Annotated in this window: 81 protein-coding genes and 1 pseudogene; 48 read left to right on the forward strand and 34 right to left on the reverse strand. The window is 59.8% G+C overall.

From position 1 onward, the window contains the following. On the reverse strand, nucleotides 1-2,767 hold a 2,767-nt coding region (locus tag ACQKPC_RS19480), incomplete at its 3' end, for a beta strand repeat-containing protein (RefSeq protein ID WP_427625951.1). 951 nt (nucleotides 2,768-3,718) lie between these two features. On the opposite strand from ACQKPC_RS19480, the gene ACQKPC_RS19485 reads away from it, so the two are divergent. From ACQKPC_RS19485 to ACQKPC_RS19500, 4 genes are all read left to right on the forward strand, one after another. Next, entirely contained in the window at nucleotides 3,719-5,323 is a 1,605-nt protein-coding gene (locus tag ACQKPC_RS19485; protein WP_008071807.1) for a tetratricopeptide repeat-containing response regulator, read from the forward strand. Then, on the forward strand, nucleotides 5,320-6,012 hold the full coding sequence (locus tag ACQKPC_RS19490; protein WP_427625952.1) for a sensor histidine kinase: 693 nt from the start codon (nucleotides 5,320-5,322) through the stop codon (nucleotides 6,010-6,012). The genes ACQKPC_RS19485 and ACQKPC_RS19490 overlap by 4 nt, the downstream gene beginning before the upstream one ends. A gap of 412 nt (nucleotides 6,013-6,424) precedes the next feature. Next, nucleotides 6,425-7,666, forward strand: coding sequence for a glutamine synthetase family protein (locus ACQKPC_RS19495; protein ID WP_427625994.1), 1,242 nt, complete (start codon nucleotides 6,425-6,427; stop codon nucleotides 7,664-7,666). A 71-nt stretch (nucleotides 7,667-7,737) separates the two neighbouring features. Beyond that, complete coding sequence (locus ACQKPC_RS19500; RefSeq protein WP_008071802.1) at nucleotides 7,738-9,120, forward strand: MFS transporter; 1,383 nt, start codon at nucleotides 7,738-7,740, stop codon at nucleotides 9,118-9,120. 63 nt (nucleotides 9,121-9,183) lie between these two features. On the opposite strand, the gene ACQKPC_RS19505 is transcribed toward ACQKPC_RS19500, so the two are convergent. The 4 genes from ACQKPC_RS19505 to flgA all read right to left on the reverse strand — a co-directional run bounded on the left by ACQKPC_RS19505 (nucleotide 9,184) and on the right by flgA (nucleotide 11,791). Then, the gene (locus ACQKPC_RS19505; RefSeq protein WP_008071799.1) at nucleotides 9,184-9,930 is read right to left on the reverse strand and encodes a flagellar brake protein; all 747 of its coding nucleotides are present in this window, start codon (nucleotides 9,928-9,930) and stop codon (nucleotides 9,184-9,186) included. A gap of 88 nt (nucleotides 9,931-10,018) precedes the next feature. Further along, nucleotides 10,019-10,486, reverse strand: a complete 468-nt coding sequence (locus tag ACQKPC_RS19510; protein ID WP_427625953.1) for a flagella synthesis protein FlgN — start codon at nucleotides 10,484-10,486, stop codon at nucleotides 10,019-10,021. A gap of 47 nt (nucleotides 10,487-10,533) precedes the next feature. After that, nucleotides 10,534-10,860 (reverse strand): flagellar biosynthesis anti-sigma factor FlgM, encoded by a 327-nt coding sequence (gene flgM / locus ACQKPC_RS19515; RefSeq protein WP_105346318.1) that lies wholly within the window; start codon nucleotides 10,858-10,860, stop codon nucleotides 10,534-10,536. A gap of 169 nt (nucleotides 10,861-11,029) precedes the next feature. Next, the gene (gene flgA, locus ACQKPC_RS19520; protein ID WP_427625954.1) at nucleotides 11,030-11,791 is read right to left on the reverse strand and encodes a flagellar basal body P-ring formation chaperone FlgA; all 762 of its coding nucleotides are present in this window, start codon (nucleotides 11,789-11,791) and stop codon (nucleotides 11,030-11,032) included. An 81-nt stretch (nucleotides 11,792-11,872) separates the two neighbouring features. Here flgA and ACQKPC_RS19525 point away from each other — a divergent pair, with 81 nt between their 5' ends. The 6 genes from ACQKPC_RS19525 (at nucleotide 11,873) to flgE (ending at nucleotide 17,001) form a co-directional block, all read left to right on the forward strand. Continuing rightward, entirely contained in the window at nucleotides 11,873-12,805 is a 933-nt protein-coding gene (locus ACQKPC_RS19525) for a chemotaxis protein CheV (RefSeq protein WP_427625955.1), read from the forward strand. Nucleotides 12,806-12,851: 46 nt separating this feature from the next. Then, nucleotides 12,852-13,679 (forward strand): protein-glutamate O-methyltransferase CheR, encoded by an 828-nt coding sequence (gene cheR / locus ACQKPC_RS19530; RefSeq protein WP_008071786.1) that lies wholly within the window; start codon nucleotides 12,852-12,854, stop codon nucleotides 13,677-13,679. A 418-nt stretch (nucleotides 13,680-14,097) separates the two neighbouring features. Further along, nucleotides 14,098-14,505 (forward strand): flagellar basal body rod protein FlgB, encoded by a 408-nt coding sequence (flgB, locus tag ACQKPC_RS19535; RefSeq protein WP_095634357.1) that lies wholly within the window; start codon nucleotides 14,098-14,100, stop codon nucleotides 14,503-14,505. A gap of 3 nt (nucleotides 14,506-14,508) precedes the next feature. Continuing rightward, nucleotides 14,509-14,952, forward strand: coding sequence for a flagellar basal body rod protein FlgC (gene flgC, locus ACQKPC_RS19540; RefSeq protein WP_008071781.1), 444 nt, complete (start codon nucleotides 14,509-14,511; stop codon nucleotides 14,950-14,952). Nucleotides 14,953-14,967: 15 nt separating this feature from the next. Next, nucleotides 14,968-15,657: a flagellar hook assembly protein FlgD gene (gene flgD / locus ACQKPC_RS19545; protein WP_427625956.1), complete on the forward strand. Its 690-nt coding sequence runs from the start codon at nucleotides 14,968-14,970 to the stop codon at nucleotides 15,655-15,657. 30 nt (nucleotides 15,658-15,687) lie between these two features. Continuing rightward, nucleotides 15,688-17,001, forward strand: a complete 1,314-nt coding sequence (gene flgE, locus ACQKPC_RS19550) for a flagellar hook protein FlgE (protein ID WP_427625957.1) — start codon at nucleotides 15,688-15,690, stop codon at nucleotides 16,999-17,001. Nucleotides 17,002-17,249: 248 nt separating this feature from the next. Here the strand turns inward: flgE and ACQKPC_RS19555 are convergent, their stop codons facing one another. Continuing rightward, nucleotides 17,250-20,144 carry a ribonucleoside-diphosphate reductase subunit alpha gene (locus ACQKPC_RS19555; RefSeq protein WP_123495860.1) on the reverse strand — a complete coding sequence of 965 codons (2,895 nt, stop codon included), beginning with the start codon at nucleotides 20,142-20,144 and terminating at the stop codon, nucleotides 17,250-17,252. A gap of 735 nt (nucleotides 20,145-20,879) precedes the next feature. Between ACQKPC_RS19555 and ACQKPC_RS19560 the strand changes: the two genes are divergently transcribed. Beyond that, nucleotides 20,880-21,602, forward strand: coding sequence for a response regulator (locus ACQKPC_RS19560; RefSeq protein ID WP_427625958.1), 723 nt, complete (start codon nucleotides 20,880-20,882; stop codon nucleotides 21,600-21,602). Continuing rightward, a complete protein-coding gene (locus tag ACQKPC_RS19565; RefSeq protein WP_008071764.1) occupies nucleotides 21,599-23,209 on the forward strand; it encodes an ATP-binding protein in 1,611 nt (536 codons plus the stop codon). Before ACQKPC_RS19560 ends, ACQKPC_RS19565 begins: the two co-directional genes overlap by 4 nt. 145 nt (nucleotides 23,210-23,354) lie before the next feature. Here ACQKPC_RS19565 and ACQKPC_RS19570 read toward each other — a convergent pair whose 3' ends face one another. Both ACQKPC_RS19570 and ACQKPC_RS19575 read right to left on the reverse strand, forming a co-directional pair. Then, on the reverse strand, nucleotides 23,355-24,080 hold the full coding sequence (locus tag ACQKPC_RS19570; RefSeq protein ID WP_427625959.1) for a 4'-phosphopantetheinyl transferase family protein: 726 nt from the start codon (nucleotides 24,078-24,080) through the stop codon (nucleotides 23,355-23,357). Between the two features lie 167 nt (nucleotides 24,081-24,247). Next, entirely contained in the window at nucleotides 24,248-25,039 is a 792-nt protein-coding gene (locus ACQKPC_RS19575) for a dienelactone hydrolase family protein (protein WP_123495870.1), read from the reverse strand. 147 nt (nucleotides 25,040-25,186) lie between these two features. Here ACQKPC_RS19575 and ACQKPC_RS19580 point away from each other — a divergent pair, with 147 nt between their 5' ends. The 4 genes from ACQKPC_RS19580 to ACQKPC_RS19595 all read left to right on the forward strand — a co-directional run bounded on the left by ACQKPC_RS19580 (nucleotide 25,187) and on the right by ACQKPC_RS19595 (nucleotide 28,818). After that, on the forward strand, nucleotides 25,187-25,789 hold the full coding sequence (locus tag ACQKPC_RS19580) for a hypothetical protein (RefSeq protein WP_052966606.1): 603 nt from the start codon (nucleotides 25,187-25,189) through the stop codon (nucleotides 25,787-25,789). A 189-nt stretch (nucleotides 25,790-25,978) separates the two neighbouring features. Beyond that, the gene (locus ACQKPC_RS19585; protein WP_007899104.1) at nucleotides 25,979-26,656 is read left to right on the forward strand and encodes a response regulator; all 678 of its coding nucleotides are present in this window, start codon (nucleotides 25,979-25,981) and stop codon (nucleotides 26,654-26,656) included. Beyond that, nucleotides 26,653-27,999 carry an ATP-binding protein gene (locus tag ACQKPC_RS19590; RefSeq protein ID WP_427625960.1) on the forward strand — a complete coding sequence of 449 codons (1,347 nt, stop codon included), beginning with the start codon at nucleotides 26,653-26,655 and terminating at the stop codon, nucleotides 27,997-27,999. Before ACQKPC_RS19585 ends, ACQKPC_RS19590 begins: the two co-directional genes overlap by 4 nt. A gap of 459 nt (nucleotides 28,000-28,458) precedes the next feature. Continuing rightward, nucleotides 28,459-28,818, forward strand: coding sequence for a DUF6124 family protein (locus tag ACQKPC_RS19595; RefSeq protein ID WP_427625961.1), 360 nt, complete (start codon nucleotides 28,459-28,461; stop codon nucleotides 28,816-28,818). A gap of 126 nt (nucleotides 28,819-28,944) precedes the next feature. Here ACQKPC_RS19595 and ACQKPC_RS19600 read toward each other — a convergent pair whose 3' ends face one another. Then, nucleotides 28,945-29,958, reverse strand: a complete 1,014-nt coding sequence (locus ACQKPC_RS19600; RefSeq protein ID WP_427625962.1) for an AraC family transcriptional regulator — start codon at nucleotides 29,956-29,958, stop codon at nucleotides 28,945-28,947. 339 nt (nucleotides 29,959-30,297) lie between these two features. Between ACQKPC_RS19600 and ACQKPC_RS19605 the strand changes: the two genes are divergently transcribed. Together ACQKPC_RS19605 and ACQKPC_RS19610 are read left to right on the forward strand one after the other, a co-directional pair. Next, nucleotides 30,298-31,632 (forward strand): dicarboxylate/amino acid:cation symporter, encoded by a 1,335-nt coding sequence (locus ACQKPC_RS19605; RefSeq protein WP_038979460.1) that lies wholly within the window; start codon nucleotides 30,298-30,300, stop codon nucleotides 31,630-31,632. A 145-nt stretch (nucleotides 31,633-31,777) separates the two neighbouring features. Then, nucleotides 31,778-32,959, forward strand: a complete 1,182-nt coding sequence (locus ACQKPC_RS19610) for a CaiB/BaiF CoA transferase family protein (RefSeq protein WP_427625963.1) — start codon at nucleotides 31,778-31,780, stop codon at nucleotides 32,957-32,959. Nucleotides 32,960-33,069: 110 nt separating this feature from the next. On the opposite strand, the gene ACQKPC_RS19615 is transcribed toward ACQKPC_RS19610, so the two are convergent. Next, nucleotides 33,070-33,564: a SprT family zinc-dependent metalloprotease gene (locus ACQKPC_RS19615; protein WP_427625964.1), complete on the reverse strand. Its 495-nt coding sequence runs from the start codon at nucleotides 33,562-33,564 to the stop codon at nucleotides 33,070-33,072. Nucleotides 33,565-33,722: 158 nt separating this feature from the next. After that, on the reverse strand, nucleotides 33,723-34,325 hold the full coding sequence (locus tag ACQKPC_RS19620; protein ID WP_030131100.1) for a Yip1 family protein: 603 nt from the start codon (nucleotides 34,323-34,325) through the stop codon (nucleotides 33,723-33,725). Between the two features lie 394 nt (nucleotides 34,326-34,719). On the opposite strand from ACQKPC_RS19620, the gene ttcA reads away from it, so the two are divergent. Both ttcA and ACQKPC_RS19630 read left to right on the forward strand, forming a co-directional pair. Then, complete coding sequence (gene ttcA, locus ACQKPC_RS19625) at nucleotides 34,720-35,544, forward strand: tRNA 2-thiocytidine(32) synthetase TtcA (RefSeq protein ID WP_008074984.1); 825 nt, start codon at nucleotides 34,720-34,722, stop codon at nucleotides 35,542-35,544. Between the two features lie 131 nt (nucleotides 35,545-35,675). After that, nucleotides 35,676-36,350: a DNA-3-methyladenine glycosylase I gene (locus tag ACQKPC_RS19630; RefSeq protein ID WP_063342855.1), complete on the forward strand. Its 675-nt coding sequence runs from the start codon at nucleotides 35,676-35,678 to the stop codon at nucleotides 36,348-36,350. A 99-nt stretch (nucleotides 36,351-36,449) separates the two neighbouring features. Here the strand turns inward: ACQKPC_RS19630 and ACQKPC_RS19635 are convergent, their stop codons facing one another. From ACQKPC_RS19635 to arsC, 3 genes are read right to left on the reverse strand one after another with little or no spacing between them, the layout of a single operon-like run. Continuing rightward, nucleotides 36,450-36,875, reverse strand: a complete 426-nt coding sequence (locus tag ACQKPC_RS19635; RefSeq protein WP_008074979.1) for a DUF2069 domain-containing protein — start codon at nucleotides 36,873-36,875, stop codon at nucleotides 36,450-36,452. 1 nt (nucleotide 36,876) lies between these two features. After that, nucleotides 36,877-37,473, reverse strand: a complete 597-nt coding sequence (gene wrbA, locus ACQKPC_RS19640; RefSeq protein WP_008011647.1) for an NAD(P)H:quinone oxidoreductase — start codon at nucleotides 37,471-37,473, stop codon at nucleotides 36,877-36,879. Continuing rightward, nucleotides 37,470-37,823: an arsenate reductase (glutaredoxin) gene (arsC, locus tag ACQKPC_RS19645; protein ID WP_427625965.1), complete on the reverse strand. Its 354-nt coding sequence runs from the start codon at nucleotides 37,821-37,823 to the stop codon at nucleotides 37,470-37,472. Before arsC ends, wrbA begins: the two co-directional genes overlap by 4 nt. A 114-nt stretch (nucleotides 37,824-37,937) precedes the next feature. On the opposite strand from arsC, the gene ACQKPC_RS19650 reads away from it, so the two are divergent. Next, the gene (locus ACQKPC_RS19650) at nucleotides 37,938-38,405 is read left to right on the forward strand and encodes a TlpA family protein disulfide reductase (RefSeq protein WP_427625966.1); all 468 of its coding nucleotides are present in this window, start codon (nucleotides 37,938-37,940) and stop codon (nucleotides 38,403-38,405) included. 175 nt (nucleotides 38,406-38,580) lie between these two features. Here the strand turns inward: ACQKPC_RS19650 and ACQKPC_RS19655 are convergent, their stop codons facing one another. Both ACQKPC_RS19655 and ACQKPC_RS19660 read right to left on the reverse strand, forming a co-directional pair. Then, nucleotides 38,581-38,985, reverse strand: a complete 405-nt coding sequence (locus ACQKPC_RS19655; protein ID WP_008074973.1) for an META domain-containing protein — start codon at nucleotides 38,983-38,985, stop codon at nucleotides 38,581-38,583. Next, nucleotides 38,985-39,419, reverse strand: coding sequence for a hypothetical protein (locus tag ACQKPC_RS19660; protein WP_008074971.1), 435 nt, complete (start codon nucleotides 39,417-39,419; stop codon nucleotides 38,985-38,987). Before ACQKPC_RS19660 ends, ACQKPC_RS19655 begins: the two co-directional genes overlap by 1 nt. Nucleotides 39,420-39,553: 134 nt before the next feature. Between ACQKPC_RS19660 and ACQKPC_RS19665 the strand changes: the two genes are divergently transcribed. Further along, nucleotides 39,554-39,940, forward strand: a complete 387-nt coding sequence (locus tag ACQKPC_RS19665) for a hypothetical protein (protein WP_427625967.1) — start codon at nucleotides 39,554-39,556, stop codon at nucleotides 39,938-39,940. A 4-nt stretch (nucleotides 39,941-39,944) separates the two neighbouring features. On the opposite strand, the gene ACQKPC_RS19670 is transcribed toward ACQKPC_RS19665, so the two are convergent. Together ACQKPC_RS19670 and ACQKPC_RS19675 are read right to left on the reverse strand one after the other, a co-directional pair. Next, nucleotides 39,945-40,934 (reverse strand): 2-hydroxyacid dehydrogenase, encoded by a 990-nt coding sequence (locus ACQKPC_RS19670; RefSeq protein WP_427625968.1) that lies wholly within the window; start codon nucleotides 40,932-40,934, stop codon nucleotides 39,945-39,947. A gap of 105 nt (nucleotides 40,935-41,039) precedes the next feature. Next, nucleotides 41,040-43,790 (reverse strand): response regulator, encoded by a 2,751-nt coding sequence (locus ACQKPC_RS19675; RefSeq protein ID WP_427625969.1) that lies wholly within the window; start codon nucleotides 43,788-43,790, stop codon nucleotides 41,040-41,042. Nucleotides 43,791-44,004: 214 nt separating this feature from the next. On the opposite strand from ACQKPC_RS19675, the gene ACQKPC_RS19680 reads away from it, so the two are divergent. The 8 genes from ACQKPC_RS19680 to ACQKPC_RS19715 all read left to right on the forward strand — a co-directional run bounded on the left by ACQKPC_RS19680 (nucleotide 44,005) and on the right by ACQKPC_RS19715 (nucleotide 53,630). Further along, a complete protein-coding gene (locus tag ACQKPC_RS19680) occupies nucleotides 44,005-44,727 on the forward strand; it encodes a response regulator transcription factor (protein ID WP_427625970.1) in 723 nt (240 codons plus the stop codon). Next, complete coding sequence (locus ACQKPC_RS19685) at nucleotides 44,714-46,144, forward strand: histidine kinase sensor domain-containing protein (protein ID WP_427625971.1); 1,431 nt, start codon at nucleotides 44,714-44,716, stop codon at nucleotides 46,142-46,144. The genes ACQKPC_RS19680 and ACQKPC_RS19685 overlap by 14 nt, the downstream gene beginning before the upstream one ends. A gap of 183 nt (nucleotides 46,145-46,327) precedes the next feature. Further along, nucleotides 46,328-47,344 (forward strand): PDDEXK nuclease domain-containing protein, encoded by a 1,017-nt coding sequence (locus tag ACQKPC_RS19690; RefSeq protein ID WP_427625972.1) that lies wholly within the window; start codon nucleotides 46,328-46,330, stop codon nucleotides 47,342-47,344. Nucleotides 47,345-47,451: 107 nt separating this feature from the next. Further along, a complete protein-coding gene (cysM, locus tag ACQKPC_RS19695) occupies nucleotides 47,452-48,354 on the forward strand; it encodes a cysteine synthase CysM (protein WP_007899067.1) in 903 nt (300 codons plus the stop codon). Continuing rightward, nucleotides 48,354-49,706, forward strand: coding sequence for a 23S rRNA (uracil(1939)-C(5))-methyltransferase RlmD (rlmD, locus tag ACQKPC_RS19700; RefSeq protein ID WP_427625973.1), 1,353 nt, complete (start codon nucleotides 48,354-48,356; stop codon nucleotides 49,704-49,706). The genes cysM and rlmD overlap by 1 nt, the downstream gene beginning before the upstream one ends. A gap of 128 nt (nucleotides 49,707-49,834) precedes the next feature. Next, the gene (gene relA, locus ACQKPC_RS19705) at nucleotides 49,835-52,078 is read left to right on the forward strand and encodes a GTP diphosphokinase (RefSeq protein WP_008074961.1); all 2,244 of its coding nucleotides are present in this window, start codon (nucleotides 49,835-49,837) and stop codon (nucleotides 52,076-52,078) included. A 147-nt stretch (nucleotides 52,079-52,225) separates the two neighbouring features. Continuing rightward, entirely contained in the window at nucleotides 52,226-53,059 is an 834-nt protein-coding gene (mazG, locus tag ACQKPC_RS19710) for a nucleoside triphosphate pyrophosphohydrolase (RefSeq protein WP_427625974.1), read from the forward strand. A gap of 28 nt (nucleotides 53,060-53,087) precedes the next feature. After that, nucleotides 53,088-53,630 carry a DUF2058 domain-containing protein gene (locus ACQKPC_RS19715; RefSeq protein WP_123495908.1) on the forward strand — a complete coding sequence of 181 codons (543 nt, stop codon included), beginning with the start codon at nucleotides 53,088-53,090 and terminating at the stop codon, nucleotides 53,628-53,630. Between the two features lie 161 nt (nucleotides 53,631-53,791). On the opposite strand, the gene ACQKPC_RS19720 is transcribed toward ACQKPC_RS19715, so the two are convergent. From ACQKPC_RS19720 to ACQKPC_RS19745, 6 genes are all read right to left on the reverse strand, one after another. Beyond that, nucleotides 53,792-53,980 carry a hypothetical protein gene (locus tag ACQKPC_RS19720; RefSeq protein ID WP_008011665.1) on the reverse strand — a complete coding sequence of 63 codons (189 nt, stop codon included), beginning with the start codon at nucleotides 53,978-53,980 and terminating at the stop codon, nucleotides 53,792-53,794. Between the two features lie 474 nt (nucleotides 53,981-54,454). Then, nucleotides 54,455-55,675 (reverse strand): beta-ketoacyl-ACP synthase I, encoded by a 1,221-nt coding sequence (gene fabB, locus ACQKPC_RS19725; RefSeq protein WP_123495910.1) that lies wholly within the window; start codon nucleotides 55,673-55,675, stop codon nucleotides 54,455-54,457. A gap of 11 nt (nucleotides 55,676-55,686) precedes the next feature. Then, the gene (gene fabA, locus ACQKPC_RS19730; RefSeq protein WP_003179264.1) at nucleotides 55,687-56,202 is read right to left on the reverse strand and encodes a 3-hydroxyacyl-[acyl-carrier-protein] dehydratase FabA; all 516 of its coding nucleotides are present in this window, start codon (nucleotides 56,200-56,202) and stop codon (nucleotides 55,687-55,689) included. A gap of 247 nt (nucleotides 56,203-56,449) precedes the next feature. Beyond that, complete coding sequence (locus ACQKPC_RS19735; protein WP_427625975.1) at nucleotides 56,450-58,351, reverse strand: ATP-binding protein; 1,902 nt, start codon at nucleotides 58,349-58,351, stop codon at nucleotides 56,450-56,452. Next, complete coding sequence (locus ACQKPC_RS19740; protein ID WP_427625976.1) at nucleotides 58,348-59,280, reverse strand: ABC transporter substrate-binding protein; 933 nt, start codon at nucleotides 59,278-59,280, stop codon at nucleotides 58,348-58,350. Before ACQKPC_RS19740 ends, ACQKPC_RS19735 begins: the two co-directional genes overlap by 4 nt. A gap of 1 nt (nucleotide 59,281) precedes the next feature. Beyond that, the gene (locus tag ACQKPC_RS19745; RefSeq protein ID WP_427625977.1) at nucleotides 59,282-61,405 is read right to left on the reverse strand and encodes a TonB-dependent receptor plug domain-containing protein; all 2,124 of its coding nucleotides are present in this window, start codon (nucleotides 61,403-61,405) and stop codon (nucleotides 59,282-59,284) included. A 196-nt stretch (nucleotides 61,406-61,601) separates the two neighbouring features. On the opposite strand from ACQKPC_RS19745, the gene ACQKPC_RS19750 reads away from it, so the two are divergent. The 5 genes from ACQKPC_RS19750 to ACQKPC_RS19770 all read left to right on the forward strand — a co-directional run bounded on the left by ACQKPC_RS19750 (nucleotide 61,602) and on the right by ACQKPC_RS19770 (nucleotide 65,809). Then, nucleotides 61,602-62,627 carry an NAD(P)H-dependent glycerol-3-phosphate dehydrogenase gene (locus ACQKPC_RS19750; protein ID WP_427625978.1) on the forward strand — a complete coding sequence of 342 codons (1,026 nt, stop codon included), beginning with the start codon at nucleotides 61,602-61,604 and terminating at the stop codon, nucleotides 62,625-62,627. Nucleotides 62,628-62,657: 30 nt separating this feature from the next. Beyond that, on the forward strand, nucleotides 62,658-63,005 hold the full coding sequence (locus ACQKPC_RS19755; RefSeq protein WP_427625979.1) for a DUF4389 domain-containing protein: 348 nt from the start codon (nucleotides 62,658-62,660) through the stop codon (nucleotides 63,003-63,005). After that, entirely contained in the window at nucleotides 63,002-63,454 is a 453-nt protein-coding gene (gene sixA, locus ACQKPC_RS19760) for a phosphohistidine phosphatase SixA (RefSeq protein WP_030130077.1), read from the forward strand. Before ACQKPC_RS19755 ends, sixA begins: the two co-directional genes overlap by 4 nt. 211 nt (nucleotides 63,455-63,665) lie before the next feature. Beyond that, on the forward strand, nucleotides 63,666-65,333 hold the full coding sequence (locus ACQKPC_RS19765; RefSeq protein ID WP_427625980.1) for an AMP-binding protein: 1,668 nt from the start codon (nucleotides 63,666-63,668) through the stop codon (nucleotides 65,331-65,333). A 32-nt stretch (nucleotides 65,334-65,365) separates the two neighbouring features. Continuing rightward, the gene (locus ACQKPC_RS19770) at nucleotides 65,366-65,809 is read left to right on the forward strand and encodes a hotdog fold thioesterase (RefSeq protein WP_008074942.1); all 444 of its coding nucleotides are present in this window, start codon (nucleotides 65,366-65,368) and stop codon (nucleotides 65,807-65,809) included. Nucleotides 65,810-65,829: 20 nt separating this feature from the next. On the opposite strand, the gene ACQKPC_RS19775 is transcribed toward ACQKPC_RS19770, so the two are convergent. Then, a complete protein-coding gene (locus ACQKPC_RS19775; RefSeq protein WP_427625981.1) occupies nucleotides 65,830-68,850 on the reverse strand; it encodes an RHS repeat-associated core domain-containing protein in 3,021 nt (1,006 codons plus the stop codon). A gap of 226 nt (nucleotides 68,851-69,076) precedes the next feature. Here ACQKPC_RS19775 and ACQKPC_RS19780 point away from each other — a divergent pair, with 226 nt between their 5' ends. The 5 genes from ACQKPC_RS19780 to ACQKPC_RS19800 all read left to right on the forward strand — a co-directional run bounded on the left by ACQKPC_RS19780 (nucleotide 69,077) and on the right by ACQKPC_RS19800 (nucleotide 73,383). Further along, the gene (locus ACQKPC_RS19780; RefSeq protein ID WP_367374655.1) at nucleotides 69,077-69,883 is read left to right on the forward strand and encodes an alpha/beta fold hydrolase; all 807 of its coding nucleotides are present in this window, start codon (nucleotides 69,077-69,079) and stop codon (nucleotides 69,881-69,883) included. Next, nucleotides 69,880-70,734, forward strand: coding sequence for an alpha/beta hydrolase (locus ACQKPC_RS19785; protein ID WP_427625982.1), 855 nt, complete (start codon nucleotides 69,880-69,882; stop codon nucleotides 70,732-70,734). The genes ACQKPC_RS19780 and ACQKPC_RS19785 overlap by 4 nt, the downstream gene beginning before the upstream one ends. 50 nt (nucleotides 70,735-70,784) lie before the next feature. After that, entirely contained in the window at nucleotides 70,785-71,444 is a 660-nt protein-coding gene (locus tag ACQKPC_RS19790; protein ID WP_008074937.1) for a glutathione S-transferase family protein, read from the forward strand. Nucleotides 71,445-71,452: 8 nt separating this feature from the next. Continuing rightward, nucleotides 71,453-72,259, forward strand: coding sequence for a DUF4892 domain-containing protein (locus tag ACQKPC_RS19795; protein WP_427625983.1), 807 nt, complete (start codon nucleotides 71,453-71,455; stop codon nucleotides 72,257-72,259). 68 nt (nucleotides 72,260-72,327) lie between these two features. After that, nucleotides 72,328-73,383 carry an AI-2E family transporter gene (locus ACQKPC_RS19800; protein WP_427625984.1) on the forward strand — a complete coding sequence of 352 codons (1,056 nt, stop codon included), beginning with the start codon at nucleotides 72,328-72,330 and terminating at the stop codon, nucleotides 73,381-73,383. A gap of 26 nt (nucleotides 73,384-73,409) precedes the next feature. Here ACQKPC_RS19800 and lapD read toward each other — a convergent pair whose 3' ends face one another. The 4 genes from lapD to ACQKPC_RS19820 all read right to left on the reverse strand — a co-directional run bounded on the left by lapD (nucleotide 73,410) and on the right by ACQKPC_RS19820 (nucleotide 77,325). Further along, complete coding sequence (gene lapD, locus ACQKPC_RS19805) at nucleotides 73,410-75,350, reverse strand: cyclic di-GMP receptor LapD (protein WP_427625985.1); 1,941 nt, start codon at nucleotides 75,348-75,350, stop codon at nucleotides 73,410-73,412. Nucleotides 75,351-75,372: 22 nt separating this feature from the next. After that, nucleotides 75,373-76,080, reverse strand: coding sequence for a cysteine protease LapG (gene lapG, locus ACQKPC_RS19810; protein ID WP_427625986.1), 708 nt, complete (start codon nucleotides 76,078-76,080; stop codon nucleotides 75,373-75,375). Nucleotides 76,081-76,331: 251 nt separating this feature from the next. Further along, nucleotides 76,332-76,727, reverse strand: a complete 396-nt coding sequence (locus ACQKPC_RS19815; protein ID WP_008074929.1) for a YbaN family protein — start codon at nucleotides 76,725-76,727, stop codon at nucleotides 76,332-76,334. Between the two features lie 10 nt (nucleotides 76,728-76,737). Next, complete coding sequence (locus ACQKPC_RS19820; protein ID WP_205887150.1) at nucleotides 76,738-77,325, reverse strand: YecA family protein; 588 nt, start codon at nucleotides 77,323-77,325, stop codon at nucleotides 76,738-76,740. Nucleotides 77,326-77,763: 438 nt separating this feature from the next. Here ACQKPC_RS19820 and recQ point away from each other — a divergent pair, with 438 nt between their 5' ends. From recQ to ACQKPC_RS19840, 4 genes are all read left to right on the forward strand, one after another. Further along, the gene (gene recQ, locus ACQKPC_RS19825) at nucleotides 77,764-79,890 is read left to right on the forward strand and encodes a DNA helicase RecQ (RefSeq protein WP_427625987.1); all 2,127 of its coding nucleotides are present in this window, start codon (nucleotides 77,764-77,766) and stop codon (nucleotides 79,888-79,890) included. A gap of 121 nt (nucleotides 79,891-80,011) precedes the next feature. Then, nucleotides 80,012-80,446: a MarR family transcriptional regulator gene (locus tag ACQKPC_RS19830; RefSeq protein ID WP_008074924.1), complete on the forward strand. Its 435-nt coding sequence runs from the start codon at nucleotides 80,012-80,014 to the stop codon at nucleotides 80,444-80,446. A 128-nt stretch (nucleotides 80,447-80,574) separates the two neighbouring features. After that, a complete protein-coding gene (locus ACQKPC_RS19835; RefSeq protein WP_427625988.1) occupies nucleotides 80,575-82,380 on the forward strand; it encodes a FimV/HubP family polar landmark protein in 1,806 nt (601 codons plus the stop codon). Between the two features lie 150 nt (nucleotides 82,381-82,530). Further along, on the forward strand, nucleotides 82,531-82,818 hold the full coding sequence (locus ACQKPC_RS19840) for a SelT/SelW/SelH family protein (protein WP_007895010.1): 288 nt from the start codon (nucleotides 82,531-82,533) through the stop codon (nucleotides 82,816-82,818). Here ACQKPC_RS19840 and ACQKPC_RS19845 read toward each other — a convergent pair. Together ACQKPC_RS19845 and ACQKPC_RS19850 are read right to left on the reverse strand one after the other, a co-directional pair. Then, nucleotides 82,812-83,705, reverse strand: a complete 894-nt coding sequence (locus tag ACQKPC_RS19845; RefSeq protein WP_427625989.1) for a DMT family transporter — start codon at nucleotides 83,703-83,705, stop codon at nucleotides 82,812-82,814. The two genes, ACQKPC_RS19840 and ACQKPC_RS19845, sit on opposite strands and share 7 nt — an antisense overlap. A 119-nt stretch (nucleotides 83,706-83,824) precedes the next feature. Then, entirely contained in the window at nucleotides 83,825-84,583 is a 759-nt protein-coding gene (locus ACQKPC_RS19850) for an AraC family transcriptional regulator (protein WP_427625990.1), read from the reverse strand. Between the two features lie 136 nt (nucleotides 84,584-84,719). Here ACQKPC_RS19850 and ACQKPC_RS19855 point away from each other — a divergent pair, with 136 nt between their 5' ends. Beyond that, nucleotides 84,720-85,535 (forward strand): UDP-2,3-diacylglucosamine diphosphatase, encoded by an 816-nt coding sequence (locus ACQKPC_RS19855; protein ID WP_008010978.1) that lies wholly within the window; start codon nucleotides 84,720-84,722, stop codon nucleotides 85,533-85,535. A 166-nt stretch (nucleotides 85,536-85,701) separates the two neighbouring features. Here the strand turns inward: ACQKPC_RS19855 and ACQKPC_RS19860 are convergent, their stop codons facing one another. Both ACQKPC_RS19860 and ACQKPC_RS19865 read right to left on the reverse strand, forming a co-directional pair. Then, nucleotides 85,702-86,292: an HD domain-containing protein gene (locus ACQKPC_RS19860; protein ID WP_427625991.1), complete on the reverse strand. Its 591-nt coding sequence runs from the start codon at nucleotides 86,290-86,292 to the stop codon at nucleotides 85,702-85,704. 92 nt (nucleotides 86,293-86,384) lie between these two features. Beyond that, nucleotides 86,385-86,696 (reverse strand): Mpo1-like protein, encoded by a 312-nt coding sequence (locus tag ACQKPC_RS19865; protein WP_401176309.1) that lies wholly within the window; start codon nucleotides 86,694-86,696, stop codon nucleotides 86,385-86,387. A 158-nt stretch (nucleotides 86,697-86,854) separates the two neighbouring features. On the opposite strand from ACQKPC_RS19865, the gene ACQKPC_RS19870 reads away from it, so the two are divergent. Continuing rightward, complete coding sequence (locus ACQKPC_RS19870; RefSeq protein ID WP_427625992.1) at nucleotides 86,855-87,916, forward strand: AraC family transcriptional regulator; 1,062 nt, start codon at nucleotides 86,855-86,857, stop codon at nucleotides 87,914-87,916. Here the strand turns inward: ACQKPC_RS19870 and ACQKPC_RS19875 are convergent. Next, entirely contained in the window at nucleotides 87,873-89,327 is a 1,455-nt protein-coding gene (locus ACQKPC_RS19875) for a TrkH family potassium uptake protein (RefSeq protein WP_063342880.1), read from the reverse strand. The two genes, ACQKPC_RS19870 and ACQKPC_RS19875, sit on opposite strands and share 44 nt — an antisense overlap. A gap of 122 nt (nucleotides 89,328-89,449) precedes the next feature. Between ACQKPC_RS19875 and ACQKPC_RS19880 the strand changes: the two genes are divergently transcribed. Both ACQKPC_RS19880 and ACQKPC_RS19885 read left to right on the forward strand, forming a co-directional pair. Beyond that, a complete protein-coding gene (locus tag ACQKPC_RS19880) occupies nucleotides 89,450-90,016 on the forward strand; it encodes an NAD(P)H nitroreductase (protein ID WP_427625993.1) in 567 nt (188 codons plus the stop codon). Nucleotides 90,017-90,082: 66 nt separating this feature from the next. Beyond that, nucleotides 90,083-90,171, forward strand: a pseudogene (locus ACQKPC_RS19885) (hypothetical protein); the annotation flags it as partial.

Consider the following 90,171-nt stretch of genomic DNA (forward strand, 5'->3'; position numbering starts at 1 on the left):
CGTAAGTGCCCGAAGCCGAGCCATTGATGGTCCAACTGGTCGTGGCATCGTGATCGATGTCGGCCGAGCTGAACTGGCCGCTGACGCTGAGGGTGGTGTCTTCCTTTACCGCGCCGGCATCATTGCTGGTCGCGAAACTGAGTACCGGGGCGTCGTTGCTACCGGTAACGGTGACAGTCACCAGCTGAGTATCGAAACCGCCAAGGCCATCGCTGACCTGCACGGTGAACACTTCATTATGACTTTCGCCAGCCTTCAGCGACTGCACGGCACTGGCGACGCCATCGCTGCCATTGGCCAGGGTGTACGTCCACTGGCCGGTGCTGTCGACGGCGATCGAGCCGTAGGTTCCCGTAGCCGAGCCATTGATGGTCCAACTGGTCGTGGCATCGTGATCGATGTCGGCCGAACTGAACTGGCCGCTGACGCTGAGGGTGCTGTCTTCCTTTACCGCGCCGGCATCATTGCCGGTCGCGAAGCTGAGCACGGGTGCGTCGTTGCTGCCGGTGACGGTGACAGTCACCAGCTGGGTGTCGACACCGCCGAGGCCATCGCTGACCTGCACGCTGAACACTTCATTGTGACTCTCGCCAGCCTTCAATGACTGCACGGCACTGGCGATGCCATCGCTGCCATTGGCCAAGGTGTACGTCCACTGGCCGGTGCTGTCGACGGCGATCGAGCCGTAGGTTCCCGTAGCTGAGCCATTGATGGTCCAGCTGGTCGTGGCTGCGTGATCGATGTCGGCCGAGCTGAACTGGCCACTCACGCTGAGCGTGGTGTCTTCCTTTACCGCGCCGGCATCGTTGCCCGTCACGAAACTGAGTACCGGGGCGTCGTTAGTGCCGCTGACGGTAACGGTCACCAGCTGAGTATCGATGCCGCCGAGGCCATCGCTGACCTGCACGGTGAACACTTCATTGTGACTCTCGCCAGCCTTCAACGATTGCACGGCACCGGCGACGCCATCGGTGCCATTGGCCAGGGTGTACGTCCACTGGCCAGTGCTGTCGACGGCGATCGAACCGTAGCTGCCGGTGTTGCTACCGGCAATGCTCCAGGTGGCGGTGGCAGCGTGATCGATGTCGGCCGAACTGAACTGGCCGCTGACGTTGAGTGTGGTGTCTTCCTGCACGGCGCCGATATCGTTGCCTGTCGCGAAACTGAGCGCGGGTGCGTCATTGGTGCCAGTGAGGGTGATGGTCACAGTCTGCGTCGCCGAAGCAGCATTAGCCGCGCCACTGTTGTCGGTGGCAACCACCGTGTACGAGAAGGTGATGGTTTCACCCGCACCGAGGAAGTCGAGGTTCTGGTTGCTGCTGTAGTCCCAGCTGTTCTGATCGACCGAGAAACCGGCCACCAGTGCCGAAGCCACGCCCGCATTGAGCGTGCCGCCGCTCCAGGCGATGTTGCCGTTGGAGGTGTGCGACACAGTCACCACGTCGATGTTGTCCACATCGGCAAAACTCAGTGCACCGCTGTCGCTCAGCGTGGCGGTGCCATTACCTTCGTTCATTGCGCCGCTGCTGTCGGCGATCGTCAGCGTCGGCCGATCGTTAGTACCGGTGATAGTAATGGTGACGGTCTGCACCGCGCCGTCGCCAATCGCCACGTTATAGGTTTGGGTGACGATCTGGCCTTCGCCGAGGAACTGCAGGGCGGTGTTGTTCACCGCGAAGTTCCAACCCAGCGAACCACTGCCCGTGCCGGTGCTGTCGCTCAGTGGATTAGTGGTGAAACTGCCCAGATAGCCGGAAGCGCCCGGCGTGACGGTGACGCTGTGGGTATCGATCAGGTCGACGTCGGTGAAGGTGATGTTGCCGCTGGCTGCGTAGTCGCCGCTGTCTTCCCCGGCATCGCCGGCTTGCACGCCGCTGGTGATCTGCACCTGATCGTTGGTGCCGGTGATGGTGATCATCACATTCTGCGTGGTCGACGAGCCATGCCCATCATTGATGGTGACCACATAGGTTTCAGTAACTGTTTGCCCCTGGGCCAGGGATTGGGCTGCCGCATTATTCAGGGTGTAAGTCCAGTTAACCGTGCCGTCGGCTGCGTTGGCCGCTTCAGTTACTGATGCAAGGGTGAAATTGCCCAGCGCGGTGGCGTTGTCTCCCGCAGCCACGAAAGAAGCGGTATGCGTGTCGCTCAGGTCAACATCGCTAAAGGCAATAGTGCCTGTCGCACTCAGCGAATCGGTCGAGCTCGATGTCGTGGTCGCATCTTCGGTTACTGTGCCGGCCTGCACACCTATGCTCATCGTCACGCTGTCATTCGCACCTGCGAACTGCACCTGCGCAGTGGCCCAGCTGAGCGTGCCGTTGCCGAGACGAATCGCATAGGTAAAGGTGTCCGTCAGAGTCCCTCCACCCGCCAGCGACTGAAGTTGTGCCTTGAAAGCAGTCGACAACGTAGCGGCGTCGTAGCCGATTTTGCCATCCGAGGTAATCCAGATCTTTGCCCCGTTGAAACTGGTGTCAGTACTTGTCGCCTCAATTCTGCCCGTGTCCTGGATCAGGAGGTCGGCCGGCGCATAAATCTTGGTGGCGGTAGAAAGACTGGTCGCGTCATCGAGTGACCACAGTGTCTTTGCGCTGCCGCCGAGGTCATTGGACATGACGTCCAGGTACACGACGCCCAGCAGGTCTTCGGTGATGGCCGCGGTGCTCGTGCCAATAACACCGGTCGTGAATATGTCGTCTTGCGCCTGCGGAGTGTTGGAAAGCGAAGTAACGGTACCGTCGCTAGTCGTTGTGGTGGTTGCCATGTCTTTCTCCCGGAAATGCCATTTTTTTGTTTTTAGAATCGCTAGGGACTGCTAGCAGGAAGAAGTCCCGTTCTTGCACCGCTCAGGTCGTTCAAGAGTGGTGCGAGGCGGCCGCCGGACATCGCCGGCCTGACGGGCCAGGCGCTGCCGGCAGAGGCGCGCGGGTATTGCGAAGATGGAAAAGTTCGCCGCGCTTGAGGAGCGGATCGCAGGGCAGGTCGGGCGAATGTGAGCCCGAGGCTGGGGCTGCGCTGCACATGGCACGCAATAGACTGAGAGCACCCATGTGGCAGGGACTCCTGAAATAATGGCTGGATGAGGCCGTGTTTTGAGAGAGCACCGACTCAGGGATACGGCCTTTCCTGATATCAGTTTGATGTGTGTTTAGTTGTGGGGGCAGGCTTTGTAAAGGTGTTAACCGCAGCTAACAGTACGACGTGCCAATATTCCGACAGGCGGGTATTTAGGTGTCAATATTATGTCGATTTGTTTTTGGCGAAGAGGACGGGAAAGGGGTTCGGGCACTCGACACTGGCACGGCTCGAATGAGCTGAAACCCAAGTGGGGCATGGTCTGGCTGAATTGTACCGGCCCTGAAACTCCATCAGATCTCAGTATTCAGCTGTTAAAAACGCCCGCCAGGGCATTTGCTTTGGCGGGATTTTTTACACCCGAACCACCCGACGACTTACATGGAGAGCTGTCATGACAGCCAAATGCGCAATTGCACTCTTGCCGCTTCAAGGGAACGCGACTACTGGCCGATAACCCGATCGGCCGTGTGAGTTTCGTCGCTGACGGTCGGCACGTGTGATCACGGAATTGTGCGAAATCGCTTGATAGCCTATGGCCTCCCGCTATCATCTGCGCGCCCGAAAAACGGCCGCGACGCTGAGTTCATCCGTGTAACTGCCTTTAGGTTGTTCTTCTTAAATTGCCTGGAAATCTTCGATGCTGTCGTATCACCAAAAAAGCTTCCTGATCGTCGATGATTTCTCGGATTTCCGCAGTTCCGTCAGGTCCATGCTGCGGGAGCTGGGCGTCAAGGACGTCGACACCGCCGATACCGGTGAACAGGCGCTGCGCATGTGCTCGCAGAAGTCCTACGATTTCATCCTGCAGGATTTCCACCTGGGCGACGGCAAGAAGAACGGTCAGCAGGTACTCGAAGACCTGATGATCGAGAAACTGATCAGCCATGAAAGCGTGTTTGTCATGGTCACTGCCGAAACCAGCCAGGCCATGGTGCTCAGCGCACTGGAGCATGAGCCCGACGCTTACCTGACCAAGCCGTTCAACCGTTCCGGCCTGGCCCAGCGCCTGGAACGGCTGGAGCAGCGCAAAACGTTGCTCAAACCGATCCTGCAAGCCCTTGACCGGGGCAAACCGGTTGAAGTGCTCAATGCCTGCATTGCCCTGTGCAAACAGGACATTCGGTATTCGCCGCTGTGCCTGCGTTACCGCGCCGATGCGTTGCGCGATTTGAACCAGAACGAAGCGCTGGAACGCCTCTATGACGGCATCATTGCCGATCGACCATTGCCATGGGCATTTGCCGGGTTGGGCCAGTTGCTGTTCAAGCGCGGCCAGGTCAGCCAGGCCAAAGGCATTTATGAAAAAGCCCTGAAAGTTTTTCCGATGATGCCGGCCCTCTACGACGGCATGGCCGATGTGCTGGTCGCCGAAGGCGACACCAAGGGGGCGCAGAGAGTCCTGGAAGAGGCTATTCGCCTGTCGCCGCTGGCGGTGCGCCGACAAGCATTGCTGGGCAAGCTGGCGATGGCCAACGAAGATTTCGACACCGCCTCCAAAGCCTATCGCCAGGCCGTGGCCCAAGGGGCGCAGTCACGTTTCAAGGATGCGGAAAGCAACCTCGGCCTGGCCCATGCCCTGATTAGCAAAGGCAGCGAAAAGGGCCTGGATACCCGGACCCGTCTTGAAATCAACACAACGCTGAGTGCGGTGGCGAAGGAGAACCCTTCCGACCCCGGCTTGCAGATTCGTGCGCGCCTGATGAAAGCCACCAGTCTGCTGCTCAACGATGCCGAAACCGCCGAGAAGCTCACCGAGCAGGCGATGATGCGCCTCGATGGCATGGAGCAGTTCATGAGCGCCGAAGCGGCGCTGCTGGTGGCCAAGCAGCTGCAAATGTTGGGGCAGGCGAGTGCCGGCGCTTCGATGCTGAAAAACTGTGCGGAAATCTACGGCGACGATCCGACCGTGATGAAAGGCATCGCCAAACTGACCGACGACCCGACCATCCTCAACTCCGGTAACGCGGCCGCCGACCTTAACCGTCAGGGCGTGCGGGTGTACAAGACCGGCAACCTGGTGGAAGCCCGGGATGTATTCCGCAAAGCCCTGGCGTTGCAACCGAAGAACATCAGTATTGCCCTGAACATGGCGCAGTCGCTGTTGCATGGCACTGACACCAGCGTGCCGTCGGCCGAACTGGAAGAATGCCGGGCCTGCCTGAAAACCGTCGGCCTGATGCCCGATACCGACGCGCGTTATCCGCGCTACCAGAAACTGAAAATCAAGGCGTTCGGCGAATGATCGACAGCGAACCGTCACTCGACTTTTCCACGGTGATTGCCTCCACCGTGCATGACATGAAGAACTCCCTGGCCATGCTGATGCAGGCGCACAGCCAATGGCTGGCGCGCTTGCCCGATCCCGAGCAACACACCCCGGAGCAGGGCGTGATCGACTTCGAGTTCGCCCACCTCAATGGCATGCTGGTGCAATTGCTGGGGCTGTACAAACTCGGCGTCAACCAGATGCCGTTGCAGCCGGCCTACCATGAGCTGGATGATTTCATTGAGGCGCAACTGGCGGCTCACCAGGAAGTGTTCGCCAGCCGCGGCATTATCGCGAGCTATGAAGTGGACCCGTTGAGCCCGCTGGGTTTCTTCGATCGGGAACTGATTGCCTCGGTACTCGCCAACTGCATCAACAATGCCATTCGTTACACCCGCCATGCCTTGTTGATCAGCGTCAGCGATGAGGCCGGGCAACTGGTGCTGACCATCAATGACGATGGTGAGGGTTATCCGCCCGAGATGATCGAGCGTCAGGCCGATTACGTGCAGGGCATCAACCACAGCAGTGGCAGCACCGGCCTGGGCCTGTACTTTGCCGGACGGATTGCCGCCTTGCATCAGCGCAACGGCGTGGGCGGACGCACCGAAATCAGCAATGGCGGCCCCTTGGGCGGCGGCGTGTTCAGCCTGTATCTCCCCTGACAGACACAATCCCCGTAGGAGCTACCGAAGGCTGCGATTTTTTGATCTTGTGTTTAAAAAGCAAAGTCAAAAGATCGCAGCCTTCGGCAGCTCCTACAGGGACCGTATTGTCAGGGCAGGAAACGGTGTTGTTCAGGCCAGGGACGGTGTTGTCAGGGCGTGATTACGGGGACCATGCTGTTCAGGCCAGGAACGCAGCCTTCGGTGGTTCCTGCACCTTTTTGTTTGACGCTGCTTGATATTCCGAACAGCCGAAGCCTATTTTGTACGGGTCGCCGTTCGCGGCTCGTACAACAACAAGGATTGCGTCATGACAACCGATGGCCATCGTTCACTCGCGCAGCGATTGACGGGCATTGATGAGATTGAATGTGTCACGCCGGACCTGAACGGCGTACCGCGCGGCAAGGTGATGACCGCCGAAGGATTTCTTGAAGGGCGGCGTTTGCAGATGGCGCGGGGCGTGCTGCTGCAATGCATCATGGGCGGTTATCCGCCAGCGCGTTTTTATGGCAGCGATGATGGCGACCTGGCGCTGGTGCCTGATCCCGCGCAGATCCACCGCTTGCCCTGGAGCCAGCAGCCTCGGGCGCTGGCCATTTGTGATGCGGACGAACTGACTGGCGAGAGCTCCCCGTTGTCGACCCGCGGTCAACTCAAGGCCGTGATCGCTCGATACGCCGCTCTTGGTCTGGCGCCGGTGGTGGCGACCGAGCTGGAGTTCTTCGTCTTTGCGCCCAACCCTGACCCGAAGCAACCCTTCCAGCCACCACTGGGCCTGGACGGTCGTCGCGAGGACGGTCATTCGGCGTTCAGCGTCAGTTCCAATAACGGCTTGCGGCCGTTCTTCAATGAAGTCTACGAATGCATGGCGGCGTTGGGCTTGCCGCGCGATACCTTCATGCACGAGATGGGTGTCAGCCAGTTCGAGATCAACCTGCTGCACGGCGATCCGCTACTGTTGGCCGACCAGACCTTGTTGTTCAAGCATCTGCTCAAGGAAGTGGCGCTCAAACATGGGCTGACCGTGGTCTGCATGGCCAAGCCGTTGGCGCACACGCCGGGCAGTTCGATGCATATTCACCAAAGCATCGTCGAGATCGGCACCGGGCGTAACGTGTTCAGCGACAAAGCCGGCGAGCCGACCGCGACCTTCCGTCATTTCATCGGTGGCCAGCAGGCCGGCATGGCGGATTTCACTGCGCTGTTTGCGCCGAACGTGAACTCCTATCAGCGTCTGTGCCATCCTTTCGCATCGCCGAACAATGCCTGCTGGTCCCACGATAATCGCGCGGCCGGATTGCGCATTCCGGCCAGTTCACCGGTCGCTCGTCGGGTCGAAAACCGCTTGCCGGGGGCCGATGCCAATCCGTATCTGGCGATCGCCGCGAGCCTGGCCGCGGGGTTATATGGCATCGAGAACAAACTGGAGCCGAGCGAGCCGATCCAGGGTGAGTTCGTTGTGCCGGATAATCTTTCGTTGCCGTGTACCTTGCATGCCGCTCTTGAACGTCTGAAACGTAGCCAATTGGCGAAGGAACTGTTCGGCAAGGAGTTCATCGAAGGCTACATCGCTTCGAAGACCATGGAGTTGACCAGCTTCTTTGATGAAATTACTCCCTGGGAACGGCGTGTTCTAGCAGCCCAGGCCTGACGACCCGTCGCCGTCGGGCTATCGTTTGTCGATAGCCCGATACTCACTGCAAGGAGCCGCTCGGAACGCCGATGCGCCAAATCTTGAAATCTTTTCGGGGGCTTTATTTCGCCTCGCTGATGATGTTGATCGGCTCGGGCCTGTTGAGTACTTACCTTGCCCTGCGCCTGGCGGCCGATAAAGTCGATAGCCTGTGGGTCGGTGCGTTGATGGCGGCCAACTATTTCGGCCTGGTGCTGGGCGGCAAGATCGGCCATCGGCTGATTGCCCGGGTCGGGCATATTCGAGCTTATTCAGCCTGCGCCGGGATCGTCGGCGCGGCAGTGCTGGGCCATGGCTTGGTGGACTGGCTGCCCGCGTGGCTGTTCCTGCGGGTGATCGTCGGCCTGGGCATGATGTGCCAGTACATGGTGATCGAAAGCTGGCTCAATGAGCAGGCAGAAGCCAATAAGCGTGGCGTGGTGTTCAGCGGCTACATGATCGCTTCGTACCTGGGGCTGGTGCTGGGTCAGCTGATTCTGGTCATGCACCCGGGCCTGGGCCTGGAACTGCTGATGCTGGTCGCACTGTGTTTCGCCCTTTGCCTGGTACCGGTGGCCCTGACGCGGCGGATTCACCCGGCGCCTTTGCACCCGGCGCCGATGGAACCACGCTTCTTCATCAAGCGCGTGCCACAGTCGTTGAGCACGGTGTTGGGGTCGGGTTTGATCGTCGGTTCATTCTACGGTCTGGCGCCGCTGTATGCCTCGCAGCAAGGGCTGTCCACCGAACAAGTCGGTCTGTTCATGGGTAGCTGCATTTTTGCAGGCCTGGTGGTGCAGTGGCCGTTGGGTTGGCTGTCGGACCGCTATGACCGGGCGCTGTTGATCCGCTGTTTCGCGTTTAGCCTGGCGCTGGCTGCGTTGCCGCTGGCGATCATGCGGCAGGTGCCGCTGGAGGTGCTGTTCATTGCCGGGTTCCTCTGCTCGTTGGTGCAGTTCTGCCTGTACCCGTTGGCGGTGGCGTTCTCCAACGACCACGTCGAGGGTGATCGTCGGGTGTCGCTGACGGCGATGCTGCTGGTGACTTATGGTGTCGGCGCGAGTATCGGACCGTTGGTAGCCGGGGTGTTGATGAAGCTGTTCGGCAGTCAGATGCTCTATGCCTTCTTCAGCTTCTTTGCGCTGGTGCTGGTGTGGCGAATTCGCCCCAAAGCGGTCACCAACCTGCATCAGGTGGACGATGCTCCGCTGCATCACGTGGCCATGCCGGACAGTATGTCGAGCTCGCCATTGGTCGCTTGCCTGGACCCGCGAGTCGATGAACAGGTAGTGCAGGATCAGATGCAGAACCCTGTCAACCCGGAGGCTGATTTCAATCCGGATGCAGAACCCGAATCAGCGCCTGAAACGGATTCGGAGCCCGAAGACCCTGACACAGGTCGCGAGCAAAGCTTTACCGAAGCAAGGCCTTGATCAAGGCATAAAAAAACGGGCAGTCACCGCAAGGGACTGCCCGTTTTTTATGGGCGTGGCGTATCAGAAGTCGTCTTTATCGAAACGCCGTGCTTCGCGCTGAAGCTGATAGACGAACCGCTCGACCTGGCGCTGCACCAGGCCGCTCATGTTGTGAAAACGCACGCCGGCGAAGGTGGTGTTGATCTTTTCTTCGAAGTGCAGGTAACGCAGTTCGACCGGTGCCGTCATGCTGCCGAAGGGCAGGGCAGCGACGAAGCGGTCGTAGACCTGGCCCAGTTGCAGGCTGGCGGTGATGTCCCCCTCGAAGCGCAATTTGCAGCCGGTGGCGGAGATGTCCAGCAGTTTGCCGCTGATGGCCGATTTGAGTTTGTCGCCACCCAGATCGACGTTGACCAGTTGCGCCAGCTTCAACGCGGCGCGGAAAGCATTGCGGCGCTGGTGATAAACCACCTCATCGGGCAGTGCGCCACGGTAGCAGCGGCCATCGCCGGAGTCGTCGATGGTCAGCGGGCCATTGCTTTCCCAGGCGATGCGTACGCCGTCGTGGAAGCCTTCGACCTTGAACGGTTCACCGGCCAGCAGAAAACGTTCGCCATCGCGCGGAATCATTTCGTCCAGGGCGATCATGTTGCTGTCACGGTCGATGTCCACCAGATAACTCTGGAAGCGCTGGCTGCGCTCATGGAACGTGATGATCAGCGGGTCATGGCTGTCTTGCAGCTGACGCAGATTGCCGGAGATTTCCAGGGGCGTAGTGAGCACCTTGGGTGGCTGCGGAGCATCTTCCGCGTTTAAGGCATTGAACACGGGGCATCAATCTCCAGACAAATATGACTACTGGCTAGCATTCTGCCAGCATGTTTCGCGTCTTGATAGAGCGTGCTCATTGAAAGGCTCAAGCCTGACTGAGCGGGCGTGGCTTTGCGAGCCTGGAGGTTGAACCGCGGGCATCATAGAGCGCTGGCGGCTCGCCGCCGGTGAGGATTTTCAGCTGGTTGGCCGTGGCGGCCTGCTGCACCAGAATCGACTGGCCATTGTTAACGTTGGCGGCCTGGCACTGGGCCAGTAGGTCGGTCAGCACGTCGCTCTGTGCCAGCAACTGATCGCCAATGCTCGAATGGCTGGCAAGTTGCTCCAGGCCTTGGCGATTGGTCGGCAGGTTGAGACTGGCGAGGATTTCACTGCGCTTGCGGCCATGCTGCTCAAGCAAAATGATCAATGCCTGTTTCTGCGCCAGAATCTCTTCGAGCAGTGGCATGTCGCGACCGTGCAGCGCGAGGGACTCGGTTTGCAGCAGCTCCAGCAAGTGTTGCGCCGGGGCAAAGTCGTCGATGATCAGTTGCAGTAAATTAGTGTCGTGCATGGCTGGCCTTGGGTTTTAAGCGTCCAAAAGCCTGGCGCGGCCGTGGCCTAGCGCTGGGCTTCGAAGTTGAGCAGTTTGCTGGCTACACGGTTGCTGTCGACTTTATAGCTGCCATCGGCAATCGCTGCTTTCAACTCGGCCACGCGGGCTTTGTCGACGGCAGGCTGATCGCGCAGCTTGTCAGTGACCTTCTGCAACTGTTGAGCCTCATTGCTGAGGTGTACCGATTCCCCGCTTTTGGTGGTACTGGCCTGCTCGGCCGGGGTATTCAGCGGGGCGGATTGGCCGGCTTCGGCGGTTTCCTTCGCGGCGCTGGTACGTGTACTGCCCGTAAGTGACGAGGAGCTGTTTAAACGACTGAAATCGATGACCATGACAAAAAACCTCTGGGTATTTGGACGCTTGCCATGTTTTCGGCTCTTGCTGTGAAAACTTTAGGCCCATTTATCAATGAGCGTGCATGCGCCAGCGTGTGTCCTGCATGCGGCACAGTTTAGGCAACAGCCCAGTGGCGCGCCATCTCTTCACAAACTACGTGGCCGCTCACATAGAAACTTCCACCTGCCCGGGCGCGGTGACTTGCGCCTTGATAACCCGCTGGGAGTTAAGGTTTTTCACGCGAATCTGTTCGCTCATGCCGCCATTGGACAGCGCTTCACCCGGCATACGTACACTGAGCGTACCACTGCGGGCGGTAATCACCACCTGATCGCCCTTGCGAATGACTTCCGCCTGTTCGAGATGCACCAAGGTAATCACCTGATCAGCGACCATTGGTCGGGTCAGTTTTTGTCCGATCGCTTGATCGACGGAAGTCAGAAAACCCTGATTTATCAGGCTGATATCGCGCTCTCGCAGGGTCACGTCCTGAGGCTCGATAATCCCTGTGCGCTTGAGCGGACGGGTGGTGGTCACGATGTCGCGAAACAGCCGTACTTGAGCGGGTACGAAGACTGTCCAGGGGGAGGTGCCGTCGCAGCGAACCTTGACCGTAACCCGGCCCAGAGGCCTCGCGGGGCTCTCGAGGGTGGCTGTCAATTCCTTGTCGCACATAGGCATGCGCAGGCGCGGATCGAGCTGGTTGACCTCGATTTCGTAGCGTCCTTGCGTTTGACTGGTGGCCAGATAGTCTTCTACGGTGAATTCAAGAAAGCCCTGAGTGACGCCGATAAGCATGTCAGGCAAGGTAACCGCGTCAGCAAGGGCAGGGCTGCCAGCGTTGAACAGGCAAACGGCCGACATCGCGCAGAGCAATCTGCGGCAGGCTGATGTCAGGTGTCGGAAAAATGTCGGTTCTGTGTTCATAAGAGTTAAAAAGCAAGCGCCGTGCCGTTTAGTGAAGAATGTGCGTCGCAACACACTTAGCGTTGGTGTAGGAGTCTGGGCATGGCTGGTGTAATGGATTCGGTGAACCAGCGCACGCAACTGGTGGGGCAGAATCGCCTTGAGCTGTTGTTGTTCCGTCTCGACGGCCAGCAGCTGTATGGGATCAACGTGTTCAAGGTTCGTGAGGTGCTGCAATGCCCCAAACTGACCCTGATGCCCAAGTCCAGTCCTGTCGTGTGCGGTGTGGCGAATATTCGGGGGGCGACCATTCCGATTCTGGATCTGGCGATGGCGACCGGTTCCGGAGCGCTGAAAGATCAAAGCAGTCCCTTCGTGATCATCACGGAGTACAACACCAAGACTCAGGGTTTCCTGGTTCGATCGGTAGAGCGCATCGTCAACATGAACTGGGAGGAGATTCATCCGCCACCCAAGGGCACCGGGCGCGATCATTACTTGACGGCGGTGACTCGGGTCGACAATCAGTTAGTCGAAATCATCGACGTCGAGAAGGTGCTGGCGGAAGTGTCACCGACACCGGAAGCGATTTCGGTGGGCGTGGTGGATGTCGATACTCAGCACAAGGCGTTGTCCTTGCGCGTGCTAACGGTCGACGATTCATCGGTGGCGCGCAAGCAGGTGACCCGTTGCCTGCAAACGGTCGGCGTCGAAGTGGTGGCGTTGAACGACGGTCGGCAAGCGCTGGATTACCTGCGCAAGCTGGTCGATGAGGGCAAGAAGCCGGAAGAAGAGTTCCTGATGATGATCTCCGACATCGAGATGCCGGAGATGGACGGGTACACCCTGACGGCCGAAATCCGCAGTGATCCGCGCATGCAAAAGCTGCATATCATCCTGCACACTTCGTTGTCGGGTGTGTTCAATCAGGCGATGGTCAAGAAGGTCGGTGCCGATGACTTTCTGGCCAAATTCCGTCCTGATGACCTGGCATCCCGGGTAGTCGACCGGATCAAAGCAGCAGATAACAGCTAGGGGCCTTCTGTCCCTGGCGGTCAACACGATTTAAGAGGCGGCATCTTTGTCTACGGGTAATTTGGATTTTGAACAGTTCCGGGTATTCCTGGAAAAAGCCTGTGGCATTTTGCTCGGTGAAAACAAGCAATACCTGGTCTCGAGCCGTCTCAACAAACTGATGGAACAGCAGGGCATCAAATCGCTGGGTGAGCTGGTTCAGCGCATCCAGACTCAGCCGCGCAGTGGTTTGCGCGAGATGGTGGTGGATGCCATGACCACCAACGAAACCCTGTGGTTTCGTGACACCTATCCGTTTGAAGTCTTGAAGAACAAGGTCTTGCCTGCAGCGATCAAGGCAAGCCCCGGCCAGCGCCTGCGGATCTGGTCGGCGGCGTGTTCGTCGGGTCAGGAACCGTATTCTCTGTCGATGTCCATCGATGAGTTCGAACGGGTCAACATGGGCCAGTTGAAGATGGGCGTGCAGATCGTTGCCACTGACCTGTCCGGCACCATGCTGACCAACTGCAAGACCGGCGAGTACGACAGCCTGGCCATCGGCCGCGGTCTGTCGCCCGAGCGCCTTCAGCGTTACTTCGACCCGAAAGGGCCGGGACGTTGGGCGATCAAGGCGCCGATCAAGAGTCGGGTGGAATTTCGCTCGTTCAACCTGCTGGACAGCTATGCGAGCCTGGGCAAGTTCGACATCGTGTTCTGCCGCAACGTGCTGATCTACTTCTCCGCCGAGGTGAAGAAAGACATCCTGTTGCGCATCCACAGCACGCTGAAGCCGGGCGGTTATCTGTTCCTTGGCGCGTCCGAGGCGCTGAACGGTTTGCCGGACCATTACCAGATGGTCCAGTGCAGCCCGGGGATCATTTACCAGGCGAAGTGATTCGTTGACGGCATAAAAAAACGGGAGTCCTCAGGGGGCTCCCGTTTTTTTATGCCCGTAATTATCTCTCAAAATCACCACAACCCCTGTGGGAGCGGGCTGTGGCGAGGGGGCTTGCCCCCGTTGGGCTGCGAAGCAGACCTAAAATCTCTGATGTAGCCAAAATCCTATGAGTGCTACGCACTCAAACGGGGGCAAGCCCCCTCGCCACAGTCAGCTCCCACAAGGGGGCCGTTGTTGTTCTGGCGATGGTGATAAGCGGCAGAAAAGCGGCAGGCGGCGGAAATCGGTTGCCGCTTTTCTGGCATTGCCGGCTTGCCACCGCGCGCAAAGCCCCGGTTTACGGGCTTTTTTGAATTGGCACGCCGCTTGCTATGTCCATGTTACGAAAAATCAGGTCACCCGAAGGTTTCCCGACATGAGCATCAGCTTCGATAAAGCGCTCGGTATCCATGAACAAGCCCTGGGCTTCCGCGCTCAGCGTGCCGAAGTCCTGGCCAACAACATCGCCAACGCCGACACCCCGAACTACAAGGCTCGGGATCTGGATTTCTCGAAAGTGCTCGCCGAGCAAAACGAGAAAACCAAAAACGGCAAGTTCGCCTTGAACATGACCAACAGCCGTCACATCGAAGCTGAAGGCATGGGCAATGGCGACGAGTCGCTGATGTATCGCACGCCGATGCAACCGTCGATCGACCAGAACACCGTGGACGCCCAACTGGAACAGTCGAACTACGCGGAAAACGCGGTTAACTTCCAGGCCAGCTTCACCCTGCTCAACAGTAAATTCAAAGGGCTGGTATCAGCCCTGCGTGGAGAGTAAGTCATGTCCCTTGCCAGTGTTTTCAACATTGCCGGTAGCGGCATGAGTGCCCAGACCACTCGTCTGAACACCGTCGCCTCGAACATCGCCAACGCCGAGACCGTCTCGTCGAGCATCGACCAGACCTACCGTGCCCGCCACCCGGTATTCGCCACCATGTTCCAGGGCGGCCAGAGCGGCGGCAGCGATTCGCTGTTCCAGAACCAGGACGCTGCCGGTCAAGGCGTGCAAGTGCTGGGCGTGGTCGAAGACCAGAGCAACCTTGAAGCGCGCTACGAGCCGAACCATCCGGCTGCTGATGGCAAGGGCTACGTCTATTACCCGAACGTCAATGTCGTCGAAGAAATGGCCGACATGATTTCCGCGAGCCGTTCGTTCCAGACCAACGCCGAAATGATGAATACCGCCAAAACCATGATGCAGAAGGTCCTGACCCTCGGTCAGTGATAAGGGGCGATTCGTATGAGCGTTATCAGCGATGTTCTGGCCAACTCTTCGGTCCAGACCACTACCACCAAAGACAGCCTGACCTCGGCCGCTACCGGCGGCCAGGCATTGGGCAAGGACGCGTTCCTGCAACTGTTGGTGACTCAGCTGAAAAACCAGAACCCGCTCGATCCTCAGGACAACAGCGAGTTCGTGGCCCAGCTGGCGCAGTTCAGTAGCCTTGAAGGTATCACCACGCTGAACGATACGGTCAGCGGCCTTGCCAGCAGCTACAGCTCCTCGCAAGCCTTGCAGGCTTCTTCGCTGGTGGGGCGCTCCGTCATTGCGCAGACCGACAAAACCATGGTCGACACCTCCAAGAGCCTTAACGGTACCGTCGTGGTGCCAACCTCGGTTGCCGCTGCCACCGTCAAGATCACCAACTCGGAAGGCAAGACCATCCGTACGCTCGAGTTGGGCAGTCAAAGTGCCGGTAACGCCAGTTTTATCTGGGACGGCAAGGACGATGCTGGCGCGGTGGCACCGGCGGGTACTTACACCTTCGGCGCAACGGCCACCATCGACAGCAAGGCGACATCGCTGATTACTTATCTGCCAGCGACCGTTAACAGCGTGACCATCAGCCAGACCGGCGGTGAGTTGATGCTGAACCTGGCAGGCATGGGCAGCGTTGCCCTGTCCAAAGTACAAACCATTGGTATATAGAGCCGACTAACACGGCACAAGGAGTGGAATATGTCTTTCAATATCGGCCTTAGCGGTCTCTATGCAGCCAACAAACAACTGGACGTGACCGGCAACAACATCGCCAACGTCGCGACCACCGGTTTCAAATCCTCCCGTGCAGAATTCGAAGACGTGTACTCGGCCACTCGCCTGGGTACCGGCAGCAAGACCGTCGGCAACGGCGTGCGTCTGGCCAACGTTTCCCAGCAGTTCGGCCAGGGCGACGTGAACAACACCGGCAACGTGCTGGACATGGGCATCCAGGGCAACGGCTTCTTCATCCTCAGCGACAACGGCTCCCTGAGCTACACCCGTGCCGGTGCGTTCAAGACTGATGCTGAAAACTATGTGGTCGATAACAACGGCAACCGTTTGCAGGGTTATGGCGTTGATGCCAACGGCAAGATCATCAACGGTGTGTTGACTGACTTGAAGATTGATACGTCGAGCCTCAAGCCAAACCCGACCACCAAGGTCGATCAGACGATGAACCTGAATTCGGCGGAAACATTACCGACCGTGGCCACGTTCAGCCCGACCGATACCAACAGCTATAACAAGACCATTTCCACCAAGGTCTACGATAGCCAGGGTAACGAGCACACCATGGATCAGTACTACGTGAAAACGGGTACCAACGCCTGGCGTGTCCACACCTACATGGATGGTCGTTCCCCGGCCAACCCCGCTACCACGCCACCAGTGGCGATTACTGCCGACATCACTTTCAACTCCGATGGCAGCATCAATACGCTGACGGCGGGTGCTGGCTGGACCCAGACTGGCAACACGTTGACCATGACCGGTTGGGTGCCAGGTACCATTACCAACGCCGCAACGACTCCTGTGACCTGGGGCCCGAACGGTTCTGTCGCTGCCACTGGCGGTATCGCGTTCAACATGGCGCTGACCACTTCTTACAACTCGCCAACCGCTCGTACCGCCCAGTTCCAGGATGGTTACGCCACCGGCCAGATCTCCAGCCTGACGATCGACGCCACCGGCGTCATGACCGCCAACTTCAGCAACCAGCAAACCAAGGCGATCGGCCAGGTTGCAGTCGCCAGCTTCGCTAACGAGCAAGGCTTGCAACCGATCGGTGGTACCCGCTGGAAAGAAACCTTCGCCTCGGGCGTGGCGGGTGTCGATGCGCCGACAACCGGCACTCTGGGTTCGGTCGTGTCCAACTCCCTGGAAGAGTCCAACGTCAACCTGACCAACGAATTGGTCGAGCTGATCAAAGCCCAGAGCAACTACCAGGCAAACGCCAAGACCATCTCCACCCAGAGCACCATCATGCAGACCATCATTCAGATGACCTGATGTTGGTTTGCGAATAGCGCTTCACAAAGAGCCCCTCGCAAGAGGGGCTTTTTTGTGGGTGGTAGATACAGATCGCAGCCTCGCTTCGCTCGACAGCTCCTACATTGACATGCGATCCCTGTAGGAGTTGTCGAGCGAAGCGAGGCTGCGATCTTTTGACTTAAAGCAGGCAAAAGAAAACCCCCGACAAGCCAGAGGCTCATCGGGGGTTATCGAGGTAAGCGCCTTTCAGCGCTCACCGGCTCAGCTTATTGGCAAGCTTCGCAATCCGGCTCGTCGATGGCGCACGCCTTCGGCACTGGAGCAGGGCCGGCAGGAGCTGCCAGGACCGAGTCGTCACCGTGGTTGCCGCCGCTGGAAACAGCGTTCAGCTTACCGGTGTTGATGGTCGACTTCTCGGTGCTGGTCGCGGCCAGGGCGCGGAGGTAGTAGGTGGTTTTCAGACCACGGTACCAGGCCATGCGGTAGGTCACGTCCAGCTTCTTGCCCGAAGCGCCGGCGATGTACAGGTTCAGCGATTGGGCCTGATCGATCCACTTCTGACGACGGCTTGCCGCGTCGACGATCCACTTGGTGTCCACTTCGAACGCAGTTGCATAAAGCTCTTTGAGTTCTTGCGGGATGCGCTCGATCTGCTGCACCGAACCGTCGTAGTACTTCAGGTCGTTGATCATGACCGAGTCCCACAGACCGCGAGCCTTCAGGTCGCGAACCAGGTACGGGTTGATCACGGTGAATTCGCCCGACAGGTTCGATTTCACGTAGAGGTTCTGGTAAGTCGGTTCGATCGACTGCGACACGCCAGTGATGTTGGCGATGGTCGCGGTCGGTGCGATGGCCATGATGTTGGAGTTACGAATGCCTTTCTGCACACGGGCGCGAACCGGTGCCCAGTCCAGGGATTCGTTCAGGTCAACGTCGATGTACTTCTGGCCACGTTGCTCGATCAGGATCTGTTGCGAATCCAGCGGCAGGATGCCTTTGGACCACAGCGAACCCTGGAACGTCTCGTAAGCGCCGCGCTCGTCGGCCAGGTCGCAGGACGCCTGGATCGCGTAGTAGCTGACCGCTTCCATCGACTTGTCGGCGAACTCGACGGCAGCGTCGGAACCGTAAGGGATGTGCTGCAGGTACAAAGCGTCCTGGAAGCCCATGATGCCCAGACCGACCGGACGGTGCTTGAAGTTGGAGTTCTTCGCTTGTGGCACCGAGTAGTAGTTGATGTCGATAACGTTATCGAGCATGCGAACGGCGGTGTTCACGGTGCGTTCCAGCTTGGCGGTGTCCAGCTTGCCGTTGGTGATGTGGTTCGGCAGGTTGATCGAGCCCAGGTTGCAAACGGCGATCTCGTCCTTGTTGGTGTTCAAGGTGATCTCGGTGCACAGGTTCGAGCTGTGAACCACGCCCACGTGCTGCTGCGGGCTGCGCAGGTTGCACGGGTCTTTGAAGGTCAGCCATGGGTGGCCGGTTTCAAACAGCATGGACAGCATTTTGCGCCACAGGTCTTTGGCCTGAATGGTCTTGAACAGCTTGATCTTGCCCGGGTACTGGGACAGGGCTTCGTAGTACTCGTAACGCTCTTCGAAAGCCTTGCCGGTCAGGTCGTGCAGATCCGGCACTTCGGATGGCGAGAACAGGGTCCACGGGCCGTCATCGAAGACACGCTTCATGAACAGGTCAGGGATCCAGTTGGCAGTGTTCATGTCGTGGGTACGACGACGGTCATCACCGGTGTTCTTACGGAGTTCGATGAACTCCTCGATGTCCATGTGCCAGGTTTCCAGGTAGGCACACACAGCGCCTTTGCGCTTGCCACCCTGGTTAACGGCGACGGCGGTGTCGTTCACTACTTTCAGGAACGGTACAACGCCCTGGGATTTGCCGTTGGTGCCCTTGATGTACGAGCCCAGCGCACGAACCGGCGTCCAGTCATTACCCAGGCCGCCAGCGAATTTCGACAGCATGGCGTTGTCGTGGATCGCGTGGTAGATGCCCGACAGGTCATCCGGCACGGTGGTCAGGTAGCAGCTCGACAGCTGTGGACGCAGGGTGCCGGCGTTGAACAGGGTCGGGGTCGACGACATGTAGTCGAAGGACGACAACAGGTTGTAGAACTCGATCGCACGGTCTTCTTTGTTCTTTTCTTCGATTGCCAGGCCCATGGCCACGCGCATGAAGAAAATCTGCGGCAGTTCGAAACGCACGCCATCCTTGTGGATGAAGTAACGGTCGTACAGGGTTTGCAGGCCCAGGTACGTGAACTGCTGATCGCGCTCGTGGTTGATTGCCTTGCCGAGTTTTTCCAGGTCGAAGGACGCCAGAACCGGGTTCAGCAATTCGAATTCGATACCTTTGGCGATGTACGCCGGCAGTGCCTTGGCGTACAGATCGACCATTTCGTGGTGAGTCGCGCTCTCGGCGACGCCCAGGAAGTTCAGGCCTTCGGCACGCAGGGTGTCCATCAGCAGGCGGGCGGTCACGAACGAGTAGTTCGGCTCACGCTCGACCAGCGTACGGGCGGTCATCACCAGAGCAGTGTTGACGTCGGTCAGGGCCACGCCGTCGTACAGGTTCTTCAGGGTTTCGCGCTGGATCAGGTCGCCGTCGACTTCTTCCAGACCTTCGCACGCTTCAGTGACGATGGTGTTCAGACGACCCATGTCCAGAGGTGCAAGACTGCCATCGGCGCGGGTGATGCGGATCGACGGGTGAGCCTGTACCGCGTCCTCGGCAGGGGCGCGTACAGCGCGTTCCTTGGAACGGGCGTCGCGGTAGATCACGTAGTCGCGGGCAACTTTCTGCTCGCCGGCACGCATCAGGGCCAGTTCGACCTGGTCCTGGATTTCTTCGATGTGGATGGTGCCGCCCGATGGCATTCGACGCTTGAAGGTGGCGGTGACTTGTTCGGTCAGGCGGGCAACGGTGTCGTGGATGCGCGACGAAGCGGCAGCGGTGCCGCCTTCAACTGCAAGAAACGCTTTGGTGATGGCGACGGTGATTTTGTCATCGGTGTAAGGAACGACAGTCCCGTTTCGCTTGATCACGCGCAGTTGGCCAGGCGCGGTGGCGGACAGATCCGAATTCGAATCGGCGGCCTGCGGCAAGGTGCCCTGCGGGTTCTCGCGAGTTGTGTCGGTTTGCATGGGGGGTTGTCTCCACATTCTCTATGTTTGTTTGGGCACCATCACGGTGCCCACCGTTCTGTCCTGAAGCACTACAACCGACGTGGCGTCGGGCATAACAACTTCGGGACAGTAGGAAAAGGCTAATGATGCCGCTTCCTTGCCGAAGTCTTTGGCCGCGAGCCAGGGCTCGAAACCGGATTCCTTTCTGGGGTGCCAGTTTTGACTGCAACACCCGTACCGTTCTGGCTGTTCTGGCCTGAAAAAACGGTGCCATCCGCGCATGCGGTTTGGGCTTGTAAAATCGTGCTTGGTTCAACCATAAACAGGCAATAAAGCGCTTGAGTTTCTGGTCTGAAATGTGGTTGGGCTTTTAAGCTAAAACCCTACATGTAGGGTTTTTTTAGCGCCGAGGTACAAGATAATGCGTTTTTGAGGGTGTTGCAACGTACTACCTGTGGATAAACCTGTGCGTAAATTGTGTGTGAAAGGTGGAACGAGCGTGTAGGCCGCGACCTAGCTGGAGCGGACCGTTTTTCACTGATTTTCAGCGATTGAAATCAGTCATTCGGATTTTTAAGGGCGCGAACCCTATCACAAAAAACCGCTGGGTCCGAACGCATTTACCCGCTTGTGTTCCAGACGTGCGCCGTTTATACAATCGGCCAATGCAGATGCATTCTTATCCTCCCCAATCATTACAAAAAGACGGGCGGATCCTTCCTTTTAAAGTGATGTTGGCAAGCAGAGGTCACCGTGGAGCAAGAAGTCTGGCAGGTATTGATTGTCGAGGACGACCAGCGTCTGGCCGAACTGACCCGCGACTACCTTGAAGCCAATGGCCTGCGCGTCTCGATTGAGGGCAACGGCGCCCTTGCCGCGGCACGCATCATCAAGGAGAAACCGGACCTGGTAATCCTCGACCTGATGCTCCCTGGTGAAGACGGCTTGAGCATTTGCCGCAAGGTTCGCGACAAGTATGACGGCCCGATCCTGATGCTCACCGCACGCACCGATGACACCGATCAGATCCTCGGCCTCGACCTCGGCGCTGATGACTACGTCTGCAAACCGGTTCGCCCACGCCTGCTGCTGGCGCGCATCCAGGCCTTGTTGCGGCGTAGCGAAGCGCCTGAAGCAGCCCCGGAAAAACAGCGGCGTCTGCAGTTCGGCCCGTTGGTGGTGGACAACGCGTTGCGCGAGGCCTGGCTGCATGACAAAGGCATCGAGTTGACCAGCGCCGAGTTCGATTTGCTCTGGCTACTGGTGGCCAACGCCGGGCGTATTCTGTCTCGCGAAGAAATATTCACCGCGCTGCGCGGTATCGGTTATGACGGCCAGGACCGTTCCATCGACGTGCGCATCTCACGCATCCGCCCGAAGATCGGCGATGACCCGGAGCATCCGCGGCTGATCAAAACCATCCGCAGCAAAGGCTATCTGTTCGTTCCCGAAGCCTGCGCAGACTTGTCGCTGTGAACTCGATCTTCCTGCGCATTTATGGCGGTATGTGCGCGGCGCTGATTCTGGTGGCCGTGCTCGGCGTGCTGGCCTTACACCTGCTTAACCAGGTGCGCAGCGAGCAATACCGCGAGCGTCTGGCCCACGGCACGTTCTCGTTGATGGCCGACAACCTGCAACCGATGAACGAAACCGAGCGTCACCGGGCCTTGCTGGTGTGGGAGCGCTTGCTCGGGATTCCGTTGGCGCTGAAGACATTCCCCCAGACCGACCTCGACCTGACCCAGCGCACCCGCGTGCTGCGCGGTCAGGCACTGGTGGAGCAGACCGGCCCGCACGCGGCAAAGGTTTACCGCTTGGTCAGCGACAAGGAACAACTGGTGCTCACCGGGGAAGTCCAGCAGATCAGCGAGCAACTGGCGCGAGCGACCATTTACCTGTTGGCCGATGAACTGGTGCGCTACCCGGTGGCCGAGCAGCCCAAGCGTCTGGCGCAGTTAAAGGAAGAGAAGGGTTTCGGCTTTGATCTGCGGCTGGTCACGATCGATCAGGCCGACATGGACGAAGATCAGAGCCGCCGCGTATCCGAAGGCGACACGGTGATGGCGCTGGGCAAGGGCGGCGATTCCATTCGGGTGTTTGCCGGCATGGTCGGTACGCCGTGGGTACTGGAAATCGGACCGCTGTATCAAATGAATCCTTACCCGCCCGAGTGGCTGGTGCTGATTGCGGCCCTTGGCCTGAGCCTTATCGGTTTGATCGTCTATCTGTTGGTGCGTCAACTGGAGCGCCGTTTGCGCGGGCTGGAAGCCGCTGCCACGCGCATCGCCAAGGGCAGCCTGGAAACCCGCGTGCCGGCACGCGGCGCGGACTCGGTGGGGCGTCTGGCTTCGGCGTTCAACGGCATGGCCGAGCACTTGCAGCAATTGTTGGCGATTCAGCGAGAACTGGTGCGCGCCGTGTCCCATGAACTGCGCACGCCGGTGGCGCGTTTGCGTTTTGGCCTGGAGATGATCGGCTCGGCCACCACGCCTGAGGCGCTGGAAAAATACCGCGAAGGGATGGACCACGACATCGAGGACCTCGATCGGCTGGTCGACGAGATGCTCACCTATGCGCGGCTGGAGCAGGGTTCGCCGGCGCTGAATTTTCAGCGGATCGATCTGGATGCGTTGGTCAATCAGGTGATCGAAGAACTGGCGCCGTTGCGCGCCGAGGTCACGGTGCAGCGCGGTTTGTGCCTGTCGGCCGCTGATTGCGACGACGCCTGGGTCGAGGCCGAGCCACGCTACCTGCACCGGGCGTTGCAGAACCTGGTGAGCAATGCCATGCGCCACGCCCACTCACGGGTGACCGTCAGTTATCAGGTTGGGCAGCAGCGCTGTCGGGTGGATGTCGAGGATGACGGGCCGGGCGTGCCGGAAACGGCGTGGGAGAAAATCTTCACCCCGTTCCTGCGCCTCGATGACAGCCGCACTCGCGCTTCGGGCGGGCATGGGTTGGGGTTATCGATTGTGCGGCGAATCATCCATTGGCATGACGGGCGAGCATTGATCGGCAAAAGCAAAAGCCTGGGCGGGGCCTGTTTCAGTTTGAGCTGGCCGAGGAATCAGGAGCGGCGGTGAGATTGTAAGTGTATTTGAGGGCCTCATCGCGAGCCTGCTCGCTCCCACATTGGATCGCCTGTGAACACACAATTTTGTGAACAACAGAGATCAACTGTGGGAGCGAGCCCGCTCGCGATGAGGCCAGAATGACCGCTACACATCCTCAGGCCTTGATACTGACCAGACTCAACAACTGCCCATCCATCACCGCAAACTGCGCATCCAGCTCAGTGCCGTGACGCCATTCACTGGACAGGTCAGTCAGCAACCGCAACCGCACTTCGCCGCCCGCGCTCCACTCCAGCACTTCGGCGTGTTCGAAATAGAAGCGCTTCTGCACAATAGGGTAGAGCGCCTTGAACAGGCTCTCCTTCACCGAAAACGTCAGCGTCACCAGCATTGCCAATTGATCGCCAGCCCCGGCAGCCATGCGCTGCAACTCAGGCTCCGTGAGGATTTCCCCGGCCAGGCGTTCGGCGCGCTCGGCATCGAGCAGGTTTTCCAGGTCCATCCCCAATCCGCGCCAGTGCGCCTTGTTCGCGACTATTGCTGCGGCCCGGCCAGTGCTGTGGGTGATCGAGCCGGTGATGTGCGCCGGCCATACCGGTGCGCGGTCTTCGCCGATGGCGGGAATGAAGCTCAGCCCTTCCAGTTGTTGCAACGCCGCCCGAGCGCAGACTCGCCCGGCGAGAAACTCGGCCTGGCGCTTGGCGACCGAACGCTGGATGCTCGCAGGCGGATCGATGGCGCTGCGCTGGAAATCATCACTGGCCAGTTGCCTGGTATCGAAGTGGGTACCCAACAGGACCGTATCGGGCAGCACAAACGGCAGCGGCCAATGGGCGTCGAGTGGGGTGCAGCAGACGGGTAGGGCGGGGACGGGATTCATGACGGGCATTTTGCCGGGTTGCCTTGAGGCTGGGTAGTAGCTGGGAGCTTGATCGTTCCCACGCTCTGCGTGGGAACGCATCCAGTGACGCTCTGCGTCACACCGTCGAAGGGACGCGGAGCGTCCCGGGCGGCATTCCCACGGGGACCGTGGGAACGATCATTGTGTCAGCCAAATATCTTCTTGAAAAACGCCTGCATGTCCGCCCAGGACTTCTCATCCGCGGTCTTGCTGTAACCAATGTCCGGCCCGCCATGGTCACCGTGGCTCAGGCGATCCGCCTCGGGATTGCTGAACCCATGCTTGGCGCCTTCGAGGGTGACGAACGTGTAGTCGGCTTTGGCCTTGTCCATTTCCGTCTTGAACGCTGCCACGTTTTCCGCCGTGACCATGCTGTCCAGGGCGCCATGCTCCACCAGGACTTTCGCCTTCACGCTGCCAGGCGTCGCTGGCGTATTGGTCACCAGGGCGCCGTGGAAACTCACCACGCCCGCTAGCGGCACGCCTTGACGCGCCGCATCCAGCACCACCTTACCGCCGAAACAATAGCCGATGGCCGCCAGTTTATTCGGATCGGTTTGCGGTTGTTTCTTCAGCAAGTCGAGCCCGGCCTGAAACCGCGCGCTGGCCGCTGCGCTGTCTTTCAATGCCGCTTGCATGAAGGCCATGGCGTCCTTGGCGTGTTCGGTGTTCTTGCCGTCGCCAAACATGTCAATCGCCAGCGCGCTGTAGCCCAGACCGGCCAGATCACGGGCGCGGCGCTTGGCGTAGTCGTTGAGGCCCCACCACTCATGCACTACCACCACGCCCGGGCGCGGGCCTTTGATGGCGTCGTCGTAGGCGTAATAGCCGATCAGCTTGGTGCCGTCGGCACTCTGGTAGGGAATTTCCTGGGTCTGGATGGCGGCCTGGCTGACCCCGCTCAGAGCCAGTAACACGAGGGCGAGGAACACACGCATGATCAAATCTCCATATTAGTAATCGTGAGAACAGCGTAGTCGATTTGATTCAGCTCAGGTTCAGAGTGCGTTCAGGGGCAGTACAGGGAGGGGTCAGTAACCTTGCCCCGTACCCAAAAAGCACATAGCGCATGAGGAAACTCCCCAATGACTACTTTTAAAAAACTGCTTCTGGCTTTCACCATGATGGGCGCCAGTGTGGCGGCCCACGCCGACACCACCAATTTCGCCGGCCTGACCTTTGGCCAGACCAGCGACAAGGTTAAAAAATCCAGCGCCCTGAACGACAACCTCAACCACCCGAACGCCGACGGGGTGATTGGCAAGGACAACACCTGGGGCGTGCGTCTGGGCCAGCAAGACAGCAAGGGCCGCTACTACGCCACTTACGACAACGTATCGGGCTCGCACAATGGCATTAAACTGCGTCAGGAAAACCTGCTGGGCAGCTACGATCTGTTCTACCCGGTGGGCGGCAGCACCAAACTGTTCGGCGGTGCCACGGCTGGTTTGACCAAACTGACCCAGGATTCGCCAGGCTTCAGCCGCGACAGCGATATCGGTTACGCCATTGGCGGCCAGGTCGGTGTATTGCAGCAAGTTTCGCAAAACACCTCGGTCGAGCTGGGTTACCGTTACCTGCGCAGCAACGCCAGCACCGAGATGAGCGAGCGCGGCGGCAGCAAACAGGGTTCGCTGGACTTGACCAGCAGCGCCCAGACCTACCTGTCCGCCAACTACGCTTTCTAAAAAAACGTTTCGCGGCCAGTCGGTTAAGCCGCGCAACCTGTGGGAGCGAGCCTGCTCGCGATGACGGCGGTACCTTCAGCATTAATATTGGCTGACCCACCGCTATCGCGAGCAGGCTCGCTCCCACAGGTCGCCTTGTCAGCCATTGAAGTTTGTCTTTGGAGATGTTGATTTGCCTAGGAGAGCGTTATGAAATTGCTGGTCGTCGAAGATGAAGCGCTATTGCGCCATCACCTGCAAACCCGCCTGACCGATAGCGGCCACGTGGTCGAATCCGTGGCCAACGCCGAGGAAGCGTTGTACCAGGCCGAGCAATTCAACCATGACCTGGCGGTGATCGACCTCGGTCTGCCGGGCATGGGCGGGCTCGATCTGATTCGTCAATTGCGCTCCCGGGGCAAGACGTTCCCGATCCTGATCCTCACCGCGCGGGGCAACTGGCAGGACAAGGTCGAAGGCCTCGCCGCCGGCGCTGATGATTACGTGGTCAAGCCGTTCCAGTTCGAAGAGCTGGACGCCCGGCTCAATGCCTTGCTGCGCCGCTCCAGCGGTTTCACCCAGTCGACCATCGTTGCCGGCCCCTTGCTGCTCGATCTCAACCGCAAGCAGGCCTCCCTTGACGAACAACCGCTGGCGCTGACCGCCTACGAGTACCGGATCCTCGAGTACCTGATGCGCCATCACCAGCAAGTGGTGGCCAAGGACCGCTTGATGGAGCAGCTCTATCCGGATGACGGCGAGCGCGATCCGAATGTGATCGAAGTGCTGGTCGGCCGCTTGCGCCGCAAACTCGAAGGCCCGGCCGGCTTCAAGCCGATCGATACCGTGCGTGGCCTTGGCTACCTGTTCAATGAGCGCTGCACTTGATTCGTTCCCTTCGCGTCCGGCTGATGCTCGCCGCCACGATCCTGGCGGTGTTGTTCATGCTGGCGTTGTTGCCTGCGATGCAGGGGGCGTTCAGCCTGGCGTTGCAGGACTCTATCGAGCAGCGCCTGGCGTCGGACGTCACCACGCTGATCTCTGCTGCCCGGGTGGAAAACAACACCCTACAGATGCCGGCGCAGCTGCCCGACGAGCGCTTCAACCTCACCGACAGCCGTTTGCTCGGCTACATCTTTGACCGCGAAGCTCATCTGGTCTGGCGCTCGAAAGCCACCCAGGAAGAGAAGATCAACTACAAACCGCGTTACGACGGACGCGGTAATGAGTTCGCAAGGATTCGCGAAGCCAATGGCGAAGAGTTCTTCGTCTATGACGTCGAGGTCAAACTGCTGGGTGGCAAAAGTGCGGCGTTCAGCATTGTCGCGTTGCAACCGGTGCGCGAATACGAAATCACCCTCGAAGGCCTGCGGGAAAACCTTTATCTGGGCTTCGGCGCAGCCTTGCTGGTGTTGCTCGCCTTGCTGTGGATCGGCCTGACCTGGGGCTTGCAGGCGTTGCGCCGGCTGAGCCAGGAGCTGGACCAGATCGAAAGCGGCACCCGGGAAAGCCTCAGCGAACAACACCCGCGTGAATTGCTGCGCCTGACCGGCTCGCTCAACCGTTTATTGCACAGCGAACGCGAGCAGCGCAGCCGTTATCGCGATTCCCTCGACGACCTGGCCCACAGCCTGAAAACCCCGCTGACGGTATTGCAAGGGGTCAGCGAAGACATGGCGCAAAAGCCGCAAGAGCGCGAGCAGGCCTGGGTGCTGCAAACCCAGATCGAACGCATGAGCCAGCAGATCGGCTATCAGTTGCAACGTGCCAGCCTGCGCAAAAGCGGGCTGGTGCGCCACCAGGTGCGCCTGCGCCCGGTGTTGCAAAGCCTCTGCGACACCCTGGACAAGGTCTACCGCGACAAACAGGTGCGGGTCGCTTTCGATCTGCCGGAGCAGTGTTACGTGCCGATCGAACAAGGCGCCTTGCTGGAAATGATGGGCAACCTGCTGGAAAACGCCTATCGCCTGTGCCTCGGCGAAGTGCGTATCAGCGTGCGCGAAACCCTCAGCGGGATTGAGTTGTGCGTCGAAGACGACGGGCCTGGCGTGCCACCGGATCAGCGTGCGCGGATTCTGCAGCGGGGCGAACGGCTTGATCGTCAGCATCCGGGGCAGGGGATCGGGTTGGCGGTGGTCAAGGACATCATCGAAAGCTACAGCGCCAAGCTGACGCTGGGGGATTCGCCAATGGGCGGGGCGGCGTTCCGGATTCATTTTCCGGTGGTTTGATCCTGTCACTGATCGTTCCCACGCTCCGCGTGGGAATGCCTCAAGGGACGCTCCGCGTTCCAGCTCTGGAAAGGGACGCGGAGCGTGGGAACGATCATAAACAACGGTGTTTAAAACACATCTCCAGACACTCACTCAGGCTACACATCCTTGCGCCGCTGCCTACGACTACGCCAGAATCCGCCGGCTAGTGCGCCTGGGGCGCGGGCTCTATCCTTTGCCGGTCGCTGACGAATCAGCGATCGGGTTTAGCGATCCGATCCCATACACAGACGCAAAAGCGCCCAAGTTCTGATTGCAGTTTTTAGTGCCTGCAATTCGCGTAATGGTGGCTGTGCGTGGGAGACCTTCGAGTCTACCCGGGGTTTCTGTGACCCGGATCGCTAACCTGCGTACAGCCGCCACCTTTACTTGTTTAGCGATAGGTCGTGGCGGCTCAATCAATCACGGAGTTTCGCCATGTTCAAACCTACACCCAACCCACCTGAAACCGATCCAGCATCCCCCTACGAATCCCTCGATTCGAAAAAACTCAACGAAGCCGCCGACCGCGCCCTCGATTACTACCTCAAACCGGACATTCCCAAAGACACCAAGCGAAAGCCCAGCACCATTTACCATGTCGGCACCGAGGTCGATAACGAAACCCTGCTGGTCAACGCCTGCGAATCCCTGGCATCAGCCAGCATGATGCTCAGCGAGTTCGCCGGATTGATGGACATGCCACATCGCAACATGATGTTGGGGATTCAATCCGTGGTCATGCTCGGGGAGCTGGCCGTGAATCGGGTGCTGGATAACTTCGATCCGCGAGGCTAGCGAGGATGATCGTTCCCACGCTCTGCGTGGGAATGCCTCAACGGACGCTCTGCGTTCGGCTCTGGAAGGGACGCGGAGCGTCCCGGGCTGCATTCCCACGCGGAGCGTGGGAACGATCACTAGAACTCAGTTCTCCTGAGCGCGATAAGCCCCAGGCGTAAGGCCGGTCCATTTCTTGAACGCCCGGTGAAACGCCGACGGCTCGGAAAACCCCAGCTGTTCGGCTATCTGTTGCAACGACAGATCCGCGCGCCCCAGGTGATAAATCGCAATGTCCCGCCGCAACTGGTCCTTCAATTCCTGAAAACTCGTGCCTTCTTCGCGCAAATGCCGCCGCAAGGTTTGCGGGCTGATGTGCAGGTGTGCGGCCACGGCTTCCAGGTCTGGCCAGCGCGCGCTGTCGCGGCTGAGCAAGCGCCGCAGCTGGCTGCTCAGGCTGTCGCCTTCGTCGGGGCGCGATAGCAGGTCGGCGGGGGAGCGCTCGAGAAAGTGCTTGAGGGTTCGTTCGTCCTGTAACAGCGGCATGTTCAGGTAGCGACTGTGAAACAGCAGACTGCTTTGCGCCGTCGTGCTCTTTACGGTGGAAAAGCTCAGCGGGCAGGAAAACAGCAAGTCGTATTCGGCCCCATGTTCGGGCCTCGGGTAGCTGAACGTAGCCTGCTCCAGACGAATGCGCTGGCCGATCAGCCAACTGCCGAACCGATGCCAGATCACCAACAGACTTTCGCTGAGGAAGTGGTCCGGATCCCACAGCGGCGAATCGTCCAGGCTCAGGCGAACCCTGTCGCCTTCGCGGCTCAGCGTCAGACGCGGCGCACCGGGGAACAGGCTGTAAAACAATAAGCCGCGATTGAGCGCTTTCTCCAGCGTGCGGCAGTGGATCACCGCGTGGCACATCATCGCGAAGCTGCCGGGTTTGCTCGGGGCCTGCCCGAAGCCCAGGTATTCGTCGTCCAGGGCCAGCCACAGCCCTTGGATCAATCGGGCGAACTGCTCGGGCGCGATTCGGGCGCGCGGCTCCTCGAGCAACTCGGGGCTGATCCCCAGTTGCTGCAAAAGACTTGAATAGTCGTAGCCATGCCGACACGCGCCACCGAGGGCGGCGCGGGCGAAATGGCTGGCGATGGTGCGTTCGCGCATAGGGGGCAGGTCCGTCCACTGAGCAATGGATGGTAGCGGTGCCCGTCGAGAATGAACAAGGCGGATATCCGCCAAATTGCAGGACGAGGTTTGGCTGATGGGCGGAAATCCGCCACTTCGTAGTGACCGGTCAGTGACCCAAAAAAACCTGCAACCCTTGATGTCACAAGGCTGGCGGGGTTTTTTTCGAAGGTGGCACGGCGCTTGCGATACAAGCCGCAGAGGTCTGCCGGCGTGCAGCTCGACAAAACAAATCCCTCCAGTGCAGGAGGGTTCGCAATTGAGGTGTCAGGGGCAACAGATGGATGTTGTTACTGAGGCACTCTTGAGGAACTTACAATGACGACTCGTCAGCCACTGTATAAATCCCTGTACTTCCAGGTGATCGTTGCCATCGCTATCGGCATCCTGCTCGGTCACTTCTACCCGCAGACTGGTGTAGCCCTCAAGCCGCTGGGTGACGGGTTCATCAAACTGATCAAAATGGTCATCGCGCCGATCATCTTCTGTACCGTCGTCAGTGGTATCGCCGGCATGCAGAACATGAAATCGGTCGGCAAGACCGGCGGCTATGCGCTGCTGTATTTCGAAATCGTTTCCACCATCGCCTTGCTGATCGGCCTGGTCGTGGTCAACGTTGTGCAACCGGGCGCCGGCATGCACATCGACGTGACGACCCTGGACACCAGCAAAATCGCTGGCTTCATCTCGGCCGGTAAAGACCAGAGCATCATTGCTTTCGTCCTCAACGTGATCCCGAACACCATCGTCGGCGCCTTCGCCAACGGCGACATCCTGCAAGTGCTGATGTTCTCGGTGATCTTCGGTTTCGCCCTGCATCGCCTGGGTGCCTACGGCAAACCGGTGCTGGACTTCATCGATCGCTTTGCTCACGTGATGTTCAACATCATCAACATGATCATGAAGCTCGCTCCAGTCGGCGCGTTCGGTGCGATGGCCTTCACCATCGGTGCCTACGGTGTCGGTTCGCTGGTGCAACTCGGTCAGCTGATGATCTGCTTCTACATCACCTGCATCCTGTTCGTGGTTCTGGTTCTGGGCGCCATCTGCCGCGCGCACGGTTTCAGCGTCATCAAACTGATTCGCTACATCCGTGAAGAACTACTGATCGTGCTGGGTACTTCCTCTTCGGAATCCGCGCTGCCACGCATGCTGATCAAGATGGAACGCCTGGGTGCGCAGAAATCGGTTGTAGGTCTGGTGATCCCGACTGGCTACTCGTTCAACCTCGACGGTACTTCGATCTACCTGACCATGGCGGCTGTGTTCATCGCTCAGGCGACTGACACCCCGATGGACCTGACTCACCAGATCACCTTGCTGCTGGTGCTGCTGTTGTCCTCCAAAGGTGCGGCGGGTGTGACTGGTAGTGGCTTCATCGTGCTGGCAGCCACTCTGTCGGCCGTGGGTACTCTGCCGGTGGCCGGCCTGGCGCTGATCCTCGGTATCGACCGCTTCATGTCCGAAGCCCGTGCGCTGACCAACCTTGTGGGTAACGCCGTGGCCACCATCGTGGTCGCCAAGTGGGTGAAAGAGCTGGACGAAGACAAGCTGCAAGTCGAGCTGGCTTCCGGCGGTCGCGGTATCTCCGACGAGCGTGAAGTAGACGACCTGGGTGTGGCTGAAGGCCCAACCCCAGCCAGCGTCAAGTAAGTACTCTGGCTGCATGAAAAACCCGCTTCGGCGGGTTTTTTCATGCCTGCAATTTGAGCGCAACGGTCACCGCCACTGACACATAAGGTGATTGCTGCAATGTCCTCGGCTGCCTAGGCTTGGGGGATTGCACTGGAGAACACTTATGCTCGGTCCACTGGCATCACTCAAGGTTCTGGATTTTTCGACACTGCTGCCGGGGCCGTTCGCCTCGTTGCTGCTGGCAGACATGGGCGCCGAGGTGCTGCGCATCGAATCGCCGACCCGCATGGACCTGCTGCGGGTGCTGCCGCCGCATGATCAAGGCGTGTCGGCCAGCCACGCCTACCTCAATCGCAACAAGCGCAGCCTGGCGCTGGACCTCAAGCAGCCCGAGGCGCTGGAGGTGATCAAGCAATTGCTGCAGGACCACGACATCGTGCTGGAGCAGTTTCGTCCCGGCGTGATGGACCGGTTGGGTTTGGGGTATGAAGCCTTGAAAGCGATCAACCCGAAGCTGATTTATGTGTCGATCACCGGTTATGGCCAGACCGGCCCCTACAAGGATCGCGCGGGGCACGACATCAACTACCTGGCACTGGCGGGCCTTTCGAGCTACACCGGTCGCACCGACAGCGGCCCGGTGCCGTTGGGCATGCAGGTGGCGGATGTCGCGGGCGGCTCGCTGCATGGGGTGATCGGCTTGCTGGCGGCGGTGATCGCGCGACAGCAGACCGGGCAGGGGCAGTATCTGGATGTGAGCATGACCGACTGCGCCTTCAGCCTGAATGCCATGGCCGGTGCCGGGTACCTGGCCTGTGGCGTGGAGCCGGGCAGGGAAGAGCAGATGCTCAATGGGGGTAGCTTCTACGATTACTACCGTTCACGCGATGGACGCTGGTTGTCGGTGGGCAGTCTGGAGCCGGTGTTCATGCAGCAACTCTGCGCGGCGCTGGGCCGGCCGGAACTGGCGGCCCAGGGGCTGTCACCCGAGCCGGCCCGGCAACAGGCGCTCAAGGAGGCGTTGAAAATTGAATTCGAAAAATACGACTTTGCCCAGTTGTGTGAGCTGTTCGCCGGGGTCGATGCGTGCGTCGAGCCGGTATTGAGCCTGGGCGAAGCGGTGCGGCATCCGCAGTTGAAAGCACGGGAATTGGTGACTGAGGTGCCAAGGGGCGATGGTTCGACTCAGGCGCAGATTGCCTGCCCGTTGAAGTTTTCAGCAGGGCTGCCTGAGCCGCGGCATGTTGGCGCGACGCTGGGAGCGCATACCGATCAGGTGTTGGGGGAGTTGGGGTATAGCGCTGAGCAGATCGCGGAGTTGCGCCGTGCCAGGGTCGCTACATAGATCGTTCCCATGCTCCGCGTGGGAATGCATCCCGTGACGCTCCGCGTCACAGTGGACGCGGAGCGTCCATCGCGGCATTCCCACGCAGAGCGTGGGAATGATCATGTGGGTCACTCAACCCGCATCTCGCCACTGAACACTAATGTGCTTCTGCACCGCCGACACAAATACCGCCGCCCCTGTCTCACCAAACCATGTCGCTGCGCCGAAAACGGGAAATCGCTGTCGGGGCACGGGCATTTGTAGATGTAGCGGGTCACGCTACGGCGTTTGACGTCGTAGGTGTGGCAGCGGTTGGGCGGCAGTTCGTAAACACCGCGCATGATCAGTTGCCACTCTTCGCCATGAGGCTGGATGCGGTCGCCGAACAGTTGATGGGCGATCAGGTGCGCGACTTCATGCGCCACGGTCTGCTTGAGAAAGTCTTCGGTGTTTTCCTGGTACAGCTGCGGATTGAAACGCAGCAGGTTCTCGTGCAAATGCGCGACACCGGCTTTTTGCCCGCGCAGCTTGAGGCTCACCACAGGGCGTTTGAAAGGTCGTTTGAAAAAGGATTCGGCTTGTTGGAAACAGTCTTCGACGCGGGTATTGAGTTGCTCGGGCATGCTTGATGGATCTCCAGAGACGTCGAGTATGCCGCAACCCTCGGGACTTGCGAATCGCCGAGGAGCCGAATGGTCGTACCTCCTGCTCTTTCTTGGAGAGTAGAAGGCCGCCTTGCGGCGGCCTGTGTTGGCAGATCTTGTTTTTGGTGGGTGTGTTGCTAATTCGTATAGACCGGCCCCACGCCAAGCCCCCAGACAATCACCGTGAACGCCATGATCGCCACCAGCACCACCAGTCCTACGGCGAGCACCGAGCTTGAAAACAGGAATCCCTCGTCTGATGGAATGTTCATGAAAGTGGGTAGCCCCACATACAGCAGGTACACCGTGTAGCAGATGGCCGCGGTGCCGACGATCATCCCAAGCCACATGTGTGGGTACAGCGCCGCCAGACCGCCGATAAATAGCGGTGTCGCGGTGTAGGTCGCAAATGCAACGCAGCGTGCCAGGCTCGGGTTGGCGTCATAGGTGCGAGCCATCCAGTGGATGAACGCGCCCATCACCGCGACACCGCCGAGCATCGCCAGGTACGACATGATGGTCATCCACAGCGCGCTTTCCATGGTCAGCATTACCGGCGCCCGATTACCAATGACCCAGCCGACCTGCGTGGTGCCGATAAACGCCGACACGGCAGGGATCGCCGCCAGAATCAAGGTGTGCGTGAGGTACATGTGGCTGATGCTTTCCTCCTGGTCGCCACGGATTTCTTTCCATTCCTGGTCAGGGTGGGTGAAGAGCCCCACTACGTGATGGATCATGCCAGTCACTCCTCTTGTTGTTGCCATCGCCCCCCAGCGGAGCGCTTACGGGCCAAAGTGGCCAGGTAAGTACAGGTCTGAATATGTGTGCGACCTTATGCCGCAGTATAGAAAGGAGTTACCGGTAATAGTGCGAGGGGCTTAGAGCAAATCGCGCTGTAAATGTTATGGGTAATCGCCGATGGGTCTGTGCCTGTTAAACCCAGTGGCGAGGGGGCTTGCCCCCGTTGGGTCACGAAGTGGCCCCCAATCAGTCGACTATATTTTCCAAGAGGAACCGCAGTGTTTGTTTTACGACTGCTGCGCAGCCGAACGGGGGCGAGCCCCCTCGCCACAAGTGCAATGTTTTTGCGTAAAATGCCGGCCTTTCGTCACACCTCACGGATTTCGCGTCATGGGCACTCTTACGGTCAACCAGAACAAACTGCAAAAGCGCCTTCGCCGCCAGGCGGGTGAGGCTGTCGCCGATTTCAACATGATTGAAGACGGCGACAAGGTCATGGTCTGCCTGTCCGGTGGCAAAGACAGCTACACCATGCTCGATGTGCTGATGCATTTGCAGAAGGTCGCCCCGATCAAGTTCGAGATCGTGGCCGTGAACATGGACCAGAAGCAGCCGGGCTTTCCCGAGCACGTGCTGCCGGCTTACCTCAAGGAACTGGGCATCGAGTACCACATCGTCGAGAAAGACACCTATTCGGTGGTCAAGGAGCTGATCCCGGAAGGCAAGACCACCTGCTCGCTGTGCTCGCGCCTGCGTCGCGGCACGCTCTACACCTTTGCCGATGAAATCGGCGCGACCAAAATGGCCCTCGGTCACCACCGTGACGACATCGTCGAGACGTTCTTCCTGAACATGTTCTTCAACGGTTCGCTCAAGGCCATGCCGCCGAAGCTGCGCGCCGATGACGGACGCAACGTGGTGATCCGTCCGCTGGCCTACTGCAACGAAAAAGACATACAGGCTTACTCGGACTTCAAGCAATTCCCGATCATCCCGTGCAACCTCTGTGGCTCCCAGGAAAACCTGCAACGCCAGGTGGTTAAAGAGATGCTGCAGGAGTGGGAACGCAAGACCCCGGGCCGTACCGAAAGCATTTTCCGCAGCTTGCAGAACGTAATCCCGTCGCAACTGGCGGACCGTAATTTGTTCGACTTCACCAACCTGCGCATCGATGAAACCGCGGCTTCGCGCTTCGTCAACGTTGTAAACCTCTAAACACAATCACTGTGGGAGCCAGCCTGCTGGCGATAGCGGTGGGTCAGACACATCATTATTGACTGACCCTCCGCTATCGCCAGCAGGCTGGCTCCCACATGAGTCTATTCACTTACTCATCAGGAAAGGGCATGCGCGATTACAAGTGGCTGCACGAATACTGCTTGAACCGCTTCGGTTCGGCGGCTGAACTGGAAGCCCATCTGCCCGTTCCCAAGACCCCGGCGCAATTGCGCAAGATCAGTGACGACCGCTACCTCTCGACCATGGCGTTGCGGGTATTCCGCGCCGGGCTCAAACACAGCCTGGTGGATGCCAAGTGGCCGGCGTTCGAAGAAGTGTTCTTCAAGTTCGATCCGGAAAAAGTCGTGCTGATGAGCGCCGAACATCTGGAGCGCTTGATGCAGGACGCGCGGATCATCCGCCACTTGGGCAAGCTCAAGAGCGTGCCGCGCAATGCACAGTTCATTCTGGACGTGGCCCATGAGAAGGGCAGTTTTGGCGCTTTGATCGCCGAATGGCCGGTGACCGACATCGTCGGGTTATGGACCTATCTGAAAAAACACGGGCATCAGTTGGGCGGGTTATCGGCACCGCGATTTTTGCGGATGGTGGGCAAGGACACGTTCGTGCCGAGCTACGACGTGGTAGCAGCGCTGAGTGCGCAGAAGATCGTCGACAAGGTCCCGACTAGTCTGAGGGACATGGCCACAGTGCAGAATGCGTTCAACCAGTGGCACGAAGAGAGCGGTGGGCGGCCGATGAGCCAGATTTCGATGATGCTGGCGTACACGGTGAATCATTGAGACCGAGTTGCCCGCATCGCGAGCAGGCTCGCTCCCACATTGGATTAGCGTCGTTCATAAATCCCCTGTGGGAGCGAGCCTGCTCGCGATAGCGGTGTATCAGGCGACGGAGGTTTCGCCTTCACCCGCCAACTTGCGGTTCAACTGAAACCGCCACCGCACATACAACATTGCCGAGCAGAACACTGCCAGGCTCGCGCCCATCTCCAGTAAACCGAACAGCTGGCGGTTCGGGTCATACGCGGCCAATGCGCCTTTCATGAAATACAGGTTCACCACAAAACACATCCACGAATGCCCGCGGGCGCTGCCGACGATCATCCCCGGCGCCAGCAACAGCAGCGGCACCAGTTCGATCAGCAGAATCACCCACGGCCGCGCGCCATGCAGGTCGGCGAATATCAGGTAGTAGATGCACAGCAGTCCCACCAGGCCGAAAAAGCACAGCAGGCTGATAACGCGCATCGCCCGTACTCGCGGTTCGAGCCATTCGATGGAAGGCAGAATCTTCGGCTTTTTGGCCATCTCAGCTCACCAACTTTTGCGCAGTCTTCGCCAACCGCAGGCCCAAGGCGCGGCACAGCGCAACTTCGTGTTCATTCAAACCGCTTTTGCCATCGGCCCCGGCGTGATGGCTGGCGCCATAAGGCGTGCCGCCACCGCGGGTTTCCAGCAGCGCCGACTCGCTGTAAGGCAGGCCGGTGATCAGCATGCCGTGGTGCAGCAACGGCAACATCATCGACAGCAGCGTGGTTTCCTGGCCGCCGTGCAGGCTCGCGGTGGAGGTGAAGACCCCGGCCGGTTTGCCCACCAGGGCGCCGGTCAGCCACAGATTGCTGGTGCCATCGAGAAAGTACTTCAAAGGTGCGGCCATGTTGCCGAAGCGGGTCGGGCTGCCGAGGGCCAGGCCGGCGCAGTTTTTCAGGTCGTCGAGGCTGGCGTACAGCGCGCCTTCATCGGGAATGTCCGGCGACACGGCTTCGCATTCGGTGGAGATCGCCGGCACGGTGCGCAGGCGCGCTTCCATACCGGATTGCTCGACACCACGGGCAATTTGCCGGGCCATTTCATTGGTCGAGCCACTGCGGCTGTAATACAGCACCAGAATGTACGGCGCACTCACGGCAGCAACTCCAGCACATTCTCCGGCGGGCGGCCGATGATGGCTTTGTCGCCGACTTCGAGAATCGGCCGCTCCATGAGTTTCGGGTGCGCGGCGATGGCGGCGATCAATTGCGCCTCGCCGAGGGTGCTGTCGGCCAGGTTGAGGGTTTTGTACTCGTCCTCGCCGGTGCGCAGCAATTGCCGGGCGCTGATACCAAGCTTGCTCAGCAGGCTCTGGATTTGCGCGGCGTCCAGCGGGGTTTCCAGGTAGCGGACCACAGTTGGGGCCAGGCCACGGGTTTCGAGCAGTTCGAGCGCACCGCGGGATTTCGAGCAGCGCGGGTTGTGATAAAGCGTCAGATCGGTCATGTGCGGGTCGCATCTTGCGTAAGGTGGCGGCTATTCTAACTGGGCGGCGCGTAATCCAGAACCTTGGGAGGCGATGGGTCGCAGGTGCATTCCATTTTTGACAAGGATCGAGACATGACAAGGCGACTGGCAGCGGCATTGGCGATCATGGGGGCGTTATTGCTGGGGGGCTGCGGCAACGACTATGGCACCGACCAAAATGGCCATAAAGTTGCCGCTGAACGTCTGGACAAACAATGGCTGGTGCTCAATTACTGGGCCGAATGGTGTGGCCCGTGTCGTACCGAGATTCCCGAGTTGAACGTGCTGGCCGAGCAGCTCAAGAGCAAGAAGATCGGTGTGTTCGGGGTCAACTTCGACAATGTGCAGGGCGAAGAGCTGAAAAGTGCCAGCGAGAAACTGGGGATCGCCTTCACCGTGCTGGCCCAGGACCCGGCCGACCTTTTCGAATTACCGCGCAGTGAAGCGTTGCCGGTGACTTACATCATTGATGACAAGGGCAAGGTGCGGGAACAGTTGATGGGGGAGCAAACGGCGGCGGGGGTGATGGCGAAGCTTGAGGCGTTGCAGGCTAAAAATTGAGTTGTTGTTTAGAAAAAGATCGCAGCCTTCGGCAGCTCCTGCAGGTGTTCGGCAATGATCGTTCCCACGCTCTGCGTGGGAACGCCGCCCGGGACGCAGAGCGTCCCTGTGACGCAGAGCGTCACTAGATGCATTCCCACGCAGAGCGTGGGAATGATCGGACAACCGAGGGTTATCAACCCTCTTCAAGCCACCAACGCAGTGGTTTGCCTTGCGCCGGCCAGAAGCGCATCTGGTCGATCGGTGAAACGTCCCAGCGCTGGACGTTTTCCAGCGCCTGCAGGAAGCGTTTTTCCTGCTCCATCAACGCTGGCGCACACATTTTGCGGGTGCTGCCGATCTTGCCGAAGCTCAGCTTGTCGCCTTGCAGGGTATACGGCGCGAACCAGTGATTGCAGCCGCCATTACCGTAGGCCCGACCATCTTCATCGAGGGTGATGGTCAGATGGCTGTAGTCCATCAGCGGACGCTCGCCGATCCATTCCAGAATGTAGCTGCGGTTGTGTTGCAGTTGCACCGGTTCGGCGGCGCAGCCCAACAGGCTGGCGCCGGCCATGGCGGTTAGAGCAAGGCGCTTCATCACGCAGGCTCCTGGCACTTCTTGCACAGGTGCTTGTCACCGACGGTGGCCCAGCCCAACTCGGCAATCCGTGCAGTGGCAGCCGGTTTTTCCGCCTTGTTGCCCAGCTTGGCGTCGACCGCGAACTCAAAGCTCAGCTCTTTGGCGCAGCTGTCGCAGTTGACATTCCAGGTGTGAATCGCCAGTTCGCCGAACACCGGACCACTGGCCACCGCGACCCATTGGCCCGGCGGGTTGATCAAGTGGCGAACCGTTTCGACGGTCAGGCGCATGGACAAGTCCTTGCTGCCTTTTAGGGTCACTACCAGCACATCGTTATTACGAATCGAGCCGCCGTTGCCGGTGACTTGATAACGCCCCGGCACAAGGGCGCGGCATTCGGTGAGGGTGTGTTGCGGGTTCATCAGGCTGTAGCGGAAATCGTGTTCGACCATGGGTCCTCCAAATATGCGCGATATGCTAGCACGGGCATGAACGCAGCATGGCGCGGGCATGTAACCTTCGATCTGGTTCAAATGACCTGCCGAGTCATGGCACAATGCCGCTTTTGCATCTCTAAGGAACGGAAATGGCGTTGATCGAATGTTTTGAGTGCAAGCAACGCATCAGCTCCACGGCGCCTGCTTGTATTCATTGCGGTGCACCTGCGGTGGCAGAAGCGGCTACATCGACGCCTGCGCAGGCGCCTCTTTCTTTCGGGCGCTTACCGACCAATGAGAACGTACCCAGGGTGACCCCGGCCGCTTTCGGGCGCAAACGTAAGGTTGAAGTCGAGGCCGAGATCCCGGCGCCGGCACCCGGCGGGCCGCGTCCGGTGGAGCTCTGGCTGAAACTGATGATTTTCTTTCTGCCGCCGTTTTTTGTCTGGTTCCTGCTGCGTCGCGGGCATTCGCTGGGGCAGCGCTTGCTGGGCTTCGGCTGGCTGGCCCTGATGATCCTTATGTCCAAGGCCTGAGCGATCAGCTCTCGACCTGATTCTGTGGCGAACCGGCCGCCCAGGCCGCGATGTTCTGCAGGGTGGTTGCGGCAATCGCGCCCAGGGCTTCGCGCGTGAGGAAGGCTTGGTGCGCGGTGATGATTACATTCGGAAAGGTCAGCAGGCGCGCCAGCACATCGTCCTGCAGCGGCAAGTCGGAGCGATCCTCGAAGAACAGCTGCGCCTCCTCTTCATAAACATCCAGCCCCAGATAGCCCAATTGGCCGTCCTTCAACGCGTCGATCAGCGCCGGGGTGTCCACCAGACCGCCACGCCCGGTATTGATCAGCATTGCACCGGGCTGCATGTGCGCCAGTGATTCGCTGTTGATCAAGTGTTTGCTCTGTTCGTTGAGCGGGCAATGCAGGCTGATGATCTGCGACTCGGCCAGCAATTGCGGCAAGCTGAGGTAGCGCGCGCCGAGCGCTTCGACCTGCGGGTTCGGGTAAGGATCACAGGCCAGCAACCGGCAGCCGAAGCCGTTCATGATTTTCGCGAAGGTCGCGCCGATCTGCCCGGTGCCGACTACGCCGACGGTCTTGCCCACGAGATCGAAACCGGTCAGCCCGTGCAAGCTGAAATCCCCCTCGCGAGTACGGTTGTAGGCACGGTGCAGTCGGCGGTTGAGCGCCAGAATCAGCGCCACCGCGTGTTCGGCCACCGCGTGAGGCGAGTAGGCCGGAACCCGCACAATCGCCAACCCCAGGCGCTTCGCTACCGCCAGATCGACATGGTTGTAACCGGCCGAGCGCAGGGCGATCAGGTGTGTGCCACCCGCGGCCAGACGTTCGAGTACCGGAGCACTGAGGTCATCATTGATAAAGGCGCAGACCACTTCGTGATGCTCCGCCAGCGCCACTGTATCGAGGCTCAGTCGTGCCGGCTGGAAATGCAGCTCGATGCCGGCGGGCAGGTCTGCGCTCAGAAAACTGTCGCGGTCGTAGGTCTGGCTGCTGAAAAGAATCGTGCGCATGCTGTCCTCCTGGAAGTTACCTGTAGCAACTGGCGAAGCCTGCGTTCGGCAGTTGCTACAGGCCTTGAGCTTAGCCTTCAAGGCGCCCAGCGTTATTGCGCTGCATCAGGCATTGATACGCGCATGGGCCGCCAGGCGATTGATGGCTCGTTCGAGTTCTTCCAGCGCGCCGGGGGCTTTCGGGTCCTGTTGCTTGAGCAGGGTTTCACTGCGCTGGCAGGCGGCGCGCAATTGCGGGACGCCGCAATAACGGGTCGCCCCATGCAGGCGATGGACTCGCTCAATCAGCGCGTTCTGGTCATTGGCTTCACGGGCGACGCGGATGGCCTCGCGGTCGGCTTCCAGGGAAGCCAGCAGCATTGCCAGCATGTCCGCCGCCAGATCGGCCTTGCCCGCCGCCAGGCGTAGGCCTTCGTCGTGATCAAGCACCTGCAAGTCATTATCGTTGTTGCCTTCGCTGGAGCGCTCCGGCCCCAGATTGCGCAACGCCAGGCCGGTCCATTTCAACACCACCTGCGCCAGTTGCCGTTCGCTGATGGGTTTGGTCAGGTAGTCATCCATGCCGCTTTGCAGCAACGCGCGTTTTTCGTTGGCCATCGCGTGGGCAGTGAGGGCGACGATCGGCAGTGGTGTGCAATGCCGTTCGCTTTCCCACTGACGAATGGCTTCGGTGCTTTGGCGGCCATCCATGCCGGGCATCTGGACGTCCATCAGCACCAGGTCAAAGGTCTCGTTCTGTACGGCCTTGACCGCGGCGTAACCGCTTTCCACCGCGAGCACCTTGGCGCCCATGTCTTCGAGCAGGGTTTGCACCAACAGCAGGTTGGCCGGGTTGTCATCGACGCAAAGGACCTTCGGTGCGCGACTCGAAAGCGGCTCGCCGGGGTCGCTGCGCTGCTGGCGAGGGTTGACCATGTCGGACAGGGCCCGACGCAGTTTGCGCGTGCAGGCCGGTTTGGACTGCAGTTGGCTGTGGGGGTTGGGCACCGAGAGGTGGAACAGCGTCAGTTCGGTGGTCGGGCACAACACCAACACTCTGCAGCCCAGGTGTTCGAGGTCCCAGATATGCTGGTTGAGGCGCTCCGGCGGCATGTCGTTGCTGGTGATTCCGAGCACTGCCAGGCCGATGGCCTGATCGGTCTGATGGGCACCGGTCACGCCATTGGCCAGGCTTTCGAGGGTGTTGAACGGCGTGACTGTCAGGCCGCAGTCTTCCAGTTGATGCTGCAAGGCCTGACGGGCCAGCTCATGATTTTCCAGAACCGCCACCCGCTGTCCGAGCAAGGGTGGGCCGGGCAGATCCTCGGCGTCGTCGCGGGTTTTGGGCAGGCTCAGGCTGATCCAGAATTCCGAGCCTTCGCCCGGTGTGCTGTCGACGCCGATTTCGCCACCCATCTGTTCGATCAGCCGTTTGGAAATCACCAGCCCCAGGCCGGTGCCGCCAGGTTGCCGGGACAGCGAATTATCGGCCTGGCTGAAGGCCTGGAACAAGGCGCGCACGTCCTGATTCGACAGGCCAATGCCGGTGTCCTGAATGCTGATGCGCAATTGCACGCTGTCTTCATACTCTTCTTCAAGCATGGCTCGGGCGACGATGGTGCCTTCGCGGGTGAACTTGATCGCGTTGCTCACAAGGTTGGTGAGAATCTGCTTGAGTCGCAGCGGATCGCCCACCAGCGACAGCGGTGTATCGCGATAAACCAGGCTCACCAGCTCAAGCTCTTTGGCATGGGCGGCCGGGGCGAGGATGGTCAAGGTGTCTTGCAGCAGGTCGCGCAGGTTGAATGGAATATGGTCGAGCACCAGTTTGCCGGCCTCGATTTTCGAGAAGTCGAGAATTTCGTTGATGATCCCCAGCAGGCTGTCTGCGGATTTTTCGATGGTGCCCAGGTAATCGAGCTGGCGCGGGGTCAATTCACTTTTTTGCAGCAAATGGGTGAAGCCGAGAATGCCGTTGAGCGGCGTGCGGATTTCATGGCTCATGTTGGCCAGGAACTCGGACTTGATCCGGCTCGCCTCCAGGGCTTCCTTGCGCGCAAGGTCCAGCTCGATGTTCTGGATCTCGATGGTTTCCAGGTTCTGACGCACGTCTTCGGTAGCTTGGTCGACGCTGTTTTGCAATTCTTCCTGAGCGTTCTGCAGGGTTCCGGCCATTCGGTTGATGCCGGACGCCAGTTCATCCAGCTCCTGGCTGCCGAGGGGCGGCAGGCGGGTTTCCAGGTGACCGTCCTTGAGCTGTGCCACGGCTTGTTGGATCTGGCTCAATGGCCGGTTGATGGTCCGGCCCATGCGCAACGCCAATAGCGCCGCACCGACCAGGCCACCGCCGATCAGCAGCAGGCTGGCGAACAGACTGCGGTAACCGCGCAGCAACATGCCACTGTGCGACAGTTCGAGTTCGACCCAGCCCAGCAGACGGTCGGCTTCATCGGGGATCAGGTCGCCGGCCAGGTTGCGATGCTTGCCGAACACTGGCAGCAGGTAGCGCGTGGCGTCATTGCCACTGCGGCGCAACATCTGTGAACCGTTGCCCAAAGGCGCCGAATTGAGCATGGTCGGGCCGGCATGGGCCAGTGTCGTGCGGTCGGGGGCGAGGAACGTCACCGCGCGCACGTCGGCTTGTTCCAGGAACTGGGTGGCGATGCGTTCCAGCAGGTCGTTGTCTTTGCGACCCATGGCCGGGGCCACCAGCGGTGCCAGCTGTTCGGCAATCATTTCGCCGCGCTGCATGAGTTGCGATTGCAGGTCCGATTGCTGCATCCAGGTGAAATAGCCGCCCAGAACCAGCGCCATCAGGGTGGTCGGTAACAGGGTCAGCAACAGCACGCGGCCTTTAATTCCCAGTTTCTTGAGCACGCATCTCTCCCGCATCCAGCTGTTTATTGACCTGCACATGCGTCCGGCACGCGCCACCTGCGCAGTGTAGCGATTTGCATGCGGGCAATCCTCGTAAAATTGATGTCGTCATTCGTCGGCCAGTTCCGCGCTTTGGTCTTGGGAGCAAACCATGGGTTGCCCCTGGCGAGGCGATCTTGAATAATCGGCAACTGAGAATTATTTGCAGATACTCATGACTCCCATCTCTGTTGTTCCCCCCCGCGTCCTCTCCATCGAAGACGATCTGGTGCTCGGCGCTTATGTCCATGAGCATCTGGGGCGCTGTGGTTTTCAGGTGACCTGGTGTCAGAACGGCCAGGAAGGGTTGGCCATTGCGCGCCGGCAAGCCTTTGATGTGGTGTTGATGGATATTCTGCTGCCGGGGCTGGATGGCCTGGCGGTGCTGACCCAACTGCGCCAGAGCCATTCCACACCGGTGGTGCTGATGTCGGCGCTGGGGGCGGAGGCGGATCGCATCAGTGGCTTTCGCCTCGGCGCCGACGATTACCTGCCCAAACCGTTCAGCATGGCCGAGCTGCGGGTGCGCATCGAGGCGATCCTGCGGCGGGTGGCGCTTGACCGGCGACCGGCGCCGGCACCGATTGCCCCGGCGATGGACAACCTGCGTTTCGACGATGAACGGTGCGAGGTCTTTTGGGGCGAACACGCGGCCGGCCTGACTCGCAGCGAATATCGGTTGCTGGATACATTGAATCGCAACGGTGATGAAGTACTGAGCAAGGCGTTCCTTTATCAGCAGGTACTGCAGCGCGGTTATGCGCCCCATGACCGCAGCCTCGACATGCACATCAGCCAGATTCGCCGCAAGCTCAAGGCCATCGGCTACACCGAGCGTGAAGTGCGTACTGTCTGGGGCAAGGGGTACGTATTGAGCGCGGCCGATGAAATGGTCTGACGTGCCGGGCAAGCATTCACTGTTCTGGAAACTGGCTTGTTTGTTGGTGGCGTTCTGTCTGCTGATGATCTGGTTGAGCTGGTCCTGGGGCCGCTACATGGAGAAGAAAAACCTGTTCCTGTCCGACGAGGCCCGGGGCACCCTGACGCGCTACGCCGCCGAGGCGGAGCGGGCCTGGAACGAGCAGCAGAGTGCAGGCATTGATGCCTGGTTGCAGCGTGTCGGCGAGCACGAGTCGACCTGGGTCGGCGTCATCGGCGGCGACTTGCAATCCCTGAGCAGTTCCCCGTTGGCAAACCAGGAAATCCAGCGCCTGACCTTTTTGCGCGGTCTGGATTGGCCGGTGAGTCGGCGCCACCAGGGCCTGCCGTGGCTGAAGATCCCGTTTCCCAATGACCCGTCTGTGGGCAGCCTGGTGATCGAGTTGCCTCAGCGTTTTATGCCAGGACGCTACCGGGTGTTTTGGCGGGTGATCACTAATGGGGTGATTCCCGGGCTGTTCACGCTGCTGCTGTGCGTGGGGCTGTATCGATTGCTGGTCGTCCCGCTGAACAGCCTGCGCGAACAAGCCAATGCCTGGCGCGCCGACCAACTGACTGTGCGTTTATCGAGTCGCACCACCAATCGCTCGGATGAATTGGGTGAACTGGGCCGGGCCTTCGATCACATGGCCGAGCGCCTGCAAAGCACAGTGGCTCTGCAACAACAATTGCTGCGCGACCTGTCCCACGAATTGCGCACGCCACTGAGCCGGCTGCGGGTGGCCAGCGAAAGCGAGCAAGACCTGGGGCAATTGCGCGAACGCATTGGCCGGGAAGTCGACGGCATGCAGCGTCTGGTCGAGGACGCCCTGCAACTGGCCTGGCTCGACACCGAGCGCGCGCCGTTGCCCGATGAAGCGATCCAGGTCCAGGCCTTGTGGGAAATGCTCACGGAAAACGCCTGCTATGAAAGTGGCTGGCCGGCGCGTCAGTTGCACTGTGCCGTGGATGCATCCTGCTGGGTGCGCGGCCATCTCAATACCCTGGCCCAGGCGCTGGAAAACATTCTGCGCAACGCCATTCGTCATTCACCTGAGGGCGGTGTCGTGACGCTCGGTGGTCGGCGCGATGGCGACTTCTGGCACTTGTGGCTGGAGGACGAGGGCGGTGGAGTGGCGGACGAGGATCTTGAACGGATCTTCTCGCCGTTCATCCGGCTTGATGGATCGCGACCGGGGGATGGTGGGTTCGGGTTGGGGTTGAGCATTGCGAGGAATGCGGTGCTGCGGCAGGGTGGGCATCTATGGGCGGAAAACAGCGGGGCAGGGTTGCGGCTGAATATGCGTTTAGTAGCTGATGATGGTGGTGCCTGTCAGACCGCTTTCGCGAGCAAGCCCGCTCCCACATTGGAAATGTGTCAAGCAAACAATATGTGATCAACCCCGATCAAATGTGGGAGCGGGCTTGCTCGCGAAGAGGCCCTCCCAGCCACCACCGCGCTGATCATGCCGGAGCGTTCCCGTTTATGTGTACGACCTTTCCTAAAGGGTATTGCCGACACCTTATGCCTGATTCGACGGAATAGACTCGCGTTTTTCCTCGTCCTCAAGGAGTTCGGCATGAATGCATCCAGCGTCCCCGCAACCGACGACCGCTTCAATGAAGTGCTTGCGCTGATTCAAAGTGCCAAACAGCAAGCCATGCAGGCGGTGAATACCCAGCTGATTGAGCTGTATTGGCAGGTGGGTGCTTACATCAGTCGCAAGCTGGAAAAAGCCGAATGGGGCGATTCTGTGGTCAGTCAATTGGCTGAGCATCTGGCCCAGACTCAACCAGGGTTACGTGGTTTTACTCGCCCCAATCTGTTCCGCATGCGTCAGTTCTACGAGACTTACCGGGGTGACGAGAAAGTCTCACCGCTGGTGAGACAAATACCCTGGACCCATAATCTGGTCATCTTCAGTCAGGGCAAACTCCCGGAAGAGCGGGAGTTTTATCTACGAATGGCGGTTCAGGAGAAGTGGTCGAAGCGCGAGTTGGAGCGTCAGTTCAAAACTGCACTGTTCGAGCGTAGCGTGACCCAACCGGTAAAAACCTCCGCAGTGCTAAGACATACTCACCCTGCGGCGCTTGAGATTTTCCGCGATGCCTACATGGTCGAGTTTCTCGATCTGCCCGGCGGCCATGCCGAAACCGATCTGCATAAGGGGCTGCTGGCGCGTCTCAAGGAATTTCTGATCGAACTGGGTCGTGACTTCTGCTTTGTCGGCTCCCAATACCCGCTGCAAGTCGGCGGGCGTGATTTCGCCCTGGATCTGCTGTTCTTCCACCGTGGGCTCAACTGTCTGGTAGCCATTGAGCTCAAGGTCGGTCGGTTTGAGCCGGAGTATTTGGGCAAGCTGGATTTCTATCTGGAAGCGCTGGATCGCAATGAGCGCAAACCCCACGAAAACCCTGCCATTGGTGTGTTGCTTTGTGCCAGCAAGGATGACGAGGTGGTCGAGTACGCCCTTAACCGTAGCCTGTCGCCAGCGTTAATTGCCGAATACCAGACTCGCCTACCGGACAAGCAGTTGTTGCAGGCTAAATTGCATGAGTTTTATGCGCTGGATTTTGAGCAGGAGAAGAGCGGGTAATCTCCCTCTTATTCCCATTCGCCATAAGCCCCTTACTTTGCGTGATATGGCCTGCGCACGTTTGCCGGTATGATAGGCGCCCCCGCAGTCTGGATTGCGAATACGCCATGACCTTGCAGTACCCAACCATCGCCGATTGCGTCGGCAACACTCCGCTGGTCCGTTTGCAGCGCCTGCCTGGCGCCACCAGCAATACCCTTTTGCTCAAGCTCGAAGGGAATAACCCGGCGGGTTCGGTCAAGGACCGTCCGGCGCTGTCGATGATCACCCGCGCCGAATTGCGCGGGCAGATCCACGCTGGCGATACGCTGATCGAAGCGACCTCCGGCAACACCGGGATCGCCCTGGCCATGGCTGCCGCGATCAAGGGTTACAAGATGATCCTGATCATGCCGGACAACTCCAGCGCCGAGCGTAAAGCCGCCATGACGGCCTATGGCGCCGAGCTGATTCTGGTCAGCCAGGAAGAAGGCATGGAAGGCGCTCGCGACCTCGCCCAGCGAATGGAAGCCGAAGGCCGCGGCAAGGTGCTGGATCAGTTCGCCAACGGTGACAACCCCGAGGCGCACTACACCACCACCGGTCCGGAAATCTGGCGCCAGACCGAAGGCACCATCACTCATTTCGTCAGCTCGATGGGCACCACCGGCACCATCATGGGCGTTTCGCGCTACTTGAAAGAGCAGAATGACAACGTGCAGATCATCGGGCTGCAACCGATGGAAGGTTCGGCGATTCCGGGCATCCGTCGCTGGCCGCAGGAATACCTGCCGAAGATCTACCAGGCCGAGCGCGTGGACCGGATCGTCGACATGGCGCAAAGCGAAGCCGAAGACGTGACCCGTCGTCTGGCACGCGAAGAAGGCATCTTTTGCGGTGTGTCTTCGGGCGGTGCCGTGGCGGCGATGCTGCGCCTGTCCAAAGAAGTTGAAAACGCGGTGATCGTCGCGATCATCTGCGACCGTGGCGACCGTTACTTGTCGACCGGCATTTTCGACGCGCCCAACTGATGGCCAGGCAAGAGAGAGGCCTGCGCTTCCAGCCCACAGGCGGCAGCAAGGCCCCGCAAGTCCCGACCGGCAAAAAGCAGCGCTTGACCATTGAGCGCCTGGCCAATGACGGTCGCGGTATCGCGTTTTTCGAAGGTCGCACCTGGTTCGTCATCGGCGCATTGGCCGGTGAAGACGTCGAGGCGCGGGTCTTGGGTGCCCACGGCAAAGTGGTCGAGGCGCGCACCGAGCGCGTGTTCCAGGCCAGTGAATTGCGCCGCCCGGCACCGTGCGCTCATGCCGCTCGCTGCGGCGGTTGCAGCGTGCAGCATTTGCCCCACAACGAACAGCTCGCCCTGAAACAGCGCATGCTCGCCGAGCAATTGTCGCGGGTTGCCGGTGTCGAACCTGAAGAGTGGGTAGCGCCGTTGAGCGGTCCGGAATTCGGCTACCGTCGTCGCGCCCGAGTGGCGGTGCGTTGGGACATGAAAGCGAAAAAACTCGAAGTCGGCTTCCGTGCTGCCGGCAGTCAGGACATCGTCGCCATCAACGAATGCCCGGTGCTGGTACAGCCCTTGCAACCGATCATGACCCGCTTGCCGGAGATGCTGCGGCGCTTGAGCAAACCTCAGGCGCTGGGGCATGTGGAGTTGTTCAGCGGTTCGTCATTGGCGGTATTGCTGCGGCACATGGCGCCGTTGTCCGAAGCCGACATGACCATCCTCAAGGAATTCTGCGCGTTCCATGAAGCCCAGTTGTGGCTGCATGGTGACGGCGAGCCGCAACCGGTCGAGGCCGATCAGTCGCTGGGCTATCGCCTTGAACAGTGGGACTTGAACCTGGCGTATCGGCCGGGAGATTTCATTCAGGTCAACGCCGGGGTCAACGAAGCGATGGTGGCCCAGGCGTTGGCGTGGTTGGCACCGAAATCTGATGAGCGGGTTCTGGACCTGTTTTGTGGGTTGGGCAACTTTGCCTTGCCGCTGGCCAAAACCGTTCGCGAAGTGGTGGCGGTGGAGGGCGTGCAGGCGATGGTCGAGCGTGCCGCCGCGAATGCTGTCAGCAATAATCTGCATAATGCAAAGTTTTTTCAGGCCGATTTATCCCAGCCTTTGGCCGATGCCGAATGGGCCGATGAAGGCTTTTGTGCGGTACTCTTGGACCCACCTCGCGACGGCGCTTTCGAGGTGGTGCGCAAGCTTGCGTCCCTGGGCGCCAAACGATTGGTGTATGTGTCGTGCAACCCTGCAACGCTGGCGCGCGACACAGTCGAATTGATCAAGCAGGGCTACCGGTTAAAACGTGCCGGGATTCTCGATATGTTTCCTCAGACGGCACATGTCGAGGCCATGGCGTTATTTGAAGCGAGCTAGGACGGCTCGTCTGGTCCGACTGACCCGCTCGTGCAAAGCGCATTCGTCTTAGCCCCGCGAGTGCACACGGGTAGCGAAGGTCAGCGATTTGACGCATTGAATCTGCGTCGTAGGGAAGGTAAAGCAAGATGGTACAGGTGAGAGCACACCAGCCGATCAATACTGACGGCAGTATCAACCTCGAGGCTTGGCTCGATCATGCGGTCAGTGTCGATCTGGCACTGGATCGCGAAGCCTTGAAGGAAGCCTGCGAGTTCGCTCGCGAGGCCGAACAACAAGCCAATGCGGCGAAGAATCTGTGGTCCGAGGGGACCTCGAGTTTCCGCACGGGCCTTGAGATCGCCGAGATTCTCGCCGACCTCAAACTCGACCAGGATTCGTTGGTCGCGGCAGTCTTGTACCGCGGCGTGCGCGAAGGCCAGATCCAGTTGCCGGCGGTCAGCCAGCGCTTCGGTCCGGTGGTCGCCAAACTCATCGACGGCGTGTTGCGCATGGCGGCGATCAGCGCCAGCCTGAGCCCCCGTCAATCCCTGGTGCTGGGCACTCAAGGCCAGGTCGAGAACCTGCGCAAGATGCTGGTGGCCATGGTCGACGACGTGCGCGTCGCGCTGATCAAACTGGCCGAACGCACCTGCGCGATCCGCGCGGTGAAAACCGCCGACGACGAGAAGCGCAACCGCGTGGCTCGTGAAGTCTTCGACATTTACGCGCCGCTCGCCCACCGCCTCGGTATCGGTCACATCAAGTGGGAGCTGGAGGACTTGTCCTTCCGCTATCTTGAGCCTGACCAGTACAAGCAGATCGCCAAGTTGCTCCACGAGCGACGGCTGGATCGCGAGCGCTTTATCGCCGACGTGATGACCCAACTCAAAGACGAGTTGCAGGCCACCGGCGTCGATGCGGACATCAGCGGTCGGGCCAAACACATCTATTCGATCTGGCGCAAAATGCAGCGCAAGGGTCTGGAGTTCAGCCAGATCTACGACGTGCGCGCGGTTCGCGTGCTGGTGCCGGAAATGCGCGACTGCTACACCGCGCTCGGCATCGTCCACACCCTGTGGCGGCACATCCCGAAAGAGTTCGACGACTACATCGCCAACCCGAAAGAGAACGGCTACCGCTCGCTGCACACCGCGGTGATCGGCCCTGAAGGCAAAGTGCTGGAAGTGCAGATCCGCACCCATGCCATGCACGAAGAAGCCGAGCTGGGCGTGTGCGCGCACTGGAAGTACAAGGGCACCGACGTCAAGTCCGGCTCGAACCACTATGAAGAGAAAATCTCCTGGCTGCGTCAGGTGCTCGAGTGGCACGAAGAGCTGGGTGATATTGGTGGCCTTGCCGAACAACTGCGGGTCGATATCGAGCCGGACCGGGTCTATATCTTCACCCCGGACGGTCACGCCATCGACTTGCCGAAGGGCGCGACACCGCTGGACTTCGCCTACCGCGTACACACCGAAATCGGTCACAACTGCCGCGGCGCCAAGATCAACGGGCGGATCGTACCGCTCAACTACAGCCTGCAAACCGGTGAACAGGTCGAGATCATCACCAGTAAGCACGGCACGCCGAGTCGCGACTGGCTGAACCCGAACCTGGGTTACATCACCACCTCGCGGGCGCGGGCGAAGATCGTTCACTGGTTCAAATTGCAGGCCCGCGATCAGAACGTCGCGGCCGGTAAAACCTTGCTCGAGCGCGAACTCAATCGCCTCGGCCTGCCGCAGGTGGACTTCGACAAGCTGGCCGAGAAGGCCAACATGAAGACCGCCGAGGACATGTTCGCTGCATTGGGCGCAGGCGATTTGCGCCTGGCGCAATTGGTGAATCTGGCGCAGCAACTGGTCGAGCCGGAACGCGGCAACGAACAGCTGGAACTGATCCCGCGCAAAGCCACCGGCTACAAACCGGGCAAGCGTGGCGACATTCAGATCCAGGGCGTCGGCAACCTGATGACCCAGATGGCCGGCTGCTGCCAGCCGCTGCCGGGGGATGCGATCGTCGGTTACATCACCCAGGGCCGTGGCGTGAGCATTCACCGTCAGGACTGCGCCTCGGTGCTGCAACTGGCCGGGCGCGAGCCGGAGCGGATCATCCAGGTCAGCTGGGGCCCGGTGCCGGTGCTCACCTATCCGGTGGACATCATCATTCGCGCCTACGACCGTTCCGGTCTGCTGCGTGACGTGTCGCAGGTGCTGCTCAACGAGCGGATCAATGTGCTGGCGGTCAACACCCGTTCGAACAAAGAGGACAACACGGCGTTGATGTCCCTGACCATCGAGATTCCGGGGCTGGATGCGCTGGGGCGGTTGCTGGGGCGGATTTCCCAGTTACCGAACATCATCGAAACCCGCCGTAACCGCACGCCGTAATGATGAGCGCCGATCTAATGTGGGAGCGGGCTTGCTCGCGAAGAGGGAGTGTCAGTCGACATCAATGTTGTCTGACACACCGCTTTCGCGAGCAAGTCGAATCGTCGCACCGCCGCTCCCACAAGGGTTTTGCAGTGAGAGTGATTGATGTACAGCCTTGAAGATTTGCTGCACCTGATGAACCGTCTGCGCGACCCGCAGTACGGCTGCCCGTGGGACATCAAGCAAACCTACGCGACCATCGTCCCGCACACCCTGGAAGAAGCCTACGAAGTCGCCGATGCGATCGAGCGCGGGGACTTCGATCATTTGCAGGGGGAGTTGGGCGACTTGTTGTTCCAGGTGGTGTATTACAGCCAGTTGGCACGGGAAGAAGGGCGCTTCGAGTTCGATGGTGTGGTCGATAGCATCACGCGCAAACTGATCCGCCGTCATCCTCACGTGTTCCCCACCGGTGATCTGTATGCGCCGCTGGACATCCCGCGTCTGAATGAAGAGCAGGTCAAGCAACGCTGGGAAGAGATCAAGGCTGAAGAGCGTGCCGAGAAGTCTTCGGCGCCGCAGCAGTTGTCCTTGCTCGACGATGTGCCTGCTGCGTTGCCGGCGCTGTCCCGTTCGGCAAAACTGCAGAAGCGCGCAGGGCAGGTCGGTTTTGACTGGCCGGACGCCTTGCCGGTGCTCGACAAGGTTCGCGAAGAGCTCGATGAAGTGCTCGAAGCCATGGCCGACCATGACTCGGCAGCGATTGCCGATGAAGTCGGCGACCTGCTGTTTTCCGTGGTCAATCTGGCTCGGCACCTCAAGGTCGATCCGGAAACCGCACTGCGCAGTGCGAACTCAAAGTTTGAAAGACGCTTCCGATTTATCGAACAGGCATTGCGCGACACCCACCGTCCCATAGAAGATTGCACCCTCGAAGAGTTGGACGCCTTGTGGGGCGAAGCCAAACGTCAGGAAAAGAATTTGCCCAGCTGCGGTTGAGCAGTTGCCTAAGTGAGAAATAAGCACCATGAGCCTTTCCCTTCGCGACCAGTTGCTCAAAGCAGGGCTGGTCAATCAAAAGCAGGCCAAACAGGTCGGCAAAGAGAAGCAGAAGCAGCAACGTCTGGCCCACAAAGGTCAGATTGAACTCGATGACTCCCAGCAGCGTGCCGCTCAGGAAGCCATGGCCGAGAAGGTCAAGCGCGACCAGGAGCTGAACCGTCAGCAGCAGGAGAAAGCCGAAGCGAAGGCCCGCGCCGCCCAGGTCAAGCAATTGATCGAAGTCTCGCGCCTGCCCAAGTTGACCACCGAGGACTACTACAACTTCGTCGACGACAAGAAGGTCAAGCGCATCTCCGTCAACACGCTGATGCGCAACAAGCTCAGCAGCGGTTCGCTGGCGATCGTGCATCACGCTGGCGGTTACGAAGTGATCCCTCGTGAAGCGGCCCTGAAGATTCAGGAGCGCGATCCACAGCGCATCGTGCAGCTGAATGTGAAGACAGAAGAAGTCAGCGCCGAAGACGATCCGTACGCGGCCTATCAGATCCCTGATGATCTGATGTGGTAAGCCTTTGTGGCGAGCGAGCTTGCTCGCGTTGGGCTGCGTAGCGGCCCTGAAAATCTGGCAGCAATTGCCGATTTTTGTGAGTGCTACGCACTCAAGCGGGAGCAAGCTCCCTCGCCACAATTTCTCACTGGTTCAGGGGTTTGTCGTTTTCAATGCGGTCATTATGCAGAACGCGCTTCGCGCTGCTGCTCCAGTGTTTCAAGTTCGGCCTTGTATTTGTGGGCTTCGGTCTCGGAGTGGAACATCCCGACCAACAGGTCTTGTTGATGTACATCCCAGATGCGGATACCGGCGGCGATGCCTTCATGGGACATATGTGAATCGTCGCGTTCAGTTACTTTTACAGTCATCTGCTAGCTCCAATCTCTGTTATCTGCAGCAAGGCGTGTGCAGGCCTCTGTTATATGTTTTGTTAGCTGGCTAAGTAAACGGCAGAGTTCGGCAACCCATTCTTGCAGAATCGGCAAAAGTCCTGCAGCCCGCGAAATACGCGACATTCAGTCGCAGGCCATTGAGTTTCATGACAAATGTTTCATGTTCAAGAGGCAAAAAACCGCAGCTCAAGCCTGAAAAGGAAGAGTCTGCAGGGGCGGGATTTTGTGGCGAGGGGGCTTGCCCCCGTTCGGCTGCGAAGCAGTCGCAAATAACGGTTTGCCTGATACCCAGCGATTGCAGGTTTGAGGGCCGCTTCGCGACCCAACGGGGGCAAGCCCCCTCGCCACAAAAGCCCAATCGCATATGGATGTGATGCCTGGTTTCTTACAGGCAAAAAAACGCCCCGAACCAGTCGGGGCGTTTTTGTGTGCAGCGTAGCGGGGGAGGTATTACTTACCGGCCCAGCGCTTCAGTACCAGCGTGGCATTGGTGCCACCGAAGCCGAAGCTGTTGCTCATCACCGTGTTGATGGTGGCGTCTTCGCGAGTCTTGGTCAGGATTGGCATGTCTGCCACTTCCGGGTCCAGTTCGTCGATGTTGGCGGAACCCGCCATGAAGTTGCCTTCCATCATCAGCAGGCAGTAGATCGCTTCGTGAACGCCGGCGGCGCCCAGGGAGTGACCCGACAGGCTCTTGGTGGAGCTGATGGCCGGGGCCTTGTCGCCGAACACTTCACGCACACCTTTCATTTCCATGACGTCGCCGACCGGAGTCGAGGTGCCGTGGGTGTTCAGGTAGTCGATCGGAGTGTCGACGGTGGCCATGGCCATCTGCATGCAGCGGATGGCGCCTTCGCCGCTTGGGGCGACCATGTCGTAGCCGTCGGAGGTCGCGCCGTAGCCAACGATTTCCGCGTAGATCTTCGCGCCGCGGGCCAGGGCGTGTTCCAGCTCTTCGACCACGACCATGCCGCCACCGCCGGCGATGACGAAACCGTCACGCTTGGCGTCGTAGGCGCGGGAAGCTTTTTCCGGGGTCTCGTTGTACTGGCTGGACAGGGCGCCCATGGCGTCGAACAGGAACGATTGGCTCCAGTGTTCTTCTTCACCGCCGCCGGCGAACACGATGTCCTGCTTGCCCAACTGGATCTGCTCCACAGCGTTACCGATGCAGTGAGCACTGGTGGCGCACGCGGAGGAGATCGAGTAATTCACACCCTTGATCTTGAACGGCGTCGCCAGGCAAGCCGAAACGGTGCTGCCCATGGTCCGCGTGACGCGGTACGGGCCTACGCGTTTGACGCCTTTTTCGCGCAGGATGTCCAGCGCTTCCATCTGGTTCAAGGTCGACGCGCCACCGGAACCGGCGATCAGGCCGGTACGCACGTTGGAAACCTGCTCTTCGGTCAGGCCGGAGTCTGCGATGGCATCTTTCATGGCCAGGTAGGCGTAAGCCGCCGCATGGCCGACGAAGCGATAGATCTTGCGATCGATCAGCTCTTCGAGGGGAAGGTCAATGGAGCCGGAAACCTGGCTACGCAGACCCATTTCAGCATATTCCGGGTTGAACCGGATGCCAGGGCGGCTTGCACGCAGGTTAGCGGAGACGGTCTCTTTGTCATTGCCCAGGCACGAAACGATGCCCAGACCAGTGATAACGACGCGGCGCATGCGGATAACCCTTAGAAGTTGTCAGTGGAGGTGAAAACGCCGACCCGAAGGCCTTCGGCAGTATAGATTTCGCGGCCGTCGACGGTCACGGAACCATCAGCAATGGCCAGGTTCAGCTTGCCTTTCAGGACGCGCTTGATATGGATGTTATAGGTGACTTTCTTGGCGGTTGGCAGTACCTGGCCAAAGAATTTTACTTCGCCAGAACCCAGGGCGCGACCGCGGCCTGGCAGGCCTTGCCAGCCGAGGAAGAAGCCGACCAGTTGCCACATGGCGTCGAGGCCCAGGCAGCCCGGCATCACCGGATCACCTTCGAAGTGGCAGGCGAAAAACCACAGGTCCGGAGTGATATCCAGCTCGGCGACCAATTCACCTTTGCCGTACTTGCCACCTTCTTCGCTGATCAAGGTGATGCGATCGACCATCAGCATGTTCGGGGCGGGCAGTTGCGCGTTACCTGGGCCGAACAGCTCACCGCGACTGCAGCGCAGCAGGTCTTCCCGAGTAAAGGCGTTTTGTTTGGTCATGCGAGCTCCTCAATAGTCCATGCGGCAGGGTGGGGCGAATCTTCCCGGCCGATCGAAGCGTTCATGCCTCGAGTCAGCAGCCTACTCATAGACTATTGCGTTGTGGTGAAAGTCACAGCACCAAGGACATGAATGTACACTTGTGCACTGAAATTATTATTCAAGCCCCTTTTCGGGCCTGTTCGGGTGCCTAAGACTGCCGCACTTTCGTCGTTCACGCCAGTCGCAGATAGCCGAATGGCCTGTTCTACTGCACCCACCGCTGCAGAATTTGCTGCAGATCAGTGCGTTTGAAGGGCTTGGCCAGGTAATCGTTCATTCCCGCCGTTAAACACGCTTCGCGATCACCCTGCAACGCATTGGCCGTCAGGGCGATGATCGGCACATCAGCGCAGCCGGGCAATTGACGAATCTGTCGGGTGGCCTCGTAGCCGTCGATGACCGGCAATCGGCAGTCCATCAGAATCGCTTCGAAAGTCAGATTCCCGGCACTGCGTACTGCTTGTGCACCGTCGGTGACGACGCTGACAGTAAAGCCCAGACTGCGCAACATTGCTTCGACAACAGTGCGGTTGACCGGGTTGTCCTCCACCAGCAGCACATTGCGACCTTCGCCGTGGTCATCGCCGGTATGCCCTCGCGGGGTTAGCACCGGCAGTGGCTGCTTATACAGCGCCAAAGGGATTTCCAGGGTGAACGCCGAGCCAACGCCTTCTTCGCTCTGCGCGCGCAAGGTGCCACCCATCCGCTCAGCCAGGGTGCGGGCAATCGGCAACCCCAGCCCGGTTCCGCCGTAACGTCTTGAAATAGAACTGTCGGCCTGCTGGAACGCGTTGAACATCAACTCCAGGCTAACGGGCGGGATGCCGATTCCGCTGTCGCGTACGGTGCAGGTGAACCACAGCAGTTCATGATCCAGGGACTGCCACTGCGGTTCGATCGTGACGCGGCCCCGTTCGGTGAACTTCAGCGCGTTGCCGACCAGATTGACCAGAATCTGCCGGATTCGCGTTGGATCGCCCTGAACCTGAAGGGTGCGCATGTCTTCGGGGATCCGCAGTTGCATGTCTAGCCCGCGTTGCACCGCGCTGTGCTGGAACGACTGGGCGCAGCTGCTGATCAGGTCTGCGAGGTTGAACGGAATATGTTCCAGCTCCAGTTCCGAGCGCTCGATGCGCGAGAAATCGAGAATGTCATTGATCACTTTGAGCAGGTGTTCGGTGGATTCCGAGGCCAGCGCCGCGTATTCGATCTGCTCCTCGGTCATCTCAGTGGTTTCCAGCAGTTGCAGCATGCCCAGCACGCCATTCATCGGCGTGCGCAACTCGTGACTCATCATCGCCAGGAAATCGGATTTGGCGTTGTTGGCCTTTTCCGCTTCTTCGCGGGTCTGGATCAATTGCGCCATGGCCTGATGCTGTTCACGACTGGCTTGCTCAAGGCCCTGGGCAAGGTTGTTGATGTGTTGCGACAGGGCGCCCAGTTCGGTGTCGTCGACAATCGGCAGGGGCGTTTTGTAGTCGCCTTCCTGGATCGCCTTGACCGCATTGCCGATGTCGTGGATCGGTTGAGACAGGCTGCTGGCCAGGCGCCGGGCCAGCAGAAATGTAAACAGCAGAGCGAACAAGGCGAGGATCCCGGCCTTGAAGAGGATTTCCTGCTGGCGCTGGTTGAACGCGTCATTGGACAGGCCGACGATCACCCGGCCCAGATAATCCTCGCCCGGTGCACTGGCAACGGTACGACTGTTCTGGAAAAAGTCATTGTTGAGCGCGATGCGTTGCAGGCGCACCGGCGCCTGGAACACTTCGACTTGATGCGAGCGATTGTGTGCTTCCGACGGTTGCTCGACATACACCAGAATCCGGTTGGTGCTGTCCTGTACTTCCAGAAAGCGTACGTTGGGCGTGGCCAGGGTGGCCTTGAGCAAACTCTCGAGCACCTCGTTGTTGCCTGAAATCACCCCGTATTCGGTGGCCGGCGCCAGTTGATTGGCGATTAGCTGACCGGTGTGATTGAGTTCCTGACGCAGGTCCTGGATTCGCACGAAGGTAAAAAAACTGATCAGCAGCAAGGTCAGCAACAGGGCCGGGCCGAGGCTGATGATCTGGGTGCGGGTATTGATGTCCCAACCGCGACGGAAGGTCATGGGCGGTGTTCTCCTTCGGCCAGCTGTGTTGCGACAGAGGCTTCATTCATCGGTTCAATACTGAGTGAACGAGCCACTTGCGGGTTGCTCAAGACCTTGAAGTGCTGCGGATAAAGTGCGCGTGGCCAGGTGTTCGAGGGGCGGTCGAGCAGTTCGTCGAGAATCTTCAGCCAATCGTTCTGGTCGCTGTAAGTACTGGCCAGGCTACCGGCCCTGACAAAGGCTGCGTTGGGACCGATCAACGCCAGTTGCCGGGCATAGCTGCTGAGCAGCAAGTTTTTCACGGTTTTCGGGTTGTACAGATCAGGGTCGTCCAGGCCCAACAGCACGTCACTGTTTTTCAGCAGGGCCTGCAAGGGGCGGCTGTCATGGGTGTTTTCCCAACGCTCGGTGACCACTTCAAGGCCCAAGGGCAGGGCAGCCTGACGCAGTTCTTTCAAAAGGAATTCGCTGTGGCTGTCGAAAAGCACACCGACCCGGCGGGCCTCAGGCAGGAGCAGTCGGGTCAGGCGCAACTGTCGCTCCAGCGGCGGATCGCTCCAGAGCAGGCTCAGGTGCGATGGCAGGTCATTGCCCAAGCGTTGATGGGCTTGCAAACGACTGATGCGCAACACCAGCGTCGCCGGGCCTTGGGCGTCTTGCAGGCGCCAGTCGAGGCTGGGTAAGTCGAGCAGCACCAGGCGGGTGTCGACGGGCAATTGGCCTGGCGCCGGCAGGCTGGCGACAAGCTGGAAGCGCACATTGTCGGTGGGGCGCAACTCGCTGAGGGCTTGAACGAAAGACTGCACGCCGGGATTGCCCTCGGCGCCAGTCAGCAGAATGTCGGCGGCCCGTGCCGGCAGACTGCACAGCAGCCCGATAAACACCAGGCACAACCCCGCCAGCAGGCGGCCAAGGGTTGGCGTCTTCGGTGACGGGCGATGTTGCATCTTAGAACTCCAGCTCCGCGCTGAAGTAGAGCACTCGGCGATCGTCGTAGTTGTTGTCGACGAAGGTGGTGGGCTGATTGTCGAGGCGTTGCTGGAGGACCCCGGCCAGCTCCAGATTGGCTTTGCCCAAACCGATGCGTTTGGCGATGCGGGTGTCGACCCGTTCGAAGCGATACCCGTTGAGGGCGTCGGCACCATAGTAGAAGAGCGCGCTGTTCCAGCCCAGGCCCCAGTTGCGAAGCCAACCGGCGGAGCCGCTGTTGCGCGCAGTCTGTTGTGCATCCAGCGGGTTGCTGGCTTGCGCATCGACATAGGCATAGGTCAGGCGCAAACGATCGGCACTGCTGACGCGCCAATCCAGTTGGGTTTCAGTCCCGGTGAAGCGCGAGCTGTTCGAGTTGCTGGCGATGTACTGGTTGTTGCGTAGCGGTTCACTGATCATGCCGGTGATTTCGTCGTAGAACAGCTTCACATCGACCGCCAATCCCCACTCTGCGAAGTAGCCGTTGTAGCCCAATTCCCGAGAGCGCATGCGTTCTTGCTCGAGGTCGCCCGGGCCACGGGTCTTGACGAAATAACGGGCGCTGGACTGGCCGTAGGCACTGGGTTTCAGGTTGGTGACCTGGTAGCTCCAGTTGACGTTGTTCTCGAACATGTCCGGCGAACGGATGGCTTCCGAATACACCGCGCGCAAGCCGTGGCGCGGGTTGATCAGGTAATTGACCGCCACCCGCGGGGTCAGCGAGTTGCCGGTCAATTGCGTGTCTTCGTACATCGCCCCGCCCTGCAACAGCCAGTGCTCGGTGGCGCGCCACTCGAGTTGGCCGAACGCCCGCCAGGTGGTGTCGTCGAGCGTGCCATTGAAGTAGGTCTCGGAATCTGCCCGGTCGTAACGATAGTTCATGCCGCTGACCAGCCGCAGACTGTCGGACAGGCTGAGCGTGTCTTGCAGTTCGAGGTCGTAGCGCGATTCCCGGGCACTCTGGTCAATGTCGCCACAGAGGGTTTGCCGGGCGCCGTTTTGCCATTGCCTCAGTACCTGATTGCCCAGCGCACGTTCAGCCGCAGTTCCTGCCGGTGCGCCCGAACCGGTGTAGCGGTTCATGTTGCGCGCCAGACGTTCGGTGTAATTGGGATTGAGCTGCCAAAGTTGGGTCAGTTCCGGGCTGAACGAGACCTCGGCATCGCAGGCTCGCCAGGTTTGCTGGCGATCCCAGTGTTGCGCCGAGCCTTGAATATAAAGGCTGTGATCGGGATTGATGTCCAGATTCCAGCGCAGCGAGCCGGCATAGTCCTTGGCGATGACGTCGGAATTGTTCCCGGCGGCGGTAATCCCTGAAAATACGGGACGATAGGTATAGGGCCGCTGGTTGGTCCCGTCCTTGGCATTCAGTTGCCAGTCGATGCTCTGGTTTTCATTGAGCGTCTGGCTGACGGCGAGGCTGAAGCGGTTCAAGCGACGGCTGTCGCGGTAATCGGCACCGGTGCGGTTCGAGTCGAAGCCATCGTCTTGTTGGCCGGACAGCGACAGACGCAAGTCGCCGCTGTCCCAACCCATGCCCTGGCTGGCGTAGAAATCATTGATACCGCGCTGGCCACGGGTGACTTTCAGCCGCGTGCCGTGGCTGTCGGCCGGTTTGCGGGTGATGATATTGACCACCGCCATCAGCGCGTTGGCGCCGTAGCTGACGGTGTTCGGGCCACGGAAAACCTCGATGCGCTCGATGTCTTCCATGGCCACCGGAATATCACTCCAGTCCACCGTGGCCAGGCCGGCGCGGTACACCGAGCGGCCGTCGATCAACACCTGCATGCGCCGCGCTTCACTGGCATTGGTGCCGTGATAGTTCACCGCCGCCTGATTGCCGCTGATATTGCCGACCATCATCCCCGGCACCAGCCGTAGCAACTCGCTGATGTCCCGCGCGCCGCTGGCATTGATCAGTTCGCTGTCGATCACCGTCATGCTCCCCGGCACGGCCGCAGGCGACTGCTTCAGGCGTGTCGCCGTCAGCACTTGCGGCAACGGATCATTGTCGAGGAACAGGTCGTCGGCCAGCAATGGCGAGCTGAAGATCAGCGCCAATACCAGCGGCGAGCGAGGGCAGGGAAAGCCAAAAGACACGGCACGGCCTTGATAGCGATTAGTTGGCGCGCATGTTAACCGAGCGCAAAGACTTTTCCAGTCACGTTATGGGCATTTTCCTCGGTTTTCTTGGTCTTCTTCCTACAAGTGTCGGTAATTGATGCTGGGGCTGGCCGCGACCGGGCCGCTCCGTATAATGCCGGCATCGCCACTGGTATGGATTAACGGATTGCATATGACTGAACAGCGCCCAATTGCGGTCCTGGGAGGCGGAAGTTTTGGTACCGCCGTGGCTAATCTGTTGGCCGAGAATGGGCATCAGGTCCGGCTGTGGATGCGCGACCCGGAACAGGCCGAGGCCATTCGGGTCAATCGTGAGAACCCACGTTACCTCAAAGGCATCAAGATTCTTCCGGCAGTGGAAGCGGTCACAGACCTGCAAGCCACCCTGGAGGCCTGCGACCTGTGCTTCGTCGCGCTGCCGTCCAGCGCGCTGCGCTCGGTGCTGGTCCCTCACGCCGAACGTTTGAGCGGCAAACTGCTGGTGAGCCTGACCAAAGGCATCGAAGCCCATACGTTCAAGCTGATGAGCGAGATCCTTGAAGAAATCGCCCCGCAAGCGCGCATCGGCGTGCTGTCGGGCCCGAATCTGGCCCGTGAAATCGCCGAACACGCGCTGACCGCCACGGTGGTCGCCAGCGAAGACGAAGAGCTTTGCCAAAGAGTCCAGGAAGCGCTGCACGGCAAGACCTTTCGTGTGTACGCCAGCGCCGACCGCTATGGCGTGGAGTTGGGCGGGGCGTTGAAAAACGTTTACGCGATCATCGCCGGCATGGCGGTGGCGTTGGGCATGGGTGAAAACACCAAGAGCATGCTGATCACCCGGGCATTGGCGGAAATGACCCGCTTCGCGGTGAATCAGGGCGCCAACCCGATGACGTTCCTTGGGCTGGCGGGCGTGGGCGACTTGATCGTGACGTGCTCGTCGCCCAAAAGCCGGAATTATCAGGTCGGGTTTGCCCTCGGTCAGGGGTTGAGCCTTGAGGATGCGGTGACGCGTCTTGGCGAAGTCGCCGAAGGCGTGAACACCCTGAAGGTACTCAAGGCCAAGGCGCAGGACGCGGGCGTGTATATGCCGCTGGTCGCCGGATTGCATGCCATCCTCTTCGAAGGGCGCACGCTGGAGCAGGTCATCGGTCTACTGATGCGTGCCGAGCCTAAAACCGACGTCGATTTTATCTCCACCAGCGGTTTCAACTAAATACCCCATCTACAGGGCAGGGAGCGAAACATGAATGATCCGAAGGTAGAAGCCAGGTACGAATCCATCCTGCTGCGGGTGCTGTGGATGATTGTCTATGTGCTGGTCTGGCAAGTGGCGCAATTGATCCTCGGTGCGGTGGTGTTTGTACAGCTGATCTATCGTTTGATTTATGGCGCACCGAGCGCCAGCTTGATGAATTTCGGCGACAGCCTGAGCCAGTTTCTGGCGCAGATCGGTCGATTCGGCAGCTTTCACAGCGACCAGAAGCCCTGGCCGTTCGCCGACTGGCCGACGCCGCGTACACCGGAAGGTGAAGCCCCGCACGTTGTGGCGCCAGCACCGCACCCGGCCCGAGATGAGGAACCGAAGCTATGAAACTCTGGGTATTGCGTCATGGTGAAGCCGAACCTCACGGTACTCGCCCGGATTCCGAGCGGGCACTGACCGTCAAGGGGCGTGAAGAGGTGTTGCGCACTGCCGCCCAATTGATCGGCCAGCCGTTAACCGCCATTTATGCCAGTCCTTATCATCGAGCGCAGGAGACGGCAGAAATTGTGCGTACGGCGCTGGGTTTCGCGCCGGAGATCCGCACGGTCGACTGGCTCAAGCCCGACAACTATCCGCAAGCGGTGGCGGAGCAGTTGGTGTCCGTGGATCACGCACTGCTGGTCAGCCATAACCCGCTGGTCGGTAACCTGCTGGGCTATTTACAGCATGGTCATGTGCAGGAGCCGGAGAAAGTCGGCACAGCCGGGTTGGCGGAGCTTGAGGGTGACGAACTGCTGGTCGGGGCGATGAAGCTCAACGGCATCAAGCACCCATAGTCCCTGAAGAAACCGGGCTAATGTGGGAGCGGGCTTGCTCGCGAAGGCGGTGTGTCAGGCAACAATGGTGTCGACTGATACTCCCTCTTCGCGAGCAAGCCCGCTCCCACAGGTTAAGTGTCGCTCCTGATTTTTTTGTGTGAAATAGTCAACCAAGCACTTGCTTGGTTGACTACGCTTGCTCCAGACAAAAAATAATGGAGCAAGTCGCATGTCTGCTGCTTTCCGTTTGCCATTGGACGCCTTCTACGAGCGTGAAACCCGTCATTCCCGCCAGCGCTTTCTGGTCCAGCCGACGGGGGGCGGCCAGGTCGAGACGTTGACCTGGGCCGACGTCGGCCATCAGGCGCGCTGTGCCGCCCACTGGCTGCGGGCTCGCGAATTGCCACAAGGCAGCCACATCGCGCTGATCTCGAAAAACTGCGCCCACTGGATCATCGCCGACCTGGCGATCTGGATGGCGGGGCATGTCTCGGTGCCGCTGTATCCCAATCTGACCGCCGATTCCGTGGCCCAGGTACTCGACCATTCCGAAGCCGCACTGGTGTTCATCGGCAAGCTGGATGACTGGCCGGGCATGTCCGCCGGGGTCAGGTCCGATCTGCCAACCATCAGCCTGCCGCTGTGCCCGGCCGGCACCTTCGATTTCAGCTGGGCCGATCTGCAGCGCAGCTCGCCGATTCAGGACGACCCCAAACCCACCGCCGATCAACTGGCGACTGTTATTTACACCTCTGGCACCACGGGCCAACCCAAAGGCGTGATGCACAGTTTTGGCAACTTGGGATTTGCCACCACTCGTGGCACGCAGTTGTTTGGCCTGAATGAGTCGGATCGCCTGCTGTCCTACCTGCCGCTGTGCCACGTCGCCGAACGGATGTTTGTCGAGTTGGCGTCGATTTATACCGGGCAAACGGTATTTTTTGCCGAGAGCCTCGATACCTTTATCACTGATCTAAAACGTGCCCGGCCGACCGCGCTGTTCGGCGTGCCGCGAATCTGGACCAAATTCCAGATGGGCGTCTACAGCAAGATCCCGGCTAAACGCCTCGACTTCCTGCTCGGCTTGCCCTTCATTGGCAAACGGGTAGGGCACAAAGTCCTTGCCGGGCTGGGGCTGGACGCCTTGCGCATCGCCTTGTCCGGCGCGGCGCCAGTGCCGCAGACCTTGCTGCTCTGGTACCGAAAACTGGGGCTGGATGTGCTGGAGGTGTACGGCATGACCGAAAGCTGCGGTTATTCCCACATCGGCCTGCCGGGTCAGAACAAACCCGGCTGGATCGGCAAGCCATGCCCGGAAGTCGAAGTGCGCATCGAACCGTCTGGCGAAGTACTGGTGCGCAGCGGCGCGACCATGCTCGGCTATTTCAAGGAACCTGGGAAAACCGCCGAAGCCATCACCGAGGACGGTTTCCTGCGCACCGGTGACAAGGGTGAGGAAGATGCCGAAGGCAACCTGCGCCTGACCGGGCGCCTGAAGGAAATTTTCAAAACCAGCAAAGGCAAATACGTCGCCCCCGCACCGATTGAAAATCGCCTGGCGGTGCATGCGCGGATCGAACAAGTGTGCGTGGTTGGCGATGGGCTGAGCGCACCACTGGGGTTGTGCGTGCTGTCGGCAGTCGGTCAGCAGGACGCGAAGGGATCGGCCCGGGCGGGCTTGCATTCAAGCCTGGAAAAACTGCTGGAGGAGGTTAACGGCGTCCTCGACAGGCATGAGCGCTTGCGTCGATTGGTGGTGGTCAAGGACAGTTGGGCGGTGGAAAACGGCTTCCTGACACCGACCCTGAAGATCAAACGCAACATGATCGAAGCCGCTTACGGTGCACGCTTTGAAGAATGGAGCGAGCGTAGCGAGGCGGTGCTGTGGCAGGATTGAGCCACGAACAACTCCAGCAAAGGAACGTAACGATGAGTCTGTGGCGCACCATTCCCAACGTCGAGCAGTTGAACGCAATCGGGAAAAATACCATCAGCGAAGTGCTGGATATTCGCTTTGAAGCCTTCGATGACGAGTCCCTGACTGCCAGTATGGTCATCGACCATCGCACGCATCAGCCCTTTGGTTTGCTGCACGGCGGCGCCTCGGTGGTGTTGGCCGAAACCGTCGGCTCGATGGCCAGTTACCTGTGCATCGACGCCAGCAAGTTTTATTGCGTGGGCCTGGAAATCAACGCCAACCATTTACGCGGTCTGCGCAGTGGGCGAGTGACGGCGGTGGCCAAGGCGATTCACATCGGTCGCACCACCCATGTCTGGGATATTCGGTTGAGCAGTGATGAAGGGAAGGCCAGTTGTGTGTCGCGGCTGACCATGGCGGTTGTTCCGTTGGGGGAACAACCGCCGTCTCGTTGATAGCGATACAGCCGCTGCGTTCACATGTGTGTCATCTGATGGGACAGATTGGAACGTGAGTAGCTACGTTGCCTGCGCGTCGTCTCGCTAGTCATGTAGAAGATTTCGGTGGCTGCCGGGTCATAGTCCGCATTGCTTGAAGTCGGCACGTCCTCTCGGGTGATGCCGGTGCCGACCGTGTTCTTTTCCAGATCCCAGGACGTTTGCCCCAGTTCTGCACTCAAGCCAGGTGTTGCGGTGGTCACGAAGGTCGAACGCAAGTCGCTGATGGCGTTACTGATCGCTCGACTCACCGCAGCTTGAGTGTTTAGGTCCAATCCGCTGTATCCCGGTATCTGCGCGACGGCCAGATTGGCTATTTGTCCGAGTGAGGAAAAGAAATGCCGACTGCTGTATCCGACGACAGCTTTTGATAGGTCGAATGTAGGCCCACCGCCTTTGGACGGTTTGGTTGGCGTGCCCCGCAGTCCCCTTACACCGGAAGCGCCGGCCGCACCGGCCGCCGTCGCCGTAGAGCCCGCAAGGATGGACTGTAGGGCTTTACCCGTAGGCTCGGCCCCGAACAGCACCGAGCCACCATAGCCCATGGCACCTCCAACGACCCCCACGGCGCCCATGCTGGCAAGTCCGGTTACGAAGTCTGCGCGGCCGACGGAGGGGTTGCTCGGGCCGGCATTGGCAAGATGTTGGGAGGTCAGTTCGCGAAACGTTGTACCGAAAGCGCTGCCGATTTGAGTGACGGCTGCCGTATTACCTTTTGGATCGAGCATTCCGAGCAAGGAAGGTGCCGCCCCCAGCGCTGCGCCCAAAGCGGCACCGCCGACTTTCGCAAGCACAGGCCCCCAACTGTCAGGATCATCGACGGAGATTGGAGATTGGGCCCAGTTGGCGCTCGCATAACCGCTGATGCCGCCCGTGATTGCACCCGCTGTAGCGCCAGTAATTGTCACTCCCACGCTCATGGGCGAAATAAACGCGGTCATTGCATATTGCACGGTGGCGGCGATCAAGGCGCTCGGCAGTTCTCGGGCCGCCGTCGCAGCCATCGCCTTGACGGTGTCGATCCCCGCCAGTCCTTGCAGATCGACAAACCTGACCGGATTGCCGTGCACCATGGCAAACAGATTCAAGCCATCGGCAGTGCCTGCCGGGTCGGCGTTGAGCCAGCGCCCCCACCAGTGGGCGTAGTATCGTTGCCCGTAGTAGTACAGTCCGGTGGCATCACGTTCCTGGCCTGAGTATCGCCGGGTCTTGTAGCTGGCCTGCACCTTGTCCGGGCCGGCCCACCATGAAGTGCCGCCATAGGGGGAGTAGTTTTCCTCGCTGATCAGCTCGGCGTGTTGTCCGAGTTCCAATGTATTGGAGCCCAAATGATTGCTCAGGCTGTAACGATACTGATCGGCGCCGGGGCCACCGGAGGTCCAGTGCAGAACCTGGACGGCGCAGCGTCCGGCCTGCACCGAAATAACGTGCAATGTTTCTCTCGGTGCCTGGCGTATTTCCAGGTCCGGCAAATACCGTGTCTCGTGCGTTCGTGTTGAGGAGCCACTGTGGACGAGGCGAATTTTCCGCCTACGCTGACCGGCGTCGTCGTAAACATACAGTTCGCTGTCGTCCGGTGCGTTCTCGCGCACCACCTGATCAACACGGCGCAGACGGTTGTTCAGGCTCCAGCTCAGATCCTGGCCTGGCTGCAACTGTCTTTTATTGCCATTGGCATCAAATCCGGCGGTAATTTCATCCTCGCCGGGCAGCCCGCCGTCAGCCTTTTGCGCCAGCCCCCGATTGCTGTATTTCGAAATCGCCATCTGCTGTGTCCAGCTGTGGCTGGCAGCGCTATGAACCAGTGTCGTGAGGTTGCCACCGGGATCGTAGGTGTACCTCTGGCGGTAGTTTTCCAGTTGCCCAGGATCCGGTGGCGACGCAAAGACAGGCTCCTGCGGGCCGTTCTGGGTGTTGATCCGCTGCCAGCCGGTGGCCTCTATCAGCTGATACAAACTGTTATAGGTGAACGTGCTGACCGGTTCGATCTTCTGGTTACGAAAAAAGCGGGTGCGCTGGGCCATGTCGTTGATGCTGAGGATATTGCCGACCGGATCATAGCGGTACAGCAGATGTTGCAGCAGTGGTTGACCAGCAAGCCCGGCGCTGATTTCCAGCAGTCGACCGTCCTGCGGGTCGTATCGATTTTCGCTGATCACGCCATTGCCGGCGGTCTGGCGCACGATGTTGGCGAAAGCGTTGTATCGAATGTCGCTCAGCAGCAATGTGTCATGGGTTTGTCCTGAGAGTTTCAGGCGAATCTGGCCGAGTTGGCCGGCGACGTTCAGATCCGAGAACTGGACGTTGCCCTGCGCATCTTCCTGGCTGACTGTATCCCCCAAGGCGTTATAGCCAGTGCGGGTGACCGCGCCGTCACCGGCTTCATGCAACAGGTCTCTTTGGGCTTCGTCAGCGGGCCAGTCCGGCTCGTCCAACGCCGTGAGAAAATGCCGGGTCTGGGAACTGACTCCGCCCGTCAGCGCGAAGTCATTGAAGAGCACAGTGCCGGCACTGTCGTCATGACGGATCAACTGACCGCATTGATTGTGCGAAGCAGATTCCGGGGAGTTGTCGCCATAAGTGTAAAACGAACGGTTTCTTGCGGGTGTGCCTTGAGCCTGCTCGACGGTTTTGACCGGGCGCAGCAACAGGTCGTATTCGGTTCGAACCTGAGTGAGCAGACTGTCCCAGCCGATGAGGTTTTGCCCGGCTACACCGGACAGGGTCAGCCGGCTTCCCGCATCCACGCTGTCACTGTAGAGAGGCGCACCCGTGAGGCTGAAAACTGTCATCAGGTTTGGCCGGGCGTCCGGCTCGGTCTCAAGCAGCTTGAACAGGCGAGGGTCACGGCTGATCGTCGGGCGACCTGCGGCGTTATAGGATTGACGGTAAATCCGAGGCTCTGCTGTCTCACCGGGTGTGTCACGGTAGTACGACACAGTGGCGACATTGAGCCCTCGCGGATCCTTCACGGAAACTGTCGGGGTTCTTGTATGCATGGAAGCAGCCTCCTGGAACAGCTTCGAGTCGGACACAGTTACTCGCGGTTGCTCCCGACGTGTCAACTGTCAGAAATAACAGGTAAGTGAGGTGTTCGACGAATGCCCGGATTGTTTTTCATCGATGAAACGACGCTGTCATCATTCCTGTCAGTTACGGTCATTGCTGTAGGACACGGTCTTACGGACAATCAACCTCTGTTTTTTTGCACATGGATCTGCCGGAATGTCGCAACAGATATTTTTCGCCCACGCCAATGGCTTTCCTTCGGGGACCTACGGCAAGTTGTTCGCAGCGCTGGCGCCCGAGTATCAAGTGACGCATCTGGAGCAGCACGCCCATGACCCGCGTTTTCCGGCAGACGACAACTGGAACAACCTGGTGGATGAGCTGATTCATCACCTCAAGCAGCAACCGGAGCCGGTCTGGGGCGTCGGCCATTCCTTTGGCGGCGTTCTGCATTTGCACGCCGCGTTGCGTTGCCCTGAGCTGTATCGCGGCGTGGTGATGCTCGATTCGCCGGTGCTGACCCGCGCCGATCAATGGGTAATCCGCGCCGCCAAGCGCTTCGGTTTCATCGATCGCCTGACCCCGGCCGGCCGCACATTGGGACGACGGGAAGAGTTCGCCGATCTGGACGCGGCCCGCCTGTATTTCGCCGGTAAAACCCTGTTTCGTGGCTTTGATCCGGAATGCTTCGACGCCTATCTTCAACATGGGTTGCACAATGTCGGCGGCAAGCTGCGCCTGCGTTTCGACCCGGCCACGGAAATCAGCATCTACCGCGGCGTGCCCCACACCAGCCCCGGCCGTGCACGGCAGTTGAAAGTGCCGCTGGCGGTGGTTCGCGGGCACAAGAGCCGCGTGGTGATGCGTCATCACGCCCGTTCCGTCGGGCGCATGCCCCTGGGCGAATCCTTGACCATGCCCGGCGGCCATATGTTTCCCCTCGAACGTCCACAAGACACGGCCACGCTGCTGAAGAATCTGTTCAGTCGCTGGGAAGGTCGCAGCCAACAGGATTGCGCATGAACAGCGGCGTCGAAGAAGTTCGCCTGAGCCTGCCGCATATCGAGTTGGCGGCGCACCTGTTCGGTCCCGAGGACGGCTTGCCGGTGATCGCCTTGCACGGCTGGCTGGACAACGCCAACAGCTTTGCCCGGCTGGCGCCCAAACTCAAAGGCTTGCGCATCATTGCGCTGGACATGGCCGGGCATGGTCACTCGGGGCATCGACCGAACGGCGCCGGTTACGCGCTGTGGGACTACGCCCACGATGTGCTGCAAGTAGCCGAGCAGTTGGGGTGGAAACGTTTTGCGCTGCTGGGACATTCCCTGGGGGCGATCGTCTCGCTGGTGCTGGCCGGGTCGTTGCCGGAGCGGGTCACGCATCTGGCCTTGATCGACGGCGTCATTCCTCCTACAGACAAAGGCGAAAACGCCGCCGAGCGCATGGGCATGGCCCTGCAAGCGCAGCTGGATCTGCGGGAAAAACGCAAGCCGGTCTACAACACCCTCGACCGCGCCATCGAAGCACGAATGAAAGGCTTGGTGGCGGTCAGTCGCGAAGCCGCCGAACTGCTGGCCCAGCGCGGCTTGATGCCGGTGCCGGGCGGTTATACCTGGCGCACCGACAACCGCCTGACCCTGCCATCGCCGCTACGTCTGACCACGGAACAGGCGATGGCTTTCGTCCAGCGCGTCGGTTGTCCCGCACACCTGGTGGTTGCAGCTGACGGCATGCTCGCCAAACATCCAGAGTTGCTGGAGCGTCTACCCTTTAGCCGGGAACAGTTGCCTGGCGGCCATCATTTGCACCTGAATGACGAATCCGGTGCAGACCTTGTCGCAGACTGTTTCAATCGGTTCTTCGCCATTCCTTGACTTGCGTCGGGCAACTGTCGAGGCTGGGCGGGTTGAAATGGGAGACAACCATGATAGATCTGTACACCGCTGCGACCCCGAATGGCCACAAGGTCTCTATCGTGCTCGAGGAACTCGGCCTGCCCTACACGGTGCATGCCTTGAGTTTCGACAAAAAGGAACAGAAGTCCCCGGACTTTCTCAAGATCAATCCCAATGGGCGGATTCCGGCGATTGTCGACCGTGCCAATGGCGATTTCGCCGTGTTCGAGTCCGGTGCGATTCTTATTTACCTCGCCGAGATGACCGGCAAACTGCTGCCCCAGGACCCGAAAGGGCGCTCGGTGGTGTTGCAGTGGCTGATGTTCCAGATGGGCGGAATCGGGCCGATGCAGGGCCAGGCCAATGTGTTTTTCCGTTATTTCCCGGAAAAACTCCAGGGCGCCATCGACCGTTATCAACACGAAACCCGGCGCCTGTATGAAGTGCTGGACACGCGTCTGCAAGCCGTAGAGTTCCTGGCGGGCGAATACAGCATTGCCGACATTGCCACTTATCCGTGGGTCCGTGGCCATGAATGGTCCGGTGTCGCGGTGGATGGCTTGTCAGCCTTGCAGCGCTGGATGGCGACCATGGACGCACGCCCTGCGGTACAACGCGGTCTACTGGTGCCCGAGCGCATCGATGACGACAGTGTCATCAAGGGCGCCCAGGCCATGCTGATTCGATGAGTCTATCCATGCGTTCTCTCAGTCTTCTGGCGCTGTGTTGTTTCAGTCCTCTGTTATTTGCCGCTGATATCCCTGGCAGTCAGGACTTGCCGATCGTGCCGCGTATGGCCGATGCGCAGATCGTCGACTATCGCCCGGCTGTCGAGCTTGAGCGGATCTACCCTCTGGGTTCGATCCGCAAGATCAGTGGCCAGCTGCGCTTTGACGGCCAAGTCACCGCCCGGGGTCAAACCACCTCGGTGACTTACGAGTTGCCACCGGAGCATTCCTCGACCGATGCCTTCACCACCGCTCGCGAAGCCTTGCAGAAACAGGGCGCCGAGTTGCTATTCTGGTGCCAGGCCCGGGATTGTGGCGAAAGCAGTCTGTGGGCCAATGAAGTCTTCGGCAACGCCAAGCTGTATGGCGCCGATAATCAGCAGGCTTATCTACTGCTGCGTCTGGCAGCCCCTCAAGACAACACACTGGTGGCGCTTTACGGCATCACTCGCGGCAATCGCAAAGCCTATCTGCACGTCGAGCAGTTCGACGCTGCTGCACCATTGGGCGATTTGGTGCCCACTTCCGCGACCTTGCTGCGACAGCTAAAAAGCACTGGAAAACTCGATTTCCCCAAACTCGGCGGCGACCCGGACGAAACCTGGCTGCGTCTGATTTCCCGAGGCCTGAACCTGGACACCACACTGCGCGTTAATGTTTCGGGGCCCAATGCCGAAACCTGGCGTCAGGCGCTGATCGGCCAGGGCGTACGGGCGGCACGGATGGAAACCGGCAGCGTCGAAGGCTCTGGCTTGCACTTCGAGCTGTTGCGATAAGCTTCATTGGGCGAGCGCGTTCTGCGCATTCGCCTACTCTTTGCTGACTGACTTTTTCGAGACTTTACATGCCCAATAACGATCGGCTGTTGGTGCAAATTCTGCTCCTGGTGCTGTTTGGCGCGAGCTTTTGGGTGATGGCGCCGTTCTGGTCGGCGCTGTTCTGGGGCGCGGTGCTAGCGTTTGCCAGTTGGCCGCTGATGCGTTTGTTGACCCGTTGGCTCAATGGCCGTGAATCCCTGGCGGCGCTGGTACTGACACTCGGCTGGATGGTGCTGGTGGCGGTGCCGCTGGTGTGGCTGGGGTTCAATCTGGCGGATCATGTGCGCGACGCCACGGCGCTCATCAAGGATTTACAGGTCGATGGACTGCCTGAGGCGCCGACCTGGCTGGGCGGTATTCCCTTGGTCGGCGAGCGGTTGGTGGGTATCTGGAACAGCATCGATCAGCAAGGCGCGGCGATGATGCTGGCGATCAAGCCTTATCTGGGGCAGGTCGGTAACTGGTTGCTGGCGCGCAGTGCGCAGATCGGCGGCGGGATTCTCGAGCTGACGTTGAGTATTGTTTTCGTGTTCTTTTTCTACCGCGACGGGCCACGGTTGGCGGTGTTTGTCCATGGGTTGCTGGAACGGCTGATCGGTGACCGCGCCGGCTATTACATCGAGTTGGTGGCGGGCACCGTACAGCGGGTGGTCAATGGGGTGATCGGCACAGCGGCGGCTCAGGCAGTATTGGCGTTGATCGGCTTCCTGATTGCCGGCGTGCCCGGGGCGCTGGTGCTGGGGATCGTGACCTTCCTGCTCAGCCTGATTCCGATGGGGCCGCCGTTGGTGTGGATTCCAGCCACGGCGTGGTTGGCCTGGAAAGGGGAGTACGGGATGGCGGTGTTCCTTGGCTGTTGGGGGACGTTCATTATCAGCGGGGTCGACAACGTACTTAAGCCGTACCTGATCAGCCGGGGCGGGAATTTGCCATTGGTGATTGTGCTGCTCGGGGTGTTTGGCGGGTTGATCGCGTTTGGATTTATCGGCTTGTTCATCGGCCCGACATTGCTGGCCGTGGCTTACAGTCTGCTGACCGATTGGAGCAAGAGTCAGGTTCGGGTTGAGGATCGCCGGCCCTGACCTGTGCGAGCCTGCTCGCGGCTGCCTCACATAGGCTCCGGCGGTCCAATCAATCTTCCCATCACCCCAAACAAACCCAGCTCCCGAATGACCTCCAATTCGCCCTGCGTTTCCACCATCTCGGCAATCAACGGCAAATCAATGCTGTTGGTCGCTCGGAAAATCGCCTCGATGAACAGGCGCTTGTCAGTCTGTTCATCGATACCCCGTATGTAGGCGCCGTCGATTTTCAGGTAAGCCAGCCCCAGTTGCGTCAGGTTACCGATCTGGCTGAAGCTGCCGCCGAAATGCTGCAACCCGATGCGGTAACCGGTGTTGAGCAGGCTGTGGCTCAGGCGTTGCAGTTCTTCGGGGGGCGGCAGTTGGCGTTCGTCGATTTCCAGGATCAGCAGCGGCGCGAGTTCTGGCAGTGATTCGAGCAGGTCGAGGATATGTTGCAGCTGCGCCTGATCGCGCAGGGTACTGCCGGACAGACTCAGCGCAAGGGGCCAACGGTTGGCGGCCAGGTATTCGAGGGTTGTTTCGAGCATCGCCAGATCGAATCGCGCCGACCAGCCAAGGCGTTCGATCCACGGCAGGAAATGCCCGGCGACAATCGCCTCGCCCTGCGGATCGAGCAGGCGAGCGAGGACTTTGTGGTGCAGCACCTGGCTGGTGTCGGCGCACTGCACCACCGGTTGGAAATACAACTGCATCTTGCCCTCGGTCAGTGCCTCGTCGATCCAGCTGCGCCAGTCGTGTTGGGAATGGTTCGGCGCGGTATCGGCGTGGGCCTGGTATATCCAGGGGCGCTCGGGATGTTGCCGGGCCTGGGTCAGCGCCTGATCGAGGCGTAGCAGCACCTCACTCGCCGGTTCGCCGGGGTGATAGGCGACCACGCCCAGGTGCGCCACCGGCATACAGTCGCTGGCGCCGGTAAGACGCAGGTTTTCCAGGGTGGCGCTGATTTCGCTGGCCACGCGTGCAGCATCCTTGCTGTCCAGGCCAGGGGTCAACAAGCTGAATTCGCCGCCGCGATTGCGTGCCGCGAGCCAGGTTCGACGCTCCGGCGGTTGCGTCAGGCGCTTGAGCAATTCGCCGACGGCACCGATCAGGGCATCGGTGCGCTGGCCGCCCAAGCGTTGGTTGAGGCCGATCAGGTCATTGATCCGCAGCATCAGCAAATGACCGTCGCGGCTTTGCTCGGAAACCAGTAATTGGTCGGCCAATTGTTCATCCAGCAAGCGCCGGTTCGCCAAGCCTGTCAGGGCGTCCTGATAAGATTCGGCTCGCAGATTTTCACTGCGCGCGGCCTCCTCGGCGAACAGCGCTTTGAGCTTTTCGACCATCTGGTTCATGGCCAGCACCACGCGTTTGAGCTCCGGTGTGCGCGGCAGTTTCGGCAAACTGCGGAATTCGCGTTTGCTGATGGCTTCTGCCTGTTTGACCATGTTGTCGAGCGGGCGCAGTTGCCGGCGCAACAACCAGCCACCGAACACGGCGCTGAGCAGTCCGCAAATCAGCAGCCAGATCAGGCTGCCGAGGCTGCTGTCCCAGAGTTTGGCCAAGGCGAATTGCGGATTGCTCAACACTTCGACTCGCGCCGCCTGTTGCCAGCCACGGGTGATCAGTGCGTCACCACCTTGCGGGCGAAGGTTGACCACGCTCACAAACCACTGCGGAACGCCTTCTATCTGCGCGGATGCGCTGCGTTCCACCAGCACCTGTTCATTTTCGATGTCGATGACCCGGATGCTGCTGAAATAACCACTGTCGAAAATCGAGCTGACCATCAATTCGATCATCGCCGGGTCGTCGATCTGTGCCGTCAATGACAGGCCCAGCGCCGTGGCGGCGTCCTGGGCATGGGAGCGTAACTGGCTAAGCACCTGCTCACGGGAGCTCTCCAGGCTGACAAAAAAACTGCCGCTGAAAGCCACCAGCAAGAACAGGCAAATGGCCAGGAACAACTGTTTGCGCAGTGACATAAAACGCTCCTTGCTGTAGCGGCTAGCCTTCGCCCACGGCGAACCCTTCGATTTGCATCTTTTGCAGCACGTCTTGCCAGCGCGACAGTTTTTTCGAGTCGCTGCTGCGTTTGCCGCCATGGGCTCCCGGCAAGTACAGGCCTTCAGCGTTGAAGGCATACACCGGCAGCAGGTCTTTGCGTTGGGACGCGGGGCGGATCTCGCCGATCAGGTTATCCAGCACCAGCGGATCGGCTGTGGGGCTGCTGTAGAAGGTCAACACCATGTGCGCCTGATTCTGGTTCAGGGCCTTGACGTAGGTGATGCGCAGTTTCTCGCTGGGAATTCCGAGGTGACGCAGGCTGAAATATTTCGCCAGGGCGTAGTCTTCACAGTCACCAGCGGCTTTGATCAAGGATTCCACCGGCGTGGCCCAGTAATCAGTCTGACGCCAAATGTGCATGTCATCCTGAAAATTCAGTTGTTGATTGAAGAAGCGATTAACCACGTTCAGTTGTTCGCGCTCAGGCTGGTTCAATTCGCTTTGCAGCAATTGACTCCAGGCCTCGATCCGCCCCCGAGCCGGGCCAAGGGGGCCGTAGCGTTTTTCGGCCGTTTGCAGAATCTGCGCAAAATCCCGGTCAGCCCAGACACTCCCCAACCCTGCTAGCAGAAAACTCGCCAGCAGCAGCCATCCGCCGAACCGAAGTTGGAGCGTTGACCATCCTGGGCTACGCGGACTGCGGGACATGTCTGGCTGCTCGAGTGCAGATGTCTGAAGTCTAGGCGGTGTTTTCAGCGAGGAAGGGCTGGTCATCGGACGAAAGGCATCGGCGGGTTGCTTTCTGTGGCGAGGGAGCTTGCTCCCGCTCGGCTGCGCAGCAGTCGCAAAACTAGCTAATGCGGTGTGTCAGGAAAAATTGGGTCGCAGGGTTTGGGGTCGCTTCGCAACCCAACGGGGGCAAGCCCCCTCGCCACAGAAGCCCCCGTGCCCAGATGAGATCAGGGTTTATGCAGGGTTTTCTGCTTGAGGATATAAACCGTCACCAGCACTGCACTGGTCAGCATGAACCCGCGCGCCCAAGGCAGGGGCACCAGGTAGCAGGAAAGCAGGATGCTCGCCCACATCAAACCGATGGCGTAGACCTTGCCCTTGAGGGGGATGCCATTGCCGCTCAGGTAGTCGCGGACCCACGGCCCAAGCCGTGGATGTTCCACCAGCCACTGATAGAAACGCGGCGAGCTGCGGGCGAAACAGGCGGCCGCCAGCAACAGGAACGGTGTGGTGGGCAGCACCGGCAGGAAAATCCCGATCACCCCCAACGCTACGCTCAGCCAGCCGATGGCCAGCAGCACGTAGCGCAACATCAGGGGGCGGTTGCCTATGGGGTTGTCCATAGGCAAAACCTTAGTGGTGACGTGGCTTGAGAATCGCCGGTTTTTCGTCTGGCGCGTTGCACAGCAGGTACAGCGCGGTCAGGGCTTCCGGGATCTGCACGATCATGTCGTCCATCAGGTTGGCGTCGGCCGCGATGTCGGAGAATTCAGGCTGTTCGTCGAACAGACCCGAACCGACCATGATCGGCAGCAGCATTTCGCTGACTTCGTCTTCGGCGGTTTCGAACCAGGCCGCTTCGCGCAGGAACACGCCTTCCATGAAACCGATGCACCAGCCGCGCAGGTCGGAATCGTCCGGGTCGTCGCCCAGATCGAGCTCGCATGGCAGCTCGAACTCTTCGTCGGACGCCAGTTGGCGGGCGATGTGCGCCTTGAGCAGCAGCAGGGTGGATTCGATCGCTTCACGCTCGGTGTCGTCGGCGTAATGCGGCTCTTCGGCGAAGAGCGCGTCGATCCATTCACGGTCGGGAACGCTCTCGGAACAGATCGACAGCGCGGTGAGGTAGCCGTGGGCGGCCACGTAGTCCAGCGCCTCGTCATGCAGCTCGTCGGCGTCGAGGAAGACTTGCAGGCGGGTTAGTTGCTCAGCGAAGGACATTAAAGGGCTACCTTGGGGAATATACGATGCGGGAATTCTAGGCCTTCTTGAGCGCTTGGGCCAGCCGCGCGGCATATTTGCAGCCTTGCGGGGGGATTCTGTGGTTGTCGATACCGCCAGTCTGGCCCAATCCCTGTGGGAGCGGGCTTGCCCGCGATGAGGCCGGTACTTCCAATACATTTTTCGCCTGACACGCCGCCATCGCGGGCAAGTCGAATCGTCGCACCGCCGCTCCCACAGGTGTTGCATTGCGTTCCTCTTCTCAGCGGCGCCCTTTGCAGGGGAGGGCTCGGGTATACTCGCGCGTTTTGTGATGCCCTGCTGGCGTCACGGCTGAGATATGCAGCGTCATGCAATGCGCACTTACGATTTGTCGGTGCAGCTTTCATGATTCTGAACCAGCCTTGCAGGGATGTTTCGGTGATTTTTGGAGTTTTTATGCTCGAACAGGCTCAACGCGTCCTCAAGGACATCTTCGGCTACGACAGTTTCCGTGGCCGTCAGGGTGCAATCATTGAGCGCGTGGCCAGTGGCGGCGATGCCCTGGTGCTGATGCCTACCGGGGGCGGCAAGTCCTTGTGCTTCCAGGTGCCGGCGCTGCTGCGCGAAGGCCTGGCGGTGGTGGTATCGCCGCTGATCGCGCTGATGGACGATCAGGTCGCGACCCTCGAAGAGCTGGGTGTCGCCGCGGCGGCATTGAACTCCACGCTGAGCGCTGAGCAACAGCGTGATCTGGCGGCGCGGATCAAGCGCGGCGAGGTGAAAATGCTCTACCTGGCGCCCGAGCGCCTGGTTCAGCCACGCATGCTGGCCTTCCTGCAAAGCCTTGAAATCGCCCTGTTCGCCATCGACGAAGCGCACTGCGTGTCCCAATGGGGTCACGATTTCCGTCGGGAATACCTGCAACTGGGCCAATTGGCGGAATTGTTCCCCAGCGTCCCGCGTATTGCCCTGACCGCGACGGCCGACAAACGCACCCGGGAAGAAATCGTCGATCGCCTGCATTTGCAGGATGCCGAGCGTTTCCTCTCGAGTTTCGACCGCCCCAATATTTTCTATCGCATCGTGCCCAAGGAACAGCCGCGCAAGCAGTTGCTGGCGTTCCTCGCCGAGCGGCGCAGCGACGCCGGCATTGTTTACTGCCTGTCGCGCAAGAAGGTTGATGAAGTAGCGGTGTTCCTCAGCGAGCAAGGTTTTCCGGCGTTGCCATACCATGCCGGCCTGCCCAACGACACGCGGGCCCATCACCAAAAGCGCTTCCTCAACGAGGAAGGCCTGATCATGGTCGCCACCGTGGCGTTCGGCATGGGCATCGACAAGCCTAACGTACGTTTTGTCGCGCACCTGGATTTGCCGAAGTCCCTTGAGGCCTATTACCAGGAAACCGGTCGCGGCGGTCGTGACGGCCTGCCGGCGGATGCCTGGATGGCGTACGGCCTGCAAGACGTGGTGATGCTCAAGCAGATGCTGCAAAACTCCGAAGGCGACGAGCGCCACAAGCGTCTGGAGCAGCATAAGCTCGACGCCATGCTCTCGCTCTGCGAAGAAACCCGCTGCCGCCGCCAGACCCTGCTCGCGTACTTCGACGAAGACATGCCCGAGCCCTGCGGCCACTGCGACAACTGCGTCGACGGCGTGCAAACCTGGGACGCCACCGAGCCGGCCCGTCAGGCGCTGTCGGCGATCTACCGCACCGGTCAGCGTTATGGCGTCGGTCATCTGGTCGACGTGCTACTGGGCAAGGACAACGAAAAGGTCCGCAGCTTCGGTCATCAGCATTTGTCGGTATACGGCGTAGGCAAAGCGATGGGGGAGAGCGAATGGCGCTCCTTGTTCCGACAACTTGTTGCCCGTGGTCTGGCGGACATCGACCTCGAAGGCTACGGCGGCCTGCGCCTGAGCGATACCTGCCGGCCATTGCTCAAGGGCGAAGTGACCCTGGAACTGCGCCGCGACCTCAAGCCGCAAACCACCGCCAAAAGCAGCAAGAGCCAGGCCAGCCAACTGGTTCGCGGTGAAGAACGCGAACAGTGGGAAGCCTTGCGTGCCCTGCGTCGCAAACTGGCCGAAGAGCATGGCGTGCCGCCGTATGTCATCTTCCCCGACTCGACGCTGCTGGAAATGCTCCGCAGCCAGCCAACTTCTCTGGCGCAAATGGCCACGGTCAGCGGTGTCGGCGCGCGCAAACTGGAACGTTACGGCGAGGCCTTCCTCGAAGTGCTCGGTGGCCAGGTCGAGGCGCCGAAAGTGGTGGCCGATGTGCGTCACGAATTGATCACGCTGGCCCGGGCCGGCATGACACCGCTGCAGATCGCCGGTCAGCTGCAATGCTCGGAAAAGAACGTTTACACAATGCTTGCCGAGGCCATCGGCAAACAGCAGCTGTCACTGGAACAGGCGCTGGACCTGCCTGAAGAGTTGATGGGCGAAGTTCAGGACGCTTTCCTCGACGGCGAGGGCGAGTTGCCATCGGTATCAGAGATTGCCGTGCTGTTCGCGGGAAGAGTTCCGGAAGGCGTTTTGTATTGCGTTCGTGCCGCCCTGCAGTCGGAATTCGAAGTCTGAATGACCTGCGGCATAGATGTAACGATTCAGTACAGGAGCAAGCCTTGCCTATAGCCAAAGGTCATGCTTAGCTGACTAATAATTAGCTTTTCTCTATTTTCAGTCTAACCATGAGTGTTTTATGCCGTTAACCGATCAACACCGCTTTGGCATGCAACTGGCCCAGATGTCTCGGGGCTGGCGTGCCGAACTGGACCGCCGATTGGCTGGCCTGGGTCTGTCCCAGGCGCGCTGGCTGGTGCTGCTGCATTTGGCACGTTTCGAGACTGCCCCCACCCAACGCGAACTGGCGCAAAGTGTTGGCGTCGAAGGGCCCACTCTGGCCCGACTGCTCGACAGCCTGGAAAGTCAGGGCCTGGTGCAACGCCAATCCGTGCTGGAAGACCGTCGGGCAAAAAAAATCGTCCTCTGTGCCCCGGCCCGGCCCTTGATCGAACAAATTGAAACCATTGCCACTCAATTGCGCCACGAACTGTTCGAAGGCGTTGATGAGGCGGATTTGAAAGTCTGCATGCGAGTCCACGGGCACATCCTGGGTAACCTGGAAAAATCTTGAGGCATAACCACGCGCCGGACTTTTGAGATACCCCGTTGGGCAGACTATAAAGAACTACTAGGCAATATCGTGTTCGTACCGGATGTGCGAATACGTACAGGTTGGTTCAGGTTATCTAAGGGATGCTCATGCTCGAGAGTTGGCACGTTGTATTGCGGTGTTGCACCAGGCTGCTGCTGGTCGGTGGTGCTGTCACTTACTCGGCATTGGCCCCTGCGCTCGGGTTGGGTGAGATCACCCAGCATTCGGCGTTGAATCAGCCGTTCAATGCCGACATTGCTTTGGTGGACGCTGGCGGCCTGGCGGAGGGCGAGCTATCGGTCAGCCTGGCGACGGCGGACGAGTTCAGCCGCGCCGGTGTTGAGCGGGTGTTCTTCCTCAACGACCTGAAGTTCACACCGATCCTGCGGGGCAACCGCAGCCTGATCCGGGTAACCTCCAGCAAACCGGTCAATGAACCCTTCCTGAATTTTCTGGTGCAGCTTAATCAGCCCAATGGGCGTTTGCTGCGCGAGTACACAGTGCTCATCGATCCGCCAGGGTCACCGGGCATTGTTCCCGTCAACGATGACCCCGCGCCGCGCCCTCAGTCTTCCGCGTTCCCGTCGGTTGAGCCGGCGGTAGCACCGCCACCTGCTGCGAAGGCAGCGGTGCCCAAGCCTGATGTCGATAAACCAGCTGCCGCGCCCGCGAATGATGCTGTTGCCGAACAGCTGGCCGCCAGCGTGCTGCAGAACCAGCAACTGCAAACGACCATCAATGAGTTGAATGCGAAGCTTCAGGGACAGGATGAGCATATTGCCGGCCAGAAAAAACAGCTGATCGAGCTGCAAACCCAACTGGCGGAAGTCAAACAGGCATCGGCAGAGCCGGTCGTGCCCGCAGTGCCGGCGCCGGTGCCCGTTGCAGTAGAGGAGTCTGAACCGACTCCGTGGCTGCTGATCATCGGGTTGCTGGCAGTGGTGGCGTTGGTATTGCTCGGTGTATTCCTTCGCCGTCAACGACAGCAGGTTCAGGCTCAGGTCCAGCCCGAGCCGTTACCCGTACCGCCGTCGCGTCATGAGCCGGTGCTCAGTCGCGCAACAGAACCGGCCAGTCCGGCGCCGCAACCGCTAGCCGGATCGGCCGAAGAGATTCCCGCAGGCGACGTGCTGGAAGGGGTGGGTATCTATCTGGCGTATGGCCGTTTGTCCGAGGCAGCCGGTTTGTTGCGAGACGCGTTGGTCAGGGAACCCCAGCGCACCGACCTGGCCGTGCAGCTGCTGGAAGTCCTCGGTAAACAGGGCGACGTGCAAGCTTATGACGCGCAGGAAAGCAGCCTGCGAGACGCCGGGTTCGATGCACAGCAACTTCAGGACATTCGCGCCCGCCATCCGAAACTGATCAGCGCCGCACCGGTGGTCGCCGCCGTGGCTGTGGCGCCGCCCATGCCTGCAATCCCTGAAGCGGCACCGAGCGATGAGTTCCAGTTGAACCTCGATGACCTGTCGATGGATTCGAATTGGGACCTGATCAGCCCCTTCGAAAACTCATCATCCAGCGCTAAACCGTCGAATGAGTCAACGCAGGTAGACGACCCCGGGTTCACCTCGAATCTGCATGTATTGCCCGATGTTTTCGAAATGCCCGAGGAGCCGGCGCTGGACGAGCCGGAGCTTGAATGGATCGCCGAACCGGACGCTCAACCTCTGGACGAGACCTTTCTCAACGAATTCAGCGATCCTGGCCAGCTGCTGGAGCTTGAGCCGCTGAATGCTGAGTTGATGGGTCTTGAACCGGCCGGGCCGAGCAGCGCGGGCAAACTCGAACAGGCCCAGACCTGCATCGACGACGGCGATCTGGACAGCGCCATCGAGCTGCTTAACGAACTGCTCAAAGAAGGCGACGAACCGCTCAAGGAAACGGCCCGGACTCTGTTGGCCGGTATTCGCTGAAGATCAAAAGATCGCAGCCTCGTTGCACTCGACAGCTCCTACAGATGTACACATATCCCTGTAGGAGCTGTCGTGTGCAACAAGGCTGCGAACTTTTCGGTTATGCGGTTTATCATGGCGACGCCCCCAGGCCCAGGAGTTTTGCCAATCATGACCGCACGTAAACCGGAAATCGTCATCACCTATTGCACGCAATGCCAATGGCTGTTGCGCGCTGCCTGGCTGGCCCAGGAACTGCTCAGTACCTTCGGCGATGACCTGGGCAAAGTGTCTCTGGTGCCCGGCACTGGCGGGGTTTTTCACATTTTCTGTGACGATGTGCAGCTTTGGGAGCGCAAGGCCGACGGTGGTTTTCCCGAGGCCAAGGTGCTCAAGCAGCGGGTCCGCGATCAGATCGATCCGGACCGCGACCTGGGCCACAACGACCGCACTCAGTGAGACGGGGCTTGCGCCGCCACGGCGCTCTTGCTTGAACTGCCGGACAACCGGCTCGAGACCACGATGGCCACGATGATCAGCGCGCCGCCGATCAGCATGCGCAGCGTCGGGTTTTCATCGAACAACAGCCAAGCCAGGGTGATGCCGTAAACCGGCTCCAGAGCAAACACCACTGACGCGGTCCGGGCTTTGATCACCGCCAGGCTGGCGACGAACAGGCTGTGGGCGACGCCGGTGCAGAACACCCCGAGCAGGCCGATCCACAACCAGTCGATGGCGCGCACTTCGCTCAACTGGGGCGTCGCCACCGGCAGCAGGCAGATCGCAACCACCACGTTCTGACACAGTGCAGCCTGCACCGGCGGAATTCGTCCGGAGCTGGCGCGGTTAGTCAGGGACAGCAGGGCGAACAACAAGCCGGAAGCCACCGCCCACAACAGGCCAGTGGTGGCGCCGCTGGTCAGATCGAAATCCGGCGTGACCAGCACCAGTCCAATACTGACCAGCACCACCAGCAGGATTTCGTTGGCGCGGATGCGCTCGCGGAAGATCAACCCTTCGAGGATCACGGTAAACGCCGGGAAGCTGGCAAACCCCAGTGTCGCGATTGCCACCCCGGCGACCTTAACCGCGATAAAGAAACTCACCCAGTGCCCGGTCAGCAGCAAGCCGCTGAGCAGCAGGCGGCGCAGGTCCGCGGCGTCGAGTTTCTGCCAACGGGTATTGCTTGCGAACCGTGCGAAAAACACCAAGGCGAGGACGGCAAACGCGGCACGGCCGAACACGATGATGGCCGGCGAGGCAGCGGCGAGTTTGCCGAATACGCCGGTCAGGCCGAACATCAGTGCACCGATATGCAGAGCGCCAAGGGCGGTACGGGGAGTCATTGCAATCCTTGATAAACGAATCGAATCCGGCCGACAACCATCGGCCCCTGTAGGAGCAGCCTTCGGCAGCTCCTACATTGAATCGTGTCGGGCCGGTTATGTCTGTCGCCAGACTCGCGTCATTTGTCGCCAGCCTCGCGGCGCAATTTACCGGGTGAGGCACCGAACTCACGCAACACTGCCGCGGCGAATGCACTCTGCGAGCTGTAGCCGACCCGACAGGCGATCTCGCCAATGGGCAGCGCTGAATCGCGCAACAGGCCCACGGCAATGTGCAGCCGACGACTGCGAATGTAGTCCATCGGCGTTTGCCCGCATTCCGCCACGAACCGCGCATGCAACCGAGCGCTGGACAGGCCGGCAATGCGCGCCAGATCGGCGACTTGCAGTGGATAGGCCGCGTATTGATCGATGTGTGCATTCAGCGCCGCATAAGGCAGACGCCGACCGCCCACGCTGTCGGGTTTGGCGTTGTTCAGGCTGGCCAGCAACAGCACCGCGCCTTGCTGGGCGATCAGTGGATCGCTGATCTGACTGCCTGCCAGCCAACTCACCAGTTGGCTTTGCCCGGCGTCCAGCGACAGGCGCCCGGCATTGTCGAGCAAGCGGCGGCTGGCTTCGGCGTGATCGCCAAGGGACTGCGAAACCCACTGCTCGCTCGGCACATCCAGTACCAGGCAACGACTGCCATGGGCGCTGTCGCAGGCATGATGCGCCCCCGACGGCACCACCACGAAACTCTGTTGCACCACCTGACTACCGTGCCCTTCGACCTCGAAGTCCAGCGCCCCCGACAGCCCGAACACCAGTTGCGCGTGGTCGTGGCTGTGGACGATCAGGTCATGGGTGTACTGGCGTAGCGTGAGGATCGGTCTCATCGCAGGTCTCCTGTGCAAGTCGCCAGTCTACACCGGGTACGGCCCGACTCGCGCTGTCACAAGACTGACTTGCCACTGTCATGGGCAATTCACTCGACCGGCGCAAGCTTGCCAAAACTTGTCCTGAGGGTTGCCCATGACCAGCGCCGAGCTCGCCAAACCCAGCCGTAAGCAACGTGTGCGGACCTTGTGGATTTCCGATGTGCATTTGGGCACCCGGGACTGCCAGGCCGAACACCTGTCGCAATTTCTCAAGGGCTACCACACCGACAAGATCTACCTGGTCGGCGACATCATCGACGGCTGGAAACTGCGCAGCGGCATGTATTGGCCGCAAGCGCATACCAATGTGATTCGTCGCCTGCTGACCATGAGCAAGCGCGGCACAGAAGTGATCTACGTCACCGGCAACCATGACGAATTCCTGCGCCGTTATTCGAAGCTGATGCTGGGCAATATCCAGTTGGTGGATGAAGCCGTGCATGTGACCGCCGATGGCCGTCATCTGCTGGTGATTCACGGTGACCAGTTCGACGTGATCACCCGCTACCATCGCTGGCTGGCGTTTCTCGGCGACTCGGCCTACGAATTCACCCTGACGCTCAACCGCTGGCTCAACCATTGGCGTGCCCGTTATGGCTACGGCTACTGGTCGCTGTCGGCGTACCTCAAGCACAAGGTCAAGACAGCCGTCAGCTTCATCAGCGATTTTGAAGAAGCCATCGCCCACGAATGCGTCAAACGCGAGTTGCACGGGGTGGTGTGCGGGCACATTCACCATGCCGAGATTCGCAAGGTCGGCGAGGTGGATTACCTCAATTGCGGGGATTGGGTGGAGTCATGCACGGCACTGATCGAGCATTGGGATGGCTCGATCGAGCTGTATCGGTTGGCCGATGCCCAGGCGCGGGAGGCCGAGTTGAAGGCGGTCAAGGTCGCCGAGCCGGCATGAACCAGAGGTTTAGCCTTTGTGGCGAGGGGGCTTGCCCCCGTTGGGGCGCGAAGCGACCCCAAAACCATTCATCCCGGTTGTATGGGCAGACCGCATTTTTCGGTTTTTACGACTGCTGCGCAGCCGAACGGGGGCAAGCCCCCTCGCCACAGAACTCTGACATTGATCAGGCCGGCGAATGCTCTTCCATCGCCGCTTTGTAAATCGAATTCTTCGGCTGCGCAAACAGCCGCTCCACCATCGGTTCGAAGAAGCTCAGCGGCAACGTGTCGTACGCCGGATCAAACGCCGCCGCATCGTACCGGGCGCAAAATTCGATGGTCGCCTGATACTGCGGATGATCGCTGAATTGCTCGCGCAAATGCCGATCCATGCCCAGGTGATGAAAGAAGTAATAACCCTGGAAAATCCCATGCTTCTCCACCATCCACAGGTTTTCGGCGCTGACGAACGGCTTGAGGATCGCCGCGGCGATGTCCGGATGATTGTAGGAGCCCAGTGTGTCGCCGATGTCATGGAGCAGGGCGCAGACCACGTATTCTTCGTCGCGACCATCGCGCCAGGCGCGGCTGGCGGTTTGCAGGGAGTGGGTCAGACGATCCACCGGGAAACCGCCGAAATCCCCCTCCAGTAACTTCAGGTGCGCCACGATCCGTTTGGGCAATTGCCGGGCATAGGCGCTGAAATCCGCGGCGATGATCGCCCAGTCTTCCTGCGTGCCGTCCTGCATATGGGTAAAACGGGCATGGGCATTCATCGGCTATCCTCTTGTTCTGATCGAAAGGGATGTCTTGAGTGTAGGACTTGGATCCAACGCTGCATTGGCTACACAAGACGCTTTTGTGGCCCCTAGAACGGCACGCGGCCCAGAATCATGTCGCGGTACATGACGAAATCGCCGAGCAGGCTGTAAAGGGGATGCTGAAAGGTGGCAGGGCGATTCTTCTCAAAGAAGAAATGCCCGACCCAGGCGAAGCTGTAACCGGCCAGCGGCAGGGCCAGCAACATCCACCACGCGCCGTTGCCGATGGTCAGCGCCAGAATGAAAATAACCAGAGAGGTGCCGACAAAGTGCAATCGTCGACAGGTGCTGTTGCGGTGTTCGCTGAGGTAATACGGGTAAAACTCAGCGAAACTATTGAAACGCTTGATGTTCTCCACGACTGCGATCTCTGTGGTTGCTGTGCACGCGACAAGTTGTTCTGCGGGTAGCTTATTTAAGTCTAGAGTGATCATTGGTATCAGCCAGTGACAATAGGCGCCACTTTAGTATCCTTGGGTATTGGGTCGTGGCATGCGGCCATCACGTAGTAAACGCCATGAGCGAACGAACGACTTCTGCAAGCTGGGCGATGGGGATTGTCAAAGCACTGGAAATGGACGGCCTGGATTGCCGGGTTCTGTTCAAGCAGCTAGGGCTCGACTATGCGGCACTGGATGACCCGGATGCGCGCTTCCCGCAAGATTCCATGACGCGGCTCTGGCAGCGCGCGGTCGAGCTGTCCGGCAACCCGGCGATCGGCCTGAACATGGGCAAGGTGGTGCGACCGGCGTCCTTCCATGTCGCCGGTTATGCGTTGATGTCCAGCCAGACCCTGGCTGAAGGCTTTCAACGTCTGGTGCGTTATCAGCGAATCATCGCCGAAAGTGCCGACCTGAGTTTCCGATTGCTGGATGAGGGGTATGCGCTGATTCTGACGGTGCATGGCGATCACCTGCCGCCGACCCGACAGAGTGCCGAAGCATCAATGGCCTGCGCTCTGGCACTTTGCGGCTGGCTGACCGGCCGTACGCTCCAGCCACGCAAAGTCTTGCTGCAAGGCGATAACCCCGTTGATCTTGAACCCTATAAACAAGCTTTCCATGCCCCGTTGATGTTCAACGCGCCTTATGACGCCTTGATCTTCGAGCGCGCCGACATGGAGGCACCGCTGCCCACCGCCAACGAGGCCATGGCGCGGCTGCACGACCGGTTTGCCGGCGAGTACCTGGCGCGGTTTTCCGAGAGCCGCGTGACCCACAAGGCACGGCAGGTGTTATGCCGTCTGCTGCCTCAGGGTGAACCCAAGCGTGATACGGTGGCCCAGACGCTGCACTTGTCGCAACGCACCTTGCAGCGTCGCTTGCAGGAAGAGGGCACGAGTTTTCAGACCTTGCTGGATGACACCCGACGCGAACTGGCCGAGCAATACCTGGCGCAACCGAACATGACCCTGCTGGAAATTGCCTACCTGCTGGGGTTTGCCGATCCGAGCAACTTCTTCCGCGCCTTCCGACGCTGGTTCGATTCCACGCCCGGCGAGTACCGGACGCGGCTGATGGAAGCGCCCATGCGGATCAGTGACGCCAGAACGCCGGGATACACAGGACAAACACCGTAATGATCTCCAGCCGGCCCAGCAGCATGCCGAACGAGAGAATCCACTTCGCGGCATCCGGCAGACTGGCGAAGTTACCCGCCGGGCCGATCGTTTCGCCAAGTCCCGGGCCTACGCCAGACACCGTGGCGGCCGCGCCGGTCAGCGCTGTCATCCAGTCCACGCCCAGTAGCGACAGCAGCAGTGCGATAACGCAAATGGTGATGGCGAAGAAGAACGAAAAGGTCAGGATCGAGCGCACGATCTCTTCGTCGAGACGGTGGCCGTTGTATTTCTGCTTGATCACCGCGCGCGGGTGAATCAACTGGTTAAGGTTGGCCTTGAGCAGAATGTAGGCAACCTGGAAGCGAAAAATCTTGATCCCGCCAGCGGTCGAACCCGAGCAGCCGCCAACAAACCCCAGATAAAAGAACAGCATCAGTGAGAAGTTGCCCCAGAGGCTGTAATCCCCCAGTGCAAAACCGGTGGTGGTCACCACCGACGTCACGTTCAGCGCCACATGCCGCAAGGCTTCCAGCCAATGCAGCTGGGTAGTCCACCAGTACCAGGTGCCGAGCACCAGCCAGGTCACCAGCAACATACCGAGCAGCCCTTGAACCTGTTCATCCTTGATCAGTGCCCGACGGTTACCGCGTAACGTGGCGACATACAGGGTGAACGGCAGGGCACCGAGAATCATGATGACGATCGCGACCCAATGCACAGCAGGCTCCGGCCACTTGGCCAAAGACTGGTCGGAGGTCGAGAAACCACCGGTGGAAATCGCTGACATCGCATGGTTGATGGCGTCGAACAGGCTCATCCCGGCCCACCAGAACGCCAGGCTGCCGAAAATGGTGATGCCGACGTAGGCCGCAACGATCAAACGCGCAACCATGTGCGAACGGGGCATGACTTTTTCGGAACGGTCTGACGACTCGGTCTGAAACAGCCGCATGCCACCAATGCGCAACAAGGGCAGAATCGCTACCGCCATGCCGATAAAACCGATGCCACCAATCCAGTGCAGTAATGAACGCCACATCAGGATACCGGGAGACATGTTGTCCAGGCCCGTGAGTACCGTCGCTCCGGTGGCGGTGATGCCGGACATGCTTTCGAAGAACGAGTCGGTGTAGCTGATGTTCTGGGTCAGCAGGAACGGCAGGGCGGCGAAGATGCACACCACCAGCCAGCTACTGACGGTCAGCAGGTACATGTCTCGCGGACGCAGATGGATGTGCTCGGGGCGCCCGGGTATCACCAGGGCCAGGCCGGCGACAAAGGTAATCATGCTGGCCCAAAGGAACGACGGCAGGTCGCTGGTGCGTTCGAAGATCACCAGGGTGGCCATGGGTATAACCATGGCGATGGCCAGCGTGATCAGGAAGATGCCGATGATGAAACCAATGATCCGTAAGGTCGGCAACGCCATGAAGTCCGCTCGGGCTGATAGTAAGAAGGGCGCCATTCTACCTGCGGGGCAGGGCATGTAAACCGACGCCGTCGCGACAGTTGACGCTAGAATAGCCAAACATTTTCTACAGGAGGTGGCCGATGCAGGCTCTCGACGCTTTGCTCAACCGTGTTTCCGTCCCACGACTGCTCGATCCGGCACCCACTGCCGAGCAGCGCGAAGTGCTGTTTGCCGCCGCGATGCGCGCGCCGGACCATGGCCATTTGCAGCCTTGGCGCTTCCTGACAGTCGAAGGCGCGGCACGCGAGCAAATGGGTGAGTTGCTCGCCGAAGCGGCGAAGCTGCAAGACAGTGATGTGTCCGACGCCTTGCTGGACAAGGCGCGCAACGGTCCGTTGCGTGCGCCGCTGGTGGTTGTGGTGATTGCGCGTTTGCAGGAGCACGCCAAGTATCCCAAGTCCGAGCAACTGTTGGCGGCCGGTTGTGCCGCTCACGGGATTTTGCTGGCGGCCTATGCGCAAGGCATTGGCGCGGTGTGGCGCACTGGTGAGCTGGCTTATTCGGCGCATGTGGCCAAAGGTCTGGGATTGGCGGAAGGGGAAGAGGTGATTGCGTTTCTTTACCTGGGCACGCCGCAGAAAGAGCCGCGGGTGGCGGAGAAGGTCGATCTGGCCGAGTTTGTCAGCGCTTGGTCCGGCAAGGCCTGAAGGAGTAGATTCAATGTGGGAGCGGGCTTGCTCGCGAAAGCGGAGTGTCAGGCAACGATGAGGGCCCTGACTTTCCTGTTGGTGGTGATGGGTTGGGTGATCTTCCGCGCAGAGAACCTGCACGTCGCCGGTCGCATGTACGGCGCCATGTTCAG

The sequence above is a fragment of the Pseudomonas sp. NPDC089918 genome, from assembly GCF_050280605.1.
Classification (GTDB): domain Bacteria; phylum Pseudomonadota; class Gammaproteobacteria; order Pseudomonadales; family Pseudomonadaceae; genus Aquipseudomonas.

Coding starts and splice junctions, on each gene's coding strand:
- ACQKPC_RS19485 (WP_008071807.1), top strand. CDS start 3,719: ATGCTGTCGTATCACCAAAAAAGCTTCCTGATCGTCGATGATTTCTCG.
- ACQKPC_RS19490 (WP_427625952.1), top strand. CDS start 5,320: ATGATCGACAGCGAACCGTCACTCGACTTTTCCACGGTGATTGCCTCC.
- ACQKPC_RS19495 (WP_427625994.1), top strand. CDS start 6,425: ATGACCGCCGAAGGATTTCTTGAAGGGCGGCGTTTGCAGATGGCGCGG.
- ACQKPC_RS19500 (WP_008071802.1), top strand. CDS start 7,738: ATGCGCCAAATCTTGAAATCTTTTCGGGGGCTTTATTTCGCCTCGCTG.
- ACQKPC_RS19510 (WP_427625953.1), bottom strand. CDS start 10,486: ATGCACGACACTAATTTACTGCAACTGATCATCGACGACTTTGCCCCG.
- flgM (WP_105346318.1), bottom strand. CDS start 10,860: ATGGTCATCGATTTCAGTCGTTTAAACAGCTCCTCGTCACTTACGGGC.
- flgA (WP_427625954.1), bottom strand. CDS start 11,791: ATGAACACAGAACCGACATTTTTCCGACACCTGACATCAGCCTGCCGC.
- ACQKPC_RS19525 (WP_427625955.1), top strand. CDS start 11,873: ATGGCTGGTGTAATGGATTCGGTGAACCAGCGCACGCAACTGGTGGGG.
- flgB (WP_095634357.1), top strand. CDS start 14,098: ATGAGCATCAGCTTCGATAAAGCGCTCGGTATCCATGAACAAGCCCTG.
- flgC (WP_008071781.1), top strand. CDS start 14,509: ATGTCCCTTGCCAGTGTTTTCAACATTGCCGGTAGCGGCATGAGTGCC.
- flgD (WP_427625956.1), top strand. CDS start 14,968: ATGAGCGTTATCAGCGATGTTCTGGCCAACTCTTCGGTCCAGACCACT.
- flgE (WP_427625957.1), top strand. CDS start 15,688: ATGTCTTTCAATATCGGCCTTAGCGGTCTCTATGCAGCCAACAAACAA.
- ACQKPC_RS19555 (WP_123495860.1), bottom strand. CDS start 20,144: ATGCAAACCGACACAACTCGCGAGAACCCGCAGGGCACCTTGCCGCAG.
- ACQKPC_RS19570 (WP_427625959.1), bottom strand. CDS start 24,080: ATGAATCCCGTCCCCGCCCTACCCGTCTGCTGCACCCCACTCGACGCC.
- ACQKPC_RS19575 (WP_123495870.1), bottom strand. CDS start 25,039: ATGCGTGTGTTCCTCGCCCTCGTGTTACTGGCTCTGAGCGGGGTCAGC.
- ACQKPC_RS19580 (WP_052966606.1), top strand. CDS start 25,187: ATGACTACTTTTAAAAAACTGCTTCTGGCTTTCACCATGATGGGCGCC.
- ACQKPC_RS19585 (WP_007899104.1), top strand. CDS start 25,979: ATGAAATTGCTGGTCGTCGAAGATGAAGCGCTATTGCGCCATCACCTG.
- ACQKPC_RS19595 (WP_427625961.1), top strand. CDS start 28,459: ATGTTCAAACCTACACCCAACCCACCTGAAACCGATCCAGCATCCCCC.
- ACQKPC_RS19600 (WP_427625962.1), bottom strand. CDS start 29,958: ATGCGCGAACGCACCATCGCCAGCCATTTCGCCCGCGCCGCCCTCGGT.
- ACQKPC_RS19605 (WP_038979460.1), top strand. CDS start 30,298: ATGACGACTCGTCAGCCACTGTATAAATCCCTGTACTTCCAGGTGATC.
- ACQKPC_RS19610 (WP_427625963.1), top strand. CDS start 31,778: ATGCTCGGTCCACTGGCATCACTCAAGGTTCTGGATTTTTCGACACTG.
- ACQKPC_RS19615 (WP_427625964.1), bottom strand. CDS start 33,564: ATGCCCGAGCAACTCAATACCCGCGTCGAAGACTGTTTCCAACAAGCC.
- ACQKPC_RS19620 (WP_030131100.1), bottom strand. CDS start 34,325: ATGATCCATCACGTAGTGGGGCTCTTCACCCACCCTGACCAGGAATGG.
- ttcA (WP_008074984.1), top strand. CDS start 34,720: ATGGGCACTCTTACGGTCAACCAGAACAAACTGCAAAAGCGCCTTCGC.
- ACQKPC_RS19630 (WP_063342855.1), top strand. CDS start 35,676: ATGCGCGATTACAAGTGGCTGCACGAATACTGCTTGAACCGCTTCGGT.
- ACQKPC_RS19635 (WP_008074979.1), bottom strand. CDS start 36,875: ATGGCCAAAAAGCCGAAGATTCTGCCTTCCATCGAATGGCTCGAACCG.
- arsC (WP_427625965.1), bottom strand. CDS start 37,823: ATGACCGATCTGACGCTTTATCACAACCCGCGCTGCTCGAAATCCCGC.
- ACQKPC_RS19650 (WP_427625966.1), top strand. CDS start 37,938: ATGACAAGGCGACTGGCAGCGGCATTGGCGATCATGGGGGCGTTATTG.
- ACQKPC_RS19655 (WP_008074973.1), bottom strand. CDS start 38,985: ATGAAGCGCCTTGCTCTAACCGCCATGGCCGGCGCCAGCCTGTTGGGC.
- ACQKPC_RS19660 (WP_008074971.1), bottom strand. CDS start 39,419: ATGGTCGAACACGATTTCCGCTACAGCCTGATGAACCCGCAACACACC.
- ACQKPC_RS19665 (WP_427625967.1), top strand. CDS start 39,554: ATGGCGTTGATCGAATGTTTTGAGTGCAAGCAACGCATCAGCTCCACG.
- ACQKPC_RS19670 (WP_427625968.1), bottom strand. CDS start 40,934: ATGCGCACGATTCTTTTCAGCAGCCAGACCTACGACCGCGACAGTTTT.
- ACQKPC_RS19680 (WP_427625970.1), top strand. CDS start 44,005: ATGACTCCCATCTCTGTTGTTCCCCCCCGCGTCCTCTCCATCGAAGAC.
- ACQKPC_RS19685 (WP_427625971.1), top strand. CDS start 44,714: ATGAAATGGTCTGACGTGCCGGGCAAGCATTCACTGTTCTGGAAACTG.
- ACQKPC_RS19690 (WP_427625972.1), top strand. CDS start 46,328: ATGAATGCATCCAGCGTCCCCGCAACCGACGACCGCTTCAATGAAGTG.
- cysM (WP_007899067.1), top strand. CDS start 47,452: ATGACCTTGCAGTACCCAACCATCGCCGATTGCGTCGGCAACACTCCG.
- rlmD (WP_427625973.1), top strand. CDS start 48,354: ATGGCCAGGCAAGAGAGAGGCCTGCGCTTCCAGCCCACAGGCGGCAGC.
- relA (WP_008074961.1), top strand. CDS start 49,835: ATGGTACAGGTGAGAGCACACCAGCCGATCAATACTGACGGCAGTATC.
- mazG (WP_427625974.1), top strand. CDS start 52,226: ATGTACAGCCTTGAAGATTTGCTGCACCTGATGAACCGTCTGCGCGAC.
- ACQKPC_RS19715 (WP_123495908.1), top strand. CDS start 53,088: ATGAGCCTTTCCCTTCGCGACCAGTTGCTCAAAGCAGGGCTGGTCAAT.
- ACQKPC_RS19720 (WP_008011665.1), bottom strand. CDS start 53,980: ATGACTGTAAAAGTAACTGAACGCGACGATTCACATATGTCCCATGAA.
- fabB (WP_123495910.1), bottom strand. CDS start 55,675: ATGCGCCGCGTCGTTATCACTGGTCTGGGCATCGTTTCGTGCCTGGGC.
- fabA (WP_003179264.1), bottom strand. CDS start 56,202: ATGACCAAACAAAACGCCTTTACTCGGGAAGACCTGCTGCGCTGCAGT.
- ACQKPC_RS19735 (WP_427625975.1), bottom strand. CDS start 58,351: ATGACCTTCCGTCGCGGTTGGGACATCAATACCCGCACCCAGATCATC.
- ACQKPC_RS19740 (WP_427625976.1), bottom strand. CDS start 59,280: ATGCAACATCGCCCGTCACCGAAGACGCCAACCCTTGGCCGCCTGCTG.
- ACQKPC_RS19750 (WP_427625978.1), top strand. CDS start 61,602: ATGACTGAACAGCGCCCAATTGCGGTCCTGGGAGGCGGAAGTTTTGGT.
- ACQKPC_RS19755 (WP_427625979.1), top strand. CDS start 62,658: ATGAATGATCCGAAGGTAGAAGCCAGGTACGAATCCATCCTGCTGCGG.
- sixA (WP_030130077.1), top strand. CDS start 63,002: ATGAAACTCTGGGTATTGCGTCATGGTGAAGCCGAACCTCACGGTACT.
- ACQKPC_RS19765 (WP_427625980.1), top strand. CDS start 63,666: ATGTCTGCTGCTTTCCGTTTGCCATTGGACGCCTTCTACGAGCGTGAA.
- ACQKPC_RS19770 (WP_008074942.1), top strand. CDS start 65,366: ATGAGTCTGTGGCGCACCATTCCCAACGTCGAGCAGTTGAACGCAATC.
- ACQKPC_RS19775 (WP_427625981.1), bottom strand. CDS start 68,850: ATGCATACAAGAACCCCGACAGTTTCCGTGAAGGATCCGCGAGGGCTC.
- ACQKPC_RS19780 (WP_367374655.1), top strand. CDS start 69,077: ATGTCGCAACAGATATTTTTCGCCCACGCCAATGGCTTTCCTTCGGGG.
- ACQKPC_RS19785 (WP_427625982.1), top strand. CDS start 69,880: ATGAACAGCGGCGTCGAAGAAGTTCGCCTGAGCCTGCCGCATATCGAG.
- ACQKPC_RS19790 (WP_008074937.1), top strand. CDS start 70,785: ATGATAGATCTGTACACCGCTGCGACCCCGAATGGCCACAAGGTCTCT.
- ACQKPC_RS19795 (WP_427625983.1), top strand. CDS start 71,453: ATGCGTTCTCTCAGTCTTCTGGCGCTGTGTTGTTTCAGTCCTCTGTTA.
- ACQKPC_RS19800 (WP_427625984.1), top strand. CDS start 72,328: ATGCCCAATAACGATCGGCTGTTGGTGCAAATTCTGCTCCTGGTGCTG.
- lapD (WP_427625985.1), bottom strand. CDS start 75,350: ATGTCACTGCGCAAACAGTTGTTCCTGGCCATTTGCCTGTTCTTGCTG.
- lapG (WP_427625986.1), bottom strand. CDS start 76,080: ATGTCCCGCAGTCCGCGTAGCCCAGGATGGTCAACGCTCCAACTTCGG.
- ACQKPC_RS19815 (WP_008074929.1), bottom strand. CDS start 76,727: ATGGACAACCCCATAGGCAACCGCCCCCTGATGTTGCGCTACGTGCTG.
- ACQKPC_RS19820 (WP_205887150.1), bottom strand. CDS start 77,325: ATGTCCTTCGCTGAGCAACTAACCCGCCTGCAAGTCTTCCTCGACGCC.
- recQ (WP_427625987.1), top strand. CDS start 77,764: ATGCTCGAACAGGCTCAACGCGTCCTCAAGGACATCTTCGGCTACGAC.
- ACQKPC_RS19830 (WP_008074924.1), top strand. CDS start 80,012: ATGCCGTTAACCGATCAACACCGCTTTGGCATGCAACTGGCCCAGATG.
- ACQKPC_RS19835 (WP_427625988.1), top strand. CDS start 80,575: ATGCTCGAGAGTTGGCACGTTGTATTGCGGTGTTGCACCAGGCTGCTG.
- ACQKPC_RS19840 (WP_007895010.1), top strand. CDS start 82,531: ATGACCGCACGTAAACCGGAAATCGTCATCACCTATTGCACGCAATGC.
- ACQKPC_RS19845 (WP_427625989.1), bottom strand. CDS start 83,705: ATGACTCCCCGTACCGCCCTTGGCGCTCTGCATATCGGTGCACTGATG.
- ACQKPC_RS19850 (WP_427625990.1), bottom strand. CDS start 84,583: ATGAGACCGATCCTCACGCTACGCCAGTACACCCATGACCTGATCGTC.
- ACQKPC_RS19855 (WP_008010978.1), top strand. CDS start 84,720: ATGACCAGCGCCGAGCTCGCCAAACCCAGCCGTAAGCAACGTGTGCGG.
- ACQKPC_RS19860 (WP_427625991.1), bottom strand. CDS start 86,292: ATGAATGCCCATGCCCGTTTTACCCATATGCAGGACGGCACGCAGGAA.
- ACQKPC_RS19870 (WP_427625992.1), top strand. CDS start 86,855: ATGAGCGAACGAACGACTTCTGCAAGCTGGGCGATGGGGATTGTCAAA.
- ACQKPC_RS19875 (WP_063342880.1), bottom strand. CDS start 89,327: ATGGCGTTGCCGACCTTACGGATCATTGGTTTCATCATCGGCATCTTC.
- ACQKPC_RS19880 (WP_427625993.1), top strand. CDS start 89,450: ATGCAGGCTCTCGACGCTTTGCTCAACCGTGTTTCCGTCCCACGACTG.